This is a genomic window from Chloroflexota bacterium, from assembly GCA_035652535.1.
Lineage (GTDB): Bacteria > Chloroflexota > UBA6077 > UBA6077 > SHYK01 > DASRDP01.
Genome location: DASRDP010000150.1, coordinates 1 through 92,921, shown reverse-complemented (window position 1 = coordinate 92,921; position 92,921 = coordinate 1). Strand labels below are relative to the sequence as shown.

At 65.3% G+C, this 92,921-nt stretch carries 88 protein-coding genes, 3 tRNA genes and 1 other RNA gene; 59 read left to right on the top strand and 33 right to left on the bottom strand.

The window, feature by feature from the left end; translation table 11 throughout:
• Window positions 1-123 precede the first annotated feature (123 nt).
• Complete coding sequence (locus VFC51_18650; GenBank protein HZT09046.1) at window positions 124-324, top strand: helix-turn-helix transcriptional regulator; 201 nt, start codon at window positions 124-126, stop codon at window positions 322-324.
• Window positions 325-605: 281 nt separating this feature from the next.
• Complete coding sequence (locus VFC51_18645) at window positions 606-1,016, top strand: hypothetical protein (protein HZT09045.1); 411 nt, start codon at window positions 606-608, stop codon at window positions 1,014-1,016.
• Between the two features lie 66 nt (window positions 1,017-1,082).
• On the opposite strand, the gene VFC51_18640 is transcribed toward VFC51_18645, so the two are convergent.
• The 4 genes from VFC51_18640 to VFC51_18625 all read right to left on the bottom strand — a co-directional run bounded on the left by VFC51_18640 (window position 1,083) and on the right by VFC51_18625 (window position 5,464).
• Window positions 1,083-2,174 (bottom strand): LLM class flavin-dependent oxidoreductase, encoded by a 1,092-nt coding sequence (locus VFC51_18640; protein HZT09044.1) that lies wholly within the window; start codon window positions 2,172-2,174, stop codon window positions 1,083-1,085.
• A 31-nt stretch (window positions 2,175-2,205) separates the two neighbouring features.
• Window positions 2,206-2,874 (bottom strand): isochorismatase family cysteine hydrolase, encoded by a 669-nt coding sequence (locus tag VFC51_18635; GenBank protein HZT09043.1) that lies wholly within the window; start codon window positions 2,872-2,874, stop codon window positions 2,206-2,208.
• Window positions 2,875-2,983: 109 nt separating this feature from the next.
• Window positions 2,984-4,570 carry an ABC transporter substrate-binding protein gene (locus VFC51_18630; protein ID HZT09042.1) on the bottom strand — a complete coding sequence of 529 codons (1,587 nt, stop codon included), beginning with the start codon at window positions 4,568-4,570 and terminating at the stop codon, window positions 2,984-2,986.
• A 387-nt stretch (window positions 4,571-4,957) separates the two neighbouring features.
• Window positions 4,958-5,464 carry a hypothetical protein gene (locus VFC51_18625; GenBank protein ID HZT09041.1) on the bottom strand — a complete coding sequence of 169 codons (507 nt, stop codon included), beginning with the start codon at window positions 5,462-5,464 and terminating at the stop codon, window positions 4,958-4,960.
• Window positions 5,465-5,631: 167 nt separating this feature from the next.
• On the opposite strand from VFC51_18625, the gene VFC51_18620 reads away from it, so the two are divergent.
• The 3 genes from VFC51_18620 to VFC51_18610 all read left to right on the top strand — a co-directional run bounded on the left by VFC51_18620 (window position 5,632) and on the right by VFC51_18610 (window position 9,113).
• Entirely contained in the window at window positions 5,632-6,849 is a 1,218-nt protein-coding gene (locus tag VFC51_18620) for a Rieske 2Fe-2S domain-containing protein (protein HZT09040.1), read from the top strand.
• Window positions 6,850-6,854: 5 nt separating this feature from the next.
• Window positions 6,855-8,561, top strand: coding sequence for a peptide ABC transporter substrate-binding protein (locus VFC51_18615; protein ID HZT09039.1), 1,707 nt, complete (start codon window positions 6,855-6,857; stop codon window positions 8,559-8,561).
• A gap of 117 nt (window positions 8,562-8,678) precedes the next feature.
• Window positions 8,679-9,113 carry a hypothetical protein gene (locus VFC51_18610; GenBank protein ID HZT09038.1) on the top strand — a complete coding sequence of 145 codons (435 nt, stop codon included), beginning with the start codon at window positions 8,679-8,681 and terminating at the stop codon, window positions 9,111-9,113.
• A 5-nt stretch (window positions 9,114-9,118) separates the two neighbouring features.
• Here the strand turns inward: VFC51_18610 and VFC51_18605 are convergent, their stop codons facing one another.
• Window positions 9,119-10,426: a cation:proton antiporter gene (locus VFC51_18605; protein HZT09037.1), complete on the bottom strand. Its 1,308-nt coding sequence runs from the start codon at window positions 10,424-10,426 to the stop codon at window positions 9,119-9,121.
• Between the two features lie 133 nt (window positions 10,427-10,559).
• Window positions 10,560-10,997, bottom strand: a complete 438-nt coding sequence (locus VFC51_18600; GenBank protein HZT09036.1) for a hypothetical protein — start codon at window positions 10,995-10,997, stop codon at window positions 10,560-10,562.
• A gap of 575 nt (window positions 10,998-11,572) precedes the next feature.
• Between VFC51_18600 and VFC51_18595 the strand changes: the two genes are divergently transcribed.
• The 18 genes from VFC51_18595 (at window position 11,573) to VFC51_18510 (ending at window position 32,920) form a co-directional block, all read left to right on the top strand.
• The gene (locus VFC51_18595) at window positions 11,573-12,523 is read left to right on the top strand and encodes a methylenetetrahydrofolate reductase (GenBank protein HZT09035.1); all 951 of its coding nucleotides are present in this window, start codon (window positions 11,573-11,575) and stop codon (window positions 12,521-12,523) included.
• Window positions 12,524-13,315: 792 nt separating this feature from the next.
• Complete coding sequence (locus tag VFC51_18590; protein ID HZT09034.1) at window positions 13,316-14,050, top strand: isochorismatase family protein; 735 nt, start codon at window positions 13,316-13,318, stop codon at window positions 14,048-14,050.
• 653 nt (window positions 14,051-14,703) lie between these two features.
• Window positions 14,704-15,819, top strand: a complete 1,116-nt coding sequence (locus VFC51_18585) for a glycosyltransferase family 4 protein (GenBank protein HZT09033.1) — start codon at window positions 14,704-14,706, stop codon at window positions 15,817-15,819.
• On the top strand, window positions 15,816-17,006 hold the full coding sequence (locus VFC51_18580; protein HZT09032.1) for a glycosyltransferase family A protein: 1,191 nt from the start codon (window positions 15,816-15,818) through the stop codon (window positions 17,004-17,006). The genes VFC51_18585 and VFC51_18580 overlap by 4 nt, the downstream gene beginning before the upstream one ends.
• 12 nt (window positions 17,007-17,018) lie before the next feature.
• Window positions 17,019-17,927 carry a glycosyltransferase family 2 protein gene (locus tag VFC51_18575; protein ID HZT09031.1) on the top strand — a complete coding sequence of 303 codons (909 nt, stop codon included), beginning with the start codon at window positions 17,019-17,021 and terminating at the stop codon, window positions 17,925-17,927.
• A 122-nt stretch (window positions 17,928-18,049) separates the two neighbouring features.
• Window positions 18,050-19,495, top strand: coding sequence for a phosphotransferase (locus VFC51_18570; protein HZT09030.1), 1,446 nt, complete (start codon window positions 18,050-18,052; stop codon window positions 19,493-19,495).
• Entirely contained in the window at window positions 19,482-20,780 is a 1,299-nt protein-coding gene (locus VFC51_18565; GenBank protein ID HZT09029.1) for a glycosyltransferase family 4 protein, read from the top strand. The genes VFC51_18570 and VFC51_18565 overlap by 14 nt, the downstream gene beginning before the upstream one ends.
• The gene (locus tag VFC51_18560) at window positions 20,768-22,429 is read left to right on the top strand and encodes a glycosyltransferase (protein HZT09028.1); all 1,662 of its coding nucleotides are present in this window, start codon (window positions 20,768-20,770) and stop codon (window positions 22,427-22,429) included. The genes VFC51_18565 and VFC51_18560 overlap by 13 nt, the downstream gene beginning before the upstream one ends.
• 17 nt (window positions 22,430-22,446) lie before the next feature.
• Entirely contained in the window at window positions 22,447-23,355 is a 909-nt protein-coding gene (locus tag VFC51_18555) for a glycosyltransferase (protein HZT09027.1), read from the top strand.
• Complete coding sequence (locus VFC51_18550; GenBank protein ID HZT09026.1) at window positions 23,352-24,929, top strand: oligosaccharide flippase family protein; 1,578 nt, start codon at window positions 23,352-23,354, stop codon at window positions 24,927-24,929. Before VFC51_18555 ends, VFC51_18550 begins: the two co-directional genes overlap by 4 nt.
• Window positions 24,930-24,992: 63 nt before the next feature.
• Window positions 24,993-26,306 carry a hypothetical protein gene (locus tag VFC51_18545; GenBank protein HZT09025.1) on the top strand — a complete coding sequence of 438 codons (1,314 nt, stop codon included), beginning with the start codon at window positions 24,993-24,995 and terminating at the stop codon, window positions 26,304-26,306.
• Window positions 26,303-27,937 (top strand): aminoglycoside phosphotransferase family protein, encoded by a 1,635-nt coding sequence (locus VFC51_18540; GenBank protein HZT09024.1) that lies wholly within the window; start codon window positions 26,303-26,305, stop codon window positions 27,935-27,937. Before VFC51_18545 ends, VFC51_18540 begins: the two co-directional genes overlap by 4 nt.
• A 255-nt stretch (window positions 27,938-28,192) precedes the next feature.
• Window positions 28,193-28,705, top strand: a complete 513-nt coding sequence (locus tag VFC51_18535) for a hypothetical protein (GenBank protein HZT09023.1) — start codon at window positions 28,193-28,195, stop codon at window positions 28,703-28,705.
• Window positions 28,706-28,817: 112 nt separating this feature from the next.
• Window positions 28,818-29,243, top strand: a complete 426-nt coding sequence (locus VFC51_18530; protein HZT09022.1) for a YciI family protein — start codon at window positions 28,818-28,820, stop codon at window positions 29,241-29,243.
• A 10-nt stretch (window positions 29,244-29,253) separates the two neighbouring features.
• Complete coding sequence (locus VFC51_18525) at window positions 29,254-29,607, top strand: YciI family protein (GenBank protein ID HZT09021.1); 354 nt, start codon at window positions 29,254-29,256, stop codon at window positions 29,605-29,607.
• Window positions 29,608-29,620: 13 nt separating this feature from the next.
• Window positions 29,621-30,892 carry an RNA polymerase sigma factor gene (locus VFC51_18520; protein ID HZT09020.1) on the top strand — a complete coding sequence of 424 codons (1,272 nt, stop codon included), beginning with the start codon at window positions 29,621-29,623 and terminating at the stop codon, window positions 30,890-30,892.
• Window positions 30,893-30,992: 100 nt separating this feature from the next.
• Window positions 30,993-31,298, top strand: a complete 306-nt coding sequence (locus VFC51_18515; GenBank protein HZT09019.1) for a hypothetical protein — start codon at window positions 30,993-30,995, stop codon at window positions 31,296-31,298.
• A gap of 29 nt (window positions 31,299-31,327) precedes the next feature.
• Complete coding sequence (locus VFC51_18510) at window positions 31,328-32,920, top strand: thiamine pyrophosphate-binding protein (GenBank protein HZT09018.1); 1,593 nt, start codon at window positions 31,328-31,330, stop codon at window positions 32,918-32,920.
• On the opposite strand, the gene VFC51_18505 is transcribed toward VFC51_18510, so the two are convergent.
• The 13 genes from VFC51_18505 to VFC51_18445 form a co-directional block, all read right to left on the bottom strand.
• A complete protein-coding gene (locus VFC51_18505) occupies window positions 32,911-33,318 on the bottom strand; it encodes a response regulator (protein HZT09017.1) in 408 nt (135 codons plus the stop codon). The genes VFC51_18510 and VFC51_18505 overlap by 10 nt on opposite strands.
• Before the next feature lie 38 nt (window positions 33,319-33,356).
• Complete coding sequence (locus VFC51_18500; protein ID HZT09016.1) at window positions 33,357-34,070, bottom strand: SDR family NAD(P)-dependent oxidoreductase; 714 nt, start codon at window positions 34,068-34,070, stop codon at window positions 33,357-33,359.
• Window positions 34,071-34,180: 110 nt separating this feature from the next.
• Entirely contained in the window at window positions 34,181-35,425 is a 1,245-nt protein-coding gene (locus tag VFC51_18495; protein HZT09015.1) for a hemolysin family protein, read from the bottom strand.
• 83 nt (window positions 35,426-35,508) lie between these two features.
• Window positions 35,509-36,456, bottom strand: coding sequence for a ribose-phosphate pyrophosphokinase (locus tag VFC51_18490; protein ID HZT09014.1), 948 nt, complete (start codon window positions 36,454-36,456; stop codon window positions 35,509-35,511).
• Complete coding sequence (glmU, locus tag VFC51_18485) at window positions 36,453-37,817, bottom strand: bifunctional UDP-N-acetylglucosamine diphosphorylase/glucosamine-1-phosphate N-acetyltransferase GlmU (GenBank protein HZT09013.1); 1,365 nt, start codon at window positions 37,815-37,817, stop codon at window positions 36,453-36,455. Before glmU ends, VFC51_18490 begins: the two co-directional genes overlap by 4 nt.
• A gap of 123 nt (window positions 37,818-37,940) precedes the next feature.
• A tRNA-Gln gene (locus VFC51_18480) sits at window positions 37,941-38,014 on the bottom strand.
• 134 nt (window positions 38,015-38,148) lie between these two features.
• A complete protein-coding gene (locus tag VFC51_18475) occupies window positions 38,149-39,108 on the bottom strand; it encodes an amidohydrolase family protein (GenBank protein ID HZT09012.1) in 960 nt (319 codons plus the stop codon).
• A 116-nt stretch (window positions 39,109-39,224) separates the two neighbouring features.
• Window positions 39,225-40,955, bottom strand: a complete 1,731-nt coding sequence (locus VFC51_18470; protein HZT09011.1) for an ABC transporter substrate-binding protein — start codon at window positions 40,953-40,955, stop codon at window positions 39,225-39,227.
• 49 nt (window positions 40,956-41,004) lie between these two features.
• A complete protein-coding gene (gene ispE, locus VFC51_18465) occupies window positions 41,005-41,922 on the bottom strand; it encodes a 4-(cytidine 5'-diphospho)-2-C-methyl-D-erythritol kinase (protein ID HZT09010.1) in 918 nt (305 codons plus the stop codon).
• Window positions 41,915-42,754 carry a 16S rRNA (adenine(1518)-N(6)/adenine(1519)-N(6))-dimethyltransferase RsmA gene (gene rsmA, locus VFC51_18460; protein ID HZT09009.1) on the bottom strand — a complete coding sequence of 280 codons (840 nt, stop codon included), beginning with the start codon at window positions 42,752-42,754 and terminating at the stop codon, window positions 41,915-41,917. The genes ispE and rsmA overlap by 8 nt, the downstream gene beginning before the upstream one ends.
• Before the next feature lie 68 nt (window positions 42,755-42,822).
• An RNA gene (ffs, locus tag VFC51_18455) (signal recognition particle sRNA large type) lies at window positions 42,823-43,089 on the bottom strand.
• A gap of 33 nt (window positions 43,090-43,122) precedes the next feature.
• Window positions 43,123-43,710: a Gmad2 immunoglobulin-like domain-containing protein gene (locus tag VFC51_18450; protein HZT09008.1), complete on the bottom strand. Its 588-nt coding sequence runs from the start codon at window positions 43,708-43,710 to the stop codon at window positions 43,123-43,125.
• Between the two features lie 177 nt (window positions 43,711-43,887).
• A tRNA-Ser gene (locus VFC51_18445) sits at window positions 43,888-43,975 on the bottom strand.
• 107 nt (window positions 43,976-44,082) lie between these two features.
• Here VFC51_18445 and VFC51_18440 point away from each other — a divergent pair.
• Both VFC51_18440 and VFC51_18435 read left to right on the top strand, forming a co-directional pair.
• Entirely contained in the window at window positions 44,083-44,961 is an 879-nt protein-coding gene (locus tag VFC51_18440) for a xanthine dehydrogenase family protein subunit M (protein HZT09007.1), read from the top strand.
• Between the two features lie 24 nt (window positions 44,962-44,985).
• On the top strand, window positions 44,986-45,666 hold the full coding sequence (locus VFC51_18435; protein HZT09006.1) for a metal-dependent transcriptional regulator: 681 nt from the start codon (window positions 44,986-44,988) through the stop codon (window positions 45,664-45,666).
• A 132-nt stretch (window positions 45,667-45,798) separates the two neighbouring features.
• Here the strand turns inward: VFC51_18435 and VFC51_18430 are convergent, their stop codons facing one another.
• Window positions 45,799-46,788, bottom strand: coding sequence for an FHA domain-containing protein (locus VFC51_18430; GenBank protein ID HZT09005.1), 990 nt, complete (start codon window positions 46,786-46,788; stop codon window positions 45,799-45,801).
• Between the two features lie 205 nt (window positions 46,789-46,993).
• On the opposite strand from VFC51_18430, the gene VFC51_18425 reads away from it, so the two are divergent.
• Both VFC51_18425 and VFC51_18420 read left to right on the top strand, forming a co-directional pair.
• Window positions 46,994-48,571: a sigma-70 family RNA polymerase sigma factor gene (locus tag VFC51_18425; protein HZT09004.1), complete on the top strand. Its 1,578-nt coding sequence runs from the start codon at window positions 46,994-46,996 to the stop codon at window positions 48,569-48,571.
• 95 nt (window positions 48,572-48,666) lie between these two features.
• The gene (locus tag VFC51_18420; protein HZT09003.1) at window positions 48,667-49,410 is read left to right on the top strand and encodes a hypothetical protein; all 744 of its coding nucleotides are present in this window, start codon (window positions 48,667-48,669) and stop codon (window positions 49,408-49,410) included.
• A gap of 103 nt (window positions 49,411-49,513) precedes the next feature.
• On the opposite strand, the gene VFC51_18415 is transcribed toward VFC51_18420, so the two are convergent.
• Window positions 49,514-50,053 carry a gamma carbonic anhydrase family protein gene (locus VFC51_18415; GenBank protein ID HZT09002.1) on the bottom strand — a complete coding sequence of 180 codons (540 nt, stop codon included), beginning with the start codon at window positions 50,051-50,053 and terminating at the stop codon, window positions 49,514-49,516.
• Between the two features lie 42 nt (window positions 50,054-50,095).
• Between VFC51_18415 and VFC51_18410 the strand changes: the two genes are divergently transcribed.
• The 5 genes from VFC51_18410 (at window position 50,096) to VFC51_18390 (ending at window position 55,138) form a co-directional block, all read left to right on the top strand.
• Complete coding sequence (locus VFC51_18410; GenBank protein ID HZT09001.1) at window positions 50,096-50,911, top strand: chlorite dismutase family protein; 816 nt, start codon at window positions 50,096-50,098, stop codon at window positions 50,909-50,911.
• 104 nt (window positions 50,912-51,015) lie between these two features.
• Window positions 51,016-52,155, top strand: coding sequence for a DEAD/DEAH box helicase (locus VFC51_18405; protein ID HZT09000.1), 1,140 nt, complete (start codon window positions 51,016-51,018; stop codon window positions 52,153-52,155).
• 29 nt (window positions 52,156-52,184) lie between these two features.
• Complete coding sequence (gene glp / locus VFC51_18400) at window positions 52,185-53,399, top strand: gephyrin-like molybdotransferase Glp (protein ID HZT08999.1); 1,215 nt, start codon at window positions 52,185-52,187, stop codon at window positions 53,397-53,399.
• Window positions 53,400-53,482: 83 nt separating this feature from the next.
• Window positions 53,483-53,899 carry a hypothetical protein gene (locus VFC51_18395; GenBank protein ID HZT08998.1) on the top strand — a complete coding sequence of 139 codons (417 nt, stop codon included), beginning with the start codon at window positions 53,483-53,485 and terminating at the stop codon, window positions 53,897-53,899.
• 258 nt (window positions 53,900-54,157) lie between these two features.
• The gene (locus VFC51_18390) at window positions 54,158-55,138 is read left to right on the top strand and encodes an amidohydrolase family protein (GenBank protein ID HZT08997.1); all 981 of its coding nucleotides are present in this window, start codon (window positions 54,158-54,160) and stop codon (window positions 55,136-55,138) included.
• Between the two features lie 65 nt (window positions 55,139-55,203).
• On the opposite strand, the gene VFC51_18385 is transcribed toward VFC51_18390, so the two are convergent.
• The 5 genes from VFC51_18385 to VFC51_18365 all read right to left on the bottom strand — a co-directional run bounded on the left by VFC51_18385 (window position 55,204) and on the right by VFC51_18365 (window position 60,222).
• Window positions 55,204-56,313: a M24 family metallopeptidase gene (locus VFC51_18385; protein HZT08996.1), complete on the bottom strand. Its 1,110-nt coding sequence runs from the start codon at window positions 56,311-56,313 to the stop codon at window positions 55,204-55,206.
• Between the two features lie 50 nt (window positions 56,314-56,363).
• Complete coding sequence (locus VFC51_18380) at window positions 56,364-57,254, bottom strand: 2-oxoacid:ferredoxin oxidoreductase subunit beta (GenBank protein ID HZT08995.1); 891 nt, start codon at window positions 57,252-57,254, stop codon at window positions 56,364-56,366.
• A complete protein-coding gene (locus tag VFC51_18375) occupies window positions 57,247-59,037 on the bottom strand; it encodes a 2-oxoacid:acceptor oxidoreductase subunit alpha (protein ID HZT08994.1) in 1,791 nt (596 codons plus the stop codon). The genes VFC51_18380 and VFC51_18375 overlap by 8 nt, the downstream gene beginning before the upstream one ends.
• A gap of 233 nt (window positions 59,038-59,270) precedes the next feature.
• On the bottom strand, window positions 59,271-59,624 hold the full coding sequence (locus VFC51_18370) for an iron-sulfur cluster assembly accessory protein (protein HZT08993.1): 354 nt from the start codon (window positions 59,622-59,624) through the stop codon (window positions 59,271-59,273).
• Window positions 59,625-59,682: 58 nt separating this feature from the next.
• Window positions 59,683-60,222, bottom strand: a complete 540-nt coding sequence (locus tag VFC51_18365) for a hypothetical protein (GenBank protein ID HZT08992.1) — start codon at window positions 60,220-60,222, stop codon at window positions 59,683-59,685.
• Window positions 60,223-60,291: 69 nt separating this feature from the next.
• On the opposite strand from VFC51_18365, the gene VFC51_18360 reads away from it, so the two are divergent.
• From VFC51_18360 to VFC51_18345, 4 genes are read left to right on the top strand one after another with little or no spacing between them, the layout of a single operon-like run.
• Window positions 60,292-60,963, top strand: coding sequence for a protein-L-isoaspartate(D-aspartate) O-methyltransferase (locus tag VFC51_18360; protein HZT08991.1), 672 nt, complete (start codon window positions 60,292-60,294; stop codon window positions 60,961-60,963).
• A gap of 10 nt (window positions 60,964-60,973) precedes the next feature.
• The gene (locus tag VFC51_18355) at window positions 60,974-61,996 is read left to right on the top strand and encodes a MoxR family ATPase (protein HZT08990.1); all 1,023 of its coding nucleotides are present in this window, start codon (window positions 60,974-60,976) and stop codon (window positions 61,994-61,996) included.
• A gap of 5 nt (window positions 61,997-62,001) precedes the next feature.
• Window positions 62,002-63,261: a DUF58 domain-containing protein gene (locus VFC51_18350; protein HZT08989.1), complete on the top strand. Its 1,260-nt coding sequence runs from the start codon at window positions 62,002-62,004 to the stop codon at window positions 63,259-63,261.
• Window positions 63,254-64,639, top strand: a complete 1,386-nt coding sequence (locus VFC51_18345) for a DUF4129 domain-containing protein (protein ID HZT08988.1) — start codon at window positions 63,254-63,256, stop codon at window positions 64,637-64,639. Before VFC51_18350 ends, VFC51_18345 begins: the two co-directional genes overlap by 8 nt.
• A 13-nt stretch (window positions 64,640-64,652) precedes the next feature.
• On the opposite strand, the gene VFC51_18340 is transcribed toward VFC51_18345, so the two are convergent.
• The 3 genes from VFC51_18340 to VFC51_18330 form a co-directional block, all read right to left on the bottom strand.
• Window positions 64,653-65,414 (bottom strand): biotin--[acetyl-CoA-carboxylase] ligase, encoded by a 762-nt coding sequence (locus VFC51_18340; GenBank protein HZT08987.1) that lies wholly within the window; start codon window positions 65,412-65,414, stop codon window positions 64,653-64,655.
• Between the two features lie 16 nt (window positions 65,415-65,430).
• Window positions 65,431-66,444 carry a LysR family transcriptional regulator gene (locus VFC51_18335; GenBank protein ID HZT08986.1) on the bottom strand — a complete coding sequence of 338 codons (1,014 nt, stop codon included), beginning with the start codon at window positions 66,442-66,444 and terminating at the stop codon, window positions 65,431-65,433.
• A gap of 94 nt (window positions 66,445-66,538) precedes the next feature.
• A complete protein-coding gene (locus VFC51_18330) occupies window positions 66,539-67,888 on the bottom strand; it encodes a hemolysin family protein (protein ID HZT08985.1) in 1,350 nt (449 codons plus the stop codon).
• Window positions 67,889-68,044: 156 nt separating this feature from the next.
• Here VFC51_18330 and VFC51_18325 point away from each other — a divergent pair.
• From VFC51_18325 to VFC51_18235, 19 genes are all read left to right on the top strand, one after another.
• Window positions 68,045-68,119 (top strand) — tRNA-Ile (locus VFC51_18325).
• A gap of 181 nt (window positions 68,120-68,300) precedes the next feature.
• Entirely contained in the window at window positions 68,301-69,494 is a 1,194-nt protein-coding gene (locus VFC51_18320) for a glycosyltransferase (GenBank protein HZT08984.1), read from the top strand.
• 40 nt (window positions 69,495-69,534) lie between these two features.
• Entirely contained in the window at window positions 69,535-70,236 is a 702-nt protein-coding gene (locus VFC51_18315) for a PIG-L deacetylase family protein (protein HZT08983.1), read from the top strand.
• Window positions 70,237-70,247: 11 nt separating this feature from the next.
• Window positions 70,248-70,955 (top strand): C4-type zinc ribbon domain-containing protein, encoded by a 708-nt coding sequence (locus tag VFC51_18310; GenBank protein ID HZT08982.1) that lies wholly within the window; start codon window positions 70,248-70,250, stop codon window positions 70,953-70,955.
• Between the two features lie 117 nt (window positions 70,956-71,072).
• Complete coding sequence (mraZ, locus tag VFC51_18305; GenBank protein HZT08981.1) at window positions 71,073-71,504, top strand: division/cell wall cluster transcriptional repressor MraZ; 432 nt, start codon at window positions 71,073-71,075, stop codon at window positions 71,502-71,504.
• Window positions 71,505-72,443, top strand: coding sequence for a 16S rRNA (cytosine(1402)-N(4))-methyltransferase RsmH (gene rsmH / locus VFC51_18300; GenBank protein ID HZT08980.1), 939 nt, complete (start codon window positions 71,505-71,507; stop codon window positions 72,441-72,443). It begins immediately after the preceding gene.
• The gene (locus tag VFC51_18295; protein HZT08979.1) at window positions 72,443-72,952 is read left to right on the top strand and encodes a hypothetical protein; all 510 of its coding nucleotides are present in this window, start codon (window positions 72,443-72,445) and stop codon (window positions 72,950-72,952) included. The genes rsmH and VFC51_18295 overlap by 1 nt, the downstream gene beginning before the upstream one ends.
• Complete coding sequence (locus tag VFC51_18290; protein ID HZT08978.1) at window positions 72,949-74,730, top strand: penicillin-binding transpeptidase domain-containing protein; 1,782 nt, start codon at window positions 72,949-72,951, stop codon at window positions 74,728-74,730. Before VFC51_18295 ends, VFC51_18290 begins: the two co-directional genes overlap by 4 nt.
• 16 nt (window positions 74,731-74,746) lie before the next feature.
• Window positions 74,747-76,162: a UDP-N-acetylmuramoyl-tripeptide--D-alanyl-D-alanine ligase gene (murF, locus tag VFC51_18285; protein ID HZT08977.1), complete on the top strand. Its 1,416-nt coding sequence runs from the start codon at window positions 74,747-74,749 to the stop codon at window positions 76,160-76,162.
• A 32-nt stretch (window positions 76,163-76,194) separates the two neighbouring features.
• Entirely contained in the window at window positions 76,195-77,154 is a 960-nt protein-coding gene (gene mraY, locus VFC51_18280; protein ID HZT08976.1) for a phospho-N-acetylmuramoyl-pentapeptide-transferase, read from the top strand.
• A gap of 36 nt (window positions 77,155-77,190) precedes the next feature.
• Complete coding sequence (gene murD / locus VFC51_18275; GenBank protein HZT08975.1) at window positions 77,191-78,684, top strand: UDP-N-acetylmuramoyl-L-alanine--D-glutamate ligase; 1,494 nt, start codon at window positions 77,191-77,193, stop codon at window positions 78,682-78,684.
• Window positions 78,678-79,988, top strand: a complete 1,311-nt coding sequence (gene ftsW / locus VFC51_18270) for a putative lipid II flippase FtsW (GenBank protein HZT08974.1) — start codon at window positions 78,678-78,680, stop codon at window positions 79,986-79,988. The genes murD and ftsW overlap by 7 nt, the downstream gene beginning before the upstream one ends.
• A 3-nt stretch (window positions 79,989-79,991) precedes the next feature.
• Window positions 79,992-81,380, top strand: a complete 1,389-nt coding sequence (gene murC, locus VFC51_18265) for a UDP-N-acetylmuramate--L-alanine ligase (GenBank protein ID HZT08973.1) — start codon at window positions 79,992-79,994, stop codon at window positions 81,378-81,380.
• Window positions 81,381-81,412: 32 nt separating this feature from the next.
• Window positions 81,413-82,432: a UDP-N-acetylmuramate dehydrogenase gene (gene murB, locus VFC51_18260; protein ID HZT08972.1), complete on the top strand. Its 1,020-nt coding sequence runs from the start codon at window positions 81,413-81,415 to the stop codon at window positions 82,430-82,432.
• Window positions 82,429-83,298 (top strand): FtsQ-type POTRA domain-containing protein, encoded by an 870-nt coding sequence (locus VFC51_18255; GenBank protein HZT08971.1) that lies wholly within the window; start codon window positions 82,429-82,431, stop codon window positions 83,296-83,298. The genes murB and VFC51_18255 overlap by 4 nt, the downstream gene beginning before the upstream one ends.
• Window positions 83,291-84,541 (top strand): cell division protein FtsA, encoded by a 1,251-nt coding sequence (gene ftsA / locus VFC51_18250; protein HZT08970.1) that lies wholly within the window; start codon window positions 83,291-83,293, stop codon window positions 84,539-84,541. Before VFC51_18255 ends, ftsA begins: the two co-directional genes overlap by 8 nt.
• 19 nt (window positions 84,542-84,560) lie before the next feature.
• Window positions 84,561-85,739, top strand: a complete 1,179-nt coding sequence (gene ftsZ, locus VFC51_18245; GenBank protein HZT08969.1) for a cell division protein FtsZ — start codon at window positions 84,561-84,563, stop codon at window positions 85,737-85,739.
• On the top strand, window positions 85,729-86,406 hold the full coding sequence (locus VFC51_18240; protein HZT08968.1) for a YggS family pyridoxal phosphate-dependent enzyme: 678 nt from the start codon (window positions 85,729-85,731) through the stop codon (window positions 86,404-86,406). The genes ftsZ and VFC51_18240 overlap by 11 nt, the downstream gene beginning before the upstream one ends.
• 42 nt (window positions 86,407-86,448) lie before the next feature.
• Window positions 86,449-86,739 carry a YggT family protein gene (locus tag VFC51_18235; GenBank protein HZT08967.1) on the top strand — a complete coding sequence of 97 codons (291 nt, stop codon included), beginning with the start codon at window positions 86,449-86,451 and terminating at the stop codon, window positions 86,737-86,739.
• Between the two features lie 7 nt (window positions 86,740-86,746).
• On the opposite strand, the gene VFC51_18230 is transcribed toward VFC51_18235, so the two are convergent.
• A complete protein-coding gene (locus tag VFC51_18230) occupies window positions 86,747-87,019 on the bottom strand; it encodes a DUF167 domain-containing protein (GenBank protein ID HZT08966.1) in 273 nt (90 codons plus the stop codon).
• Window positions 87,020-87,106: 87 nt separating this feature from the next.
• On the opposite strand from VFC51_18230, the gene hisS reads away from it, so the two are divergent.
• The 4 genes from hisS to VFC51_18210 are packed head-to-tail and all read left to right on the top strand — an operon-like array spanning window position 87,107 to window position 91,078.
• Window positions 87,107-88,393, top strand: a complete 1,287-nt coding sequence (gene hisS / locus VFC51_18225; protein ID HZT08965.1) for a histidine--tRNA ligase — start codon at window positions 87,107-87,109, stop codon at window positions 88,391-88,393.
• Between the two features lie 29 nt (window positions 88,394-88,422).
• Window positions 88,423-89,496 (top strand): peptide chain release factor 1, encoded by a 1,074-nt coding sequence (gene prfA, locus VFC51_18220; GenBank protein HZT08964.1) that lies wholly within the window; start codon window positions 88,423-88,425, stop codon window positions 89,494-89,496.
• A gap of 18 nt (window positions 89,497-89,514) precedes the next feature.
• Window positions 89,515-90,450: a peptide chain release factor N(5)-glutamine methyltransferase gene (prmC, locus tag VFC51_18215; protein ID HZT08963.1), complete on the top strand. Its 936-nt coding sequence runs from the start codon at window positions 89,515-89,517 to the stop codon at window positions 90,448-90,450.
• The gene (locus tag VFC51_18210) at window positions 90,443-91,078 is read left to right on the top strand and encodes an L-threonylcarbamoyladenylate synthase (GenBank protein HZT08962.1); all 636 of its coding nucleotides are present in this window, start codon (window positions 90,443-90,445) and stop codon (window positions 91,076-91,078) included. The genes prmC and VFC51_18210 overlap by 8 nt, the downstream gene beginning before the upstream one ends.
• A gap of 10 nt (window positions 91,079-91,088) precedes the next feature.
• Here the strand turns inward: VFC51_18210 and VFC51_18205 are convergent, their stop codons facing one another.
• From VFC51_18205 to VFC51_18195, 3 genes are all read right to left on the bottom strand, one after another.
• Window positions 91,089-92,294 (bottom strand): aspartate aminotransferase family protein, encoded by a 1,206-nt coding sequence (locus tag VFC51_18205; protein HZT08961.1) that lies wholly within the window; start codon window positions 92,292-92,294, stop codon window positions 91,089-91,091.
• 6 nt (window positions 92,295-92,300) lie between these two features.
• On the bottom strand, window positions 92,301-92,435 hold the full coding sequence (locus VFC51_18200) for a hypothetical protein (GenBank protein ID HZT08960.1): 135 nt from the start codon (window positions 92,433-92,435) through the stop codon (window positions 92,301-92,303).
• A gap of 8 nt (window positions 92,436-92,443) precedes the next feature.
• A partial coding sequence (locus VFC51_18195; GenBank protein HZT08959.1) for an acetylglutamate kinase occupies window positions 92,444-92,921 on the bottom strand: 478 nt, incomplete at its 5' end.

Below are 92,921 nucleotides of genomic sequence, written 5' to 3'. Positions count from 1 at the left end.
TACCGGATGCGGGCCTACCAGGACCCGCCGCCGGAGGAAGGAGGCGCTGCTATCATTCGCTGACCTGCCCGGGGCTCTGCACTATTCGCGATCAGCTCTCTGCACTTTTGATGATCGCCAACAGTGCGGGACGTCCGGCACGAGAATGGCGTCTCTCAGGAAGGGCTGGCTATTGCTTCCGGCCTCGATTGCACCGTCATCAGCGCAGTCGAGCGTGGAGTCCGCAATCCGTCCTTGCTGAGCGTGTACTCCTTGGCCGACGCGCTTGGCGTGCCGATCACTCGGCTGCTCCCATGTGATGACAGCGTCACCCCGAACGGATAGATTCGCGCCCCGTTTCATTCGCTCTCGGCGTCCGCCGACTGCCCACCATGACGCGCTCGTGCGTCGCCGTTGCGCTCGCAGCGGATCCTTCCAGGAGCGTGACTCAAATGCGCCACTCACAGCCACACGACCCTCTCTCGGCGAACGACTATTCCCGCAATCGTGGATTCCTAATCGCTCGCCGCGAGGGTCCGACCATCCTGGCGCTCGCCTATGCAGGTCGGTCCGAGGACGCGCGGGCCGCGCTGGAGAAGGCGAGCCGCGATCAAAGCGAGGACGAAATGGATCCAGCAAATGAGCTCGCCGACTATCTGGAGGCCGCGGTTATCATCCGGGACCGCAAGCTCGCCGCGGCATTCGCCGGCCTACTGGGTGATCTGACCGCCGTCCACAGGCAGATCAGCGTATCGAATGTGGCGCGACCTCTGGGCGAAGCGGCGGCGCTGACGGGTGACCTCGCAACCGCGCGCCGCCACTACGATCGATCGCTCACGTGGGCGACCCAGATTCGCCACCGACCCGAAATTGCCCTGACGCGGCTCGCGCTCGCCGAGCTCCTGCTGGAGGGATCCTCGGACGAGCGTGCTGAGGCGAAAAGCCACCTAGACTTTGCGATCGAGGAGTTTCGCGCGATGAAGATGCAGCCGTCCCTGGAGCGCGCGCTCCGCCACAAGGGCCTACTGCACGCGTAGACCGCACAACATCTCGCCATAGCGTCTCGTTTACTTAGCTGCGCACCCCCACGCAGGCTTCGCCCATCATCTCATCCCGCTCTCGGGGAGCCCAACTTCAATCCCCCGCCGGCGCAGAAGCGGCATGACCTTGTCTCCAAACGTGCGTAGGCCGACGAGGAAATCCTGGAATGCCATCACAATTCCGTCGACGGCGCCGTTCACGGCCAAGTCCTCAAAAAACTCGGCGGTGTGCTCAGGTCCTCCCACGCAGGTCAGACCGCCGTAAATGATCCGATCCTCCGACTCATACCGATCCTTCATGTTCGCGACGCGCTCAGCCGTCCGGTCACGAGCCCGGAGGTGGAACACGTTGTCAATCGCGTCACGGTCGGCTCCAACCACATAGTCCTGGTACATCGCCCGTGCCGCATCCTCAGTCTCGCCGAGGATGAGAATCACGTTTGCCTGGGTCCTCACGGGCCGCCCAACTTCTTCCCCCAGCGCCTTCGCTTTCAGGCTGGCTGCCTTCGTTTCCTCCACCGAATTGCCCGTGATGAACGCGTAGTTGCAGTGCTCCGCGACGAAGCGGTAACCACGCTCGGAAGAGGTGGCGCAGACGATGGACGGGAACGGCTGCTGAACCGGATGAGGCAAGGACATACAGTCATCCAGATGGAAGTACTGTCCGTGGTGCGTTACGTGCTCCTCGGTCCACAAGCGCTTCACGACGTGTAGCCATTCCTCGGTGTATTCGTAACGGTACGTCTCGAAGTGGGCCGGATAGAGGCCCATCTGCGAATACTCAGCCCTATTGGCCGCACTCACGATGTTTAACATGAGCCGACCCTGGCAAATATCATCGAGGGTAGCCGCCATCTTGGCGAAGACCGCCGGGTGGATGATAGCCGGCGCGATCGAGGCGATCAGACCTGCGCGACAAGTGTACGGAGCCAGACCGGCAGTCAACATCATCGATTCGACCGTGTAATTCCAGAAGCCTGTTGCGCCACCGAATCCCCGCCATTTGCACATCGAGAAGATGTAGTCGAAGCCAACCTCTTCGGCGAGTTGCGTGATCCGCCGATTGAGGTCGTACGTGGGCATGTACTGCGGCGAGCTCTTCGAGATAATCCAGCCATTGTTGCCCACCGGCATGAAGACGCCAAGCTCCAACATCGCGCCATTCCTCTCGTTGGATTCAAACCTGTCATTCCCGCCGGGAATCTGCGGCCAAACCAGCAGGATCCCAGGATTCCTCCCTCCCCCCAGTCGGTGGTAGCTCCGACAACTCGTCGCAGATCACACGTGTCGTGGCCACGCGCGCGAATCGTTGCGCGAGCACGCTCAGCGTTACGCGGAGCACGTCTTCTCGGCTGACCGGACCCCAACCCTGGTCGGAGACCGCCCGGGTCAAGCAGGCGTCGTAGACGACCACCGACTGCAGATCGAAGTTGAACGCGTCACGCACGGTTGTCTCGATCCCCCCGGACAACGACAGCCCGCAGATGATCATTGTGTCGCATCCAAGCTCGCGAAAATGGGAGATCAGGTTGCTGCCGAAGAATCCTCCCCACCGCGGCTTCCGAACCACCGTCTCACCGGGCAGCGGCCCGAACTGAACGGGAATATCGACTCCGGCCGTACCCCAGAGCAGGCGACCGCTATCGCCTCTAGGTGCCGGTCCGATGGAGGGGTCGCCCTGACCTGGCGCGATGAAGGCAACGGCGAGACCGGCCCTGCGAGCGGCCGCTAGGAGAACGTGAATATTGTCCAGTACCAGTTTTAGCCCGGGGTCATACCCTGGATCATTCACGTCCACGAAATCATTGACGACGTCGTGGACGAGCACAAGCGTCGATTGCGGCTTGATAGTCACGTGCGCGCTCATCCTTCGCCTTTAGCCTTACCACAGATCCGGCTGCTGTTTCGCCGGATGGAGCCTGCAGCTACGCAGCCGAGAGGCCGAGTCCCAGGAGTAGCTCCACCTAGCGCAGCTCCCACTGCTGAATGTTCCAGAACACGTTCGTCTCGGGAGCACCTTCCTTTGGACCCGTGAGCGATGCGGCCGCAGCCAAGACGATGGGCGGAAAGTGAAGAGAGATCACTGCCAGGTCCTCGCTGAAGACGCGGGCCAACTGCGTCATTAGGTCGCCCCGCTCAGCGCGCTCCAGGGTCGAGCTGAACTGCCCGACTAGCCGCGTATATTCCGTGTTCGTCCAGCTGATCTGCGACCCGCCGCGCCAGCCGTTCTCGGGCGTCGGAATGTTCCCGGGAATCGGAGCGAGCGCGATACGCTCGGTGGCCGGCGAGGTCGTTAGGCGCAACCCCGGATAGCCGGCTGCGGTCTCGAGATCCTGGGAGCGCGCCGGGGGGATGATCTGCTGGTTGATCTTGAAGCCGGCATTCTCCCAATCATTCGCGAGGGCAGCGAGTTCCGTGGCATACGGCCCTGCCGTGGTTCGCACTTCGACGGCGAACTCGCCCTCCGTCGCACTCGTATACACCCCATTAGGGCCCTTCTCGAAGCCCGCTTCGCGCATCAGCTGCTCTGCGAGCTGCAAGTCGTGGTTGTGTTTCACAGCACCCCGCTGGACCTCAGAGCCCCACTGGCCTGTAGTTGGTAAATAGTAGTCTGCCTCGAGACCGACCCCGGCGTTCATTGCGTCGTTGAACGCTGGTCGGTCGATCGCGTGGGCAATCGCTCGGCGCACCCGCACATCAAGAAGGGCCTGCGGCGACGTACGCTCAGGCAAGAACTGAACCCCAAGCCCGTGCCAGAAGCCACCAACCTGGTAGAGCACCGTTCCACCCTGTTTGGAGGCCCATTCATCTTTGAGGGTCAACGCATTCGGAATCGCCATCGTGAAGGGAGCAGCAAAGTCCAGATCACCACTAAGCAGGTGAGCGAGGACAGCGTTCGCATCCGAGATGAACATGATCTTGATCCGATCGATCTTTGGCCGCCCGCCCGCATGGCCTTCGAAGGCCGCCGCTTCTATGAACGAACCGGGTTCCCAGTTCACCACGCGGTAAGGGCCCAACCCCAGGAACTCCCGAGACCAGTATGGGTGCGTCAAGAAAGTCTCTACGGGTTCATTCGTGAAGTGCGATTCCAGGAGCTGTCGGGGAAGCGCAGGGAAGTTCTGATCTCTCCCGGTCATGTGTCCAGCATCGGGGTAGGGTCGCGTCCAATGGATTGTGAATGTCCGGGCGTCGGAAGCTTCGACCCGCTCGATGCTGTTAAAGGGCGGTTGGAGCGCCAGGCCAACATCAGGGGTCCCGTACACTCGGAAACTGAACACGAAGTCTTCAGCCGAGAGTGGCGTCCCGTCCTGCCAGGTGAGGTTCGGACGCAGTCGATACGTCGTCTCCATGCGACCATCCGGAAGCACCCGCCAACTGTCGGAGTTGAGTTGGGGGAGTGCCTCGACCAGGTAAGGAACAGGACTTCCCCGGTCGTCTGCGATAGCAATGTCTGCGTTGAAGATCGCCGTGTGCTGCACGTCGGCGAATGTCTCACGTGGCGGGCGAAGCGACAGCGACGTAGGTTCCGCGCGGATCGCGATCGCCAAGGTGCGTTGCGCCATTGGTGCGGGCTGGGATGGTTGGGTAGTCGACGGTACGGGGGATGCGGCCGTGCAAGCGTTGAGGAGCACCGATAGGCCGATGATCGTTGGCCAAGCCATCCTGCTCATAAAGAACATCACCTCTCAACGGATGGTCCGAACTGCTGGGCCCGACCGAATGAGACCGCGGTCGAGCGCTGCGTCAGCCTTGATCGCGATGATGACAGCACCCCGCCCGGCAAGAGACAGCGGACTCAAGGCTTCCACATTGGTCCGCCATTGGCGGCTAGTTTATCGGCGAACGCGGAGGCGATCAAAAAAAGCGGTGACTGGATCAAAAGGCCTACCACGAGGACCGAACCGTGGATAGCGCGGGAGGATCTGTGGCGCCGACTATTGCACTTCAGTTGGCTCGGAGGGCCTTGTAGGGGGGTTGGGCCAGTACCGCTCCCGAAGGGCTTCGTGGGTCTCTGTTAGGCTCCACCGCATGCCTTGATGAGCGCTGCTTCCCTGCGTGGCGAACGTTAGCGAGCCCACAAAATACCGGTCGTCGTCGAACGAGATCGGCAACATGACGCTGGAAATCAGATCAGCCACCGTGTCCTCCTTTCGTGGAGATGTCCTGGCGAAATGTGCAGCGACTTTGTTGCGCCATAGGTGGACCTCGGGCATCACGCGCTTGACATACTCCCCCGCGAGCTTCGGGTTTTCGGTGGTTCCCAGCCAGCCGACCAGACGCACGTAGTTGCATGCGGAGACCGCGTACCAGTGACATGCACTAACGATAAGACCCGTCGGAACCCATGCCATGCCCGGTGCATTGCCGAAAAAGAAGAACTGCTTCGTGGAGTCCAGCGTGCCGAGGACTTCGACCTCGATCTTTCTCATTTGCTGGTACAAGAAGTCTCCGCAAAGCTCCGAGCCACGCCTGGGGCAACCCGCCCGCCTCCGCTTTCGGCGCACCGGATGCAGTACAACTGGCACGACGGCGAGCCCGTATGAGCCCGCGTCAACACGCAGCACGTTGACCCGGCCTGAGCGGTCAACCATTTGAAGGAGCAGGTTCTGTGCTGACGCAAGAGGAAAACGCCTTTCTCACCCAAGTGGGCCCGGGAACCCCAGCCGGCGAGTGGTTGCGCCGGTACTGGCAGCCGATCGCCCCGGCGTGCGAGTTGACGAACGAGCAGCCGACCAAGTTCGTCCGCGTTCTCGGCGAGGACCTGGTGCTGTTCAAGGACAAGAGCGGGAACGTCGGCTTGATCCAGGACCACTGCGCCCACCGGGGAGCCAGCATGCTCTACGGGCGGGTAGAGGAGCGAGGGATCAGCTGCGCCTACCACGGCTGGCTGTACGACACGATGGGGAACTGCCTGGAGACCCCGGCCGAGCCGGCGGACAGCAAGTTCTCCCTCACCGTCAAGATGAAGGCCTATCCCGTCCAGCGGGCGGCCGGCCTGTACTTCGCCTATCTCGGGCCAAGCCCAGCTCCAGCGCTGCCACGGTACAGGGAGTGGGTGCGCGTGGACCGCAAGATGCGGGTCACCGTCTACCCCATGCTGGACTGCAATTACCTCTCTTCCGTTGAGAACGCACTCGACCCGGCACACCTGCAGATCCTGCACCAGGACGTGGCCAACCGACCGCTAGTCCCCATCAACAGCACGCGGGGCACGACCGACGACGTGCTGACCTTCGACTTCTATGAGACGCCATACGGCATCATGAAGCGCCGTGTCTATAAGAACGGTATGGTGGACGAGCATCCGTTCGTCTGGCCAACCTACCTTGGCACCACCTGGCTCCGCACGCCGGTGGACGACACCCACACCCTGGTGTTCATCGTGGGCGAGGGCTACCGCGTGCGGCCTGACGCGAACCTGGTCGAAACCGACGACGCCATCTACGAGTACCTTCCGCCGCTGAAGACCCCTGCGGAGGCGCTTCATCCCGAAGCGCAGTTCCGCTTCTATGCCCCCTTCGGCCAGATTGCTGCTCAGGACCACGTGATGTGGGAAACCCAAGGGGTGATCACCGATCGGACGAACGAACGCCTCGCGACCTCTGACCGCGGGATCGTTCTGCTCCGGGAGCTTCTGCGGCACAACATCCAGCGGGTGATGGAGGGACTCGATCCGACCGGCATCATCCGGGACCCCGAGCACGAGCCGATCGACGTCACGATGGGCCGGGTTCGGCTCGTGGGCCAGCCCGACGAGGCGACGGCGACGGCTATGGCGCCTCGAGAGGCGGTGATCCCGCGTGGGCGGCAGGCGGCGTGGAGCTGACGCCGGTGAGCGGCCGACTGCTCCTGTTTCTCGGAATCCTCCCCGTGCTGCTGGCGTGCGGGAGCTCGCCGGTCCAGCCCGTGAGCCGAACGGAGCCGCAAGGGCCGAGCAGCGCCGTTGCGCAAGCGAGCCGGACTCTCGTGTTCATCGCTCGGGCCGAGCCGTCCTCCATGGGCAGATCGGGAGGGATTGGCATTGATACGAGCCCGCGGTTCTTCAACGCGACGCTGATGATCCGCGATGGTGAGGGGAGCCCTCAGCCGCAACTCGCCGAAGTACTGCCCCAGCTGGGCAGTGCGAGTTGGCAGGTGAACCCGGACGGGACGATGGAAACAACGTATCGGCTCAAGCCGAACCTCGTCTGGCACGACGGTGAGCCGTTCTCGGCAGACGATTTGGTCTTTGCCTGGCAGGTGCATCGTGATCTGCAATATGGGCCCACGGTCGGCACGCCCGGGGCGCCACCGGACAGCCTGATGGACCAAGCCACAGCCCCCGACCCGCAAACCTTCATCGTGCACTGGCGCGAGGTCTACCCATACGCCGGGCTGCTCTCCGAGGAGTTCCGGCCGCTGCCGCGCCACGTCCTGGAGCCGCTGTACCAGCAGGTGACGCCCGAGCAATGGGACAACCTGCCGTTCTGGACGAAGGCCTACGTGGGACTCGGCGCCTATCGCATCGACCAGTGGGAGCCGGGCGCCTTCATCGAAGGGGTTGCCTTCGACCGCTACGTCTTCGGTCGTCCGAAGATCGACCGTCTTCGGCTGATTTTCCAGCAGGACCCAAATGCCGTGACAGCGTCGCTGCTCTCTGGCGCCGCGCACCTCGTGGCCGATATCACCATCCGCTTCGAGACGGGTCGGATCCTCCAACAGGCATGGGCATCGGGCGACGGAGGGACGGTGCTCTACACCCCGGCGCAGGTGCGGTTTACTCGCTTCCAGCTGCGGCCGGAGGCGGCGAGCCCGCGCGCGATTCTCGAACCGGATTTCCGCAAGGCCATCGCACATGCCATCGACAAGCAGGCGCTGGCCGATGCCCTCTACGAGGGTCAGGGTACCCCGGCAGAGGTGTTCGCCCCAGAGCGCGCGCCGCAGTTTCCGTCGATGCTGCGGGCGGCCACCAAGTACCCCCATGATCCTCGGCAGGCGCAGGACCTCCTGGAGCGACTGGGATTCTCGAAGGGCGCAGACGGGATCTACGGGCGGGCGGCTGAGGGGCCGCTGAGCCTGGAGTGGCGCGCTACAGAGGGGGGCGACAGCTCAGTCCAGGTTGGAGTGCTCACCGACGCATTGCGGCAGGTCGGCATCGATGCCCATCCCTTTATCCTCCCGCGGCCGTTCGACAATCAGACGCGCGCGAGCTTCCCCGGCCTCATGAACTGGAGCACGGTGGGCCAGCCAGATGACTGGCTGATGGACTTTACCTCGGCCAAGCGGGCGACCGCGGAGAACCGCTGGAGCGGCATCAACTTCGGTGGCTGGTCGAAGCCGGAGTACGACCGTCTGGCAGAGACGCTCGCCACAAGCCTCGATCTCGCCACGCGCACCAACACCATGGTGCAGATGACCCAGGTCATGAGCGAGGAGGTGCCGGTGCTGCCCCTCTACTACAGCCTGGACGTCGTGGCCCACGTCGCGGCGCTGCGCGGGGTCAAGGTCGCTCGGGACGGCTCGATCGCCTGGAACGTCGAGCAGTGGGAGCTGAAGTGAAACCTTCGGCGAGCCTGTGCAACGTTGGCTCCGAACCACCCGGACGCGACGGGTAGCCCGAACACCACGGCAAGCACCTGCACAAGAGCAAGGGCTGGATCGGCTCGCGACAGCGGGATGGCCGCCAGGCGCAAGAATGCGAGTGTCAGCGCCGCCCACTTTGACATACCTGGTTCTCCGTCCAACCGGCTTCCGCTTGAATGCTTCGCCCACGTTGGCGACGCATCGAAGCCGTCAACCTGGCATCTGCCCTACCGTCTCGTAGATGGGACTATCGACGAAAGGCGCCTGCCTAAAGCGATCCAGGCCGTGCTCAGCAACTACCGTGGCGCGCGGGTATCAACCATTCCGGAGAAGGACATCGCAGCGGTGCTCCATCGCCTGGCTGAGGCCGCGTCAACCATCGGCCGTTATCCACCAGTCGCGGGCATGAGTGCCGCCGTTTACGAATTGCTCGCCAACGCGCTCGAACAGATCGATCGTCCCGTTCACTCCGAAAAGCGTCGGCACCATGACTCGATAGGCGGCACGACGTTCGTTTCGTGCGAGTAGCGGGCTCATCCAGCCAGCGGTACAAGGGTGCGCTGCTCGCCGGATCGCCACACGTCAGCTCGCGCCACGAGCCGAAAGAAAGCGGGAGACGTCGTCGTGGTGGCCAACGCCATGATGACGAACATCGCGAACAGGGTCGGTGACAGAATATGCAGATCCAGGCCGATGTTGAGGACGATCAGCTCAACTAAGCCGCGGGTGTTCATCAGCGCGCCCACGGCTGCGGCATCGCGCCACCCCAGGCCCGCAACGCGCGCCCCCAGCAGGCTGCCGCCCCACTTCCCCGCCGTCGCAACTGCGCAAATGGCACCACACAGCGCCCATTCTTCGCCGGTCGTGAGCAGTCCGAGCTGCGTGCGGAGACCGGTGTAGGCGAAGAAGACCGGCAGGAGAACCACCCGCACGATTCCTTCGGTCTGCGTGGTCACCTCCTCGGAAACTCGTCCTCGGGGAACGACCGCCCCGAGGAGGAAGGCTCCGAAGATCGCATGGATGCCAATGACCTCGGTGGTCAGCGCCGACACGAGCGCTGCAACCGCCATGATACTAAGTCCGCCATCGGTGAGATGTCCGCGTCGTTCGAGATCGGCTACGGTGCGGGACAGCAGGGGGCGAACGATCGCGAGCATGACCGCGACGTAGCCAACGGTGAGCAACAACGTGGAAAGCGCGGAGCTGGGGTGTGCCTGATCCGCGGCGACCGCCAGGGCCAGCAGGCACCAGGCCGCAACGTCCCCCAACGCTGCACATCCAAGCGTAAGCTGGCCCAACGGGCTTCGGCTGATCCCTTGATCGGTCAGAATGCGCGCCAGAACTGGAAACGCCGTGACCGAGACCGCCGCTCCCACAAAAAGTGCGAAGCTGGGAAACGGGGTGCCCGCGATCCCTACTGCGGCATACAAGGCGAGAGATACCAACGAACCCAGCGCGAACGGCGCGGCGATGCCTGCATGGACGATCGCGAACATCGCTCGCCCGCTCTGCGTCAACAGCCGGGGGTCCAGTTCGAGGCCGACCAGAAACATGTACAGTATGACTCCGAGCTGAGCGATCATGTTCAGGATTGGGGCACTGGACGCGGGGAACACGGCCGCCGAAAGATCGGGAGACACCCGCCCAAAGAACGAGGGGCCCAGCAAGATCCCGCCGAGGATCTCGCCGATGACCGGGGGCTGCCCCAGCAAATTCAGTCCCGAACCTATGATTCTGGCCGTCACCACAATCAAGATCAGCGCCAGAAGGACCGACAGCACCGAATCAGGCCGCTGCCCGCTGGGAACGGAGCCGCTGGACAAGGTCGAGCGATCGAACATCGGTTGGCTCTGAGCGCAAACCAGCAGGAAAACGGCCCCGGCTCCTGCAAACAACAGGCCATGGAGTGGCACAGTGCGCAGCCAGAACGGGTGCCGGGCTGGCCAGGACGCAACGTTCGTGCGCGTCCTCGGCTCAGCCGTCTTCTGCGCCCAGTGCGTGCGCGGCTCGCTCCTTGCGCGCGAGGTGACCCCCAAATCCGGCTCCCACGCCGGCGAAAGTGGTGAGGTGGAAGACCAGTGATCCAACGATAAGGGCGGTCCCTAACCCTCCGCCTTGAAGCAGTCCACTGGGATTTGAGGCGCTCAACAGGACAATGCCCAGCACAACCAGGCTGCAGAGGAATGTCATCCACAGCCCCATGATGGCTCCAAGCAAGAACCCTTGGAGCCAGGTTGCTTCAATCTGCCAGCCGGTGGCGAAGCCAGTGCCGAATGGGACGAAGATGGCAATGGGGACCAGCGGATGGAGACCGAGCAACAGGAGAAGATTGATGCCGAATGCCTTGCTGCCGATGAACAGAAATCGTCCAAGGGATGGAGACCCGTGATCACCCTGATCCGGTTCGGACATCTTGTCAGGCCCTCGATCAGCCTGTTCGGGCACGGGCATCCCACTTTCAGCCCACCGCGGCGAGGCGCTCTCGCAAACCGGAGATTTTGGTGTCATCGATCGGGCATCCGGCCGCCGTGTAAGCGTCAGGCGGTCGCAGCTCAAGGTTGACCTTGTGACAAACGCGTAAGCCTCGCGAGATCGCCCGACATGGTGGCACACATGGAGCTACCCCCAATCTTAGCCCCGGACGGGCGCCACCCGCTGCCGATCATACCTATCGAAACGAATAGATGGAGGAGGTCAACTGGTCGTCCCGAGAAGTGCTAGATGGGAAGCAGCTGGAAGCAGCTGTTTGATCAGGACATCAAGGAAGGGACGGAAGTCTAGTACGGTTTCCTTTCCGCCGAGGATATCCCGCCGCTTCGAGCGATGATACATGGCGGTTCGCCCCGCGACCGTGTCAGACCCATCGATCCTAACCGATCCCTAATGTCGTGGCACGGCATCGCTGATGGTTCACAACGATGAGAGCAGCTCGCGACCGGTGCACGCCGTTCCCGGCCACCGGCGCAACTGATCAGGAGGTTCGGTTCTTGGAAGGGCAGAGCGGCAGCGCGGTCCCCGAATCCTCGCCAAGCCGACTGGCGCGACGGCTGTGCGATGGCCACTTCGTCGTCACGGCCGAGATCAACCCGCCGCGCCACGCGGACCCCGAGGGCGTTCGCACCGAGGCGCGGCTGCTGAGGGGCGCGGTGGACGCCGTGAACCTGACCGACTGCACCCGGGGCATCGTGCGCATGAGCAGCATCGCGGCCGCCTTCGTGCTGAAGGAGGAGGGCGTCGAGCCGATCGTGCAGATGACGTGCCGCGACCGCAACAAGATCGCCCTGCAGTCGGAGCTGCTCGGGCTGCCGGCGATGGGCATCCACAACGCGATGCTGCTCACGGGCGACAACCCCGCCGAGGGCGACCACCCGGACGCGAAGCCCGTCTTCGAGCTGAACGGCACGTCGCTCCTGGCCGCGGCGAACGGGCTGCGGCAGGGCACGCTGCTCTCCGGCCGCAAGCTCGCCCACGCCCCCGCGCTCTTCCTGGGCGCGGCTGGCGACCCCGAGCGCGACCTCGCCCAGACCGACCCGGCCCGTATGCCGACCGCCGAAAAGCTGGCCGCCGGGGTCGACTTCGTCCAGACCCAGCCCGTGTTCGACGTCGCCCGCTTCTCGCGCTGGATCGACGTGCTGCGCGAGAACGGCATTCTCGACCGCGTGGCCGTCCTGGCAGGCGTCTTCTACCTCGACTCCGCCCGCCGAGCCGACTTCTTGCGCAAGGTGCCGGGCGTCGTCATGCCCGTCGCCATGGCCGAGCGCATGGCGAGCGCGAACGACGAGAAGGCCGAGGGGCTGGCCATCGCCCGCGAGCTCGTGGAGCAACTCCGAGCCGTCGACGGCGTCCGCGGCGTCCACCTCATGGGCATCGATGCCTCGGAAGCGATACGCCACATCGCCGACACCCCGGTCCTCGCGTCAGCCGTCAGCAAGGGCTGACCACGGTGCCCCGATCCGCGATCGCGCCCTATGGGCACTGAACAATGCGGCGATCGCGGCGCCCATCGCGGCTGCCGGTGCTGGGAAGGCGCTCGAAGACGACGACTGCGCGATCAATCCGCTCTCTCGGCCGAACCACGGATGGCAGCGCGATGGATTCTCCAGTAACGTCCGTTTTTGGGACGCTGCCCTTCAAACCGTCCTGCCAGACCGCCGCGGCGACCATCGCTACCTCGCCAGGTTGACGGGTGATCCAGAGGCCAGGGGCCATGGCCTATCCGTCACCTCTGGTGTGTGAGGCTCGACTTTTGCGAGCACCGGGCTCCTTGATGCGGCTGCCTCCCGGTAGGCCTTTGTCAGGGCGTCGAGCAGTTCGTCGGATAGCTGCTTGGCGGTTGTTCCCTGGCCAACGGTCGCCGGCGCGACGAGCGCGTCGAGTTCCTCCAGTGAGGTAATTCGCCTCCCCGTATTTGAGTGGGAACTCGCGCACAGTCACGCCGCGGCTGGCAGGGAGATTGACGGCGTCCCGATCTTGGACCATCCAGCCGCCCAGTTCGAGGGCGGTGTCGATGTCAGTGCGGGCGCGCGCTTCAGGCTTCGTCGAAGCCTCCATTACGGGAGATCGATCATCTCACGGCCCGAATGACACTCTCATCGCGCGTGTTTCTCGGACAAAGCTACCGCACACGAGGACCAGATGGGGCGAGTCGGTGGCCTGGCCACCCCGGAGTTGACCGGGACGGTGGGCTGCCATACTCTCGCCGAGAGCTAATACCCTGATGGAGAAACCCCATGGCAAGTCCGGCCGCCCTCGGTCACTTGGCTCCGACACTTCAGCGCTTAGCGGTACTCCTGATCACCGTCGGCGCGAGCGCGCTGATCCTTGCTTCCACCACCGTCCTCGCGCAGCCGCAGATGCAGCTGCCGGCCCTTCCGGTTCCAGTGGCCGTGAACGTCGATCCGGACACGACCGCGCTCCTGTCGCTCGACTTCGTGGAGAACACCTGCCCCCGGTTCGAGCGCTGCATGGAGGGGGTCCCGGCCGCTGCCGCCATGCTGGCGCGGGCTCGGGCGAGCGGGGTGCTCATTGTGCACACCGGATCGAGCGCGCAACTCCCCGAGGTGGCCCCGATAGACGGCGTGCCCGGCGATCGGGCGAATCGAAATCCCGATCGCCCGGGGCGACAGCCGGGGCGGTCCGAGGAGATCGTGATCCCCGGGAATGGGCCGGATAAGTTTGTCGAGACGACCCTCGAGAGCACGCTGCGCCGGCGTGGGATCGACACGCTCGTGATCGACGGCTTCGCGGCCAACCGCGCGGTGATGTATACGGCCATGGCAGCGACCATGCGCGGCTACACCGTGGTGGTCCCGGTGGACGCATCGCCCGGCATCGCGGCCGGGTTCGACGAGCTCGTGGCGTGGTATCAGCTCTTAACCCAGACCGGTCGGACCAACGCGAGCAACACTCCGCTCGCACCCGAGGCGGTCACACTCAGTCGCTCGGACCTGATCACCTTCGAGTAAGCGGAGGCCGATCACGATTGCGGGATCGTGGCGCCCCTCGGTTCGCGTACTCCATGGGCGATCCGCGTTAATGATCTCCAGCAGATCGGCCAGGCCGCCAGGCCCGCCACAGTCCTCAGGCGGACAAGCTCGCTTTCCTGCAAGTCAGACTGCGCGTGCTTCCCTCCCCTCGGCAGGGACGATCTTCTCGTCGAGGAGAGCGTGCCCCCAGCCGTCGCCCATGACGTACTCATAGATCAAGAGATCGTTGCTCCGCGTCGCCGGGTTCGAATCCCTCCGGGCCCGCCACCTGACTCCGCCAACACGGTGAGGCTCTTGGCAGCAGGCTCGTTCCCGCGATAGTGCGCCCCGCATCGTCCGCCTCCAACGCACGTACGCACATTCGGCTCAGGGTTCGCGTCCGCGTGAACGCGTTCAGAGCCGTCCAGAACCTGGTTCGTCCTGTCCTTACACGAAACTGTCACGCGGACCCAGGCCCGAAACGAGCTGACGGAACTTACACTGAAATTGAGCCTCAGCGAGCCACTGCTCGCCGATTTGCCCCCGCATTCTGGGAAGCAACGAGTGCCCTGCTTCATCGAGGGATAACTCTGCTAACCGCACACGGTCCCCGCGCACCAGACCGACTGGCCGCCCAACCTCACGAGCTCAGCGTGCTGGTCACGACTCCACGCTATCCGCCCCTCATCGGCGGCGTGGAAACGCACGCCCACGAAGTGGCGGTGCGGCTCGCACGCCAGGGCGTGAAGATCACCGTCCTCACCACCGATCTCACCGGCGAGATGGAAGCGGAGTGTTGCCTCGATGGCGTTCACGTCCGTCGCGTTCGCGCCTACCCGGCCGATCGCGACTACTACTTCGCTCCGGGCATCTATTCCGCGATGAAGGAGTCCACGTGGGACATCGTCCACTGTCAGGGCTACCAGACGCTGGTCGCCCCAATCGCGATGATGAGCGCGCTACGTCTGGACATTCCGCTGGTCGTTACGTTCCACAGCGGCGGCACCTCGTCCCGCCTTCGACACGCCCTCAGGGGTCTGCAGCGCGCAGCCTTGCGGCCGCTTCTGGTTCGCGCGGCCGCGCTCGTAGCGGTTTCCAGGTTCGAAGCCGATTTCTTCTCCCGGCACCTCGGCATTGAGAGGACGCGCTTTGACGTTGTGGCGAATGGCTCCAACCTGCCCGCTCGCCCTTCGGAGCCGAGGGTTGAGCCGATCGGGACCCTGATCCTCTCCGTGGGTCGGTTGGAGCGATACAAGGGCCACCACCGCGTGATCGAAGCCCTGCCGCACGTGTGCGACCGTATCCCTGACGTGCGGCTTCGGATCGCCGGCGCCGGTCCGTATGAGGCGAGCCTCCATCGCCTGGCAATGCGGCACGGGGTTGCCGATCGCGTGTCAATCGGGCCCGTTTCGGCCTCCGATAGAGCCGGAATGGCAAGTCTTCTATCTCAGGCGTCGCTGGTCACGCTCCTGAGTGAATACGAAGCGCATTCAATCGCTGTCCTGGAAGCGCTCGCTCTGGAGCGCCCGGTGCTCGTCGCGGACACTTCCGGGCTCCGCGAGTTCGCCGTGGCCGGTCAGGCGCGGTCCGTGCCGCTGAGCAGCACGCCCGCCGAAATCGCGGCCGCGATCATCCAGCAGATTGCGGACCCCATTTCCACCTCGCGAGTGCCACTCCCCACCTGGGAGGAGTGTGCGGCAGGCGTGCTACGGGTCTATCAATCGGTGGCGGCAAGCCCCGATAAGTCTGGTCTGGTGGCCGCGCGATGAGCGCAAATCGACCGCTCGTCAGCATCATCATCGACAACTACAACTACGCGCGATTCCTTCCGGACGCCATGGTCAGCGCCCTGTCCCAGACCTATCCCAGCACCGAGGTCATCGTGGTCGATGACGGATCGACGGACGATTCCCGATCGGTCATCGCCAGCTACGGGGCGCGCGTCGTGGCGGTGTTTCAGGACAACGCTGGCCAGGCAGCCGCGCTCAACGCGGGGTTTGCCCGCAGCCGAGGCGACGTCGTCGTCTTCCTCGACGCGGATGACACACTGGGACGGGACATCATCGCCCAGGTCGTTCGCGCCTTCGCATCCGACCCACGGCCGGCCCTAGTCCAGTACCGCCTGGCCGTCGTCGGCGCAGACGGATCGCCCACCGTCGACTTCAGGCCTCCAATGCACGTGGCCATGCCCACCGGCGACCTTCGCGAGGATCTGGCATCTCTGGACAACCATACGGGCTGGTCCCCTACGAGCGGCGCGGCCTATTCGGCCGCCGTCCTCCGCAGGGTCCTCCCGATCCCGGAGCGAACGTTCCGCCTGTGCGCCGATGAGTACTTGACCCGCGCGGCGGCCCTCTGCGGCCCGGTCCGTTCTCTCGACGTTGTGGGGGGCACGTATCGACTCCACGCTGCGAACAATTACGCGACGAGCCGTACAAACGCGGCGAACCTCCAAGCCACCATCCGCCGCGCACTCGAATCCCACGAGCATCTCAGAACCCTTGCCGACCGTCTCGGCGTCCGAGATTTCCCTACGAGGGCGACCGATATGGTCAACATGACGTTCCTTGCCTATCGGACTGCCTCGATGAAGCTCGCTCCCGCGACGCACCCAATCCCCGGTGAAACGCTCCTGGAAGTGGCGTTCAACGGCGCAGTTGCCGCCTGGAAGCGTCGGGATATCTCTGCGCCCATACGGGCCCTGCACGTCATCTGGTTCGCGGCCATGCTGTTTGTCCCACAGCGCTTGGCGCCAAGGCTCGCCCGCGCGTTCTTCTACCCGGAAACGAGGGGACGGATAAACCGCCTGCTAGCGAAGTGGAAACCTCGACGGCCGCGCGCGGGGGTCAGCCATCTATCGGCGGCACCCCGCCATCCGCCTCCATACCCTCAGGCGTCACGTCGCGAAGACGCCGCGGATTGGACTTCGCCCGTCTTCGCGAACCAGCGCCCGTAGCCGCCAGCCAGCATGGATATCGTCGTCGTGAACCACAACACCCGCGAGGACCTCCGGTCCTGCCTGGACAGCTTCCAGTCCGCTGGTGCGGCGCAGACAATCGTCGTCGACAACGCCTCCACGGATGGAAGCGCCGAGATGGTCCGCGAGGAATTCCCCTCCGTTCAGGTGATCGGGAACTCGGCCAACGTCGGCTATGGCGCCGCCGCAAACCAGGGGATCGAACGCAGCCGCTCGCCGCACGTGCTGTTGCTCAACAGCGACACACGCCTCGTAGATGGATCGCTCGCCGCACTCGAGGACTACATGGGGGCTCACCCGCGCGCAGCCGTAGTGGGACCGCGGCTCGTCAACGCCGACGGCGCGCTCCAGCGCTCGTGTTTCCCATTTCCGTCGCCGTTTGACCTGTACATCAAGGAACAGATCGAGAACTGGCTCCTGGATCGATTACCGGTTCTGCAGTCTCGCTCGCTCAGACGCTGGCCGCACGATCGGTCACGGGTCGTTCCGTATGTTCTGGGAGCGGCGCTGGCCATCAGGCGGTCTGCGTTCGACCGGGTTGGTCGTTTTCACCCGTCCTATTTCATGTACTTCGAGGAGGTCGACCTCTGCTATCGGCTGCACAAGGCCGGCTGGCAGGTGCACTTCTCCCCGGCCCTGTCCATCACACATCTGGGCGCAAGCAGCACCGCTCAGCGGGCCGCGGAGATGCGCGTGCGCTGGTACGAGAGCAGCGTCCTGTTCTACCGACGCAACTACCCGACGCACCGTCTCATCGCGCTCATGATCGTGATGAGACCGGGCCTGGCGCTTCGTCTGGTCCGCGACGCGCTCCGCATTGCAGGGGCCCGTGGGCCGCGCGAGCGCGCGATCCTGTCCGAGCAGATTCAGGTCTGGAAGCGGGCGCTGGCTGTCCGTTAGTGAGGATGCGGTCCGTGGATCTCGCCGCTGCGAAGACATCGCCGATCGCCCCGGCGCCGTCCGCCGACCCCTGCGACGCCTGGAGTCCGTCGCCACTCGCGCTCCTGCATCCGGAGGGAGCGGTGAGGGCTTCCCTGGTGCTTGGCTCGGCATGTCCCCCGCGTCTCTGTGCTCCCAGCGGCGAGGTCCGCGATGGGGACTGCGGGCTTATCGTCCTCTCCCCATCCGCGACCGAATGTCAGGCATCGGGTTGGCTGGATTCCGCGGCGCGCGCAGTCCAGGGCAGGCTCGCGGACGACGGGCTCGTCTACGTCCACGTCCCCTGGCGCTGGAGGGCCAAGACGTATCGGGCTCTTCGCGAACGCGGCCTGCAGCGGCGTCTCACCATGCTGCACGCGCCCAACTGGCGGGACACGCGATTCGTGATCCCGCTCGAGGCGGACGCCGTGGCCTATGCCGCGTCGCATCTGATTCCCCTGACCGTGCGCCGTGGTCGACTGGCCGCGGCAGCTGCAGGAGCACCTTTCCTTCGCACGCTGGTGGGGCTGTACTGGCGGCCCACCGCGCTTCTCTTCATGCGGCCCGGCGCTCCTCGCGTCGGTCGATGGATGCTCGATCTCCTTAGCGATCGAGCGATGCGTGGCGGGCTGGTGATCGGCGCCACGACCCGTCAGCCTCAGGCGGTGGTCCATCTGGTCGGTTCCGCGGCGCACCTCCGGTGCATTGCGAAGCTGCCGTTGTCGAGGAGCGTTGACTCCGCGCTGGAGCGCGAGGCGTTGCTGATTCGCGAGCATGCCACCGCCGCGGAGACTGCGGGCGCGAGCGTGCCCAACGCGCAGATACGCGAGTTGCCGGACGGTCGCCGCGTCTTCCTCCATCGACCGCTGGAAGGCGCCCCAGCGGCCATACTGCTGGCATCCGGTCGGGAGCGGATGGAAACGGTCGCGATGCTCGTCACTGGCTGGCTCGAGCGCTGGAATCGCGAAACGGTCTCGATCCGCCCACTGGAGCAGCGGCTCCTGGAGCGCGAGGTGCTGGACCCGGCGTCCATCGTCTCCCCCTTCATTGACCACGGGGCGGAGCTGATCGCACACCTCACGGCCCGTTGCGCCGCCGTACGCGGAAAGCAGGCGCCGCTCGTCGCCAGCCACAACGACCTGACGATGTGGAACGTGCTGATCGATCCCGGCCGCTCGCTGGGGATCCTGGACTGGGAGACGGCCCGCGCCGAGTCTCTGCCGATGCTCGATTTCTCCTACGCCCTGGCGGACATCGCTGCTGCCGCCGCGCGATACACCGACCGCAAGCGAGGCTACGAGGCGTGCTTCGGCGCGCACGGCCGATACACGGGAATCGCGGCGCAGATCGAGCGGCGGCTCCGCGAATGTCTCGGCGTGCCCCCGGACGTCGCCGCGCTGAGTTTCGACGCGTGCTGGATCCAGCACGCGGCCAACGAGGTTCGCCGTCGCGGCGCTGACGCTCCACGGCCCTTCCTCGGCATCGTGGCAGACCGTACGCGCGAGCTGGTGACGGGCCAAGCAGGAGGGCCCGTTCATGCGGCCGCGTGACGCGGGAGCGCCGATGCTGCTGAAGCGCGAGATCGGACGGACGCGGAGGCCGACCAGCCGGAGGCGTATCCTGGTTCTACTGCCGTGCTCGCCCTCCGCCGACGCCGTGCACGGAGGCGGTCGTGTCGCGGCCGCGCTGTTGGGAATGATCGCTCGATGCCACGACGTCGCGGTCCTCTATCTCCAGACAGAGGGCGAGCCTCCCATGAGCGAGGGGCTTCGCCGAACGTGCGCATTCGTGATCGAGGTGCCGCGTCCGACCGTTCGGTCTGAATGGGAGGCCCGCCGTCGCAGGCTTGCTGCCATGCTTCGGCTCCGCCCAATGGCGACCGCCGACTGGCAGACAGGTAAATTCCGGCGTGCTGCCGCGCGGGCGATCGCGCAGTGGCGTCCGGACATCATTCAGATCGAGCATCTGGTGATGGCGCAGTACCTTTCGATCTGTGATCCGCGAGTGCCCAAGTTGCTTACGATCCACGAGCCGGGAACCCTCACCGCGCGGGAGCGCGCATCGGCGGCAACGGGATTCGTGGCGAGCGCGGCGGCTCGTCTCGAAGTTGCCCTCTGGGAACGGTTCGAGCGTCACGCCCTGGAGCACGTGCAGGCAGCCGTGGTCTTTACGGCTCGCGACCGGCGAGCGGTAGAACACGCAACTCCAGGCACGCCGATCGCTCAGATCCCGCTCGGGGCAACGATTCCCGATGAGCCCCTCAATCCCACCGGCAGCTCGCCACCCCGCGTCTGTTTCGTTGGCAGCTTCATCCACCCACCGAACGTCGACGCGGCCATTCGACTCGCGCGCGACATCTTCCCGACCGTGCGGGATCGGGTACCCGACGCCCATCTGGACCTGGTCGGCGCCGATCCACCGGCGAACGTCGTGGCGCTGGCGAACGCGAGCGTCACCGTCACCGGCCGTGTGCCGAGTGTGACGCCGTTCCTCGACGCGGCATCGGTCGTCGTCGCTCCGATTCGCCGTGGGGGCGGCATGCGGGTAAAGGTTCTGGAGGCGCTCGCGTGCGGAAAGCCGCTTGTTGCGTCCCCGATTGCGCTCGAAGGGCTCGCGGATATGCGCGACGGCAAGGAGGTCCTTCTGGCCGAGACCGACGAGCAATTTGCCGACGCGATAACGCGGCTGCTGGCGGACGCGGCGCAGCGGGTCACGCTGGCCATCCACGCGCGGGAATGGGCGTGCGCCAATCTTGGCTGGAACCTTGCAGCCGCGAGTTACGAGCGGCTCTACGAGCAGCTGACGAATGCGAGGTCGGTCGCGTGGTCGCGCTGAGCGTCGTGGTCGCCACGTACAACCGGGCGCCGATGGTCCGGCGCTGCCTCGAGGCCCTGAACCATCAGACACAGCCGGCTGATGACTACGAGGTCATCGTCGTCGACGACGGGTCGACCGACGCGACGGCCCATACGCTCGCACGCTTTCGACCCTCGTTCAAGCTCACGGTCATCCATCAAGCGAACACCGGCCAGGGGGCCGCCCTGAACCGAGGGGTCGCCTCGGCCACTGGCCGATATTGCCTATTCACCGACGACGACATTGTGGCTGGTCCGGCGCTCATCGCGTCCCACTTGCGGGCGCAGACCACCGAAGAGGGAATCGTGGGCATTGGCCAGATCGGTCTACAGCTTCCCCGGCGGACCGACGGCTACACGCGGAGCTTCGCCGATTGGTGGGAGCGGCACTACGCGGAGCTGGAGAGTGGCAGCCGGGCCCCGACCTATATGGACTGCTACACCGGCAATCTGTCCGTTCCTCGGGACGCCTTCCGGAAGGTCGGCGGGTTTGCCGTTGATCTCGCACGCAGCCACGACGTAGAGCTTGGCTATCGTCTCGTGAAGCTGGGGCTCGCGGTGAAGTATCTGGGAGACGCGAGGGCTATCCAGATCTATCGGAAAAACGGCTCGGCGATCGCTCGCGACACGGAGCGCGCCGGGATTGCCAGCGTCCAGCTCTACGCACGCCATCCGCCGATGCTCCGTCAGATACGTCTCGGGCGATTCGGGGAGGCGGGCCTCTGGGAAACGGTGCTGCGGCGCACCGTGCTGTTTCTTGGGGTTCCGGTCGGTCCGCTCGTGGCACTCGGCCATTTGCTCGGCGAAAAGCGGTCTCCAATCTGGTACCAGATGGTCGACCGGTACGCCTATTGGCGAGGCGTACGGCGAGCCGTGACGGATCGCGATACGTGGCGACGTCTCACTCGTGGGCCAGTGGTCCTGATGTATCACGCCTTTGGAGGTGAGGAGGAGGAACCGAGCCGGTACGTGGTGCCCGCCTCGCGCTTCGACCGCCAAATGGCCTGGCTTCGCCGCGCCGGTTACCACGTGCTTCCCCTCGACGACCTCGTTCGGTACCTCCGCGAATATCGTCTGCCTCCCGCTCGATCTGTCGTCATCACCATCGATGACGGCTACGCCGACGGTCGATCTCGGGCGTGGCCGATCCTCGAGCGATACGGATTCTCTGCGACTTTCTTTCTCGTCGCCGGCAACGTGGGCACGCGCAACTGCTGGGATCTAACCGGCCGTCTGAGAGATCGCCCGCTGATGACGTGGGCAGACGTACGAGATCTGCACGCGCGCGGAGCGGCGTTTGGGTCCCACACGCAGACTCACGCCGACCTCCGCGCTGCGACCCCCGAGAAAATCGACGCGGAGCTCGCGCGTTCGCGCGATGCGATCGAGCGAGAGCTGGGCAGCCCGGTCCACCTCGTTGCGTATCCATACGGCAAGCATGACGAGCGAACGGAGCACGCCGCGGCTCGCGCAGGTTTTCGCGGCGCCTGCACCGTTCGCAGCGGGCCGAACGACCCAGGCACACGGCCCACGGCGCTGCACCGCACGGAGGTCTACGGAACCGATTCACCAATGGCCTTCGCCGTCGCCGTCTGGTTTGGCCGAACACCGCGAATGGCCGCGAGGTAGCGCGTTCGATGCCGCGCGTGGCCGATGTCAGCCTCGCCATTGCGACCGTGGACCGGCCGGCGGCCCTCGGTCGCTGCCTCGACGGGGTGCTGTCCGCGGACGTGCTGCCGGCGGAGATCATCGTCATCGACCAGAGCGACGGCGACGCAACCCGTGCGGCCGTGGCTACGCGTCAGCGCACGGACGTCGATCTGCGATATGTGCGGGCCGAGCAGCGAAGCGCATCCGCTGCTCGGAACACGGGGATTCGAGCTGCCAGCAGCCCGCTCTTTGCCGTCACCGACGACGATTGCGTGCCCGACGATGACTGGATCGCGACTCTCGCCCGCACGCTGGCCGCCCCGGACGGGCCCGAGGCCGTCACGGGGAGGGTTCTGGCGCTTGGGCCCAGCACGCCGGGCACCTTCGCGGTGTCGCTACGGCAGAGCACTGTCCGCGCCGACTTCAAGGGGAGAGCGAAGCCGTGGCTCGTCGGGACTGGCGGGAACTTCGCCGCCAGGCGGGAATGGCTGCAGCGGGTCGCGGGCTACGATGAGCGCCTGGGACCCGGATCCCCGGGGAAGGCCGCCGAAGACATGGACTTGATCTACCGCTTGCTGCGCGCAGGCGCGCGCATTCGCTACGAGCCCGACGCCGTCATCTACCACGAGCGGAAGTCCCTCGCGGATCGCCGGGCGAGTCGTCGCACCTATGGCTATGGAATGGGGGCATTCTTTGCGCTCGCCCTCAGGAGCGGCGACGTTGGCATGGTCGCCCCGCTCACTTCCTGGCTGCTTGGGCAGAGCCTGACGCTGGGCAGAGCCCTGGCGGCACGCCGAGCCGAGGACGCCCGGCACCCGGCCTTGAGCATTCGCGGGCTCGCAGCCGGGATGGCCTACGGGTGGGTCGCTCACGACCAGCCGCGCGCGGGCAGGACTTTCGCATGACAGCGGAGCGCCAAAATCGAACGGCGGCGCTCCAGCGAGCCGTCATTCGCGGCACCGCCGCGAACCACGTGGCAACGATCGCGAGCCTCGCCACAGGTTTCGTCCTGACGCCGATTCTCGTGCACGAGCTCGGTGCGGAGCAGTTCGGGCTCTGGGCTCTGGTCGGGTCGATCATCGCGTACGGGCGCCTCCTGGATTTGGGCATGGCCAGCGCCCTGACCAAGTACGTCGCGGAGTACCGGGCGACTGGATGGCTCGACCGACTGAGAGCGCTCATCGCGACCGCACTGGTGCTCTACGTGGCGCTCTGCGGCATCACCATCGCGGCAGCGGGATTGCTGGTTTGGTCGCTTCCGGTCGACGAATGGCTTCCGACGCGAGAGGTCTCGGTCCACTGGCTGCTGTTCCTCACAGGATGCAGCGTAGCGGTATCGATCCCATCGGCCGCTTCGGGGGCGGTGCTGCGGGGACTGCATCGGTCAGATGCGGCGAGCTGGCTCTCCACCGCGGGGCTCGTGCTATGGATCGCGGCGGTGGCCGGCATCCTGGCGGCCGGGGGAGGCATCGTCGCCATCGTGGCCGCGCAGATTCCGGTCACGATCCTCACGCAACTGCTGAGCGTTTTCGTCATCGATCGATTGGCGCCCGAGCTCCGATTTGCTCGGGCTCGCCCGAACGCCGCGCTTTTTCGCACGGTCACGGCCTACAGCTGGTCGATGTTCTTGGTGAATGTCGCCGGACGTCTTCAGGCCAGGACCGACGAGATCGTCGTTTGCGCCGTGCTGTCGGTGGCGGCCGTCACGCCGTATGCGATCGCGCGGCGCCTCAGCGGCGTCGCTCATCTTGCCACGACGCAGTTCGTGCGCGTCTTGCTGCCCGTGGCATCGGAGCTGTCGAGCGCCACGGACCGCGGCCACTTACAGGACCTGTTCCTGGTGAGCACGCGCCTCACACTGGCGATGTTCGCTCCGCTCGGCTGCATCCTGGCGCTCTTGGCCGGCCCGCTCCTCGAGGCTTGGGTTGGCGAGTCATTCGCGGACGCCGCAGCGGTCGTCGTCGTGCTGACCATCGCGAGTCTTTTCGACGCGTTCTTGATGCCGGCGGGAGCGATACTCCAAGGAATGAACCGCCACCGCCCGCTCGCGATTATGGCGGTCGCGTCAGGCGTAACCAATCTTGCGCTCTCCGTCGTCCTCGCGTCCCAACTCGGGATCATGGGCGTCGCTGTTGGGACCCTCATTCCGACCGTGTTCGAGTGCACGGTGATGGTCATGCCATATGCGATGCGCGTCGTGGGGATCACGCCGAAACAGCTTGTGATGCAAGCGATCTGGCCGGCCCTTGTGCCGACCATTCCCATGGCCATCGCCTTGTATGCATTGGAGCGCGCAGTCCGCCCGACGTCGTTACCGACCGTCGCTTCCCTCGCCCTCGCCGGCATGCTCGTGTACGCGGCGGCATATCTCCGCCTCGGCGCGAGCCCGCTGGAGCTTGCCGCGTGCCGGAACGCAATGGGGGGCATCCTGAGACGATTCGCGGACATCCGCGGCGACGCGACAGTCAAAGCGGCGTAGAAGCGTGGAAGACGAGAGTGAGGATTCGATATGCGCGGACTGGCGGATAGCCGGGACCATCCAATGCCTGCACCCACCGTGTCATCCGGTAGCGGACGGCCCCTCCTGGCCGCCGTGTTTCAATCGTTTCAGGCCAGCGGGGTGGCCTGGAGCCTCCTCCGCGGGACAACGTCGGCCATCCCGACCAGCGGAGACATCGACCTGCTCGTGCATCGGGGAGACGTGCGTCAGGTCGGAGATATTCTGACCTCGCTCGGCTTCGCTCGGGTGCCGGGGTGGGGAGACGACTCGCACCCGCACTACCTCGCGTATGACCCGGTGGGCAAGGGATGGCTCTGGCTCGACGTAGCCAGCGAGCTCGCCTTCGGAGAGGGCTACCGTCTGACAACTGGCCTAGCGGCTGAATGTCTCGCTCGACGACAGGTGATTGGCACGACCTCGTTTCTTGCGCCCAACGACTACTTCTGGGCGCTCCTTCTTCATTGCGTGCTCGACAAGCGAATCTTCTCGGCGAGCCACAAACAGACGTTGACGGAGCTTGCGCCCGGGGCCGTGGGCGATGGACCGATTGTCCGCTTCATCGCGCAGTCCGCCCCACCCACCTGGAGTCCGACGACGATCGTCGCGACGGTCCGGCGAGGCGAATGGGAGAAGGTCGAAGCGCTCGGTCCGGCCCTCGCCAGAAATTGGCCGAGGCGCCTCCGTCGAGGAAAGAGAGGGCGCCTATCGTGCGTGACGCGATGGGCAGCGCTGCTCAGCCACCGCATTCGGTGCCAGGGGCCCAGCATCGCACTGCTGGGGACAGACGGCGCGGGCAAGTCCACGCTCGCAGCGGAGATCAAGCGTCGGTTCCCGCTCCCCTCGCGGGTGATTTATATGGGGATTTACTCTCGGTGGCTTGACCGCGCCACACAGCTCCGCTTCCCGCCACTCGTGATCGCCAGTCGCGTGGGGATCCTATGGGGCCGATACCTCCTGGCCCGCTACCACCAGGCGCGAGGGCGATTGGTGATTTTCGATCGATACCCATTCGACGCCCTCCTGCCCGCGCGCCCGCCAGTGCAACGGCTCAACCGCATCTCGGGCTGGTTCGACGCGCACGCGTGTCCCGCGCCGGACATGTCATTTCTCCTGGATGCACCCGGCGAGGTCATGTTCCTGCGCAAGGGCGCCCGGAAGCACACGGCACAGCAACTCGGAGAAGCCCGGGCGAGCTATCTCGCGATTGCAGGTCGAATCCCAGGTCTTCGGATCATCGACTCCAGCCGAGCAGTCGATCAGGTCCTCTCCGACGTGACCGAGCAGCTCTGGGCGCTCTACCGCGATCGGCTCCAATGTCTGCGGCGGCAGTCAGAAATTGGAGTGGCCGGCCCTTGAAGGACAGAGCGTCCGAAGCGGTTTCCCTTCGCCGCTTTGACTGGCGATTCCTCTTGCCGTTGCCCCCCAAGGGCCGGTTCGAGCACCTGGTCGTCCTCGGGACGCCGACGAGCGCGGCGGCGCGGCTCAAAGAGCTGAACCTATCGGACCGACTCAGCGTGAATCCGAACGTATCCGCCGAGGCTGACGCGGTCGTCGTGCTCGCGGGCGCCGCGGTTCCGCCCTCAGCGGTGGCTGCTTTCGTACAGCCTGGCGGCCTCGTCTATTGGGAGATCGACCGGCGGGCGTCGCTTGCCTGGACGCCCGGTCGACTGCGGCGGGCGATGCGAAATGTCGGGTTGTTCGCCACCTCCACGTATTGGGTTGTCCCACATCACGCTGCGCCGCGCAAGTTCGTCCCCCTGGATTGCGCCGCCGCGATTCGGTGGTACTTCGATACATCCTTCGTCGCGGGGAGCCCACGCCTTCGTCTCCTGCGAGCCATCATGCGGGTGCTGGGAACATTTCAGGGGGGGATAGATCGATTCGTCCCCTGCTACAGCATGGTGGCGACGGCGGGGCCGGTGCCCGCCGCGCGCCCCCGCGCGTTGGCGGCCCCAGGCGTACCACCTGCCATCGCCGCGGAAGACGTCCGGCCGGTCGTGCTGACCAGTGGGCGCGACGATGGGAGCCGCGTCGTCGTGCTGCCCTTCGCTCAGGGTCGAGCGGAGCCGTCCGCGGTTCTGAAGTTGGCGCGAGACTCGGCATTCAGCGAGCACACGATGCGTGAGCAGATGACGCTCGGCTACCTCCGGGAGCGCCTATCACCCACCATGAAATCCACCCTGCCCGCGGCGTTGGGTATGAAGACCAGCGCCGACTCGGACGCGTCGCCGGTGGCAGTGGAGTCGTATGCATCGGGCTCATCGCTTCAGGTGTCGACCGCACAATGGGGAGCGTCGTCCACGCGTCGCCTCGCCGACCTTCACCGCGCGAGCGACTGGATCACGCGCTTCCACGAGGAAACGGTGCTCTCGCGCGCGCCCTGGGGCCCGGAGCAGCAGGGCGAGTGGATCGAAAGACGATTCGCGGCGTACCGCGACGTGCTGGGCCTTACGCGAGCCGAGCACACGCTCTTCTCCTCGGCGATCGACTACGGGCGACGGCTGCGAGGACGGCTGCCGATTGTGTATCGACACAATGACTTCGGCCCATGGAACGTGGTTCGCCACGGCGACCGCCTCACCGTGATCGATTGGGAGTCTCGGGACGAAACAGAGGGCGAGCGCTACGGCCTCCCGCTGTGCGATCTCATCTATTTCGTGACCTACTGGTACGCGGCCGCGCGTCGGATGAATGCGCCGAACGCGGAAGTGCAAGCGTTTGTCGACCTGTTCTTGCGGCGTGAATTCCGCTCGGCTCTGCGATCAGCAGTCCTCAATGAGATCGCGAACTATCTGCGGCGGCTCCAGATCGCGAGGGAGTTCATGCCCCTCATTCTGGTCCACAGCATGGTGGATCGCGCAGTCGATCAGGCGCGGCGCCTGCAGATCCTGGAGAGCGTGACGGGCGACTCCGCGCGGTCCGCGAATCGCTTCGTGCCGTTCGTCGAGTGCCTCTGTCGCAACCGCGATCGTCTGTTTCCCGACTGAAGCTGGCCGGGCGCCTTCATCTGCGTTCGACAGCCGACCGTACCTCACCCCCCGAATGGTCGGGGGGCATCGCCGCCCATTTGGGTGCGCCCTAACCACCCACCAACCTGTCGCGACAGCCGTTCGCGTGCTCCTACCCTTCAAGCAGGGCCAAACTCCCCCGCAGAGGACACGCCGCAACTCGCGCGCTGAACGTGCCACGGTGAGCTTTCGAGTGTCCTTCCGGGTCCGGAGCCCAGACGGAGGATAGCGATTATGAGGTTCGGATTGACGATCGGCGCGGCAACCATCGTCGCCAGCGCACTGCTTTTGGCGCCGGCGGACGGCGGATTCGGAGCGCCGACCGCGCGCGCAGCGTGTGATGATGGGACCACCTCGCTTGTACCGACAGACACCCCATTCAGCTGGTCGGTAACGCCAGCATGCACCGCTGAGGGTTCGGGGCCAGATGTTATTCTGGTCACGGGCGGGTACGTCACCCGAAACGGCGTCGTGGTCGTCCACGATATCGGCAACGCCAACGTCGTCGGCATCGGTGTGGGGGTTGGCTATACGCGCCCGGGCGACACGCCCTACGTGAACGGTGTGCCCGTCTGGAGTCCCTACAGCAACGTGTTCCAATTCACTCCGCAGCAGGCGGCGGAGCAGCGAGCACAGGGAAATCCCTCCGCGACGGGCAACGCCTACTCACAGTACGGGGGATTCACGCCGCCGGGAGACACCGCCACCCACGAGACCTCACCCAGCTACCCCGTGACCGGCCAGTAACCCCTTTTCCAAAAATTCCCGTCACGTCGTGTCGATTTTCGCGACCCCCGGTCGACGTATAAGCAGAGAGGGAAAACATCCCGCTCGAATCTACAAACGGGAGGTCATGCCGATGCGATTTATGGTGATGGTGCCAGCCACACAAGAGACCGAAGCCGGGAAAATGCCGGACCAGAAGACTCTGGCGGAGATGGGCAAGTTCAACGAGGAGATGGTGAAGGCCGGCGTCCTACTGGCCGGCGAGGGCCTGCACCCCACGTCCAAGGGTGCCCGCATCAGATTCTCGGGCGGCACGACAGCGGTCATGGACGGCCCGTTCACCGAGTCGAAAGAGCTGATCGCCGGGTTCTGGCTCATCCAGGTGAAATCGAAGGACGAGGCCATCGCGTGGATGCGCCGCGCGCCATTTCCCGACGGCGTCGTCCTCGAGCTTCGCCAAGTGTTCGAGGCAGAGGACTTTGGCGAAGCGTTCACCCCCGAGCTGCGCGAGCAGGAAGCGCGCACCTGGGCGCAAGCAGCCCAGAACGCGCGGGGATAGGAGGGGGCCGATGCGCTACATGGCGCTTCTCAAGGGCAACAAGGACACCGAGAACTATGTTCCCAACGCGGATGACTTCGGCCGGATGGGACAATATATCGACGAGGCCAAGAAGAACGGCTGGCTGGTCGCAACCGAGGGTCTCCAGGGAAGCTCGAAGGCCACCACGGTGCGGGTCGCGAGTGGCCGACGCAGCATCACCGACGGCCCCTTCACCGAGTCCAAAGAGTTGATCGCGAGCTATGCGATCCTCCAGGTCACCTCGAAGGAAGAGGCCATCGAACGCACCACTGAGTTCCTCAACCTCATCGGCGGTGGCGAGGTGGATCTCTACCAGATGTACGAGCCGTCCGACTTCGCGTGACCGGTCGCGTTCCGTGAGCCAGCCCGACATCCGGCCTGCCATAGAAGCGGTCTGGCGCATAGAGGCCCCACGCCTCATCGCCGGGCTCGCGCGGTTCGTCCGCGATGTCGGGCTGGCCGAAGACCTCGCGCAGGACGCCTTGGTCGCCGCCCTGGAGCAGTGGCCCGAGGACGGCATCCCGAACAAGCCGGGGGCATGGCTCATGGCGACGGCGAAGCATCGCGCCGTCGATCACTTCCGCCGTTCCGCCCGCCTCGAGCGCAAGCACGAGCTCATCGGCCGTGCTATTGCGGACGCGGGCCAATGGGACACCGCGTCCATCGATGAGTCAGTCGATGACGAGATCGATGACGATCTCTTGCGCCTCATCTTCACCGCGTGCCATCCGGTCCTTTCGACGGAGGCGCGGGTGGCGCTCACCCTGCGCCTCCTGGGCGGCCTCACGACCGATGAGATCGCGCGGGCCTTTCTGGTCCCGGAAGCCACCGTTGCCCAGCGGATCGTCCGGGCAAAGCGAACGCTCGCAGCGGCCCATGTGGCGTTCGAGGTGCCCCGTGGGCCTGAGCTGGCCGCGCGACTCACCTCCGTACTCGAGGTTATCTACCTCATCTTCAACGAGGGCTACGCGGCAACCGCCGGGGACGACTGGATGCGGCCCGGCCTCTGCGAGGATGCTTTGCGGCTCGGCCGCGTCCTCGCAGAGCTGACGCCCGACGAGTCCGAGGTCCACGGTCTCGTCGCGCTGATGGAGATTCAGGCCTCGCGCATGCGCGCTCGCGTTGGTCCCGGCGGAGAGCCGGTCCTGCTCCTCGATCAGGACCGAGGTCGCTGGGATCGCATCCTGATCCATCGCGGCCTCGCCGCGCTGGCCCGGGCCGAGGCCCTGGGTGGCGCCCTCGGTCCATATGGGCTTCAGGCAGCCATCGCGGCATGCCACGCCCGGGCCCGCACCCCGGAGGAGACGGACTGGGCAAAGATCGCCGCCCTCTACGATGCGCTCGCCCAAACGGCACCATCGCCGGTCGTCGAGTTGAACCGCGCGGTGGCGGTTGCCAAGGCATTCGGCCCGGAATCGGGGCTCGCCATCGTCGATGCGCTTCGAGGTGAGCCGTCGTTGCGCACGTATCATCTCCTGCCGAGCGTGCGTGGGGAGCTGCTGAGCCAGCTCGGTCGAACCAGCGAGGCGAGCGCCGAGTTCGCCCGTGCCGCGTCTCTCACGCGAAATGCGCGGGAGCGCGCCTTGTTGCTCGGCCGCGCGGCTCGCGCGGCTGCCAACTCCCTGTAGTCGAACTCGCGGGAAGCTTTGCCGCGCGCGAAACCGATCGAGCCCGGTCCCTTCGCGGTGGAGCAGCGAGCGCCGTATCATTCCCCGAAAAGAGGACTCAATGGCGCTCCTCGGCCCACACCTCCTGTACACCGACACGAACCTGGCCCAGGTATCGACCGGGGCCGGTGTGTACGCGCTCCTCGATGGCGACGAGGTGATCTTCTACGGGTGGTCCACGGATGTGCCGGGCCTCCGTGCCCGACTCGTGGCGCATCGGAAGGGGAACTGCACGCAGAAGGCCACACATTTTCAAATCGAGATCATCCGCGGGGACCGTTCGCCGTCCGAGCGACGCGCCGAGCTATTGCGCCAGCATCTCAGTGAGCATGGCGCGTATCCTCGGTGTAATCGCCTCGGCTCGTAAGTCGATTGCCCCGTGACCGGCGGCCACCCATGAACAACGCGGAGCTCATCGCGAGGCGCCTCGAATCGGCAGGCGTCCGCTGGGTGTTCGGTGTTCCCAGCGGACCCGTGCTACCGCTCATCGAGGCGCTCCGAACGAGCGACGTTGACTACGTCCTCACCGCAAGCGAGACGTCCGCCGGATTCATGGCGACCACGGTTGGCCAGCTCACCGGGACCCCGGGCGTATGCGTCGCGACGCTGGGCCCCGGCGCGACGAACCTCGCGACGGGGGTCGGCGCTGCGTGGCTGGATCGCGCGCCGGTCCTCGCCCTGACGTGCAACGTGCCCACGTCATGGCTCGACCGCCGCGTCCAGATGCGCATCGACCATCACGCGCTCTTCGCGCCCATCGCCAAAGCCAGCCTTCCCCTGCGGACCTCCAACGTCGCCAGCCAGCTCGATCGCGCATTTCAGGTCGCGGGCGCCGAGCCACCAGGCCCTGTCCATCTCGACCTCCCCGAAGACGTCGCCCTCGCGCCAGCCCTCGGCAATTTGGCGGGCGCCGAGGAGCCCGAGCGTCCGCTCGATACATCCCGAGCGACCGCCACCGCCGTCCTCCGGGCGCTGGGGCAGGCGCAGCGCACGCTCGTCGCCGTCGGCCTCGGGTTCACGCGCGCGCCGAATCGGTCGCGCCTGCTCGACTTCTTGGATCGACAGCGCATCCCGTTCGTGACCACGATGCACGCCAAGGGATTCTTGCCTGAATCGCACCCGGCGTGGGCCGGCACGCTGGGGCGCGCACGTCGGTCGACCGTGCAGGACTTTGTCCGCCGCGCCGATCTCGTCATTGCCGTGGGATTCGATCCCGTGGAGATCAACTATGAGGACTGGATCGACAGCCAGCCCGTGCTGCACATCAGCACCGAGGTGGCTGACGTCGATCCACGGCTCTCGGTTCAGAACCTCGTCGGCGACCTCGGCGCGGCAATCGAGCGTATGGCGGAGCTCTCCCGCGTCCCAAACGCCTGGAACCGCTCAGAATGGGAAGTGCATCGAGCGCGCCTCGATCGAGAGCTTCGCCCTGAGAGCGCGGCCCTTGCGACCCACCACGTGGTCGATTGCATCCGACGCGCCCTTCCCCCCGACGGGATTCTGGCGTATGACGTCGGCGCGCATACGCACCAGATCGCGACGCAGTGGCGGACCGACGAGGCCTGGAGCGCGATCTCCACCAATGGCTGGTCATCGATGGGCTTCGGGCTGCCGGCCGCGTTCGCAGCGAAGCTCGTCCACCCTTCCCGGGTCGTCGTCGGAATCGTCGGCGACGGGTGCTTTCAGATGACCGTCGGCGAGCTGGCGCTCGCCCGTCGCCTTCATCTCGCCGTTCCCATCGTCGTTTTGAACGACGGGTGGCTGGGCCTCATCAAAGTGAAACAGGAGCGCAAGGGGTATTCGTACTCGGGCGTTGAGCTGGGTCCCAGGGTCGAGCCACCGGCCCACTACTTCGGGGTACCGGTACGCGCAGCCCGAACGATTGGTGAACTGGAGCAGGCGGTGGATTGGGGCCTTAACCTCGGCGGACCGAGCGTCATCGAGGCATTTGTCGATGTCGCGACCTATTCCAGCACTGTCTACGACTGAGGAGGCGCCTGCGGACGGCTCGTGCGGTTCGGATGGAGCTCGAGCACCTGACGGACCGCCTTCTCCAGCTCCTCGGCGTCGAACGGCTTCTCCAGGACCGCCGCCACGTCGCCGCTGCGGTCCGTGTCGAACCACATGCCGGTGATCACGATGACCGGCACGCGGGCCGTGTTCGGCTCATCCCGAAAGCGACGAAGCAGCTCACGACCGTCGATGCCGGGCAGGCCAAGGTCCAGTGTGATAAGGTCGACGTCCCCCTCCTGAGCTCGCCGCAGCGCCTCCTCGCCGTTTTCAGCGGTGACGATCGAACAGCCACTATCCTCGAGCAGAATTCGCAGGATGTCCGACGTTGTCGGGTCGTCTTCAACGACCAGGATCCGGCGCTGACGTCCCTGCATCTCCGCCTCGCGACTCACGTCCGCCGCATCGCCGGCGGTCAGGTCGCCTGAAGCTTGCCGTCCGTGAACGTGAGGAGCTTGCCGGAAAGCGCCATGTCGGCCTGCGCGGCGAGAACGAATCGATCGCCGATAATGTCTACCCCCGACATTCGCTGCCGCGCCTCCTCCGGAGCCAGCTCGTGCGCGATCGGCCCCCCAGGGCCCATCGCGACGACGCACACGTTGAATTCGCGCTCCTCCTCCGCGACGTACCGCGTGAAAACGACGATTGCCTCCTTGGAGACCACGTAGGCACAGGCTCGGTTCCCCCCTCCGCCGTGCAAGCTGATGACGTGGCCGGAGCGCCTGCTCTCCATGTGCGGGAGCACGTGCTTCGTACAGAGGAACGTCCCCCCCAGGTTCGTCCCGATCACGCGGTCCCAGAAGCTCTGCTCCATATCGCGAATGCGGGGCCATTGCGGCACGCCCCACTGAAAATGGGGAACGATACCCGCGTTGTTGACCAGCACATCGATCTGCCCGAAGCGGCTAACGACCTGGTCCACCATGGAGCGGACGTCCTGTTCGTTTCGCACGTCAGCTTTGACGCCCATGGCGTCGCTCGTAAGGTCCTGAAGCTCTCCAACGACCGTGTCGGTCGGGCCGATGTCCGCAACAGCAACGCGGGCCCCTGCGCGGGCAAACGAATGGGCGATATACCGTCCAATGCCCTGCGAGCCACCGGTGACCAATACCGCCTGTCCTTCGAGCACCCGACCCTCCCCAACATGCGGAATGCGCGCCAGTCCGCCTTGTTCGATAGACGGTCGGCGTACTGGCGCCGCTGCTGCCCGATTCTACCGGATGGGCGGCCGCGCCCCGCTCAATGCTCCATGACAGCAACGTGAACTCTTTGGACGCGGCGCCCTTTGGTCGCGAGCACCCGAAATGTACAGTGGTCCGCCTCCACCACGTCACCCACGGACGGGACCTTTCCCATGCGATCGTAGATCAAACCCCCGATGGTCTCGTATTCGGCCGCGTCGAGGTTAAGGTTGAGCGCCTCGTTCGCGTCGTGGATGCTGATGCCGGCGTCGAGAATGGCCTCGTTGTCGGAAATTCGCTGGATTCGCTCCTGCACGACGTCGTACTCATCGTGGATCTCCCCAACGATCTCCTCGAGCAGGTCCTCGATGGTGACGAGGCCCGCCGTTCCGCCGTATTCGTCGACCACGACGGCGAGCTGAAGATGCTGCGTCTGGAAATCGTGGAGCATCTCGTCAATCTTTTTCGTCTCGGGGACAACGTGCACCGGCCGGGCCGCGCTGGCGACGGCGTCATCGCCACGGCCATCCCGCAACGCTTCTGTCAGGTCGCGAAGATGCACGATTCCGAGAATGTGGTCCACGTCGCCCTCGTACACGGGTACGCGGGAATGTCCGGTGGATACGAGGAGGTCCACGGCCTGCGCGACACTCATGGACGCTTCAGCCGCGACGACGTCGGGTCTCGGCACCATGATCTCCCGCACATCGCGGTCACTCAGCTCGAAGATACTGGTGATCATCTCCCGCTCCTCTTCTTCCAGGGCCTCGGTCTCCTCCACCGCGTCCACGAGGATTCGAAGGTCCTCTTCCGTAGCCGCCACGCGGTCCTCTGGCTCTCCTTTCACGATCGTGCGGAGCGCGCGGTCAGCCAGGAGATACCAGGGCCAGTACAGCGGCATCGTCACCAGCCCGATCGTGCGCAGCGGGCCATAGAGGATGGTCGCGGCACGCTCTGGGCGAATGGTGGCGAGTCGACGACCCAACGACTGGGCCGCGAGGACGAGGGTCACCACCACAACAACCGTTATGACCCGGACCGGCGTGTCGGATACGTACCTCTGGATGAAGAGGATCGTCGTCGCCGTCGCGCCGGCGATTGAGAGGGACTGGAGCAGGGCAATGCTGGTGAGCACCGGCGCCGGGTGCTGGACGACCTCGAACATGGCCTGGGAACGCGTGGCGCCCTGCTGAAGCAGCCGGCGCATGCGTGTCGCATTTAGGTAGCCGAAGGCGGACTGCCCCGCGGCTGCGAGGACTGCGAGCAGCAGGAACACGGCGAGCCAAGCGAGAAGAATCGACATTCGCCTACCGTCGAGTGGCGCCGGTCAGCGCGGAGATACGTTTCGGCGCTATCTCGTTTGCGGTCTCGGATCCAGCCGTGTCTTCAGTCGAAGAGCTCACTGACCGATCTGTTTTCGTGGATTCGCCGGATGGACTCTGCGAGGAGTGGCGCGACGGTGACGACGCGAATCTTCGGATCGCTCCGGTCATCCGGCAATGGGACGGTGTCCGTGATGACCAGCTCGCTCAGCGCGGAGTCCAGAAGCGCGTCGAGCGCGCCATTGGCAAAGACCGGGTGCGTCGCGCAGGCGAGCACATCCACCGCGCCGCGGGCGCGCAGCACGTCCGCGGCTTCGATCATCGTGCCGCCCGTCGAGATCATGTCGTCGAAGATCACAGCGGTCTTGCCCCGCACGTCGCCAACCATCTCGAGCACCTCGGCGACGTCCGGTCGCGGCCGCTGCTTGGCGATGATGGCCAGGGGCGCCGCTAGGCGCTGGCGAAAGTCGTTGGCGCGCCCCACGCCGCCCGCGTCGGGCGACACGACGACCATGTTGTCCGAGCCGAGCTTTCGGAAGTGGTCCACCAGAATCGGCGCCGCCCGCAGATGATCCACGGGGATGTCGAAGAATCCCTCGATGGCCGGCGCGTGAAGATCGATCGTCAACACGCGGCTCACGCCGGCGGTCGTCAGCATGTTGGCCACGAGCTTGGCCGAGATCGGCTCTCGCCCGGCCATCTTCTTCTCCTGCTTGGCGTACGCGTAGTAGGGGATCACCGCCGTAATTCGCCGCGCTGATGCCCGCTTGAGCGCATCGATCATCAGCAAGAGCTCGATGATGTTGTGGTCGACAGGAATCGAGAGCGACTGCAGCACGAAAACGTCCGACCCGCGCACGTTCTCTTCGATCCGAATCCGCGTTTCCGCGTTCGCAAATTGCCCCACCAGCGCGCTGCCCAGCGGGATGCCAAGACATTTTGCGACGTTGCGGGCGAGCGCCATGTTGGAGTTGCCGCTGAAGAGCTGCAGCTGTCGCTCGTATTCCATCATTCGTTCTCCGGTGGAGCGTTCGCGGGATCGGGCCCCGCGGCATCCGCGTTCTTCCGGCGAAACATTCGGGCTGGAACCCCGACTACCGTCTGATGGTCGGCAACGTCACGCGTCACGACCGACCCTGCGCCGGTGACCGCTCCAGTCCCGACCGTTACCGGCGCGACCAGCATTGTATCGCTGCCAATGAAGGCCCCCTCTCCAATAACCGTTCGGTGCTTCTCGCGCCCGTCGAAGTTACACGTGACTGCACCGGCGCCGATGTTCACGTCGGCGCCCACCTCAGCGTCGCCGACATACCCAAAATGGTGCATCTGCGTCCGCGGCCCGAGCGAGCTATTTTTCACCTCGGCGAAGCTTCCCAATGCCACCCCGGGCGCCAGGGCAGTGCCCGCCCGCACCCGCGCATATGGCCCGATCGTCACGCCGTCGCCGATCTCCGCCTCCTCGACGACCGACCACCAAACTCGGGCCCCCACCCCCAGTCGGCAGTTGATGATCTCCGCGCCCGGCCCCAACACGCACCCATCTCCGACGATTGACCGGCCCCGAACGTACGTGTGAGGATGAAGCACGATGTCGTGTCCGAAAACCGCCGATTCTTCCACGAAGGTCGACGCGGGATCGAGCACCGTGACCCCGGCGTCCATCAGGCGGTTGTGCACGCGCTCCCGCAGCAGCGCCTCCGCCGCCGCCAATTGGCGGCGCGTGTTCACGCCCAGAATTTCTCCGATGTCGGTAGCCTCGACAATGTCGACGCTCCGCCCGGAATCGGCGGCCCGATCTACGAGAGCGGTCAGGTAGACCTCCCCGCCCGGCGACGGCCGAAGGCCAGGCAGCTCCGCGCGAAGCCATCGCCCGTGAAAGACGAACACCATCCCGTTGACGAGATCGATCGATCGCTGCTCGGCCGTCGCATCCGGCTCCTCAACGATCCGCAGGGCGTGGCCGAAGCCGTCGCTCACCACGCGCCCATATCCGGATGGGTCCGCGATCCTGCCGGCCAGGAGCGCGATAGCGCTCGGCGGCACCTGACGGAGCATGCGCTGCAGCGTGGCGGCCGTGATCAGGGGGGTGTCGGCACCCAGGACGATCAGGCGATCGAAGTCGGAGGGCAGGGCGCCCAGTGCCACCCGGACCGCGTCGCCGGTGCCCAGCGGCTCATGCTGCACCGCCACGCGGACGTCGCCACCGATGGCGGCGCGAACGGCGTCGCCGTCCTTCCCAACCACGACGACGATCTCATCAACACCGGCCGCACGGGCTGCCTGGACGACGCGGAGAATCATCGGGGTCCCGCCCACCGCATGGAGGACCTTAGGGAGAACTGACTGCATCCGGACTCCCCGGCCGCCGGCCAAGATGATCGCTGCGGCCGATGGAGCGCGTGGCCCTGGCGGGGTGTCAGCAGTCAATCGGGGCAATCCCTCCCGAAACGTCCGCCAAAGGATGGGCGCCGTCTCTGGCGAGGGGAGTGGCGATCATGGCTGCGGAGCCAGGATTCGAACCTGGGACAAGGGATCCAAAGTCCCCTGTGATACCGCTTCACCACTCCGCATCAATCCCCGCCGGAGATACTACCAAAACCCAGGGGCCTGTCAATCGGGCGCTGCTGGCGCCCGGGTGCGCCGCCGCCGCGGCGATGGAGCCGCGATAGGATCGGTCGATAGATCCGATCGCGACGCAGACACCTCATCCGAGCTTGAGCAGCCGCGACGCGTTGCCGTTCAAGATCTTCTCTCGATCGTCGGGGCTCACCTGCACGTGCTCAAACCATCGCGTACCGGGCGCGTTCTCTTCGAACGGATAGTCCACGGAGAAGAGGACACGATCGACCCCCATTTCCAACAGACAGCACTGCAGCGCCGGCGTTGAAAAGAAGCCGCTGGTCGTTACGTAGAAGTGGCTGCAGAACTGCTCGCGGAAGCGAATCGGCTTATTGCCCGGCCGGGAAAGGCTGTGGTCGATGCGCCAAAGGGCGAAGGGGACGGCCTCCCCCATGTGGCCGAGGATGACCTTGAGGTTCGGATAGGCATCGAACATGCCGCTCAGTATCAACCGAATCGCTTCGGTCGCGGTCTCGACCATGAACCCCCATGCAGCGGCCGAAAGGGCGGGAAAATCGCCCAGGTAGTCCCGGTAATACGCGTCGACGACGGCCGGATGGGGCGCCGCTGGGTGTAGGTAGATGGGCACGTCGAGAGCTTGCGCCCGTTCGCATATGGGCCAGAAGTGGCGATCGTCGAAAAACACCCCATTCGTGGGCCCGTTGACCATCGCGCCCTTGAACCCCAGCTCGGCCACCGTTCGCTCCAGCTCGTCGGCGGCAGCGGCGGGGTCCGGCGTCGGCAACGTCGCGAACCCCGCGAGACGGTCGGGATAGGCCGAGATCAGCTCGGCGAGGCCGTCGTTCGCCTGGCGCGCGAGGGGCACCGCGGTCGCAGCGTCCATCCGCTGCACGCCGGGGTTTGCGTGGGAGATCACCTGGAAATCGATGCCCGCTTCGTCCATTTCCCGGATCCGCAGCTCGCCAAGATCCAGGAGCCGCCGCTGCAGCTCGGCGTCTCGCCCCGGGCCGCCGTAGTGCTTGATGACGTCCGGGTCCCAGTAATGCTCCTCGAGCGCGACGACGCGGGTGCCGCCGATCGCCATGCGTCTCCCTCCCCAAAAAGTTGATCGCCGCGGGCAAGAGCGACCCTCGGTAGAAAACCCCCCGGCGCATTACGCAGCCCGTGAGGGTATGGAGCCGCCCATCTCGGGTTGACGAGCTACGACGGTGAGATCACTTCCCACTCGTGCGCGTTGCGGCTGAAGGTTCCGAAGGGCCGACTCGCCTCGGAGCCGCCCCGAAAGTCGTCAAAGGCCCGAATGCCGGATCGCGCCGCGGGGGTGGTGGGATTGTAATAGAGGAGCATGAGCGGCAGCTCCGCCGCCATGTAGTCCGACAGCGCCTTGATCGCGGCCACCTGATCGCGCTCGCCGGGGCTCTGACGGTACCGATCGATGAGATCGTCCATGTGGGGATTCACGTAATGACCGCGGTTCGCGCCCGAGTAGTTGTTCCGCGGGCCCGCGGACGTGCGACTATCGACCCGCGCAAGGATCGAGTCGCCCGACCCACGAGCGGAGGTCTCGAATCCCGGGTACTTGGATCGGGCGCCTCGATCGCGCACGATTGCCCCGGCCACCACATACTGTTCGGTGGCGACACCGATCTGCTTCCAATAGTCGGCGATGACCGCGATCTCTTTTTCGTCACCCTCGGTGGTCCAGAGAACGGTGGCGAACCGCCGACCCTGGGGCCCGACGAGGATGCCATCAGGTCCGGGGCTCCATCCCAGGTCGGCCAGCATAGAGCGCGCCCGATTTTGATCGAACACGTACTGCGCAAAGCCATCCTTCACGGCATCGTGTAGGCGATCGCCCGGGGGCAGAAGGGAGTTGGCGACCAATTCGCCGTGGCCACGCTGCACCACCTCCGATAGCGCCTTGCGATCCAACCCGAACAGCAGTGCTTGTCGGACGCGTGCATCAAGCACGGCGGGCAACTGCTGGATCTCCGGGTCAAACTGCGGGCTCAGGAAGCGTGTCGTGCCGGTCCCCACATACACGGTCCCCTTGCCGCTGGCATCCCAGTCATCTTTGAGCTGCAAGCCCAGCTCCGCGCCCAAGGAGTTGTCCATCAGCATGTCGACAGCGCCGGCGAGCACGGCTGAATACAGCGCGTCGTTGTCGTTGAAGATGCGGACCACGATTCGATCGGTTCTGGGGCGTCCAAGAAAGTAGCCGTCGTATGCCGTGAAGACCAACGACTCCCCAGGATGGAACTCGGCCAGGCGAAACGGGCCTACGTGGATGTAGTCTGCCGTCCAGTACGACAGGTTGACGAACGCCGGACGATCGAGGGTGTGGTACGGCGTTTCGAGGAGATGTTTCGGCTGGGGCCAGAGGGCACGCAGGCCCATGGAGTCGGCCTGGTAGTATGGACCGCGCCAGTAAATCACAAAGGTCGAGTCGTCCGATGCCTCCACCGAATCCATCTCCTGGATGGCGTCGCGATTGAGGAACGGCAGATTCGGATCCGAATCGATCTGATACGCGAAGACCATGTCCTGCGCCGTGAAGGGCTCGCCGTCCTGCCAGGTCACATCCTTACGAAGCGGGTACGCGCTCTTCATACGCCCGTCGGGCAGCATCTCCAGCGTCCCACGATCGAAGGATGGAAGCTCCGACGCCAGGCGGGGGATGGGACGCGCAACCTCCCGATCGGCGGTCACCAGTCCCTGAGAGTGGATCTCATTCAGCGACTGCCATCCGCCACTCGTCGTGCTGCTGCCCATCACGGACAGGGCGTCGACGCTGTTGGCGATCCCGATCGTGATCGTCGTTTGCGATTTGGGCCGCGTCTGCGCGGCGGTCTCTGGAAGGGGGGATGGGGCGCCACAACTCGTGGCGAGCACGACGAGGCCAACCGTGAGGACGAGCGTTCGCGCCAGCACTACTCCCTCCATGTCCCAGGCGGCCGTGGACCGGCCGCGATGCGGCTCACTACCTCGCGGCCGCGCCATTCCCGCTTGAGACGTCTGAACCGACCCAAGAATCGTCTTGTAGGGCGAACCGGTGCACCGACGCGTGGATTCCCGCCGCCCGCGCCGTCGCGCACGCCCGATCCGCGTCCCGCCGGCTCTGATACAGGGCGAATACGGAAGGGCCCGCGCCGCTCACCGAGACGCCGAGCGGGTTCGTCGATTGGAGCGCGGACATCGCGCGGCCCACCTCCGGCCAGCGCTGGAGGGCCGGGCGCGTGAATGCCGATCCCACGTCGCCGTATTGCAGCGTCCCCCGTGCCAGGGAGTCGGCCAAGCGCTGGGCGGCCGCCCCCGACGTAAAGTCGGCGACCCCGAGCGCACGATACATCTCGGCGGACTTGCGGGGCGATCCAGCCTCCAGGGGAACGAGGACCAGCCAGTGGAGACCCGCGTCGGGGAGCGGGTCGAGGGCTGTTCCCGTCCCGCGGGCGAGTGCCGCGCCCCCGTGCACGGCGAAGGGGACGTCGGAGCCAATCTCCGACGCGAGCTCCATCAGCTCCGCGCGCGTCAGCGAGAGGTCCCAGAGCCGATTGAGGCCGACGAGCGTGGCGGCGGCGTCGGCGCTGCCCCCGCCCAGCCCGGCGGCGATCGGGATCCGCTTCCAGCACGTGATCTCGCATCCCCATCGAACGCCGAGGCGCGCTTTCAGCATGGAGGCGGCGCGCAATATCAGGTTGTCCGATTCGACCTCCATGCCGTGGCACTGCAATCGCACATGATCTGCCCTGACCATGCGCAGGCGGTCGGCGAGGTCGATGGTCTGGAGCACGGTTGCGACCTCGTGATAGCCGTCGGCGCGTCGACCGATGACCTCGAGGCATAGGTTGATCTTGGCGTGGGCGCGCACGACTGCCTCCGCGTGGGACGTGCTAGCCATCGCTGCCGCGCACTGCCCGATACAGGCTCACCCAGTCCCCGAGGGAAAGAGCGCCGGGACGGCTGGTTGGATTGATGGACGCCCGGCGAGCGGCCTCCTGGACCTCGACGGGATCTATGCCAAGCCCATCGCCAAGAGAATTGTGGAGCTGTTTCCGCGGCTGCGCGAAGCCGGCATGGAGAAAATCGAGAAATCGCTCGACAGGGTCCACCTCCACGCGCGGTTCTGAGAGCAGATCGAGCCGCAGCACCGCCGACTGCACTTTCGGCATGGGGAAGAAGCAGCCGGGCGAGACGCGTCGGACGATCTTTGATTCGGCCATCAGGCCGAACGCGACCGACAGAAAGTCGGCATTGGCCCCTCGCCCGACGATGCGCTGAGCGACCTCCTGCTGGACCATGGCGACGATGCGCCGAGGGCGAGGCCGCCGAAAGGCTAGCTTGAAGAGCAGCGGCGTGGCGACGTGATACGGCAGGTTGGCCACGACGGTGAACGGCTCCTCGACCAGCTCGGCCACATCGGTCTGGAGCGCATCTGCATGGACGACGCGCAGATTCTCGGGATTGCGGAGCGCGCCGGGGAGCGCCTCGGCGAGCGTTCGATCCAACTCTACCGCCACGACCCGGGCGCCCGTTCGCACCAGCTCCCTCGTCAGCATCCCCAGTCCAGGGCCGATCTCGAGGACCTGATCGTGCGAGGCGATCCCCGCAACCGCAACCATTGCGCGCGCGACGCCGGCCTCGCAGAGGAACGTCTGGGACAAGCGACGGTCTGGTCGGCGGTCGATGGCGTGCAACGCGGCCGCGGGTGAGAACGGAGAAATGTCTGTCAACGGGCTGCTATTCGTGGCGGCCGCCGTGAGAGGCACAAGCGGCGAAGCGACAATATGGTGAAGCTGGGCCGTGCACCTGCCGTCGATCGGAACGCTCCCCGCGCCTCCCTGGCTGGCTTGCTCCGGCCCGGCACCCCTGCGGCACCCAGAGAGCACCGTTTACCGTTGCTTCCTCCCGGACCTGGCGGGGTTCACAGGTCTCTGCCGCGCAGGACCGAACCATCAACACCGCCCGACCAGGAGCTGTCCGGACAACGCCCGACCTCGGGCAGGAATTCAACCCCGCTAGAGCGGATTGCGGGTACAGGGCACCGCTAGCTCCCCGTCTAGCACGACCATATGAATTCTATGGGGCGCCCGAGCGGGCGTCAACCGGCTGGCGCGACGGTGACCGGAATACGGATCTCGTCCGACGGGCTGCCATCCCGGGGGCTCGGCCAGTAGACGAGGATCGTGATCGCCCGATCGCCCGTCGATGCCGGAATGGACAATGAGGCTTCGAAGGGACCGTGGAGCCCAGCATCGGCGCTCGCCGCCTTTGCGGACACCTGGGCCAAGCGCGTGCCCGCAGAATCCTGCGCCTCCACCACCACCAACCCTTCGAACGTGGCCGCGGTGCCACGAACGACGATCGGCGACGTGACCCGCGCAGATGGGTTCGGTTGAGTCACGCGGATCGCCATATGGTCGGACCACGTGCCCGCGGGCAGAAGGAGCGACTGGCCTGTGCGCAGCCCAGCGTCCGGCGAGAGCCCGTTCGGCCCAGCGATGTCGCTCGGCTGGACGTCGAAACGGCGCGCCAGCCCGTAGAGCGTGTCTCCCTGCTGCACGGTATACCGTGGGCCAGCCGCCGCCGTCGGGGACTCGAGCGCCGTGCGAGTCCCCAACGCAACGGGCGTCGGTGTGAGGGCGACCGTGGGGACGGCGGGCGTTGGAGGCGGGGGCTGCGCAGTCACAGCCGGGCTCCGCGTTTGGTCCGCTGAGCGTGGCACCTCGATGCGAATGGGCGTGACGGTGGGGGTCGATCGAGCCGTCGTCTGCTGACCCGCGAGTAGGCACGCGGTATTTGCCGTGCCGACCACAACGGCGAGGACGATGCGCGCAAATTGCTGAATGCGCTGCCTCGCGCCTCGTGGCGGAGAGGGTGGGATTCGAACCCACGAGGGGTTGCCCCCTACTCGCTTTCCAGGCGAGCGCCCTAGGCCGCTAGGCGACCTCTCCTCGACCATTGCCCCACGATTCTACGGGTCGGTCGCGCGTCCCGGCAAAATCCGCCCTCTGGTATCATCTTGCTACCCATAGGCGTTCCGCGGCCGGAGGAAGAGCGCATGGTCGCGACGTTTGAGTACCGGCGTGCGGCGTCCGTCCCCGAGGCGATCGAGATCCTGAGCGCAAGTGGGCCGGACGCAAAGGTCCTCGCTGGCGGTCAGAGCCTCATCGCCCTCATCAATCTCGGTCTTGCGCGGCCATCTGTCCTCGTGGACATCAACGGCATCGCCTCTCTCGATTCGATGGAAGAGGTGGACGGAGAGTTGGTCGTGGGCGCCACGGCGCGCCACGCGGCGGCGCTTAGCAGCGCCACGGTCCGGCGATGTTGTCCACTCCTGGCAGAAGCGATGCCGCTGATCGGCGATCGGCAGGTCCGCAATCGTGGGACCATCGGTGGCAGCGTGGCCCACGCCGATCCGGTTGCCGAGATCCCGACCGTGGCGACGTGTCTCGGGGCAACGATGCGCCTGGCCGGCGCGGCCGGCACTCGTGAGGTTTCCGCCGCCGACTTCTTCGTCACATACTTGACCACGGCGATCGGGGAGGGCGAACTGCTGACGCACGTGCGCTTCCCGAAATCGCCGCCCAGCGCTGGCGTGTCGTTCCAGGAGCTGGTTCGGCGTAAGGGAGATTTCGCGATCGTCGCGGCAGCAGCCAGTGTCGCCCTCGACTCGCGCGGCGCGTGCGCAGACGTGCGCCTTGCTCTGGCCGGAGTCGATGCGACGCCGCGCTTCGCGGCCGAGGCGGCGCAGGTCCTCGTCGGACACGAGCCGACGTCGGAACGGATCCGCGAGGCCGCGCGCGCCGCGTGCGCGGATATCGCGCCCGAAAGCGACATCATGGCGAGTGGCGAGTATCGAAAGGCGATGGCCGAGGTGTACGCACGGCGCTCCCTCGACCAGGCAGTCCAACGAGCGCAAGCGAACGCGAGGGTGTGACATCGAAAAGCTGGATGGTGTTTCGTGATCGAAGATAAGACATCAAAAACCGTCGAAGACTACTTGTTGAACATCTACACCATCTCGCACGAAGGCCGCACGGTCATCGCCGCCCGCCTGGCAGAAGCGCTGAGCGTCGCTCCACCAACAGTCACGGCCACGCTGCACCGCATGGCCCGCGACGGCCTCATCACCGTGACTCCGCAGAAGGAAGTCGTCCTGACGGACGTCGGCCACGAGCGCGCAGAGACGATGGTGCGCCGGCACCGGCTTGCGGAGCGCCTGCTCATCGACATCCTCGGCATCGACTGGGCGGATGTGCACGAGGAGGCCCATCGCTTCGAGCACGCGATCTCCCCGAAAGTTGAGGAGCGCATTCTGGCGATTCTGGGCGACCCCACCACGTGTCCGCACGGCAGCCCCATTCCCGGCTACGCGCCCACGACGCCCTCGGGCGCCACGCGCCTCGAGGATGCGAAGGCCGGTGACCACGCGATCATCGAGCGGATATCGGAGGACGCCGAGAGCGACCGGGATCTCCTGGGATATTTTCAGCGAACGGGGCTGCTCCCGGGGCGCGAGTTCGACGTGGCAGAGGTTGAACCGTACAACGACATGATCGTGCTTCGACGAGGCGAGGAATCAGTCCCCATCAGCCTGCCAGTCGCCCACAAGATCTGGGTGCGCGTATCGAACGACGGGTAAGGCGAGCCCGCCCATGGTACAGGAAGCTGAACTGTCCACCCCGCGCTGTGTCGCAGGGCGCAGACGCGCTGCCAACAACACGACTGATTTGCGGGCGGTCATCACACCCCGTCGTGGCTCGCGTCCGCACGATCAGTCAGCGTGCGAACCGGGAGTCTGGCGCAGCTCGTTCGCCCGCTCGCGGGCAGGCGGCATCCAGCGGTAGACACGCATCCCCTCATCCATCCCCTTGAGGCGAAACAGACCCAGCGGGCGCGCGAGCGCGCGATCCGAATCTGCCAGCTCGGCCCAGAATGGCTCCGTCATCAGCACCAGATCGGCGGTCGACTGCGATGCCATCTCCTCCTCGAGAGCCGCGTCGTCGTGGCGGAGCTGCTCCAGTGAGAAGACTGCGTGGACGTTGTTGCCGATTCGGTCCCCTTGTTCTGTCAAGTGGGATGGACCCCAGTGAAGTGCGATGGACAGTTGCGCATTCACGGGCATTTGCTTGGCGAGAGTGGGCGCCAGCCGCATGCCTGCGTCGAGCGCGGAGCCCGCGGACCCGAAACACGCGAAATACCCGTCACCGGTGCACTTGAGGAACGGCTCGCTCTCCGTTTTCAGCGAACGCTCGAGGGCGCGACCCATCGCGAGCATGAGCTTGGCGAAGTATGGACCATCTGCCTGGACGAGGCGCGTGGAGTTCACGACGTCGACCACGAGGTAGGCATCGGTTCGCATGCGCAGGAAGCTCGTGCCGGGAATGATGACGCTGTCCTCCGTGGAGAAGGACGTCTCGATGATAGAGGTGACGTCGCCGTCGTCGGCGCGGTTCGGCACGACGGCCAACCGCGTGTGCCCGACCAAGACGGAAGCGGGAACCGGGAGGGGCGCGATTCCCGCGACGCGCTTTCCGTCCAGGTACGTCCCATTTCTGCTGCAGTCTTCGATCATGAGGGACGCCCCCATGACGTGTATCACACAGTGGTGACGGGACACAGCCTGATCGTCGGCGACGCAAAGGTTATTGGTGCCGTCGCGACCTATGGAGAACGAAGGGCCGAGGATCGGTAACTGCACGCCCCCGCGCTCTTCATTGAGGCTCACGATGAACGCGAGCGGCTCCGTCGTGGTCGCGCTCACCCAACGACCTCGTTCCCCGTCCCACGTCGTTGGCTGCGTAACACGTGCGTCCTCGCGCATTAAACTCGTTGCGATTGTACACATAGGAGAACGATTGCAACATCTGCCTGCATCAAAAGCCCGTAACCGGACAATTGGCCGCCCGGCGCCTTGCACGCGGGGGCACGAATGAGTTACAAGGTGCTACTCATCAAGGCGAGGCCGAATGCAACAGCCGATCATCACGCCTCTGGTTGATGGCTACCCGTTCGCGGGTTCCGGACTCGACGTCGCCGAGCACGCGGTATGGATCGACGACGACGGAGAAGACGCGGCCCACGCGCACGATCCGCTCCTGGCGGCGAACGCGGAGGCCATCGAACCTTCGGATGATCCCGTCCGAATGTACCTCCAGGAGATCCACGAAGTCCCGCTCCTCACCGCCGCCGATGAAAAGCGGCTCGCCTGTCGCCTCGAAGAGCTTGTCAACCTCAACCGCATTCGGGCCTGCATCGGCGATTCGGGGCTTTCCGTCGACCACGACACAGCAACCGCCATCGCCATCTTTGCTGAGGTGGCCCAGAATTTCGGCGTTGCCACTGCCCTGACCCGCCTCGCCGTACTCGACACCGCCTCCGCTCGATCCCTCCTCCAGGACCCGGGACTGCGCGAGCTGATCGATTACCACATCGACGGAATGACCGTCTCCATCGTGGCAGAGCATCTCGGAATCTCAGAGGCGGACGCGGTGTCCCGAATCGTTCAGTTCTCCATTGCGACGCGGCTTTTGCCCCGGGCCATTTACCGTGCGCTGGGGGAGCGCAGCGCCGAAGAGCTTCCGACAATCGAGGAGATCGCCGCGGTCTGCGAGGCCGCTCACGGCGAAATCTGCCGCGATTTCGAGGAGATCGAACAGCACGCCAACGCAGCGCAGCGACAGCTCATCGAAGCGAACCTGCGCCTCGTCGTCAGCGTGGCGAAGAAGTACCTGGGCCGCGGGATGTCGTTGCTCGACCTGATTCAGGAAGGGAACCTTGGCCTCATGCGGGCGGTTGGCAAGTTCGACCATCGGCTCGGGTTCAAATTCAGTACCTACGCGACCTGGTGGATCCGTCAAGCGGTCGGGCGCTCGGTCGCCGATCACTCCCGAACCATTCGCATTCCGGTCCATATGGTCGAGACGGTCAGCCGCCTCACACAGGTGTCCATCGACCTCACCCAACGCCTTGGTCGAGACCCGAGCCCGGCGGAAGCGGCCCTGATGATGGGCCTCTTGGAGCCGTCGACCGAGCTTTCGCTCATCGCCACAATCTGCCCCGACCTGGATCCGGAGGAGTGGCCGGACCCGGCCCGCCGGGCGCGGATCCTCGAGGCGAAGGTCCTCATGCACCCTGAGGAACTCCCCGACGAGATTCAGGCCGATATCGCCCGCGCATCGTCTCGCGTGATGCAGGCGCGCCGGGTGCCACGCCAGCCGATCTCCCTCGAGACGCCAATTGGGGACGATCAGGAGCACTGCCTCGGGGACATCATCGAGGACCAGAATGCCGCCGTCCCCGCCGACGTGGCCACGTACGAAATTTTGAAGCGTCAAATCTGGGACCTGTTGCACGAGCTGCCCGAGCGCGAGTCGCAAATCCTTATTCTGCGATTTGGCCTACTCGATGGGCGACCGCGGACGCTTGAAGAAGTGGGCCGCGAGTTCGGTCTCACCCGCGAGCGTATCCGCCAGATCGAAGATGATACGCTCCGGCGATTGCGGCGCCCCAGAGAGGCGATCTACCTCCGCGAATTTCTCCACTAGCTCCACCGCTCATGGCGCCGGCTCCTGCACGCCCGGCCGCTACGGTTGTGCTCGTTCGCCCGACCGACCCGGCTGGATGCCGATGGGATACATTCTTGCTGCGGAGAAGCGCCGAAAGCCCGGTGCTGGCAGATTTCTGGGTATTCCCCGGCGGTACGGTGCGACCGGATGACGGCGACCCCGAAAATGCGACGGTCAGCCCATGCTTCACCCCGAACGATGCCCACGCGGCTCTGGCGCGACCGCCGGATTCGCCCGCTCCCACGCCGGCCGAGAGCTTCGCCCTTTACGTGGCAGCATTCCGCGAGGTGATTGAAGAGACGGGCATCGTCCTCGCGAGCGACCCTTCGGCCGCGTGCGCGGAATCCTGCAATGGGAGCCCCAGCGCCGCAGTGACCCAGATCGTCGCGCGCAGGCGTGAGATCGAGCGCGGCGTACCGCTTCACCGGATCGCGGTTGAGCATGGTGCCCAACTCGACCTCGGGTGCCTCACGTATTACGCGCACTGGATCACGCCTGAACCGGTTCCCCAGCGATTCGACACGCGCTTCTTCCTGGCGGCTGTCTCACCGGACACACTCGCCACGCCCAGCGAGCGAGAGATGGCGGAAGGGATGTGGATCGACGTGGAATCGGCGCTCGCGCTGCACGCGCGCGGCTCGCTCGCGCTGCACTTCGCGACGATCCAGCACCTTCGGCGGCTCGAACCATTTCGGAGCGTCGCGAGCGTGCTGCATTTCGCCAGAACGAAGCCGATCGCACCGGTCATGCCAACGATCCGTGAGATCGACGGGCGGACGATACCGCAGGTTCCAGTCGAGCTGTCCGACGCGTGGTGAGACCGAACTGTTCGGGTTGACCGCGCAGCGTCTCGGATCGGTAGCGCGGATCCGGGATAGCTGAAGCGGTGGATCAGGCCGGAAGCGTTCACGAACGCCGGCGCTATGCGCCCCTCGGCTCGGCACGGTCACTGAGCCCCTCGCGCAGGTAGGACTCAGCGAGCGCGCGATACTCCGGCGCCGCCCTCCGGACCCACTCGAGCGAGCGGCCGGACAGCTCCTTTTTCACCGTCGCGGGGACGCCTGCAGCGAGGTGCCGAGGTGGAACGACCATCCCCTCCCCGACGATCGCGCCGGCCGCCACCATCGCCTCTTCGCCGACGACCGCGCCGTTCATCACCACCGCGTTCATGCCGATGACGGCTCCGCGCTCGACAGCACATGCCTCCAACACCGCGCCGTGGCCGACGGTGGCGTCGGGTCCGACGGTGGTTGGGTGCGATGCGTCCACGTGCACCACCACGTTGTCCTGAATGTTCGCTCCGCTGTGAACGACGATCGCGCCGAAGTCCCCACGAAGAACCGCCCCATACCAGATGCTTGCGCCGGCCTCGACCGTGACGTCACCGACGAGGGTCGCGTTGGGAGCGACGAAGGCGCCCGGGGCGACCCGCGGCCGTGTGCCGTGCCACTCGACGATCACGTGCTCTCCCTCCCGCGCTGATATGCGCGCGGAGTCTCAAAAATGTCGATGGTACAATACGCCGCGGGTTTTGTCGCACCGCGCCACATGCTATTCATCCCTGGCGAGGCATATATGAGTCGCGAGCGCAGACAGTACGTGCGATTCGCTTTTTATCGCGTCGATCCTCTCTGGCGACGGATCTCGCCAGGGGACCGCGCCTCGGCGAAGGCCGAGTTCGCTGACATCGTCGACGGCTGGTCGGGCCGAATCCTCCTGCGCACATACTCGACCATTGGCACCCGGCCCGACTGTGATTTTCTCCTCTGGCAGGTGAGCGAGAATCTGGATGACTTCGGTGAGATCGCGGCCGACATCTCATCCTCCCAGCTCGGCCGGTACATCGAGACACCGCACGCGTTTCTCTCCATGACCAAGCACTCGATGTACGTCTCAGAGCACACGCACGAGGGTCAGGAAGGCACGCGGCTGACCATCGCGCCCGGTGGCGCAAAGTACCTGTTCGTGTATCCGTTCGTGAAGACGCGCACCTGGTACCTGCTCTCACAGGCCGAGCGTCAGCGGATCATGACCGTGCACATCGCGATGGGTCACAAGTACCCGACGGTCAAGATCAACACGACGTATTCCTTTGGGCTGGATGACCAAGAATTCGTCGTCGCGTTCGAATCAGACTACCCTGCCGACTTCCTGGATCTGGTCCAAGAGCTTCGCGAGACCGAATCCAGCGCCTACACGCTGCGGGACACGCCGATGTTTACGTGCATCTCGATGCCAGTTCGAGAGATTCTCGAGGCGTTGTGCCGCGACGCGCGCGTCAGCGCGCCAACCGGGACACGGGAGACAATTCGCGTATAATAATGGCTGAATGACGCACAAGGTCCGCACTGCAAAGGCACTCCACCGGGGGTGGGGTGCCTTTTCTTTTGCCCACTGCGCGCTTCGTGGGAGGCTTTGTCAGATTGGTTGAAACAATCCCGGTGGGATTCGAGGCGTTTGACCTCAACCCCGAAATTGCACGCGCGATCCAGGAGATTGGCTACGAAGAGCCCACCCCTGTTCAGCAGGCCGCGATTCCCATATTCCGCGCCGGCCAGGATCTCATCGCTCAGGCCCAGACGGGCACCGGAAAAACGGCGGCGTTTGGCATCCCCATCGTCGAGGCAATCAGCCCGTCGGCGCCGGGCGTTCAAGCGCTGATCCTGGCGCCAACTCGCGAGCTGGCCACACAAATTGTCGCAGAGCTAACCCGGCTCGCGAAGTATCGGGACGTCGGCATCTGCGCTGTGTACGGGGGATCATCGATGAAGGCGCAGATCGATGCCATCCCGCATGCGTCGATCGTCGTCGGTACGCCCGGGCGGATTCTCGATCTCATGCGCCGCGGCCACCTGAGACTGGCTTCGGTCTCCGTACTCGTGCTCGACGAGGCGGACCGCATGCTGGACATGGGATTCCTGCCGGACGTTGAGCAGATCATCCGCGCGACACCCCGCGCCCGTCAGACCGGGCTCTTCTCCGCGACCATCACGACCCTCGTTCGGCGCCTCGCCGCGCGCTACATGCGCGATCCCCAGCACGTCACCATCGCTCCGGAGGAGAGAACTGTCGCCACCGTTCGACAGCTCTGCTACGAGGTGGCAAACCGCGACAAGATGGCGGCGTTGTTCGAGGTCATCGAGCGCGAAGAGCCGCGGAGCGCCATAATTTTTTGCCACACCCAGGTCGCGGTTGATCGAGTCGCCCGCGAGATGCAGCGGCGCCGTCTCCCGGTCCGAGCCATTCACGGCAGCCTGAGTCAGGCGGAGCGCGAGCGCACGCTCCAAGACTTTCGCGCCGGCAAGGTGCACTTTCTCGTGGCCACCAACCTCGCCTCCCGGGGTCTCGACATCCTCCACGTGTCGCACGTGATCAACTACGATATTCCTGAAGACGCGGAGACGTACGTCCATCGTATCGGTCGCACGGCGCGAATGGGGCGCCACGGCACGGCGATCACGTTCGTCAGCGAGTGGGACCTCGACGCCTTCGAGGCCATTAAGAAGGTTGCGGGCGACAACCTCGAGCCCGCGATCCTCGACCTGTACGCGGTCCACCGGTAACCGAGCATCTCCTCACGGGGAAGAGCTCCATGAGCCAATACGAACTGGTTCCCGTCGACGAAGCGCTCGCGATCGTCAATTCCGTCGCTCGGCCCCTTGCAACTGAGCCAGTCAGAACGGCAGATGCCATCGGCCGCGTGCTCGGCGAAGACGTCGTGTCACCCGAAGACGTACCCCCCTTTCGCGCCTCAACCGTGGACGGGTTCGCTGTCATCGCCGCGGATCCGGCGCCGGTTCGACGCGTGATTCACGAGATCACGGCTGGCGTGGTGGCCGAGCCGCGGGTCGAACCGGGCACAGCTGCCAAAATCATGACTGGCGCGCCTATCCCCGACGGCGCGGACGCGGTGGCCATGATCGAATACACGCGATTCGAGAACGGCACGGTGCGCCTCGAACGGCCCGTCCGCGCGAACGAGAACGTTCGGGGCATCGGCATCGACGTGGGCAAGGGCGACGTTATGCTCAGCCGTGGCGCCATCATTGGGCCTGCTGAGATCGGCCTGCTCATGACCCTCGGCTGCACGGAGGTTTCCTGCTATCGCCGGCCGACGGTGGCCGTGCTTTCGACGGGCGACGAGCTCGTGGAGCCGTGGGAGTTGGTGCCAACGGGCTCGATCCGCGACAGCAATCGATTCGCCATCATGGCCGCGATCTCTGAGGCTGGGGGCATTCCCGTCTCGCTGGGACACGTGAAGGACGACCGAGACCTTCAGGCGACGAAGGTGCGGGACGGAATCGCCCAGGCGGACGTTTTGGTGACGTCCGGCGGGGTATCTGTCGGGGACCGAGACTTCATCAAGCCGGCGCTCGAGCAGATCGGGAAAGTGCACTTCGGCCGAATTGCCTTTCGCCCGGGCATGCCGCTCACGTTCGCGGAGGTGGGCGATAAGCTCGCCTTCGGCCTACCGGGCAACCCGGTTTCATCCCTCGTCACATTTGAAGTGTTCGTGCGGCCAGCGCTTCGGCGGATGCAGGGCGATCCACACCCAATGCGCCCGCGCATCCAAGTAATCGCGGAGCACGACTTTCGCCGCGGTGGCGACCGCCTGGAATATCACCGGGCGATCGTTCGCTGGAGAGACGGCCAACTCTTCGCCCGCAGCACCGGCTCACAGATCTCGAGTCGCCTGCTGTCCATGGTGGGCCATAACGCCATGGTGATCCTCGAGCCGGGGGACGGCCTGGTGCGGGCGGGCGAGCCGCTAGACGCCGTCCTGACGGGGCCCATCGAGACGGAGTAGCACCGCCGAGCATCGCTCGCCCAGTGGCCTTCGCCAGACCGTCAGGAGATGTGGTCCGACTCATCGCACTGGGGGTGCTCACGGTGAACGAAACAGCGACGACCGACGCTCCAGACGCGCGCCCGCCCGAGGCGCCCGCGCCATCGATTCGGCGCGACATCAGGTCCGGTCTTCTCGGGGTCGGTATCGCGATCCTCTGTCTGATCCCTCCGGGGATTCACTTCGTCAGCGGCCCATTGGGGCCCGGCATCGGCGGGTTTTTCGCCGCGACACGCGTTCACGCGCGCGGTAAGCACATCGCCTCGATCGCGTTGACCCTCGCCGTCGGGGAGGCGATCATCGCCTGGATCGTCGCGGGGATCCTGATGGTCATCGGAACGATCGGCAAAGACTCGGCCACGCTGCTCTTTGTCGCCGTCGTAGACGTCGCAGTCTTTTTCTACTCGTTCTGTCTCGCGGGAGCTGGGGCATTTCTCGGCGGCCTCAGCGGCGGGGGGTGAATCCGACCACCCTGCATGTGCCTGCCAGCCGCGCGACGCGTCCGTCGGGTGTGCGCGCGTAGCGCACGGCCTCGGCCCCCTCCGACCCGACTGCCCTTCGCGGGCCGCGACGCGTCCGTCGGGTGTGCGCGCGTAGCGCACAGCGGACAGGTCGGCTATGATGTGCCCGCGAGCCACCGACAGCCACGGCGGCGACTGCCCAATCGCGGCAGACCGCCCGCGCTGCGCGCCATCAATCCCACATGATGCGGAGAGCGAATGTATCAGGGACAGAAGGTTATCGACGTCCACGGCCATATGACCACGCCGGACAGCTTTCGAAACTTTGCCATGACGCTGATGTCCCTTCGGAGTCCGGGCCGTCAACAGTACAACCTGTCGGACGACGAGCTACGGGAGTCCCTCCTCGAGCACATCGAGGCCCTCGACAAGCGAAACATCGACTATCAACTGGTGAGCCCGCGACCGGTCGCCATGCTTCATTGGGAATCCCCTCACATCCAGGAGCAATGGTGCCGTGTGACCAACGACGTCATTGCGCAAAGCGTGAAGCTCTTCCCCGACCGATTTGGTGGCATCGCCCAGTTGCCCCAGTCCAACGAGCATCCGGACACGTCGTTTTTGGTCGAAGAGCTGGAGCGCGCGGTGAAGGATCTCGGCATGGTGGGCGCGCTCCTCAATCCGGACCCGAGTGGGATGCGCGACGTGCCGGGCGTGAACGAGAAGTACTGGTACCCACTGTACGAGAAGGCGCAGGAGCTTGACGTCCCGTTGCTGGTGCACCCGTCCATCACCAAAGACCGACGGGTCCGAGCGATCCCCCACAACTACCAGATCAACAACGTCTGGGAGGAGTACCTTGCCACGCTCCTCTATATCGCGACGGACGTGTTCCAGGTGTTCCCCCGCCTCAAGGTTGTGATCTGCCACGCCGGCGGCGGCCTCAGTCGACACTTCAATTCCGATATTCGGGACGGCCACCCGCCACGCGAAGAGGTCCGCGAAAAGTACTTCAACAACCTCTTTTTCGATACGTGCGTGTACGACGGCTCCTTCATGGATACGGCTGTCAAACAACACGGGATCGACTCGATGGTATTTGGTACGGAGATCGGCGCGGCGCTGCGGGTGGACGTAGTCGGACTCATCGATGGGCTCAAGGACTTTTCCGTCGAGGATAAGGTCAAGATCTTCAACACGAATCCCAAGCGCGTCTACAGCCGGATGAAAGTGGCCTGAGGGGCGACATCGTCTGGACGCTGGTGTCCGCAAGCGTGGCCACCGCCACGCGCGGTGGACGCGCGCTAGCTGATGAGGCGGCGATCCATGGGGATGGGTCCGAGAAGTTCTGGGCTATCTTCGTGGACCAGCAGCATCTGCTCGAGCTTCACCGCCTGGGTGCTACCTTCCTCGCCAAAATAGACTTCGATGGAGAGCACTTGGTTCTCTCGGAGTACGTCATCGATCGGCGTCTCGCGCGGATTCACGTGCGGATACCCGGAGGACCCAAGACCGCAGCCATGAGCGTAGTTGAGGTCCCAGAGCTTCTCCCGGAATCGGTCCGGGACCTCCGGCACATCTGCCATGACATCGGCAATGGTGCGGCCAGCCTTCCAGATGGGGAGTGTTGCCTCGAGATAGTCGGATGCGCGCCGGTATAGGTCGCGCTGCTCGGCCGATGGGTGGTCGCCCACGAAAAATGTCGTTGATTCGTCCCCTCGCATGCCACCCGGACCTCGTGCGTGCAGGTCGATGCCGACAAAGTCCCCATCCTTCAGCACCCGGTTGGTGGGCCATCTGCTCCAGGGATTCATATTCTCGCCCGCGCACACGTTGAGCTGCGCGATGTCCTCACCCTCGAGCTCCTCCCAGGTCGAGGTCACGACGTGGGCCAGCATCCGCTCTGTCACCCCTGGTCGAATCGCGTTTCGGAAGGAGTTGAAGGTCGTGACGTACTGGGCTCCGACGGCTCGATAGATCGCGACCTCGTCAGGCGTCTTCACCGTCCAGGCACGCTCGATTATTGGCTCGGCGTCCACGAGATCAAAGCCGCCGTGGACGAGATCAAGCACCGCGCCAGTTTCGAGCCCGTCAATTCCAAGCCGCTCGCCGCCCACCCCGTGCTCGCGCATGAGATCCTTCAGTCCGCCGACGAGGGCTTCGCGGCCGTCGTCGAGCGCCTCGGAGCCGCGGCCGAGGGGCTTGCGCATCGGTACGCCGATTCGGGAGACGTACCCCGCGTCTCGGGGACGCACGAACACGATCGCCTCTCCGCTTGCGGGGACGAACACCTGCGACCCGGGCACCTTCTGGTTGAGCACGTAGCGAAGCGTGACGCCACTGCCGATATAGAGGGCCCCGACGCTCCTCCGCTTCATTTCGGACTGGAGCAGCGCCAGCCGGTCCTTCCGCATGCGGGCATCGTCCCAGGACGCCCTCCGATCCGTTTCCCCCATCGTTCGATTTACAAGAATTCGCGCTTAATGGATTCCAGCACGTCGCGGTCCTGGTGGACCGATTGGCGGTTCAGGGGACGTTCGCGGAGCTGCGACACCTGTTCCTCGTATGTGGGGCGCCCTTCTTCCTGGTAGATTACCCCGATGGGAATGCGCTCTTCCCACTCCTTTGCCTTCTCCCACGCGGCGCCGTAATTGGATGGGTCGTACCCCGGCTCGTCGTCGAGCTTGTACACCCGCTCCTTGTACCAGTCGTACGTGTTGATCTTGTTGTACGTCACGCAGGGCTGCAGGATGTCGACCAGCGAGTAGCCCTTGTGCCTCAGCGCCTTCATGATCGTCTGGGTCAGGTGCTTGGGGTCGCCAGCGAATCCGCGCGCCACGAACGTCGCGCCCCCTGCGACAGCGAGCGCGATTGGGTTCGTCTGCACTTCGATGGCGCCTTCGGGTGACGTACCCCCGATATAACCCTTGGGGCTCGTCGGCGAATATTGTCCCTTCGTGAGCCCGTAGACCTGGTTGTTCTCGACGATGTGGGTCAGATCTGGATTTCGGCGCATGGTGTGGACAAAGTGATTGCCGCCGATCCCGTATCCGTCACCGTCGCCGCTGATCACCACAACTTTCAGGTCATGGTTCCCCAGCTTCGCACCGGTCGCGACTGGCAACGCTCGCCCGTGCAACGAGTCGTATCCATTGGCGCGCATGTAGTACGGGACTTTGCTGCCGCACCCGATCCCCGAGACCAGCAGCACCTGGTGCGGAAAGAGATTCAGACCGACGAGCGCTTGGGTCAGCGAGGCGAGAATCCCGAAGTCTCCACATCCCGGGCACCAGGTGGGCTTCTCCTCGCTTCGATAGGCCTTCGCGTCAACCTTGACGTCTACGACCTCAGACATGCGCCAATACTCCCTCGCGCACCTTCTGCGCTACCTCATCGCCGGTAAAGGGCCGGCCGTCATACTTCAAAACCTTGTGGGGAATCTCGATCCCCGTCATCATGCGAATGACCAATGCCAGCTGTCCGGTGAAGTTGTTCTCCACGCATACCGATCGCCGCGCATTCTTCAGCACCTGCTCTACGCGCCGCACGGGAAGCGGCCAAACCTCGTGGAAGTGCAGGTGGTTGACACTCAACCCGTCCTTCTCGAGGAGGAGACGCGCCTCGTGGATCGGACCGTAGGTCGAGCCCCACCCGACCAGGGTGAGGTCCGCGGACTCCGGGCCTTCGAGCAGCGGATCCCGGATGTCGTGGGCGGCGAGATCGAGCTTGCGCATCCGTTTGTCCATCTGGAGCCTGCGCATCTCCGCTTCTTCTACCGCCTGGCCGTTCTCATAGTGCTCGTCACTCGTGGTGAGGACGATGGCATTTTTGTGGCCCGGCACCGCGCGCGGCGAGACGCCCGACTCGGTTAACTTGTGCCGCAGGTATGGCTCGGTCAGGGCGTCGAGATCCGCGTCGGTGAGCAGCTCGCCCCGGTCAATCGTCACCGCGTCTAAATTGATCCGTTCCGGGTCGATTGCGCGCACCGCGGTCGACTGGTTCATGTCGGTCAGGATGAAGACCGGGCACTGGTACTTCTCGGCGAAATTAAAGGCGCGGTAACCCGCGATAAAGCACTCCTCGATGGTGCCAGGCGTGAGGACGACCCGTGGAAATTCGCCCTGCGAACAGTGTAGGACGAACTGGAGGTCCGCCTGCTCCGTCCTCGTCGGAAGACCCGTGGACGGGCCGCCGCGCTGGGCAATGGCTACGACCAGCGGGGTCTCGGTCATGGCCGCGAGACCAACCGCCTCTACCATGAGGGAGAAGCCGCCCCCGGACGTCGCGGTCATCGCGCGAACGCCGGTGTGGGCGGCGCCGATCGCCATGAGAATCGCTGTGATCTCGTCCTCGCATTGCTTCACCACGATGCCGAGCTTCCGGCTGTGGGAGGCGAGCCACTCCGTGATGGAGGTGGCGGGCGTCATGGGATACATCGAGATCCATCGGCACCCCGCCGCGGCAGCGCCAAACGCGATCGCCTGGTTTCCATTGAGAACCATCCGTGGGTTTGCGACGATCGGCTGAATCTTGTAGCTGAAGTCGCTCGCAAACTCGCGGAGCGCCTCGTCATACGCGGCCCGCGCCACGGCTACGTTCGCATCGGCGATCTTGGAGCCCTTCTTGCCCCCGAAGTTCTCCACGATGACCTGTTCGATGTATTCGAACGGCAGCTCCGTGATTCCGGCCGCCACGCCGATGGATGCCGTGTTCATCATGAGCTTCGCCGTCGTCAGCGGGATGCCTCGGTCGCCCCCCTCGCGCTGAGCGATCTCCGTGAGCGGGAGCCGGATCGGCTTGACGCCACGGTCGGCGATCTGCGCGTCCTCCACCTTCAACGGCGCATCCATGATGATGGCGCCACCGGGAACGACTTCGTGGAGGTGCTCACGTACGGTGTCAGCGTCGAGGGGCATGAGCACGTGGACCGCAGATTCGGTGGCCTGTATGTCACGGTCGCTCACGCGGATCTGAAAGAAGTTGTGGCCGCCCCGGATTCGCGACATATAGTCCTGCAGTCCGTAGACGAACACGCCCGCGCGGGAGATAGCTTTGGTGAACCCGGCGCCGCTGGATTCGACGCCCTGGCCCGCCTCGCCACCCATCTTGAACGTGACGTTGTTGACCACTACTGACACGTTTAACTCCCTGTTTTGCGGCCCAGTTTTGTCTGTACCGTCCGTTGAATTCTCGTACCTTGTTCACTCACGCGATTCTACCACAGGCTCCGGCGCTCAATGGACGAACCACGCGCAGGCCGCACCGAGCACCACCCAACCCGCGGCCGGGTCAGCGGTGGCTCCATTCACCGTCGGAAAATGAAAGGGGCCCCTGCGCGGGACCCCTCCACCGAACCCTTCGAAATCGCCCCTTAGCTGCAGGGGCGAGCGCTCGCGGCGTCGCTGCCGGTGTCGAAGGAATGACCGCAGGCGCAGCTCCGGACGGCATTTGGATTGTGGATGGTGAAGCCGCCCCCCATGAGCTGGTCGACGAAATCGATCTCAGACCCGTCGAGGTACATTGCGCTCATCTCGTCGACGCAGATCCGGATGCCATCGTGATCGATGATCTGGTCGCCCTCTTGCTGCTCGTCGTCGAACGCCATTCCGTAGCTCATACCAGAGCAGCCGCCAGGGGAAACAAACACGCGCAATGCCATCTTCGCATCTTGATCCATCACCAGACGACGCAGCTCCCGCTCCGCCGTCTCCGTCAGCGTGATCACTCGTCCCTCCCATCGAATCATCGCGGCGGTGTCACCGCGGTCGATGCTGGCTGATCCATTATACGCCGCGTCCGGGCTCGAGCGGGTCGAGCGTCGGAGCCAACAGGACGCTTCGCGTTGGGATTCCGCGCCGCCTGGCAGCGCAGAGTGTGTAGAATGTGCCTCCGCGTCGCATCCCCGTCCATACCGCGATGAGCAGCTCAGAACGATACGCGATCTCCTCGTTCCGGCGATCGTAGGCAAGCAGGCCGCGCTCGCCACGCGGATCAAGGACGGTGACGCGCTCGGCCCGCGAGACATGCGCGAGGAGATGCGCGCGCTCCTGATCGTCCCATTCACTGCTGAACGATGAAGGGGGGACCGGGAGCACCAGCTCGAAGGGAATCCCCAATCGCTGCGCGATGTCAGCAGCCCACAGATCCACCCCGCGCTGGCCGCCGCAAACGAAGCGAACGTCGGTGTGACCGTACGCTCCGAGAGCCAGCTGCTCGACCCGGTCCCGCGCCTCCGATGGGTCGCGAAAGACGTCCGGCCGGTGCCCGGTCCAACCCACGATCACGGACGGAGCCGGCACGGAATCGCGTGGGGCGGACCACAAATGCGCCTCCGGCAACCACTACGTGCGGGATTGGGTAGAATTCTGCAACGCTGGGGGCAGATCGCATCAATGTTTGCGCGTTTTAATGCGTCCGCCAAGGAGCGACTGCTCTGCGACCTTCGGACGGGGGGGATCACGGACGAGCGCGTCCTCGGTGCTGTCGCGTGCGTTCCCCGGGACGCCTTTGTGCCCAGCACGCTCAAGTCCCGCGCGTACGAAAACATCGCACTACCCATTGGCGAGCAGCAAACCATCTCCCAACCGATGGTCGTCGCCCATATGGCGCAGGCGGTGCGTCCGTCAAGGGAGGAGCACGTCCTCGAGATCGGCACCGGCTCGGGGTATGGCGCGGCGGTCCTGGCGCAGCTTGCCGCGGACGTGGTCTCCGTGGAGATACGAGCCACCCTCGCCCAGCGGGCGGCTCGGGTCCTGCAGCGACTCGGGTGTCGCAATGTGCGCGTCATTCTCGGCGACGGGAGCATGGGATGGATCGACCTCGCTCCATATGATGCCATCGTCGTGACGGCCGCGTCGCCAAGCCTCCCGCCCGCCCTCCTGAACCAGCTCGCGCAGGACGGCGGGCGGCTCGTCGCGCCGGTAGGGTCCATCGACGAGCAGCAGCTGGTGCTGACGCGCCGTGACGGTGATCAATTCAGCTCGCGTAAGATTGGCGGCGTGCGCTTTGTCCCCCTTCGCGGAGCGGCCGGCTTTCCCCTCCTCGACCCCTCCCGGCGAAACTGAACGTCCGCCCATGCCCACTCGGTCGATCGCGCAGCTTGGGGAAGATCTCGCCGCCCAAGTGAGGCGAGTCATCGTCGGACACGACGATGCCGTGGAGCTGCTTGCCGTTGCCCTGCTCTGCGAAGGCCACATTCTGGTTGAAGACGTCCCAGGGATTGGGAAGACGACCCTCGCCCGCACCGTGGCCCAATGTTTGGACTGCCAATTCGCCCGGATCCAGTTCACGCCAGATTTGCTCCCCACCGACGTGACCGGGCTTTTCTTTTTCAACCAGCGGAGCGGCGACTTCGAATTTCGGGCCGGGCCGGTCCACGCGAACGTCATCCTCGCTGACGAGATCAACCGCGCGACGCCCCGCACCCAGTCGAGCTTGCTGGAAGCAATGCAGGAGCGGCAGGTGACCGTAGAAGGCCACACGATGCCACTGCCTCGGCCATTCCTGGTGATAGCGACGCAGAATCCGGTCGAGCTTGAGGGCACCTTTCCCCTTCCGGAGGCACAGCTCGACCGCTTCTTCCTTCGGCTCTCGCTCGGCTACCCTTCGGAGCAAGACGAGATTCGGATCCTCCGACGATTCGCCGGACCGAACGAACCCGAGCCAGTGACGCCCATAGCCACGGCCGACGACGTGGTCGCGGCCGGCCGCGAGGTCCGTGAGGTGTACGTCGCCGACGAGATCGCCGCTTACGTGGTCGCGGTCGCCCGAGCAACTCGAGAACACGAGTCCGTCGAGCTGGGCGCGAGCCCGCGCGCGAGCCTCGCGCTCTTTCGCGCCGCGCAGGCCCTGGCCGCGCTGCGCGGGCGAGCCTACGTCACACCGGACGACGTCAAGCGGCTCGTGGAGCCCGTCCTCGCTCACCGCCTGGTCCTCCGGCATCAGCATCGACTGAGAGGCGCCGGAGCGCAGCGCGTGCTTGGATCGATCCTGGAATCGCTTCCCGTCCCGGCTGAGCCGATTGGCGCCGGCGAGCGCCGGACCGCCGGAGATGGAAGCCTCGAGCAGATGCCCGTTCAGCCACGAACCCACGAGTAGGCTTCATGGCCGGCGTCATCACCCTTCTCGCCATCGTCCTCCTTATCGGAATCATTCGCGGTCAGGCGTCGCTCATCATGCTGGTCAGCTTGCTCCTCGTCACCACTGTCGGACTTGCCGCATGGTCGCGGTGGGCAACGCAGGCCCTCAGCTACCGCCGATTCTTCGATCCTCCGCGTATCTTCCCCGGCGAAGAAACGACGTACGTCGTGGAGGTTGTCAATCGAAGGGTTTTTCCGCTGCCGTGGGTCCGCATCGAGGAGCACGTACCGGCGGCGATCGTCCCGGTGCGTGGCGCAGCGCTCCATACCGCGAACAGCGAGGACCCCGCGGGGCGACCTCCACAGATTTCCAGCGACGAGGGCTGGGTCCGCCGACGAACCGTGTCGCTCGGGCGGAACGAGCGCGTCGTTCTTCGCCAGCGGTTTACGTGCCGCGCGCGCGGCCACTACGTCGTGGGGCCGACCGCTATCGAGACCGGTGACCCGCTCGGGATGTTTCCGGTTCACCTTCGCGCCCCGGAAACCCGGTCTCTCATCGTCTACCCTCGCCTGGCCGTTGCGCCCCCCATCGACGTAGACTCGCGCTTCCCGCACGGGGGGATCACGGCCCGGCCACCGGCGCTCGAGGACCCGGCGAGGTTTGTCGGGATTCGCGACTATCTCCCTGGTGACCCGCGTCGGCTGGTTGACTGGAAAGCCTCGGCCCGTCGCTTGAAGCTGCAAACGCGCGTCTTCGCGCCCACAACGCAGCCGACGTGCATCGTCGTCCTCAACGTCCAGACAATGGAATACACGTGGCAGGGATACGACGCGACAAAGCTCGAGGCGGCCATCGGAGTGGCCGCAGCAGCGGTGCGCGACGCGCTGGCAGCCCACGAGGCGGTGGGTCTGGCAGTCAACGCGTGCGGGGCGGATATGGAGGACTTTCAGGTCTTTCTGCGGCCAAATCGGCGCCCATCGCAGCTCGAAGATGCGCTTTCTCTCCTCGCGCGCCTATCGCCCATACCAACGATGGGCTACGGCCAGTTTATCCACCAGATAGCACGTCAAATGCCATTTGGAGCCAGCATTCTCGCCATCACCGCGTACCTCGACGAGGAAGGCGCGGACAATCTTGCCGCTATCCGCCGCCGAGGCCACGACGTTAGCCTGTGCTTCCTCGGCGAAGAGAGCCCGGTCCCGCTGGACCCCCGGATCCGCTCCGTGTTTCTCCCCCACGTCGAGTTCGAATATGAGCAGATGGCAGGGTCCAAAATTGGCTAAGGCGGTCAGCGTTTTCGGTGTCGTGCTGTGCATCAGCGCGATCGAGGGAGTGTGGGTTTGGCTTCTGGCTGCCGCCATTTCGGAAGTCGCGGGCCAACGGTATCCGTCGTTGATCGGAGTCGTCCTCATCCTGGCGCTCGCATGGCTGACCGTTCGGATTTTGGTGATCTCGGATATCGCGCTTGAGCGGCGCCGGCTGTTGCTCATCGCCGGGGGTCTGGCCCTCGCCCTCGGCATCGGGACGGTGCACGCCGGCGTTGCCGTTCCGCCCCAGCTCTTGATCGGAACGTACGAGCCCGACCTGCGTGGCGCCGGGATCGCATTGGTCATCCTCATCGCGTACCTCTGGGGACGCGGACTTGCCCTCGCCGCGGGACTCACCCGCGAACGCGTCATTGGACACATCGCGGTGTCGACGAGCGCGCTGTGCGCCGTTCTGGTGTTTCTTCCGCTGACCGGCGCCGTGCAGCGGCTGGGATTTGGCGCCGTCGTCACCACATTCGCCCTTGCCATCGCCGCGCTCCTGCTCATCCAGGCAATGGGAGTCGAGGCGCGCGAGCTGACCCCGTCCCGATGGGGTATGGTCGCAGGAGGATTCACGATCCTCCTCATGGTGGGCGCGGCGGGCCTGACGGGCATCCTCTCCTCTGGATTTCTTCTGGGCTCCGCCCGGACCGTCGGTGCGCTTGGTCGCCAGGCGAGACCGTTGACGGATGCGCTGCTCCTCGCGCTCGGACACGTTGCCGAAGCCATCGCCATGGCGTTGCGCTGGCTCGCGGAGACGATCGGCGCGGACCCCAGCGCGATCGTCCAAAACATGCGCGGAGCGGAAGAATCCCGTCCCAAGATCGAAGATCAGGCGCCCCAGGGCCCTCCGGAGGTTTTGACCGTCCTCGTCGCCGCCACACTCACGCTGCTGTTCTGTGTGATTGTGATCGCCGTCTTTCACCGTCTCGTCGGCCATGCATCCGCGTCGCGACGCGATGAGATCGAGGAGGTGCGCCAGCGCCTGCCGCGTGGCCGGGCGGCACTTCTCGGATGGTTCGGTCGGAAATCGGCCGACGGCGACGACCTCGTCGGCCAGGGGGTCCGGGTCGAGATTCGGCGCGCCTACCGCGCATTCCAATCGGCCATGGCGCGCGCCGGCGTGCCGAGAGCACCGGGCGAGACGCCGCGCGAATACGGGCGCCTCCTCGCATCGATCCTGCCGGCGGGGGCCGCGGATCTCGCGCAGATCGCGCGGGCGTACTCCGTCGCTCGGTACTCGGACGAATCAACGCCCGTTCCGTCCGCCGAAGAGGTGCGGCAGGCGGTGCGCCGCCTGCGAGCGGTCCTTCGGGACGCGCCGCCGGACGTCGAAGCGGCCCTTCATCGATAGCCGCGAGCGTTGGCTAAACGGCGAAGACGTCCCCGACGCTGATCTCGATCAGGCGCGTATCGTCGCGGCGGAGAACGAGCGCCCCTGACGGCGCGATCCCTTCGACGATCCCCTCGACGGTGGGGCCGTCCTGTGAAACGCGCACCGTCTGTCGCTTGCGCCACAGCAGGCGCTCCCATTCGGATCTCAGATCGGCGAAGAGCGACGCATCCTCGCGCGCGTACCGGCGATCGATCCGTTCCAGGATGGCCCGAAGGAGGGATGGCCGCGAGATGGCGGCAGTCGATTCCTCGGCCAATGACGTGACGGGCATGCCCAGGCCAGTTCCGTCAGGGTGCGCGGTGACGTTTATGCCAATACCGACAATCGTCGCGCGGCCGCCAGTCTGAGGGACCACCTCGGTCAGCAGGCCGCAGGCCTTCTTCTCGCCGAGCATGACGTCGTTCGGCCACTTGATCCGCGCCGAGAGGCCGGTCGCATCGGCGATCGCTTCGACGACCGAGATCGAGCACAGTGCCGTCAGGTCGACGGGCGGGAGATCGCGACGCAGCACCAACGAAAAGAGCAGCCCGCTTCCGGGAGGCGAGACCCACGTCCTTCCCATTCGGCCGCGTCCTCGCCGCTGCTCGTCGGCGACGAAGAGCGTTCTATCGCGGGCGCCGTCGCGCGCGGCGCGCTTGGCGTCATCGTTCGTGCTGTCAGTCAGCGGCGCATAATTGAGGGTCCAGCCGCTGGGGATGATCCAGCGCTCGACGGCCGCGTCGTCGCGATTCACAGCCGACCGAAGCGCATCAGTGGGGATCGGAATCCGTTGCACCGTTGGTGGAGACCGCGGCCCGTCGCGCGGACCTACGGCCCGCCCGCACCAGCTCGCTACAGGCCACCGCGCTGGCTCGCTCGCGTGAGCGACGGAGCTGCTCGCTGAGCTGATCTTTGAGGTACGACGTAAATGATTCGATCATCGGAGACTGGTGGCGGCGCGGATGGTAGACGAGCCCGATGTCGACAAGCGGCGTCGCAGTCCGCATCGGCACTTCGTGGAGCAGTCCGTGCTCCAACTCCCACTCGACGCCGCTTCGCAGAGCGACGCCAATTCCCAGGCCCTGCTGGACCGCCCGCTTAACGCTGTCGGTCCCATCCAGCTCCATGAACACCGTGACCTTGCGCAAACCCTGCTCTGCCAGCAGCTCGTCGATCAGACGACGATAGCTGGACCCGCTCGGCGCCAGGATGAACGACTCCTGCTCGAGATCTTCGATGCACACGCGCTTCCGGTGCGCAAGCCGATGGCCGGGGCCACAGATGAAGACTACCGCTTCTCTGCCCAGCGGCTCGACTTTCAAGTCCGGCGGAATCTCGCGAGCGATGACGACCCCGCAGTCGATGGTGCCGTTGATGATCTCCCCGCAGATCTCCGGACGCTCACCCAGACGGACCACGATCTCGGCGCCCGCGTGCTGGCGCTTGAACCGGCTGAGGATCGGTGGGAGGACATGGCTCCCGATGGTCATGCTGGAGCCAACCACGACGCGCCCCGCCTGCGCGTGTTTGAGGTCGTCGATCCCCTTGCGCGCCAAGGATTCCGTGCGCAGCACGTTGAGGGCCCACTTGTATACAACCTGGCCTGCCTCTGTTGGCACGGTGCGCCGATTGCGACGTTCGAGGAGTTGGACGCCAAAATGCCGCTCGACCGCTTGTACCTGCATACTGACAGCTGGCTGGGTCATGATCAACTGCTCGGCCGCGGCGCTGAAGCTCTCGCACCCGACCACCGCGCAGAAGACCTCAAGATGGCGAAGGTTCACAATTCGCTCCGTCGCGGGCGTAGCGCGCCCACAGATTGGGCGCGATCATAGCATAGGCGCTCGCTTCGCGCTACATGTGCATCGAATCGATCGATCACGAGCCAACCGCCTGCGTTTGTTGCGCTGTTTTGTCAACTGCGTCCGCGCGTTTGCGAATTGCCACTCTGGAAACGCGAAGGCCATCCAACTCGGCGACGGCGAGGGTGCGATCACCAACATTGATCGTGTCCCCAATGGCAGGCCGGCGGCCAAGGCGACCGAAGAGGAACCCGCCGACGGTATCGTACTCGGACTCACCGAAATCGATTCCCAGCTCAGTCTCCACGTCGCCAAGCAGCATCAAGCCATCCACCATCGTGGAGCCATCGGGCAGCCATTCCACCGTCGGGCGGGCAAGCTCGGTCTGGTCGCGGATCTCGCCGGCAAGGCGGTCCATGATGTCTCGAAGCGTCACAAGCCCGGCGGTCGCTCCGTACTCATCGATCACGATCGCCTCGTGGCTCCGGTGGCGTTTCATCTCCGCAAGCAGACGATCGGCTCGCATCGTCTCCGGCACAAACAGCGGCGCTCGGATCAGCGCGCGAATGTCCACCGGTCGGCCACGGGCCTTGGCCAACGCAACGGCGACGTGCTTCGCCCAGAGAATGCCGACAACGTTGTCAGCTGTCCCCTCGTAGATCGGGTAGCGCGAATGCTCGTGCCGGGCCATCGTGTCCGCCAGCTGGTCGACGGTGACGGACGAGGGCAGTGCGATCATCTCCGTCCGCGGGACCATTACGTGGTGCGCCGAGAGCTGGGCGAAGTCGAGGGCGCGCTCGACAAGGCGGTCCGGGTCTTCCTCAATCGCCCCGGCGGCCCTGCTCGCCTGAATCATCAGCTTCAGGTCCTCATAGGAGTACACGTGTTGGGTCTGCGCTTCCCACTTCACCCCCAGCATGCGGAGCGCGAGGTTCGTGGAGAGCTCGAGCGCTCGGATGAACGGGCGAAAAATGACGCCAATGAAATTCGTGGGCAGAACGGTGACCAGCGCCGCCTGCTCGCTCAGCTGCAGGGCCAGCATCTTCGGAACTTGCTCGCCGCACGTGATGTGGAGGTAGGTCATCAAAAGGAAAGCGAGCGGCGCGGCGATAGCGTGGGCGGTCAGGCCGAGGACACGGTCGGGAACGACGATGGCGAGCGGTTCCCACAAAATGCTGGCAATGGTCGCCTCGCCGATCCAGCCGAGGGCCAGACTCGCAACCGTGATGCCCAGCTGACAGGCGGCGATGAAGCGGCTGGGATCGGCCTGCGCCCGCTGAACGGCCAGAGCCGCGCGATTGCCCCGGTTTGCAAGCTGCTCGATCCGCGTCCTGCGGGCCGAGACCAGAGCGAATTCCGCTGCCGTGAAGAACCCGTTGGCAGCGATGAGTGCGAAGACGGCGACGAGGCCTAAGCCTGTGTTCATATGTACCGCAGGTAAAAGATAGCCATGTTGGCCACACCTGCCGCAATAATCCTATGGGCGCGACACGTTTCGTGTCAATCTGAGCAGTGCGTGGCCGGTCTGTGGCCGGTCACGTCGGGAGAGGCCCGTTGCGATGATATACTTGCGAATCGGCAAGGGCCCGTAGCTCAGCGGCAGAGCAGTCGCCTTATAAGCGACGCGTCGAAGGTTCGACTCCTTCCGGGCCTACCACTCGTCGTCCGCGGACCGGTGGTAGGATGCCCTTCGCCGGCTCCACGATATCCGTCAGCTCGGAGTCCCACGCCCGATGAGCCAACCGTCTCGGTCTCTCTCTGACCCATCGCTCCGCGTGGCCACCCTCAGTGTTCATGCGTGTCCCCTTGCTCCACCAGGGGCCTGGGAAACCGGCGGCATGAACATCTACATTCGCGAAGTGAGCCGCCATCTGAGCCACCTCGGTGTGGCAGTCGACGTGTTCACCAGGCGACAGGACCCCGCCGCACCCGACATCGTTCCCTTTGCCGAGCACGCCCGAGTGGTCCACGTTACCGCCGGTCCGGAGCGGTACCTGCCCAAGGAAGCGGTCGTCGAGTACCTCCCCGAATTTATCTGCAACATGCGCGAATTCATCGCGGACGAAGAGTCGCACTACGACATCGTCCACAGCCACTACTGGCTCTCGGGCCGCGTGGCCGGCTACTTCAAGAACGCCTGGCACGTGCCCATGGTGGCCATGTTCCACACGCTGTCCGAGCTCAAGAACCAGGTCACGATCAGCCCCGACGAGTGGGAAAGCGATATCCGGGCGGGCATCGAGCGCTTGACCGTCGCGACGGCAGACCGCCTCATCGCATCGACCCCCGTCGACGGTGCGCACCTCGAGGACCACTACGGCGCCGATGGAGAGCGAGTATCCATCGTCCCGTGTGGAGTCGACTCGACGCAGTTCCACCCCGGCTCGCGCTCCGCTGCGTTGCAGGCGCTCGGACTCGACGATCGGCGGCTGGTCCTCTTCGTCGGACGGATACAGCAGCTGAAGGGAATTGACGTGTTGATCCGCTCCGCCGCAATGCTTGCGGGCCGCGAACAAAGCGGCGCGGTCCCGCCATTCACGGTCGCGATTGTTGGGGGCCGTCCGTCCTCCGCGGACGATGACCCGGAGGCGCGCGAGATCCGTCGGCTCCGACACATCGCCGAGGAGCTTGGGGTAACCGACCACATTCAATGGATGGGCGCCGTCGATCACGAGGCGCTGCCGGCCTATTACCAAGCGGCAGACGTCACCGTCATGCCGTCGACGTACGAGTCGTTTGGGCTCGTCGCGGTCGAATCGATGGCATGTGGGACACCGGTCGTCGCCGCTCGGGTCGGAGGGCTTCAGGAAACGGTGCAGGACGGAGAAACCGGGTTTTTGATCCCGTTGCGGGATCCAGCGCACTATGCGCAGCGCATCGAGCAAATCCTCACGCAGCCAGAACTGCGCAGCCGCCTGAGCCTCCGCGCCCGGGCGCGCGCACGACAATTTAGCTGGGAGCACGTCGCGAAACAGCTGGTCGACCTGTATCACAGTCTGCGCCGAGAGCCGGCTCTCGCCTCTCTCACGTAAGAGAGGCGGCAGAAACGGCCACCCCGACGCCGGAGGGCCCGTGCAAGAGTGGACCGAGCCAGCGCGAAAAGTCGTTCTCGCGATTCAGGCCCACCCGGACGACGTCGACTTCTCCTCCGGCGGGACGGTCGCAAAGTTCGTCCGCGACGGCCACGAGGTGCACTACCTCTCGGTCACCAGCGGAAACAAGGGCACGCATGACCGCTCGATGCCCCCGGAGCGCCTGGCTGAGATTCGCGAGGAGGAGGAGCGCGAGGCGGCGCGGCGGCTCGGCGTGTCGAGCTGCCGGTTCCTTCGGCACAACGACGGCGAAGTCGAGGTGAACCTCGGCTTGCGCCGGGAAGTCTGCCAGGTGATCCGGGAAATTCGGCCCTTCACCGTCATGACCTTCGACGGATGGCGACCGTACCAGCTCCACCCCGACCACCGCGCGGTGGGGATCGTCGCGATGGACGCCATCATCGCGGCGCGCGACCACCTCTTCTTTCCCGAGCAGCTCGGGCCCGAGCTGGACATCGCTCGCGTCCATGAAGTGCTGCTGTTCGGAACCGGTGAGCCCGACACCTGGATCGACATCAGCGAGACCATCGAGACGAAAATCTACGCCGCGAGCGCCCACGTGAGCCAGCTTCACGGCGATCCCGACGAGCGGGCAGAGCGCCAGCGCGCCCGCGCGCGAGAGATTGGCGCACCCCACGGCATGGCCTACGCGGAGGCGTTCAAGCGGCTGCGGCTGAATTAGCAGGTGGCAGGATGCGAAAGATCGATCTGTTGCGGCAACTTCAAGATCTCGACTCGCGATTGGAGGCGACGCGCACGGCCATCGCGCAGCTGGGCCATCAAATCGGCGATCGCAGCGCCCTGGCAGGGCGCGAAGCGGAACGGGCGCGCCTCCGGGACGCGGTGCGCGACGCCGAGGCCCAACAGCGCGACCTCGAGCTGCAAGCGGAGGATCGACGCGTCAAGATCGCATCCGACGAGGCCAAGCTCTATGGCGGGCGAGTCACCAATCCGAAAGAGCTTCAGAGCCTGTCGGATGAAGTCGCCCAGGATCGTCGCCAGCTCAGTGCCGTTGAAGACCAGCTCCTCTTGCTCCTCGAACGAATAGACGAGCTCACCACAAAGCTCGCCGAGGAAGATTCCGCGTACGAGCGCGAGCTGGCGGCATGGAACGCCAGCCAGCAGTCGGCACGGGACGCTCTGGACACGGCCCAATCGAACCTCGGGGCCCTGGAGCAACAGCGCACGAGCGCCGCATCCCAGGTCGCGCCTGCGGATCTCACAACGTACGAAACGATACGGCGGCAGAAGGGCGGCACCGCCGTCGCTCAGGTCCAACAGCGAACGTGCCAGGCCTGTCGGGTTGCGCTAACGCCATCTCAGGAGCAGCGAGCGCGGATCGGGAATGATCTCGTGCTCTGCAACAGCTGCGGCCGCATTCTTTTTGTACCCCTGTCGTGATCTAACCCCTCTCTCCTCCTCGCTGCAAAGCGCTGGCCCCCGTGACTCCCTGGCGTTACAATATGGCGCTCAATGGAAAGAAATGGAACAAAATGGGGCTAGAGGGGTGCTTCTGCGGTGTTTCTGGGCGAATTCGAGCACTCGCTCGACGACCGCGGCCGCATTGCTATCCCCGCCAAGTTCCGGAGTGGGTTGAGCGACGGGCTCGTCATCACGCGGGGCATCGATCCGTGCTTGTGGGTTTGGCCGATGGACGAGTGGCGACGGATCGCGCAGAAGCTGACCGATCTGTCCCTCATGCAGACCGATGCGCGGCGCATCCATCGACTTATGTTCTCCGGAGCGACGGATTGTGCGCCGGACCGACTCGGAAGAATCCTGGTCCCTGCGTTTCTTCGGGACTATGCGGATCTGCGCGACGCGGTAGTCATCGTGGGTCTCCTCAATCGCGTGGAAATTTGGAGCGGCGCGCGGTGGCGGGAGGAGCGAGCGCTCGCCGAGCAAGAGGGGGCGCAGCTCGCCGAGCACCTCTTTAGCCAGGGTGTCTAGATGGACCCGGTCGGCCACCTTCCCGTGCTTCTCGAAGAGTCCATTGCGCTCCTCGACCCGCGGCCAAACGCCGACTTCATCGATTGCACGTCCGGCGCAGGGGGACACAGCACTGCGCTACTCGACCGCACGGGCCCCCGAGGTCGACTCCTCGCGCTCGACGCCGATCCCGCGGCGGTCGAGCAGGTGCGCGTGCGCCTGCGGGGCTACGGTGATCGCGCACGCGTGGTCCAGAGCAACTTTCGCGACCTCGCCGCGGTGGCGGAGCGGGAAGGTTTCGCGGCCGTGGATGGCATCGTGATGGACCTGGGCATGTCATCTCGTCAGATCGAACAATCGGGGCGAGGATTCTCATTTCGTCGAGACGAACAGCTTGACATGCGTTATGATCCATCGCAGACCAGAACGGCGGCCGACGTCCTCGCGTCCGCCTCCCGAGACGAGATCGCCGGGGCACTGCGTGACTTTGGCGAAGAACCGCATAGCCTGCGCATCGCCAACGCTATCGTCGCGGCTCGCGCCCGCGAGCCGCTGCGAACGACGCAGCAGCTGGCTTCCCTGGTGTCATCGGTCGTCGGGCGGTCCACGGGAAGGATCCATCCCGCCACGCGCACATTCCAGGCCCTCCGAATTCTCACCAATGACGAGCTGGGCGCCTTGCGCGAGACCCTCCCCCAGGCAATCGGCCTTCTCCGCCGTGGCGGTCGGCTCGCCGTGATCTCGTTCCATTCCCTGGAGGACCGGATCGTCAAGTCGTTTATGCGTCGCGAGGCGGGACTGGCCGTCGACACGGCAGCTCGACATCTCCCAGTCCCCGAGGAACGGCCACGACCACGGCTCCGCATCCTCACCCGGCGCCCCCTCACACCAACCGCGGACGAGGTGGCGCGAAATCCGCGCAGCAGAAGCGCCCGTTTGCGCGTAGCGGAGCGAATCTGATGGCGCGAATCGCCGGCCAGACCGTCCCGCGCGCGAGCGTGTTTGCGCAGTCGCGCGCTCCGGCGCAGCACGCAGCCCGCTCACCAGCCAGGATCGCAAGCTGGATCGCATGCGCCTTCTTGCTGGCGAGCGCCGCCCTCAGCCTGTATCTCGTTCAAGTCAGCTCGGTGGCGACGGCCGGCTATGAGCTGGAACGCCTGCAGGCAGAGCGCAAAGAGTGGCTTGCGCGAAACGGCCAGCTCGAGCTCGAGCTGGCCAAGCGTCATTCTCTCGTCTGGAGCGAGTCCCAGGCCGTCGAGCGCCTTGGAATGATCCGCGGACCGCGGCCGGAATATGTTGTCGTCAGTCAGACAACGGACGAGTGCGCGGCGACCACCTGTGCTCTTACCGACCGTCGGCCGTCAAGCTCGCCACGCGAGACCCCCCGACGCCCGACTCCGCGCAATCCGGTCGCGGGCCTGAGTGACCTGCTCGCCTGGGTTTCCTCGATCCATGGCGGCAGGGAATGAGGACGTACCCGAGCGTTGAGCAAACGCAGCGCTGGCGATTGCTCCTCATCGGGCTGGCGGTCACAACGTTCGCAGGTCTGATCCTCCAACGCCTCTTCTGGTATCAGGTCACCGACCGTGAGCGGTTCGTAGCTCTCGCCAATGAGGAGCACCAGGAGCGACGGCCACTGGCACCGGCGCGCGGCGCGCTCCTCGATACGAACGGGCATCCCATTGCGCTCAACGTCATGTACGACGCGGTGTATGTGTACCGACCGGCACTCACGTCCCTGGACCGCGCCGTGACCGTACTCACCGCGGCGACCGGCAAAACACGGGACCAGGTGATGGACGCGATTCAGCGAGCGGACAAGCAATGGACGCTTCTCGCCTCGCGTCTGCCGGCGAACGCGGCATCCCAGATCGCCTCGGCCGGCCTGAGTGGCGTCGAGCTGCGGAGCCTCCCGGCCCGCGAATACCCGGAAGGAAGCCTCGCGGCCCAGGTCCTCGGCTTCGTCGGCGCTGATGGAAGCGGACTCAGTGGCCTCGAGCTCACGCTCGACGATGCGCTGGCGGGCAAGCCGGGCGTTGTGGTGACCGAGGGCGACACGGAGGGGGACGAGATCGCCATCGGGCGCAAAGCCCTCATCCCGCCCGTTCCCGGGTCAGATGTCGTGCTCACCATCGATCGGTACATTCAGCGCGTCGCGGAACGGGAGCTCGACCGGGCCGTGCAGGCGAATAAGGCGACGGGCGGGATCGTCATCGTGATGAACCCGACCACCGGAGCGGTGCTCGCGATGGCAACAAACCCCACCTTCAGCCTCACGTCCGGCGCCCCGCTCGAAGCGAGCGAGCAACAGCTCTACAAACCAGTCGTCGTTACCGATACGTACGAGCCGGGGTCCGTGATGAAGCTGATGACTGCCGCGGCAGGCGTTGAAGAGGGAGTCGTCACGCCGGACTCGCGATATCACGACAACGGGCTGGCTCTGATCAACGGGGTCCCGATCCGCAACTGGGATGGGGGCGCATACGGCGACGTGACGGTTCGTGAGATTCTGGTGCACTCCCTCAACACCGGAGCGCAGTGGATTGCTGGGCTTCTCGGCCCCGATCGGTTCTATCGCTACATCGAGGCCTTCGGCTTTGGCGCACCGACAGGCATCCAGCTCAATGGGGAGGCCGCCGGCTCATTCCGCCGAAACACCGATCCCGGGTGGTCGGCCCTCGACCTCGCCACAAACTCCTTTGGCCAGTCCATCTCGGTGACGCCGATTCAGATGATTACCGCGATCGCCGCGCTGGGGAATCACGGCATCCTCATGAAGCCGCAGATCGTGAAGGAGATCCGCGGTCCGGACGGCGTCAAGCGCTTCGATCCGCAGCCGGTCCGGTCGGTCGTCTCCGACCGGACGGCCGAAACAATGTTGAACATGATGGAATCCGTGTGGAATCAGCCAGCCCTCTCGGCGGTCCACATCGCGGGATATCGCCTCGCGGCAAAGAGTGGCACCGCCGATATTCCCGCTCCCAATGGCTATAGCACCGGCAAGACCTACGCCTCGTTCGCGGGCTTTGCACCCCTTCCCAATCCACGCTTCGTCATTCTCGTGCGAATCGATCGACCGGAGGCTATCTACGGTGGCGTCGTGGCCGCGCCGGTCTTCCGCGCCATCGCGAGCGAGATCCTGACGTACATGCAGATTCCGCCAACCGACGTGAAGGTCCCGCCCGTTGACGCGACCGCAGGTCAAGATCGAAGCGATCTCGCGGCCGCGGATCGGCCGTCCCGTTGATTCGAGGATAGGGGGCGTGTTTACCCTCGATGACCTGCTCGAAGGGACTCACGGCGAGCTGGTGTCTGGCTCGCCGGAGGCAACGTTTCGCGCGATTTCGATCGACTCGCGAACGACCGCCGAGGGGGACCTCTTCGTGGCCTTTCGCGGGCAGGCGCACGACGGGCATCATTTCGTCGCGCACGCGCTCGAGCGCGGGGCAGCGGGCGCCCTCGTCGAGATCCTGCCGTCGAGCCAGCCGTGGGCATCGAGCGCGCAGCCGCATCCGCCCATCGTTCTGTGTCGCGGCACTGCCGAGGCGCTGGCGGATCTGGCGCGTTACTGGCGCCAACGGCACGACCTGACGGTCGTGGGCGTCACGGGCAGCGTGGGCAAGACGACGACGAAAGAGATGATCGCGAGCCTTCTCGGATCGCGCATGACAGTCTTGCGCTCCCCCGCCAACTACAACACCGAGATTGGCTTACCGATGACCATGATGCAGCTCGAGCCGTGCCACCGCGCAGCGGTGCTGGAGATGGGCATGCACCGACTTGGGGACATCCGCCGTCTCGCTCAAATCGCCAAGCCGCAGATCGGAGTAGTGACCAACGTCCACCCGACACACCTCGAGCGGCTCGGAACGATCGCGCGCATTGCCCAGGCCAAGCGCGAGCTAATCGAGGAATTGCCGACGGGAGGGTTCGCCCTGCTCAATGCCGACGATCCGCGCGTTTCCCGGATGCGCGCGCACGCGCCGTGCGCCGTGCTCACCTTTGGCATGACGCCTTCGGCGGACATTTGGGCCAGCGACGTCGTGAGCCGCGGACTGGGTGGAACAGAATTCAGTGTTCATTTCGCCGGCCAGCAGGTTCGAAGCGGGCTGTCGATCCCCGGCAGGCACGTCATCCACGCAGCCCTCGCGGCCATTGGAGTCGCCATCCAGCTGGGCATGCCATTCAGCGAGGCAACCGCCCGCATTCGTGGGTTGGAGATCAGCATCGATGGGCGGCTGCAGCGCATTCCCGGGCCCAATCACTCGACACTGCTCAACGACGCGTACAACGCCAGCCCCACCTCCATGTTGGCCGCCCTGGACCTTCTCGCCGAAACCGAGGGACGGCACATCGCGGTGCTGGGAGACATGCTCGAGCTGGGATCGTTCGAGCGGGAGGGGCACCGCATCGTCGGACGGCGGGCGGCCAGGACGGTCGACCGACTGATAGCGGTCGGTCCGCGATCGGAAGAGATCGCGCATGCGGCATCAGCGGCCGGCCTCTCGCCAGCCACAATTCAGCGCTTTTCGTCACCAGAAGACGCGATCGAAGCCATCGCCCGAGAGATTCAGCCAGGAGACGTCGTTCTCATCAAAGGTTCCCATGGGGTGCGCCTCGACCGAATCGTTGAGGCGCTTCGGAGCCCGGACGCCGATCGAACTGGACGCCCATCCTAGCGCGCGATCCGAGCCTGGACTCCGGGGGGGATTTGTCATACGCACTCGCGATCGCCACGGTCGCCTTCGGTATCGCCTTCATCGCTGGTTTTCCGGCGATCCGCGTCCTGCGTCGGCTAGGGATCGGAAAGCAGATTCGATCGGAGGGCCCGGAGACGCACCAGCAAAAGATGGGCACACCGACCATGGGCGGCATCGTCGTTTGGGGATCGGTCTTCATCTCGACAGCCGCGTTCAACGTTCTGAACAATCCTTCCATCATCGTGCCGTTGGGCGCGACGGCAGCCACAGGGCTCCTGGGTTCCCTCGACGACGTCCTGGGTATTCGGGGACATACGGCGGAAGGCTTAACCGTTCGAATCAAGTTCGGCGGGCTGACAGCCATTGCGCTCGCGTGCGCTGCCGCCATCTACTGGATCCTCGGCCTCGATTACCTCTTCGTTCCGACCGTGACCGAGCGGCTCCACATCGGACCGTGGTACATACCCCTGGCAGCCCTAGCTATCGTCGCCACTGCGAACGCCGTGAACCTGACTGATGGGCTGGACAGCCTGGCTGGCGTGTGCGCCGCCGTGGCATTCGCGTGCTATGGAATCATCGCCCATCTCCAGGGCCAGTCTCCGCTCGCGACGTTCTGCTTCACCGTCGTGGGCGCTCTACTTGCCTTTCTCTGGTTCAACGCCTACCCGGCGGACCTGTTCATGGGGGATACGGGCGCTCTGTCCCTGGGCGCTGCCCTGGCGGCCGTCGCTCTCATGACCGGACACCTGCTCCTGCTACCGATCATCGGATTCGTGTTCGTGGCCGAAGCTGCGTCTGTTATTCTCCAGGTAGCGTTTTTCAAGCTCACCGGCGGGCGACGCCTGTTCCGGATGTCTCCGCTCCACCACCATTTCGAGATGCTCGGATGGTCCGAGACCCACGTCGCGCAACGGTTCTGGCTGGTAAGTATGCTGACGGGCATGGTGGGAATCGCTCTTGCGCTCATCTAGATGGGAGTCGCCGCGCGTTTTGACCACGGTAAACGATTGACCGATCGCGCACGCGCTCACGGAACAGCGGACCACGGCTTCGCGGCTCGCCTCTCCGCCGCCGCGGTCGCCAGGCTCGGCGAATTGCGCACCGAGCGCATAGGGATCGTGGGACTCGGGCGAGAGGGTGTTGATCTCGTCGAATTTCTCGCGCCACGGGCGCGCGAAGTCGTGGTGAGCGACCGGGCACCTGCCGAACGACTCCAGGAGGCGCTGACCGCGCTCCGCGGATTCGATGTTCGCTTCAGTCTCGGCCAGCAGACGGCCGAAGATCTCGTGGACTGCGACGAGATCTTCGTCAGCCCGGGCGTGGCGCAATCGGAGCCCGTCGTCGCGCGGGCCCGCGCGGTCGGTGCGCGCGTCTCCAGCGCTACGCGGCTCTTCTTTGAACTTTGCCCCGGGCCGATCATCGGGATCACGGGCAGTAGCGGCAAGACCACGACGACTACCATGGTGGGGTCGATTCTGGCAGCGGGCGACATCCCATCCGTTGTGGGCGGCAATATCGGAACGCCCATGCTGCGACGGCTGCCGGACATCACCGAGCAGACGTGGTGTGTTCTGGAGCTGAGCAGCTTTCAACTCGCCGATGTGTCCCAGTCTCCAAGAATTGCTGCGATTCTCAACATCACGCCCAACCATTTGGATCGCCACGCGGACATGGAGGACTACGTCCGCGCCAAGGCGAACATCATTCGTCATCAACTCCCCGTGGACACGGCCATTCTCAACGCCGACGATCCGATCGTCCGGTCGCTCGCGCACGCGAGCGCCACCGTTGACTTCAGAATGACCGGACCTGCGTCCGGCGCCTGGTACGATGGCTCGATCCTCTGGCTAGCAAGCCCACCGGGCGGGGACGGACACTTCGTGCCCCTGCTGAACCGCGCCGAGATCAACTTGCGCGGCGATCACAACGTGGCCAATGCCCTCGCGGCAGCGTGCATTGCGCAGGCCGCGGGCTGCGGGGTCGAGCCGATTCGGCGGGCCTTACGCGCTTTCGAACCGGTTGCCCATCGCCTCGAGGTCGTCGCGACCGTGGACGGCGTTACCTACGTCAACGACTCCATCGCCACGTCGCCTGAGCGGTCCATGGCGGCGCTACGATCCTTCGACGCCCCAGTGGTTCTGATCGCCGGCGGGCGGGACAAACATACACCGATGGAGGATTGGGCTCAGCTCATTAGCCGCCGGGCGCGCGCAGTCGTGCTGGTGGGCGAGGCGGCGCCGCTCATCGACCGCGCGCTAAGGGCGGCTGGCTCCAGCGTTCCGGTCACGATCGCCCGATCGTTCAGCGAGGTGGTCCGACTGGCAACGCGAGCCGCGGAGCCTGGAGACGTCGTGTTGCTCTCACCGGGATGTACCAGCTTCGACGAATTCCGCGACTATGAGGCGCGCGGCGAGGCGTTCCGCGCGTCCGTCGCGTCGCTCGCATCGAGCAGCCCACCGCGTGCCCGGCGGCCGCGCGTATCGCGGGTCGGTCCATGCTAAACGCGCGCTCGGATGTCCGCCCGCGGTTTGCGATCGACATGGGTCTCATCATCGCCGTGGCGGCGCTGCTCGTCATCGGGGTTGCCATGGTGTTCAGCGCCAGCTTCGTCGTCGCGGAGACCGAATTTGGCGACGACACCTATTTCCTTGTCCGCCACGTGCTGTGGGTGGGCGTTGGGCTCGTCGTCCTCGCCACAATGTCCCGCATCGACTACCACATCTGGCAGCGCATGGCGGTGCCCATCTACGTGGTTACCGTGGGACTCCTCGCGGTGGTCCTCATTCCCGGGGTGAGTGTCGCCACGTACGGGGCAAGCCGCTGGCTCTCCCTCGGACCGATTCTGTCCTTCCAGCCCAGTGAGATGGTGAAGCTGGCGGTCGTCCTCTATCTCGGGGCATGGATCACGCGCGTCGGAGGTGACATCCAAAAGCTGACGTTTGGGACCATTCCATTCGCCCTGATCCTGGCCATCTCGGCGGGCCTGGTGCTCGTGGAGCCGGACCTTGGCACCGCGATCGTTCTCGTCCTCACGGCCGCGTCAGTGTTCTTCGTTGCCGGCGCCAACGTCCTCCACGCCCTGCTCGGCGCCATCATCGGATGCGTCCTGCTCGTCAACTTCGTCATCAACTCGGGTTACAAGGCCGACCGAATCCGAGCATTCGTCGACCCGTGGGCCGATCCCGGAGGCATTGGATGGCACACAACCCAGGCTCTCATCGCCCTCGGCTCCGGCGGCTGGGCAGGACTGGGGCTTGGAGCGAGCCGTCAGAAATACTTCTTCGTCCCCAATGCCCACACCGACACGATTTTTGCAATCGTGGGGGAAGAGATCGGGTTCATCGGCACGTCGCTGGTACTCGGTCTCTTCCTCATCTTCGCATGGCGGGGACTCACGATTGCCAGCGGAGCGCGCGACCCGCTTGGCCGGGCCCTGGCCACCGGCGCCACCCTTCTCATCTCATGGCAAGCCCTGCTCAATATGGCGGTGGTGAGCCACCTCGTGCCAAACACCGGCGTCCCATTGCCGTTCGTCAGTTATGGAGGTTCCTCGACGGTGGTGAGCCTGGCAGCGGTGGGAATCTTGCTCAACGTGTCCAGGACCGTCGACCCCCAGCGGCGGTCCTGGCGGGCGTGGCTGGGCGCGAGCCTGGATTCCCGAGCCGGCCCGGCCGATTCAGAGTACGAGCCGCCGCCGAACAGGACAGAGCGCAGGGCCAAGAGCGCTGCGAGCGAGCGGGCGAAATCGGAGCGCGGCCGATCCGCCGCGCCCACCCCGAAGCGGCTCGCGCCGACGCACCGATAGCGTATGGGAGACCGTGCTCCCCTGACGAAGATCAGCGAAGTTCGGCGCGCCCATCTCGTCGGAATCGGCGGCACGGCGATGACGCCTCTGGCAACGATCTTGCTCCAAATGGGGATCGACGTCACTGGATCCGATCTCGCCACCAATCAGGCCATGGGGCCGCTCCGGTCGCTGGGGGCTCGCATCTTCTTCGGCCACCGCGCCGAGCACGTGGGCGATGTTGACATCGTCGTGGCGTCGTCCGCGGTCCCGGAGGACAATCCAGAGCTGGCCATTGCCCGAGCGCGAGGGATCCGGACGGTGAAGCATTCCGCCGCCCTGGGGAGCCTCATGCGGGAACGCCGAGGCGTAGCTGTGGCCGGAACGCACGGCAAGACCACGACCTCAGCGCTCATCGCCTTCATCCTGGATCGAGCCGGGCTCGACCCAACGTTCCATGTCGGGTCGGAGCTGCTGAACTTCGGCCTGTTCGGCCGGCGTGGTCAGGGCGAATGGCTCGTCGCGGAGGCAGACGAGTTCGATCGGCGATTCCTCGACTATGATCCGGAGATCGCGATCGTCACAAGCGTCGAGCCGGACCACCTCGACTACTTCGGGAGCTTCCAGCACGTCGTCGACGCCTTCCTCTCGTTCGTCGAGCGCGTCCGTCCCGGCGGCGCGATGATCGTGTGCTGCGACGATCCGGTGGCCCGGGATCTCCCGTGCCACGGGACCCGCATCACCTACGGGCTCGCCGATGACGCCGATTGGCGAGTGACGACGTGGGACCCGGTCGACCGACAGCGAAGCCGGATCACCCTTCGGGGGCCAGACGGTGCGGGGCACGATGCCGAGGTCGCGCTTGTTGGCTCCCACAACGCGGTAAACGTGGCCGCTGCGGTCGCCACCGCGAGCCATCTCAGGGTGCCGTGGTCCGCGATCCAGGAGGCCCTGGCGGAATTTCGCGGCACGCGCCGACGCTTCGAGCTGATCGGAATCGCCGCCGGCGTCGCGGTCGTCGATGACTACGCACACCACCCCACGGCAATCCGGGCCACCCTCGCCGCCGCACGAGCCCACTATCGGTCGCCAATCTGGGCGATCTTCCAGCCGCACACCGCGCACCGCACCATGAGCCTCTTCGACGCGTTCGCCGGGAGCTTCGGCGATGCTGACCACGTTATCCTCGCGCCTACGTACCGTCCCGCGGGACGGGAGGCAAACGAGGACGATCCAACGGTACGCTCCCTCGCGCAGGTCATGAACCATCCGGACGCCGCCGTCCTGAGCGCGAACAAGGCCGTCGAGCGCGTCGTAACTGCCGCCCAGCCGGGCGACCTCGTCCTCGTCATGGGCGCCGGCGACATCTGGACGATTGCGGAGCCCATCCTCGAGGGGCTGCGCACACGGTGACGTCAAGCGGCATGCAGCGAGGGCAGGACCGGATGCGCGATGCTGCCGAAGGAGCCCCACCACCTGCGCCCACCCACCGCCCCGGCGACGCGGGCGCGCTTCGTGATCTGCAGCGGCGGATCGGGCCATCTGCGCGCGCTAACGAGCCGCTCGCCCGATATGCCTCGCTGCGCGTCGGCGGACCGGCCGACCTCTATCTGACCGCTCGCTCGACACAGCAGATCGTCGACGCCGTCGAGGCTGCCGCTGCGCTCGACGTGCCCTGGCGCATCATGGGCGGCGCGTCGAACTTGCTGATTGCCGACGAGGGCATAGCCGGACTCGTCATCCGGACGGCGGCCAACGGGGTATGCGAGGCTACCGACGAGCAGGGGCGTGTCCTTATTCGCGCCGAGGCAGGACGCCTGCTGGCCGGCCTCGGGAAACAGCTCGCGCTTCGCGGTCTGCGCGGGCTCGAGTGGGCCGCGAATGTGCCGGGCACGGTGGGCGCGTCCGTCGTCAACAATTCGGGCGCGTTCGGATCGTGCGTCGCGGAGCATCTCGCGTGCGCCAGCGTCTACGTCCTCGGCCAAGGCACCGTATCATTCGACGCGGCGGGGCTGGGTTTGGCCTACCGTTCCAGCCATCTGAAGCGCGGGAACCTGATCGGGGCCGTATTGGACGCAACCTTCCGCGTCGAAGTCGACGAGCCGAGCGTGCTGCGGGCGCGCATCTCGGAGATCCAGCGACTCCGCCGAGACTCTCAGCCCAGCGGATACAGCATTGGGTCCGTATTTGCGAATCCTCCGGGCGACGCGGCGGGACGGCTCATCGAGAGCGCTGGGCTAAAGGGCCGCGCGATCGGCGACGCGGTCGTCTCCCAGCTCCATGCGAACTTCATCGTTAACCGTGGGGCGGCCACCTCACGCGACGTTCTCCGTCTCGTGGCGCACGTCCAAACGACGGTGTGGCGGCAAACCGGAATCTGGCTCACGCCCGAGGTGCAGCTCGCGGGTCGATTCCGGCCGGAGGAACTGCTCGCGCTCGCCGGTCCACCAGGAGCCGCCGCGTGAGCCGCGCCGTTCCGACGCGAGCGACGCCAGCCGCCCACAGGCGACCGACCGCCCGGGGCGCCACGCCCGTTACGACGCGTGGCCGCGCACAGATAGCCCAGCGGGGCCGCCGCGGACCCGGAGTTCTCCACCGAATCTTCAGCGCCTGGCTACTCGGCAAACTCCTGGCGCTCGCGATTCTCGCGGGCGACCTCGTGGTGATCGTCCAGGGCGCGGTCGCGCCAACCTTGCAGGTCCGGGAAACGCTGGTATACGGCGCGGACCTCGTTCCCGTGACCGAGATTACCCCATTTCTTCCGACATCCGGCACGAGCATCTTCGCCGTGCGCGGCATGCGAATCGCACGCGCGATGGAAGGGATTCCCGCCGTAAAATCAGCCGAGGTCCGGGCAGTGCTTCCCTCCACCGTCAACGTCTTTCTTCAGGAGCGGATGCCCGTAGCCGCCTGGGTGGTGGGGCAGAGCCGCGCGCTCATCGACGAAGATGGCCTCGTGCTTGGTGACGCGGACGCCCTCCGGCCGGAGTCGCCGCTGCGCGAGATTGCGCCGTCGTTGCCGGCGATCAGCGCGCCCGAGGGCCCCGCGGTGCAACTTGGGGATCGAGTTGACCCGGCTGTCGTGCATGTGGCTCAATCGGTCGGTCCGCGCCTGGTCGCCATCGGGATGCCGGGGAGTCAGGTAGAGTACCATCCTGCAACCGGGGTCAGCCTGGTCGTGCCCGGGGGACCGCGCATCATCCTGGGGAACGCCGACGATCTAGCCGCGAAGCTGGATGCGGTGCAAGCGATCAGGGGACACCTTGACGCCACGCATCAGACGGCGCAGCTCATCGACGTGAGGTTTCTCGAACGGCCGTACTATCGATAGCCCTGGAGGGAGGACCATTTCCGCAGACCAGATAATCGTCGGCATCGACGTGGGTACCACGAAGGTGTGCACCCTCATAGCCGACATGGCGTCGGGCTCCCCGGAGATCCTGGGCGTTGGCATTTGCCCTTCACAGGGATTGCGCAAAGGGGTGGTCGTCGACGTGCAGGCCGCGGTCTCCGCTATCGAGTCCTCGTTGCGGCGCGCCGAACAACAGTCCGGCTTCAAGGCGATGAGCGCTCTCGTGGGGATCGCGGGAGCACACGTGCTCTCGACCAACAGCCACGCTGTCGTTGCTGTCCGCAACACCGACGGCGTCATATCGTCCGAAGACGTGTCTCGCGTGATCGACGGCGCGCGGATCATCCAGCTTCCACCGGATCAAGAGATCCTCCACGTGATTCCGCGCCACTTCGTTGTAGATGGCATGGATGGGATCCGTCACCCGGTGGGCATGGTTGGCCGCCGTCTCGAGGTCGAGGCAAACATCGTGACGGGCTCGATGACGTCGATCCACAACCTTGTCCGGTGCATCGAATCCGTTGACGTCGACCTGGACGCGCTGGTCCTCGAGCCACTGGCCGCAGGCTGCGCCGTGCTCTCCGAAGCCGAGCGGGACCTCGGGTGCATGGTCATCGACATTGGTGGCGGCACGACGGACTCGGCCGTGTTCCGAGACGGCAGCTTGATACACTCGTTCATCCTGCCGGTTGGCGGGTACCAGATCAGCAATGACCTCGCGGTCGGATTGCGTGCGACGTTCTCTGTCGCCGAAGAGCTGAAGATCCGACACGGCTCCACGACGGCGCGGGCCAACGAGGGCGAGATCATCGCCGTCCCTGCATACGGTCGCGACGAAGGGCAGCCGGTCGATCAGCGCGTCGTCGCGGAGATCATCGAGGCGCGCCTTGCCGAAACCTTTGAGATGGTTGAGGCCGAAATGACGCGCGCCGGCTACCGCGACGCGTTCCCCGCGGGGATCATCGTCACTGGCGGGTCCGCCCAGATCGCTGGGGTGGCCGCGCTTGCATCAGAGATCCTCGGCGTTCCGGCGCGTATCGGCGTACCGACGGGGCTGCGGGGTCTGGCCGACGCGGTGCGGGGTCCTGCCTTTGCTACGAGCATCGGGTTGCTCATCTGGGGCGGCGAGCAGCTCAACCTGTCCACGCATCCACGCGGGAAGAGTAGAATTGCGCGCACCGGCGCATCGCTGAAGACCTGGTTAGGAAACTTCTTCGGGTGACGCCCAACCGGCGAAGGGGGTGAGCGTGGAGAACGGACGCACAGAAGGCTCAGCCCGTGTCGCCGTCCTGGGGGTCGGAGGCGCCGGAAGCAACGCCGTCGACCGGATGATCGCCGCCGGCCTCCACGGGATTGATTTCGTCGCGCTGAACACCGACCAGCAGGCGCTCACCCGGTCGCGCGCCCCGAAGCGAATCCGGATCGGCGATCGCACCACCCACGGACTCGGGTCCGGCGGCAACCCTGGCGTCGGCGCGAAGGCTGCCGAAGAGTCGGCCGACGACATCGCCGCCGTGTGCCAAGGCGCAGACATGGTGTTCGTCGCCGCGGGCATGGGGGGCGGCACGGGGAGCGGGGCGTCGCCCGTCGTCGCACGGATCGCTCAGGAAGCAGGTGCCCTGACCGTCGGCGTGGTGACGAGGCCCTTCGCCTTCGAGGGATCGCGACGCCGCCGAGTCGCGGATGAAGGGCTGGCAGCCCTTCGAGAGCGCCTCCACACCTTGATCATCATTCCGAATGACCGAGTGCTGCAGGTCATCGATCGTCGGACCAGCGTGGAGGCCGCGTTTTCCGTGATCGACGACGTATTGCGGCAGGGAATCCAGGGCATTTCTGAATTGATCACCCGCCCCGGGCTGATCAACCTCGACTTTGCCGACGTGAAGAGCGTGATGTACGAGTCGGGAATCGCCCTCATGGCGATCGGGACTGCAACGGGCGACGACCGCGCGGTCGTGGCGGCCGAATCGGCAATGGCAAGCCCACTCTTGGATCTCTCGATGCAGGGAGCGCGAGGCGTGCTGTTCAACATTACCGGCGGCAACGACCTCACGCTTTCCGAAATCAATCGCGCCGCGGACGTTGTGCGCGCGGCGGCCGACCCGGACGCGAACATCATCTTTGGCGCCGTTATCGACGACGCGATGGAGGGCGAAGTCCGCATAACCGTTATCGCCACGGGATTCGATCCGTCCAGCTCACATGCGGGCCGGGGCTACGGGCTTCCCAGCCTCCGCGCGGCGATTCTGGACGAGCCCACAGCGGATCCCCATCCGCCCACTGGAACCAGCGCAATCCAGGATTCAGGTCTGGATCACCCGTTTGCCGCGCGACCGGGCATCCGGCCCTCCGTTGATCAGCCGCCATCCGCCGCGCCCGAATGGCGCACTGGCGGAGCCGCCCCCAGCCATGTCGATTGACGAACGCCTGGCCGAGGTGCGCCGGAGGGTCGCTGAAGCCGCCGAACGAAGCGGACGTCCGCCAGATGCCGTCCGGATCGTCGGCGTGAGCAAGGGCCACGGGCCCGAGGTGATCGCCAGCGCGATTCGCGCAGGACTGACGGATATCGGCGAAAATCGCGTCCAAGAGGCTGCATCGAAAAAGCCACGAGTCGAAGGCTCGGCGCCGCCTGCCCATTGGCACCTTGTCGGTCACCTTCAGTCCAATAAGGCCAAAGCCGCTCTCGATCTCTTTGATACAATTCACTCAATTGACAGCCTGCGCATCGCTCAGCGCATTTCATCCCTGTCAAATCGGCCAATTCCGGTGTATCTCGAGGTCCAATTCGCGCGCACTCCGGACCGATTCGGGTTCGATCCCAGCGAATTGGAAAACATCGTTCGCGAAATCGCTCCGCTTCCGAACCTCGTGGTCACCGGATTGATGACGGTTGCTCCCTTGGGACTTTCCAAAGAGGACACGCGAGCAGTTTTCCGCACCCTGCGTGCGCGCCGAGACGCGGTGCAGCAGGCGAATTCCCATATCCCACCGCTGGGACTTTCGATGGGCATGACCGACGATTACCCGATCGCAATCGAGGAAGGGGCGACGGTCGTGCGTATCGGCCGCGCGATTTTCGCCGACTGACGCGAGCCGGTCACGAGCCCCATCTGGCATTACTGGAGACGTATGTTCGTACACTACCTGCAGCTGTTCATCGACTATCTGTTCCAGGCGCTCACCCTGGCGATTATTGGGAGGGCGCTGCTGTCCTGGTTCCAGCTTCGTCCGGGCAATCCGTTCTATCCCCTCGCCGTGATCCTGTTCCAGATCACCGAGCCGATCCTCGGTCCGCTCCGACGAATCCTGCCACCGTTCGGCATGATCGACCTCTCGCCGCTTGTCGCGCTCCTGCTCCTCCAGGTCATCAACTCCGTATTGCAGCAGGCGCTCGTGAGCGCGGCGCGCAGCCCATTCTAGGACGAAGTTAGCTCGGCAGCTCGTGGACGCCCATCGCGTCGACGAGCTTTGTCCGTCCTGTCCCGCCGGAGAGAATGCGTACCCGGGACACGGGGATGTCCAGCCAGTCCGCCAGAATCTCGCGAACCGATTCGTTCGCTTTGCCCTGTACCGGTGGGGACGTCGTCCAGACCTCAACGCGGCCGTCGCCGCGTCGCACGGCGATTCGGGTCGACCGCGGGTGAACGTGCACGACGAATCGGACCAACGCAAGCGCCTCGCAGACGATCAGCCTAAACAAATGGTCATATCTGTGCAGATACGCCAGGCAGATACGCATGTTCCCGTATAATATAGTGCTCACTGTGGAATGTTCGTGAGGGGTTCAGTGTACCAAGCACCGCGTGGAACGCAAGACATCCTGCCCGAAGACGTCCCGTACTGGACGTTCGTCGAATCGACCGCGCGCCGTTTCGCCGCGAGCTTCGGCTATCGCGAGATCCGCACGCCGACCTTCGAAGACACCGCTCTGTTCTATCACGGTGCAGGCGAAACCACGGATGTTGTCGAAAAAGAAATGTACTCGTTTCGGGACAAGGGCGGAGCGGACATCACGCTGCGCGCGGAAGGCACGGCTCCGATCGTTCGTGCCTATCTGGAGCACGGGCTGTATGCTGGTCCACAGCCGGTACGACTCTTTAGCTTGATCAGCGTGTTTCGCTATGACCGCCCCCAAGCGGGTCGGCTTCGGGAGCACCACCAGTTCGACTGCGAAGCCCTCGGCGACGACGACCCGGCGCTCGACGCAGAGATCATCACCCTGCTCTGGCGCCTGTATGGGGCCCTCGGGCTGCGGGAACTTTCGATTCAGCTCAATTCCATTGGATGTCCTATTTGCCGACCGGCCTACATCGCCGCGCTTCGTCAGTACTACACCGGGAAGATGCTGAACGAAGAGACCGGCGAGCCCGTTCTCTGCGCCGATTGCCGACGCCGTCTGGAGCGCAATCCCCTGCGCCTGCTCGACTGCAAGGTCCCGACCTGTCAGCCCGTCGCCGACGCGGCGCCTTCGTTCGTCGATCATTTGTGCGCCGAATGTACGGCGCATTTCGCCTCGGTTCGGCATCTCCTGGAGATCGAGGGGATTTCCTTCTCGTTGAACAGCCGTCTCGTGCGCGGGTTCGACTACTACACGCGAACCGTGTTCGAAGTTTGGCCGCCCCGGGTGGGCGCGCAGTCTTCGATTGGCGGCGGCGGCCGCTACGACGGACTGGCCGAGCAGATTGGGGGGCGCCATACGCCCGGGGTGGGCTTCGGAACGGGGATCGAGCGCCTCATCCTGAATCTGCGCGCGCAGGGGGTGAGCGTCGACGATCCGACGCTCCCAGACGTGTTCGTCGCACCCTTGAGCGAGCGTGGAAAAGACGCCGCCGCGCGATTTGTTTCGAGTCTTCGAGAAAATGGCGTCCGCGTCGTCGCCGGCGTTGGATCGAAGTCCCTCCGTGCGCGGCTGCGCAATGCCGATGCGAGTGGCGCGCGATGGGCAGCGTTTTTCGGCGATGATGAAGTGAAGGACGGGACCGTTGCCTTGCGCGACCTCCAACAAACGGCTCCGCAAAGCGTCCCAATTTCGGACGCGCTGATAAGGCTCAGAGAAACGCGAGGACGATCGTGACACAAACCGTCACCGGCTTGGGCGAATCCCTGCGCGCGCGAATCGCGGACGCGGAGGCGCGCCTGAAGGAGATCGACCAGGAAATGACGAGGCCCGACGTGGTGACCGATTCGCGGCGGCTGCAGGAGCTTGGTCGCGAGCAGGCATCGCTGGCCCCGATCGCTGATCGCGGCCGGGAGCTGGCCGACGTCGAACGCCAGATCCAGGAGAACCGTGCGCTGCTTGCCGAGGAGGACGAGGAGCTTCGCACGCTGGCAATGGAGGAGATCGAGTCTCTCGAACGCCGACAGAGGCAGCTCATCTCCGACCTGCGAGAGCTGATGCGGCCGCGCGACCCCAACGACGAGCGCAACGTGATCATCGAGATCCGGGCAGGCACCGGCGGAGACGAAGCCTCGCTTTTTGCCGCGGACCTGCTGCGAGCGTACCTGCGCTATGCCGAGGACCGAGGCTGGAAGGCCGACGTGATGTCCACGAGCGAATCGGGCGTCGGCGGTCTCAAGGAGGTGATCCTGGAGATCACCGGGCGCGGCGCCTACAGCCGCCTGAAGTACGAGAGCGGCGTGCACCGCGTGCAGCGGGTGCCGGTAACCGAGGCTAGCGGACGCATTCACACGTCGACCGCCACAGTCGCCGTCCTTCCAGAAGCCGAGGAAGTCGACATCCAGATCGCCGAGGAAGACCTGCGAATCGACGTCTATCGCTCGACAGGCCACGGCGGGCAGAGCGTGAACACGACCGACTCAGCCGTCCGCATCACCCACCTACCCACAGGAATGGTCGTCACCTGCCAGGACGAGAAGAGCCAGCTCAAGAACAAGAACAAAGCGATGGCCGTCCTTCGGTCACGCCTGTACGACCTCCAGCAGCGAGCCCAGCACGATCAGGTCGCGGAGCTGCGCCGATCACAGGTCGGGACGGGCGAGCGCGCCGAGAAGATCCGAACCTACAACTATCGCGAGAATCGTGTTACAGATCACCGAATCGGGCTCACCGTGCACCAGCTCGACAGCATAATGGAAGGGCAGCTCGATCTCCTGATCGAGCCGCTCATTTTGGCGTCTCAACACAGTGAGGACGGCCCACTCAGCCCCAGACCATGAGCTCCAAGGGGAAAACGCGTGGCTTTGCCTTCACACTTCGCGATCTCGGGTCCGTCACCCTTAGGGTCATCCGCGCTCAGCTGGGCCCAGGATCGAATGCGTCGATCAGGAGTAGACGCTCCGTGGCTTACTGCCCTCGTGCTCTTCGAGCGAGCCACCGGGCTCGGGCGTGAAGAGGTGCTCGCGCACCCCGACGCGATGGTATCGAGGGCCCAGCTCCACGTCTTTCAGGCGCTCGTGGAGCGTCGATGCCACCGCGAGCCCCTCGCATACATTCTCGGGTACCGCGATTTCTATGGCCGGCGATTTTCCGTCGACCGTTCTGCCCTGATCCCACGCCCGGAAACAGAAGGGCTCGTATCCCTCGCGCTCGACTGTATCACCCGACTCCGCGCAGAGCGGTCGATGGACGCGGGAGCCGCCATCAACCGACCCTTCGACGTGCTCGACGTGGGGACAGGGTGTGGCTCCATCGCCGTGACGATCCTCGCGAGTCGATCGGACTGCCGGGTTGTGGCGACCGATGTCGATCTCCAATGCTTGCGCCTCGCACGATCGAATGCGGTGACCCACGAGGTCGCCGAACGACTCGAGCTCGTGGCGTGCGATGTGGTCGATGGTCTGGCACTTCAATCTCCCCTCATCGTCGCGAACCTCCCATACGTGCCCACGAATGAGATCGACCAGCTGGAGCCAGAAGTGGCTGAATTCGAGCCCCGGCGCGCGCTCGACGGCGGCGCTGACGGGACGGCTGTGATCCAATCGCTCCTGACTGCGCTGCCTCGCGTGATGGAACCGGGAGGCACGGCGCTGATGGAATTCGGGGATGGCCAGAGCCCGCGGCTTCGCGACGCCGCGCGGTTCATCCTGCCGAGCTGGCCTATCCGAACGGAATGCGATGCCTCCGGAACCGAACGGTACCTCCTCGTCGACCGACCCTCCGCCGGTGGCTAACACGCACGAGCGGATCGCGCGTTGGACCGGCGTTCCCGAGATAGACCAGGAGATCGCACAGCGCGCCGCCACGATCATCCGTCGCGGCGGGCTCGTGGTCTATCCCACCGACACCGTGTACGGGGTCGGCTGCGATCCGCTGAACGAGGCAGCCATTCGACGCGTCTACGAGGTCAAGGGACGACCGGACGAAAAGGCGATCATCTGGCTCGTCTGCACCATCGAGGATGCGCGCGCGTGGTGCGTGGTCGACTCCAGGGCGGAACGGCTGGCAGCGCGATTCTGGCCGGGCGGCCTCACCATCATCCTTCCACGGCGGTCGCCGTCTGCATCGGGGTTGAATACGCTCGGAATCCGCGCCCCCGCCCACGCCGCGGCGCTCGCCATCATCGGCGCCGCCGGCGGGCGTGTCGCGACGACCAGCGCCAACAAGACCGGCCAGCCCGCCGCCCGGACCGGTTCTGAGGCCGCCGAGGCGATCGGCTCATCGGTAGACCTCGTCGTCGACGCGGGAGAAACGCCGGGCGGGATCGAGTCAACAATCGTCAACCTATCGGGGCCCGGGTATCAGATTCTTCGCCCCGGGGCCATATCACAAGAGGCGGTCGCGGAGGCCCTGGAGCGATGACCGGGACGGGTCAGCGCGCCGCGAGAGACGCGTCGAGGATGTCGACGGCCTCGTCAACCTCTTCCTGGCTCACGATGAGAGGGGGCACGAAGCGCAGCGTGCGTGGGGATAGCGCGTTTGCGATGAGCCCGCGGTCGCGCAGGTCGTCCAGGACGGTCCGCGCAATCTCCTCGGCAAACTCCACCGCGAGGAGAAGGCCGCGCCCTCGAATGTCCGAGATCACGGGGTGTCGCTTTTGGACATCCGCGAGCCGTTCTGTAAAGTAGTGCCCCACAACGTCCACGTGTCGCACGAGTTCGAGGGCCTCGATCTCCCGTTGCACGGCGAGCGCGACCCCGCAAGCGAGCGGGTTCCCCCCAAATGTCGACGCGTGATCGCCCGGCTCGAAGACCGCGAAGCGCTCCTTGGCGAGCGTGGCGCCAATAGGGAAGCCGCTCCCCAGTCCCTTCGCAAGGGTCATCACGTCCGGCTCGACACCCCACTGCTCGTACGCCCAAAGCGTGCCGGTCCGCCCCACGCCTGTCTGCACTTCGTCGAAGATGAGCATCAGCCTTCGTTCGTCGCAGAGCGCACGCACATCGGCAAAGTAGCGAGGATCTGGGACATTGACGCCGCCCTCGGCCTGGATGGGCTCCAGGATCACCGCCACGGTGTCCTCGGTAACCGCGTCCGCGATTGCGTCGACGTTATTGAAGGGCACGAAGTCGTAACCGTCGGGCATTGGCTCGAAAGGGCGTCGATAAGCGGCGTTCCCGGTCGCCGCCACGGTACCGAGCGTCCGTCCGTGGAACGAGTTCTCGGCTGCGATGACGCGATATGCGCCACCGCGCTCGCGCTTGCCCCACTTGCGCGCGAGTTTCAGCGCGCCTTCGTTGGCCTCGGCGCCGCTATTCGAAAAGAACACGCGGTCGAACGCCGATCGCTGAATGAGGAATTCGGCCAGCTCGATCTGCGGCAGCGTATAGAGCAGGTTCGACGTTTGGACGAGTTGAGCGGCCTGACGGGCCAGGGTGTCGGCAACGACCTGGGGAGCGTGCCCGAGACTGCACACGGCTAGCCCGCCGAGGAAGTCAAGATACGGTTTCCCGTCGACGTCCCAAAGTCGGCAACCCTCCCCGCGCGCGGCCACGATGGGATAGCGACGGTACGTGAACATCAGGGAGCGACTTTCGCGCTCCATCCATGCCGCGGCATGGCTCGTCTCAACGTCTGGCACGATTCCTCATCTCCCCCGACCCGTCGGACCTCGGTCGAGTCGCTCCTGCTCGCGGCTGTATTCCTTGAGAAACACCGTCACCCCAGCGGCAAGCGCGGCGACCAGCGCCTTTTTCAGCGCATTCTGCAGCACTTCCGACATCTCACACCTCACTCGCGAGAATCAGTCGACACGACGGTCCCCACGCCGTCCGCTGCGCGGAGCGCGTCGATGACGACGTGAGGAGCACGCCCGTCGACGATATACGCAGCCCGGGCGACCGCGAGCGCTCGGGCGCAGGCTTCCACCTTCGGAATCATCCCGCCGTGGATCACGCCGGCGCCAATCAGCTCCCGTGCCATGGTCGGACTCATTCGACGCATCGGCCCCTTCCCATCCCCTGCGGATACACCGTCGACGTCGGTGAGGGAGATGAAGGTGTCGGCTCCCAGCGCCACGGCTATTTCGGCGGCCGCCGTATCCGCGTTCACGTTCAGGAACGTTCCATCGGACGTCACGGCGAGCGGCGCGACCACCGCGACGTAGCCCGCGCCGAGCGCGCACTGGATCGGCGCCGGGTTCACCGCCTCCACCTCGCCGACCAGGCCGTAACGCGCGTCCCGAATTTGCGCCAGCAGCATGCGGTCA

What these genes read in the sequence shown, in the direction of transcription:
- VFC51_18310 (HZT08982.1), top strand. Translation starts at nt 70,248, where the DNA reads ATGCGAAAGATCGATCTGTTGCGGCAACTTCAAGATCTCGACTCGCGA.
- murC (HZT08973.1), top strand. Translation starts at nt 79,992, where the DNA reads ATGGGAGACCGTGCTCCCCTGACGAAGATCAGCGAAGTTCGGCGCGCC.
- VFC51_18240 (HZT08968.1), top strand. Translation starts at nt 85,729, where the DNA reads ATGTCGATTGACGAACGCCTGGCCGAGGTGCGCCGGAGGGTCGCTGAA.
- VFC51_18330 (HZT08985.1), bottom strand. Translation starts at nt 67,888, where the DNA reads ATGAACACAGGCTTAGGCCTCGTCGCCGTCTTCGCACTCATCGCTGCC.
- rsmH (HZT08980.1), top strand. Translation starts at nt 71,505, where the DNA reads ATGGACCCGGTCGGCCACCTTCCCGTGCTTCTCGAAGAGTCCATTGCG.
- VFC51_18505 (HZT09017.1), bottom strand. Translation starts at nt 33,318, where the DNA reads ATGCAGGGACGTCAGCGCCGGATCCTGGTCGTTGAAGACGACCCGACA.
- VFC51_18640 (HZT09044.1), bottom strand. Translation starts at nt 2,174, where the DNA reads ATGTTGGAGCTTGGCGTCTTCATGCCGGTGGGCAACAATGGCTGGATT.
- VFC51_18380 (HZT08995.1), bottom strand. Translation starts at nt 57,254, where the DNA reads ATGTCTGAGGTCGTAGACGTCAAGGTTGACGCGAAGGCCTATCGAAGC.
- VFC51_18350 (HZT08989.1), top strand. Translation starts at nt 62,002, where the DNA reads ATGGCCGGCGTCATCACCCTTCTCGCCATCGTCCTCCTTATCGGAATC.
- VFC51_18530 (HZT09022.1), top strand. Translation starts at nt 28,818, where the DNA reads ATGCGATTTATGGTGATGGTGCCAGCCACACAAGAGACCGAAGCCGGG.
- VFC51_18575 (HZT09031.1), top strand. Translation starts at nt 17,019, where the DNA reads ATGGATATCGTCGTCGTGAACCACAACACCCGCGAGGACCTCCGGTCC.
- glp (HZT08999.1), top strand. Translation starts at nt 52,185, where the DNA reads ATGAGCCAATACGAACTGGTTCCCGTCGACGAAGCGCTCGCGATCGTC.
- VFC51_18235 (HZT08967.1), top strand. Translation starts at nt 86,449, where the DNA reads ATGTTCGTACACTACCTGCAGCTGTTCATCGACTATCTGTTCCAGGCG.
- VFC51_18590 (HZT09034.1), top strand. Translation starts at nt 13,316, where the DNA reads ATGGCAAGTCCGGCCGCCCTCGGTCACTTGGCTCCGACACTTCAGCGC.
- ftsW (HZT08974.1), top strand. Translation starts at nt 78,678, where the DNA reads ATGCTAAACGCGCGCTCGGATGTCCGCCCGCGGTTTGCGATCGACATG.
- VFC51_18410 (HZT09001.1), top strand. Translation starts at nt 50,096, where the DNA reads ATGTCGATGGTACAATACGCCGCGGGTTTTGTCGCACCGCGCCACATG.
- VFC51_18600 (HZT09036.1), bottom strand. Translation starts at nt 10,997, where the DNA reads ATGTCCGAACCGGATCAGGGTGATCACGGGTCTCCATCCCTTGGACGA.
- murB (HZT08972.1), top strand. Translation starts at nt 81,413, where the DNA reads ATGCGCGATGCTGCCGAAGGAGCCCCACCACCTGCGCCCACCCACCGC.
- VFC51_18535 (HZT09023.1), top strand. Translation starts at nt 28,193, where the DNA reads ATGAGGTTCGGATTGACGATCGGCGCGGCAACCATCGTCGCCAGCGCA.
- VFC51_18440 (HZT09007.1), top strand. Translation starts at nt 44,083, where the DNA reads ATGGTCGCGACGTTTGAGTACCGGCGTGCGGCGTCCGTCCCCGAGGCG.
- VFC51_18360 (HZT08991.1), top strand. Translation starts at nt 60,292, where the DNA reads ATGTTTGCGCGTTTTAATGCGTCCGCCAAGGAGCGACTGCTCTGCGAC.
- VFC51_18545 (HZT09025.1), top strand. Translation starts at nt 24,993, where the DNA reads ATGCCTGCACCCACCGTGTCATCCGGTAGCGGACGGCCCCTCCTGGCC.
- ispE (HZT09010.1), bottom strand. Translation starts at nt 41,922, where the DNA reads ATGGCTAGCACGTCCCACGCGGAGGCAGTCGTGCGCGCCCACGCCAAG.
- VFC51_18580 (HZT09032.1), top strand. Translation starts at nt 15,816, where the DNA reads ATGAGCGCAAATCGACCGCTCGTCAGCATCATCATCGACAACTACAAC.
- VFC51_18550 (HZT09026.1), top strand. Translation starts at nt 23,352, where the DNA reads ATGACAGCGGAGCGCCAAAATCGAACGGCGGCGCTCCAGCGAGCCGTC.
- VFC51_18495 (HZT09015.1), bottom strand. Translation starts at nt 35,425, where the DNA reads ATGTCGATTCTTCTCGCTTGGCTCGCCGTGTTCCTGCTGCTCGCAGTC.
- VFC51_18605 (HZT09037.1), bottom strand. Translation starts at nt 10,426, where the DNA reads ATGTTCGATCGCTCGACCTTGTCCAGCGGCTCCGTTCCCAGCGGGCAG.
- VFC51_18355 (HZT08990.1), top strand. Translation starts at nt 60,974, where the DNA reads ATGCCCACTCGGTCGATCGCGCAGCTTGGGGAAGATCTCGCCGCCCAA.
- VFC51_18565 (HZT09029.1), top strand. Translation starts at nt 19,482, where the DNA reads ATGCGGCCGCGTGACGCGGGAGCGCCGATGCTGCTGAAGCGCGAGATC.
- VFC51_18390 (HZT08997.1), top strand. Translation starts at nt 54,158, where the DNA reads ATGTATCAGGGACAGAAGGTTATCGACGTCCACGGCCATATGACCACG.
- VFC51_18490 (HZT09014.1), bottom strand. Translation starts at nt 36,456, where the DNA reads ATGATGGAATACGAGCGACAGCTGCAGCTCTTCAGCGGCAACTCCAAC.
- VFC51_18515 (HZT09019.1), top strand. Translation starts at nt 30,993, where the DNA reads ATGGCGCTCCTCGGCCCACACCTCCTGTACACCGACACGAACCTGGCC.
- VFC51_18425 (HZT09004.1), top strand. Translation starts at nt 46,994, where the DNA reads ATGCAACAGCCGATCATCACGCCTCTGGTTGATGGCTACCCGTTCGCG.
- VFC51_18645 (HZT09045.1), top strand. Translation starts at nt 606, where the DNA reads ATGGATCCAGCAAATGAGCTCGCCGACTATCTGGAGGCCGCGGTTATC.
- VFC51_18385 (HZT08996.1), bottom strand. Translation starts at nt 56,313, where the DNA reads ATGCGGAAGGACCGGCTGGCGCTGCTCCAGTCCGAAATGAAGCGGAGG.
- VFC51_18525 (HZT09021.1), top strand. Translation starts at nt 29,254, where the DNA reads ATGCGCTACATGGCGCTTCTCAAGGGCAACAAGGACACCGAGAACTAT.
- VFC51_18610 (HZT09038.1), top strand. Translation starts at nt 8,679, where the DNA reads ATGGCCGCCAGGCGCAAGAATGCGAGTGTCAGCGCCGCCCACTTTGAC.
- VFC51_18200 (HZT08960.1), bottom strand. Translation starts at nt 92,435, where the DNA reads ATGTCGGAAGTGCTGCAGAATGCGCTGAAAAAGGCGCTGGTCGCCGCG.
- VFC51_18320 (HZT08984.1), top strand. Translation starts at nt 68,301, where the DNA reads ATGAACATCTACATTCGCGAAGTGAGCCGCCATCTGAGCCACCTCGGT.
- VFC51_18475 (HZT09012.1), bottom strand. Translation starts at nt 39,108, where the DNA reads ATGGCGATCGGCGGCACCCGCGTCGTCGCGCTCGAGGAGCATTACTGG.
- VFC51_18295 (HZT08979.1), top strand. Translation starts at nt 72,443, where the DNA reads ATGGCGCGAATCGCCGGCCAGACCGTCCCGCGCGCGAGCGTGTTTGCG.
- VFC51_18290 (HZT08978.1), top strand. Translation starts at nt 72,949, where the DNA reads ATGAGGACGTACCCGAGCGTTGAGCAAACGCAGCGCTGGCGATTGCTC.
- VFC51_18510 (HZT09018.1), top strand. Translation starts at nt 31,328, where the DNA reads ATGAACAACGCGGAGCTCATCGCGAGGCGCCTCGAATCGGCAGGCGTC.